The following is a 112,437-nucleotide window of genomic DNA, read 5'->3' as shown; positions in this document are numbered from 1 at the left end:
AATAAAAAACGCCGCCCATGGTAATTCAACGGCCGGTCATTGCTCGAACGAATGGTGCAATGTTTTGCTCATGGGGACGCAGTCCAAGGAGATACCGAGTGGCGACTCATAGGTCGCGATCTGCTCTCCCGCGTAGCCACAGTGTCGGTAAAACGGCGCGGCGTTGAGCGTCGACTCCAGGCTGACCTGGCGCAGGTGCTGCTCCCGGGCAAGTTGCTCCAGGTGCGCCAGCATCTGCCGGCCTACGCCCAGGCCCATGAACGTTGGCCTGATAAAAATGGCATCCACCTTGCCGGTCTGCAGATCGATCATCCCGGTACCGACGATCTGCTGCTCAATGCTTGCCAACTGGTAGTGGCGCTCGACCATGGCGGCATAGGCGGGGGTAGGGCTGTCGCTGGTCCAGACACGGATCTGCTCGGGGCTATACACCCTTGAGCAGCCGGCTCTTATGGCCTCAACCCGGATGTCCCAGCAGGCCTGGGCATCCGCTTCCCTGGCGGGTCTGAATGTGAGCATGGCGTTTCTCCTTGAAGCCAGCAGGACCCGGAAACCAAAAGGCCCCGTCCATCGCTGGCGGGGCCTTTTTGGTCATACGTCAACAGCGCTGCGTATGCCCTCACGACCCGCCGAAGGCGGTCATGTACGGGCGCATCATGGCGGTGTGGCGAATGTTGTTCATCGGCGGATCCTGGGGGTGTGTTGCCGATAAGTCAATGTCGGTGCTAGGCGGCGACCCTCATCGCACTGTGCGGGATCAGCTGACTTGGCCGCCGCTTTCTGCGATATCGGCCTGGGTGTTCCAGGCACTCAAAGTGGCGATTCGCAGGCCTTCGACCAGTGTTTCCAGAGCCAGTGAAGGTTGCCCGGGTGCACTGCGCGCAACCTGTTCGGGCAGGTAGGGCACGTGGATAAACCCGCTGCGGACCCCTGAACCGGCCAGGGCGTGCTGCAGGCTGTAGAACACCTTGTTGCAGACAAAGGTGCCGGCGGTCTGCGACACCGCCGCAGGAATCCCGGCTTCGCGCAGGGCCTTGACCATGGCCTTGATCGGCAGCGTGCTGAAGTACGCCGCCGGGCCACCAGCCTCGACCGCGGTGTCTATCGGCTGATAGGCCAGGTTATCCGGGATACGCGCATCGTTGAGGTTGATCGCCACGCGCTCGATGGACAGCTCGCTGCGACCCGAGGCCAGGCCGGTGGCGATGACCATCTTCGGGCTGTGCTCGGCGAGCAGTTCATTCAAGCGTGTACCCGAGGTGACAAATGCACAGGGCAACTGGCGGGCGATGATTCGTACGCCATCGCACAGGTCGGTGCCGTCCAGGCGGCGCACGGCCTCCCAGGATGGGTTGATGGTGTCTTGGTCGAAGGGTTCGAAACCCGTCAGCAGCACAGTACGCATCATTGCCTCACATCAGCAGGTAAAGAAGAACGATATTGACCAGCAGCATCATCAGCGCGGTCGGCAGTTGGGCCTTGATAACGGCGTTCTTGTCGGGCAGTTCGAGCAGGGCCGCCGGCACGATATTGAAGTTGGCCGCCATCGGCGTCATCAGCGTGCCGCAGTAGCCGGAGAACATGCCGATCGCCGCCATCACCGCGGGGTTGGCACCGTACACGCCCACCAGTACCGGCACTCCGACACCGCCGGTCATGACCGGGAACGCCGCAAAACCGTTGCCCATGATCACCGTGAACAGCGCCATACCCAGCACGTAGACCATCACCGCGACCAAACGGAAGTCCAGGTTGATATAGGTGGTGGCCACGTGCGCCACGGCATTGCCGACGCCGGCGTCATTGAACAGCAACCCGAGCATCGCCAGCATCTGCGGCAAGACCATGGTCCAGCCCAGCGCTTCGGTCAGGCGCCGCGATTCGCGCAAGGCTTGCAACGGCGTGTCCCGGGTCAGCCAGCAGGCCAGCGCCAGGGCGATCAGGCAGCCCACGCCCAGGGAGACAAAGGTTGTGTTTTTCGGGTCAAGCAGCGGTACGCCGCCAATCTCGTAGTGTTTGAGCAGTACCGAGCCGATTACCGTGGTCAGCGGAATCGCCAGCGCAGGGATGAACAGCTTGTGCCCCAGGCGTCCGGCGCTGGCTCGTGCCGCCTTGACATGCAACTCGGCGTGAGCGCCGCGGCCCACGCCACCCAGGCCGGCGATCAGCGCCATCAGCACCACCCCGGCGCCTATCACGACCGTGGGCAGGCGCTCGCCAATCAGGAAGACCATGGCGAACAACAGCCAGAACAGGCCGCTGGACCAACGCTTGGGATGGCTGCGGTCAACCAGGATCATGCCCGCGGTAATCAGCAGCAGCACCCCGGCCAGCCAGTACAGGTACTCAATGGAAATGATCATGCTGCGGTCTCCACTGGGGAGGCATGGCGGTCAGTGGACGACAGTTTGCGGCTCAGCATGCGGTCGAATCGGTGCAGGCGTATCGCGTGAATGATGAAGGCGCAAATCGCCGTGGGAATGCCCCAGAAGGCGATATGCAGTGGCTCGACATCAATCCCCGAACCCAGCAGGAAGGTGTGCATCAACGCAATCGCGCCGAAGGCAACAAAGATGTCCTCGCCAAAAAACAGCCCCACGTTATCGGTGGCGGCGCACATGGCCAGGACCTTGTGACGCAGCACTTGCGGCAGCGGGCCATAGCGTTTTTCCGCAGCGCCTTCCGCCATGGGGGCCAGTAACGGGCGGACCATTTGCGGGTGACCGCCAAGGCTGGTCAGACCCATGGCGGCCGTGCTTTCGCGAACAAACAGGTAAATGATCAGCAGGCGCCCGACGGTGGCCCGTTCGAAGCGGGCGATCCAGTTCTGCGCGTGCAGGCGCAAGCCATGGCGTTCAAGCAGGCCGATGACGGCCAGGGGCAATAACAGGATCAGTTGCAGGGCGCGGGTTTCCATGAAGCCGTCGCCCATGGCGGCGAGGATTTTCTCCAGGGAAAAGTCAGCGGCAACACCCGTGGCAATCGCGGCGGCGGTCACCACCAGCAGCGGATTGAAGCGCAGGACGAAGCCGACCACGATGACGAGCACGCCTATCAGCGGCCATAAATTCACAACAGTTTGCATGGAGTGGAGGTCCTTAGCAGCGTGCCGCGGCGCCAGAACAGCCGGAAGTGAAGAAGACCTCAGCAGTCTGGTTCGCTTCCTGAGCTTGGCGTGCAGCCCGACTCGGTTTTTTATTATTTGACCTGGAAGGTCGAGCGTCAGTGGCCCGCATCATTGCGGCTCGGGGGGGAGGCGTCCAACAAATAAACTTGTTGCTGCACAACAAGAAAGTTTATGAGCGTGTGACGCCCGCAGAGGCGAGCGATGGCGGGTACCGGCACGCAAGAAGCGGGCTAAACAAGCGGAGTTTGGAGCCCACGGGCAGCGCTGCAACAACGCTAACAGCGGCACTGTCAGCGTTGAGCGCGCACCGAGTACTCGGCGTCGGAGGCTGTCACTCGACATGGCATACCAGATTCAATTTTTTTCCCGCAAAGCGCCTGACGCGTCTTTTTTGTGTCACTTCCCGGGCGCGGGTATTGGATGCATGAAGGAAAGATTCGGCAAATAGCGGACGGTTGGCGTGTGCACTTTTTTGGGGCGTTTTTTTACGGCAGGGCCCTCCCTTTGCTGCCTTGGAGAGAGGGCTGTTATTGGCAGGTGTTTTATTGAACTTCAGCCACCGTTTCAGCCCCTTAAACGTGCGCCAAAACAGGGCGATTATTAATCCCTGCAAACCGTACACCTTTAAAAACATGTGGTTATTTAAGGACTTAGGTGATTTTAATTCCGACGAAAGGCGTCAAATATCTTGTTACATCTGTCGCTGATAAGATAAGATTGCGTCGCGTTCACCTACCACGGTTTATGCATTTTTAATCCCAAGTTTCCATCAGCTACTTGGGATTTTTTTTGCCTGAAATTTAGTCGCAGTCACTGTTTCACCTTCATAGTTGTGCAGGTTATGGGTTGTCTCGATGAACAGGTTTTATCGACCAGCACTGCAAACTTTTCCCCTCCGGCGCATACCTTTCGGCATGAACTTAACCCTGCCTCGAACGTCCGATAGGGACGATCAATTTTCCAGGGTTCAGCCCATGCTTTCTCCATGTTTCAGGTCCGCTGCTTTGCTGGTGTTTCTGGCCTCGCCCTTGCTCAGCCACGCAGCAACGGATGACCTCGATCAGGCCGACGACTCTCAAGAGCAGGCCGCTCAAAGTACGGTTGCTCGCTACCAGTGCGAAGGCGGAATGCGCATTGAGGCGGCTTATCTGAATCTGCCCAATGGCGACTCATTCGCCACGCTTGAATACAAAGGGCATCTGATTCCCATGCACATCAGCCAGTCCGGCTCCGGCGCGTTGTATGTGGCCGACGACGAACAGAACAGTTATCGCTGGCACACCAAGGGTGACCGCGGCATGTTGTCGTTTATGGCTGCCGACCACACTGCCGAAGAAGAATCCATCCTGAAGGACTGCAAGGAGCTGCCTGGTCTGGAATGAGGCAGGTCGAGGCTTACGTCAGTCCAGCCCCGGGTCTTTTGAGCAGGCAAAAAAAAGCCCGCGGGAGAGCGGGCGAACGTCGTTTCTTGAATGAGCAGGCGGACTATAACCAGCGATGGTGCCGGGCACAGTGAAAGAAAATTCATCTTTGCCTGATCCACGGCAAGGTTGTGAGTCATTTCCTGTTCAAGGTGGCCTGCGGGGCCGGAGCATCCGCCGACAGATGTTCTACCCTGAACCGGGCTGGATCTGACCCTTTGCAGGAGAGCTGGGCATGACTGACGAGCATAAGAAACACCCTCAACAGCCGCAGGACCAGGATCAGGACCTCGTCGAGCACGATGAGCCGCCGCCACAGACCTGGAAGCACCCGGATGACGGCAAAAGCCTTTCGGAGCGCGATGAAGAGTGGCCCCTGAAGCCTTGAGACGTGCCCCGCCTACGAGCGGGGCTTTTTTATTGCCCACCCGCAGCGACGCCTCCGGGTGTCGATGGTTTTTTACGTGCGCTGGCGTATTTACGCCGGCGCGCAGGCTGGGCCACGGAGAACCGCATGATTTTGACCACCACCCACAGCATTGAAGGCCGGACGATTGCCGCCTACCTGGATATCGTCAGCGCCGAGTCGGTCCAGGGGATTAACGTCGTGCGCGATTTCTCTGCCGGCCTGCGCGACTTCTTCGGCGGCCGTTCACAGACCCTGGAGCGCGCCCTGAAAGAGGCGCGGGCCCAGGCCACCGAGGAAATCCGCCAGCGCGCCGAGGTGCTTCAGGCGGACGCGGTGGTTGGCCTGGATTACGAAATCAGCATGTCGTCAGGTCGCGGTCGGATGGTGGTGGTGTTTGTCACCGGCACCGCGGTCAAGCTCAGATAGACACCGCGGGCTCAGGGGTGAATCGGGGTACACAATTCCACCAGAGTCCCGTCCGGGCAGCGCAGATAAGACACCGTCTGCCCCCAGGGCTTGGCGCTGGGCGCCGAGAGTTCGCTGGCGCCCTGGGCCAGGGCCTTGGCATGAGCCGCAGGGACATCGTCGGTAACCAGCCCCAGTTCGATCCCCAGGGGCTGCGGCGAGGAGTGGGCGGCGACATGACCGCTGGCGAAATTCATGGCCGCCAGTTCATGGGCGGCGAAGGCCAGGGTGGTAGCGCCGCTCTCCAGTTCGCCATAGGTGCCGGACTCATGCAGGAACCGGCGGCTGAAACCGAAAGCCTGTTCGAAGAATGTCAACGAGGCAGCAACGTCGGGGACGTAGACGATGGTGTAACCGAATTTCATGGTTTAACGATCCTTGTTGGTGAGGGGCGGCGGAACATTATCATGTGGCCCGCCGCCGCGTGGTGTGTTGCTGCAAGACCGTATGACTGAAACAGGGGCTGCAACCGTAAGGCCGGGCAACGCATTCATGGCGTGACCTGGGTAAAGGCCCAGCCCTGGGTGGTCCATTGCAGTTGATGGCTGGGCGCCAGGGCCGCCAGAAAATCCTCATCGTGGGACGCCACCACCATCGCCCCGGGAAAGCCCCGCAGCGCCGCTTCGAAGGCCTGTATCGATTCCAGATCCAGGTGGTTGGTGGGCTCATCCAGCAGCAGGAGCCTGGCGGGAGTTGCGCTCCACAAGGCGACCGCCAGCGCCGCTTTCAAGCGTTCGCCACCGCTCAATTGGCCGCAAGGCTGGGTCACCCGCCGGGCATCGAGTTGCAACTGCGCCAGGCGACTGCGCAGTTCGCCTTCGTTTAACGGCGTATCGAGCAAGCCCAGGTGCTGGACAATCGAGCGCTCGGGGTCGAGCAGGGCCAGTTGCTGGTCGAGATAGGCCCCCGGGACCCCGACCCGGCACTCACCACTCAAAGGCTGAAGGTTGCCGGCGAGCATATTCAGCAGGGTCGATTTGCCGCAGCCGTTGGGCCCGCGAAGGGCAATCCGCAACGGCCCGCTGGCGCTGCAGGTGACGTAGCTTGAAGGTGCATTGGCGGGTAGCCACGGCAGTTGTGCGGCAGTCAGGCAGAACAGCTGCTGGCCGCCGGGCACTGCGCTTCCGGGCAGTGTGACCACGGTCGGGGTGTCTGGCAGCACCCGGGCGTAGGCCTGGCTGACCTGCTGGTCGAGCTCGGTTTTTTGCGCCTGATGGGCATGGCGCACGTGGCCCATGATGTCCTGCGCCGCACCTTTCATCTTCGCCCGCTCGAAGCGGGAAACATTAGCGGTGTCGGCATTTTTGCGGGCGCCGGCGGCGTGGCGCTGGATGCTGTCGTGTTCGTGCTGCAGGCGTTTGCGCTGCCGGCTGCGCTCGGTTCGTGCCTGCTCGAGGGCGGCCTGGGCTGCGTCACTTTCGGTCAGCCGCTGCTGCTGGAACACGGCATAGTTGCCGCCATAGACCCGGGCGCCCTGGGGCGTCAGCTCGACGATGCGCTGCATGTGGGCCAGCAGGTGGCGGTCATGGCTGATCACGATCAGGCCGCCACGCCACTGTTGCAGTTGTGCCAGCAGCCAGCGCCGGCCCTGGGCATCGAGGTGGTTGGTCGGCTCGTCCAGCACCAGCAGATCGGCCCCGCTCAGCAGGGCGCCGATCATGGCGACCCGGGCCAACTGGCCACCGCTGAGGTGGGCCGCCGCCGTGTCTGGCCCGATATCAACGAGGTCGGCAGCGTCCAGCTGGCGTCGCAGGCGTTCGGCCAAGTCCCAGCGTTCATCCAGTTGCTCCAGGTCCTCAAGGGAGGCGGTGCCAGCGCCCAATCGCTCAAGGGTGTCCAGGGCCTCGGCCAGTCCTGCGACCTGGGCGACGCTGCGGCCGGGTGCGATGTCCGGCTGCTGGGCGAGGTATTTGACCCGGGCGTTGCGATGGATGCTGCCGCTGGCAGGGGCAAGTTCGCCGGCAATCAAGCGTGCGAGCACGGATTTACCCACGCCATTGCGCCCGACCAGGCCGGTAGGCAGGGGGTTGAAACTGAGGTCGAGGGCTTCGAACAGGGTTTGGCCATTGGCCAATTGAAAACTCAGCTGGTGCAAAGAGACCAGCGCAGGCAGCCGTGTGACGTGAGTCATCAGCACCTCCAGAAAATGTCGAAAAAAGCCAACAAGCGCCGGGGCGGCTTGTTGCGAGTACATTTTGGAAGGCTTAGTTGTTCACGTCGGCAATCGTCCTGGAACGGGAGAGGGCGCACAGCCTAACGCGCAGCCCGGGCCTTTGACAACCCGGGTGTGCGTCAACGGGCGGCGACTTGATCCACCAGGTTTTCCAGAAACATCGCCAGGCCCACCTCTTCTGCCTTGAGCCCCTTGCGGTTCCTGGGCTTGGGCAGCTTGGCCAGTTCGCCGAGCAGAAAGCTGTCGAGCACGGCGGGGTGGATGTAGCACTTGCGGCACACGGCCGGGGTGTTGCCCAGTTGGCGGGAGACGCCTTTCACCATCTCGACGATGTGTTTTTTGGCCTCGGTTTCCGACTCCCATTGCAGTTCGCGCAGTACCGCCAGGGCCAGGGTGCTGCCGGCCCAGGTGCGGTAATCCTTGGCGGTGAAATCGGCGCCGGTCAGGGTTTGCAGGTAAGCGTTGACGTCCGAGGAACTGACACTGTGGCGCTCTCCGTTTTCGTCCAGGTACTGGAACAGGTTTTGCCCCGGCAGCTCCAGGCAGCGCTTGATGATGCGGGCCAGGCGTTGATCCTTGATGGTGATCTGATGCTCGATGCCGCTCTTGCCGCGGAACTGGAACAGGATCGCACTGCCTTTGACTGCAACGTGCCGGCTGCGCAGGGTGGTCAGGCCGTAGGAACGGTTGTCGCGGGCATATTGGCTGTTGCCGACGCGAATCAGCGTGGCGTCGAGCAAGGTGATGACGGTGGCCATGACCTTGTCCCGACTGAACCCGGGCGCCGCCAGCAGCGCCTCCAGTTGGCGGCGCAGTTTTGGCAGGGCGCCCCCGAATTCCAGCATGCGCGAGTATTTGTCGGCGTCGCGCACTTCGCGCCAGCGCGCGTGATAGCGGTACTGCTTGCGGCCCCGGGCATCACGGCCGGTGGCTTGCAGGTGGCCGCGCGGGTCGGCACAGATCCACACATCGCTGTAGGCCGGCGGTACGGCCAGGGCGTTGATGCGCTTGATCTCGTCCGTATCCTTAAGGCGTTGGCCATCGGCGTCGAAATAGCAGAATTTGCCGCGCAGCTTTTTGCGCCGGATACCGGGCTGGCTGTCATCGACGTAATGCAGGTCGGGTGGCAGGTCGACGGGCAGTGTGGTGTCGGGCATGGCAGTAATCCTTGGCAAAACGAGCGGGCCTGTATCGGATTGACCACGGCGTCCGGCAGTCGTGCCAAGGATTTTCGAGTGCCTCAGGCGAGGACCGCGACCGCCTTGATTTGCGCCCACAGCTGCTGGCCGGGGTGCAGCGCCAGGAGGTCGCGGGAGAAGCGGGTGATCCGTGCCAGCAACGGTGTACCAGCGGCATCAAGGCGCACCAGCACGTGAGCGCTGTTGTCGGCGGCGGTTTCCTGGCTGACCGTGACCGGCAGGCGATTGAGGATGCTGCTGTGTTCGCCGGCTTGCAGGCTGAGGCTGACGTCCCGTGCCTGCACCTTGAAGCGCAGGCTCTTGCCGATGGCCAGGGGCGCATGGGCCACGCGTATCGTCAGCTGGCTGCCGGGCAGTTGCAGGGTCACCAGTTGGTAGTTGGCATCGTAGTGGCTGACCCGGCCCTCGATCACCACGCCGGCGTCATCGCCCAGGGCCAGGGGCAGATCGAGCCGGGCCAGGGTGTCGCCGATGGGACCGCTGGCCAGGGCCTTGCCCTCGCTGAGCAACACGATATGGTCGGCCAGCCGCGCGACTTCGTCCTGGGAGTGGCTGACGTACAGCACCGGAATATCCAGTTCGTCATGCAGGCGTTCGAGGTAGGGCAGGATCTCGCTTTTGCGCTTGGCGTCCAGCGCCGCGAGGGGCTCGTCCATCAGCAACAGCCTGGGGCTGGTCAGCAGGGCGCGGGCGATGCCGATGCGCTGGCGCTCGCCGCCCGACAGGTTATGCGGGTGGCGTTCGAGCAGGTGGCCGATGCCCAGCAGGTCGGTGGCGTGGGCCATGTCGACTTTGCGTTGGGCGCGCGGAATGCGCCGCAGGCCGAATTCGAGGTTGGCTTGCACCGACAGGTGGGGAAACAGGCTGGCTTCCTGGAACACATAACCCAGGGAGCGCTTATGGGGCGGGACGAAGATCTTCCTGCGGCTGTCCTGCCACACTTCGTCGTTGATCTGTACCAGGCCTTGCCCGGCTTTTTCCAACCCGGCGATGCAGCGCAGGCAGGTGGTCTTGCCCGAGCCGGAATGGCCATACAGGGCGGTGACGCCACGCCCCGGAAGCTGCAGGTCGAGGTCCAGGGCAAAGTCCTGATAATCCAGGGTGAGGCTGACGCGAATCTCGGAACTCATGGGGTTCAACTCCAGCCGGCTTTGGTCTTGCGGCTGGAGTAGAGCGCCAGCAACACCAGGAACGAGAACACCAGCATGGCCCCTGCCAGCCAATGGGCCTGGGCGTATTCCATGGCTTCGACGTGATCGTAGATCTGCACCGAAACCACACGGGTCTTGTCCGGGATATTGCCGCCGATCATCAACACCACGCCGAACTCACCGACGGTGTGGGCGAAACCCAGGATCGACGCGGTGATGAACCCGGGTCGAGCCAGGGGCAGGACCACGCTGAAGAAGGTGTCCCACGGGTTGGCGCGCAAGGTCGCCGCGACTTCCAGCGGGCGGGTGCCGATGGCCGAGAATGCGTTTTGCAGCGGCTGGACCACAAACGGCATGGAGTAGATCACCGAACCTATCACCAGGCCGCTGAAACTGAAGGTCAGGGTGCCCAGCCCGAGGGACTGGGTGAGCTGGCCGATATAACCGTGGGGGCCAAGGGCCAGGAGCAGGTAAAAGCCGATCACCGTCGGTGGCAGCACCAGGGGCAGGGCCACCACCGCGCCGATCGGCCCGCGCCACCAGGAGCGGGTGCGCGACAGCCAGAGGGCGATCGGAGTGCCGATGACCAGCAGGATCAGGGTCGTCAGCGATGCCAGCTTCAGGGTCAGCCAGATCGCGGAAAAGTCGGCACTCGCCAGCGGCATTTAGAGTTGGTAACCGTAGGATTTGATGACGGCGGCGGCTTTCGCGCCCTTGAGGTAGTCAACCAGTGCCTTGGCGGCCGGGTTGTCCTTGCCTTTGTTGAGGATCACCGCGTCCTGTTTGATCGGGTCGTGCATCTCGGCCGGAACGATCCACGCCGAACCGCTGCTGACTTTACCGTCCTTGTAGATCTGCGACAGGGCGACAAACCCCAGCTCGGCGTTACCGGTGGACACGAACTGATAGGCCTGGGTGATGTTCTGGCCTTCAACGATCTTGCTCTTGACCTGGTCGGTCAGGCCGAGCTTGGCCAGGACCTGAGTGGCAGCCAGGCCATAAGGTGCGGCTTTCGGGTTGGCGATGGACAGGTGCTGGTACTGGTTGTCCTTGAGCACTTTGCCTTTGCTGTCGACATAACCTTCCTTGGCCGACCACAGGGCCAGGGTGCCGATGGCGTAGGTGAAGCGCGAGCCTTTGACGGTATCGCCTTCGGTTTCCAGCTTTTGCGGCGTGGTGTCGTCAGCCGACAGGAACACTTCGAACGGCGCGCCGTTCTTGATCTGGGTATAGAACTGCCCGGTGGCGCCGTAGGCTGCGACCAGTTTGTGTCCGGTGTCCTTTTCGAAGTCAGCGGCAATGGCCTGGATCGGCGCGGTGAAGTTGGCGGCGACGGCAACCTGCACTTCATCGGCCTGGGCCGAGCCGAAGGCAAACACGGCGAGGAGGGTGGCGAGGCAAGTCGGGGCAAAACCTGAGGCACGAATGGTCATGAAACGGCTCCGTTGAGGGCAAGTGCGCTGGGCAGTTTGTTGTTGGAAGTGGACTGCGCCGAAGCGAGGGGGGTAATCGCTGTATAGCGGAATATATAGCGAATCGCCGACGAACGGAACTCTGCTGCGGGATGGGGTGAACGGCGTGCCATCCCGCGGGCAATCGTGGTGTCGAACCCTCAGCGCCGGGCCAGCTGGGCCAGGGCTTGCTCAGCCAGGCGTCGGGTCAGTTCATGGGTGGATAACTCAACCCCCAGGCGCAGGGCCTGGCCTGACCAGAGGTTGGCGAAGTCGGCATCGTCCTTGGCGCGCAATGGCATCAAGGCGCCACCGGCCAGGGGGAACGCCGGAGCCAGCGGGTTGATCGGGCCGATTTCACGCATGATCCGGTTGACGATGCCCCGCGCCGGGCGGCCGGTGAACAGGTTGGTCAGCGCGGTCTGGCTCTCTTTGGCACTGCGCAGGGCCTGGTGATGGGCCGCGCTGATCTTGGCCTCCGGGGTAAACAGGTAGGCCGTGCCCATTTGCACCGCCGAGGCGCCCAGGGCAAACGCGGCCACAATGCCCCTGGCATCACCGATGCCACCGGCCGCGATCACCGGCAGCGTTACCGCGTCGACGATCTGCGGCACCAGGGCCATGGTCCCGACCTGGCTGTTGAGGTCGTCGCCGAGGAAAATCGCCCGGTGGCCGCCGGCTTCGTAGCCCATGGCGATGATCGCGTCGCAGCCATGCTGTTCGAGCCAGACGGCCTCATCGACAGTACTGGCCGACGACAGGATTTTCGCCCCGGTGGCCTTGACCCGCTCCAGCAGCGAGGGCTCCGGCAAGCCGAAGTGGAAGCTGACGATTTCCGGGCGCAGTTCCTCCACCAGCTCGCAACTCACGTGGTCGAAGGGCGCGCGGCTGCTGATCGGGGTGGGTGCGTCGAAGTCGGCGCCCAGTTCGCGGTAATAGGGTTGCAGCAGGTTTTTCCACTGGGCATCGCGCTCGGGATCGGGGGCAGGCGTCTGGTGGCAGAAGAAGTTCAGGTTCAGCGGGGCCTGGGTGGCCTGGCGAATGTTCTGCACTTCCTGGCGAATCTGTTCCGGGCTGAGCATGGCGCAGGGCAGGGAGCCCAGCGCGCCGGCCTGGGCCGCCGCGATAACCATGGCGGAGCCGGTGGCACCGGCCATCGGGGCTTGAATGATCGGCAGTTCGATCCCCAGCAAGTCAACAATTCGGGTGTCAGGCCATTGGCTCATGTGCAACTCCTCTGCGCAGTAAAAGTAATGACGACAGCGCCAGGGTTTGTAGCAGGAGTCACCTGGAAAAGGCCAGCCGACTTTATCGCCTGAAGGGTCAAAAGGCTGCCCAGGTCCCTGTAGAGCCCGACTGTAGCGGTTACTCCGGCAGCCAGCTTCAACGCCCCATGCCCGCCGCGGCGCACGCAGGCCAGCACCGGCATCATTAGTGCCTGGCGAACGGCCCTTTGCCTTGGCCGAGCGGGAGGTTGGTGCCTTGTGATTCAAGGTCGAAGTTCATTACCCTGCCACGGGCAATCAGAGCCACGGGCCATTCGGGAGACAGTCATGTTCAACGGCATTTTGATCGAGAAAGACGAGCAGGGTTATCGCGCCAATCTGCAGCAGATCAGCGAAGAGCAGTTGCCGCCGGGGGACGTGACGGTGCGTGTGGCCTACAGCACACTGAATTTCAAGGATGGCTTGGCCATTACCGGCAGCAGCCCGGTGGTGCGCAGCTTTCCCATGGTGCCGGGGATCGACCTGGCCGGCACGGTCGAAGCCAGCGCCCATCCCGACTACCAGGTGGGTGACGAGGTGCTGCTCAATGGCTGGGGTGTCGGCGAGGGGCATTGGGGCGGACTGGCACAGAAGGCCCGGCTTGACGGGAACTGGCTGATCCCCTTGCCCAAGGCCTTCAGCGCGGCCCAGTCCATGGCCATCGGCACCGCAGGTTACACGGCGATGCTCGCGATCCTCGCGCTGGAACGTCATGGCGTCACGCCGGATCAGGGCGAAGTGCTGGTCACCGGGGCCAATGGCGGGGTTGGCAGCTTTTCCATCGCCCTCCTGGCACGCCTGGGGTATCGGGTGGTGGCCTCAACCGGGCGTACTGCAGAACACGCCTACCTGCAGCAATTGGGGGCCAGTGACATCATCGACCGCGCCAGCCTTTCCCAACCTGGCAAACCCCTGGCCAAGGAGCGCTGGGCCGCGGTTATCGACTCGGTGGGCAGCCACACCCTGGCCAATGCCTGTGCTGCAACCCGGGCCAATGGCACGGTCGCGGCCTGTGGCCTGGCCCAGGGCATGGACTTCCCGGCATCGGTTGCGCCGTTTATCCTGCGCGGCGTGACCCTGGCGGGGATCAACAGCGTGACTCAGCCCAAAGCCTTGCGTGTTCTGGCCTGGGACCGTCTGGGTCAGGATCTTGACCCGGCGCTGCTGCCGCTGATCAGCCACGAAATCGGCTTGAGCGAAGCCATCGAGGCCGCACCGCGCTTACTGGCGGGCCAGTTGCGCGGTCGGGTGGTGGTGGACGTCAACCGCTGACCTGCTGGCCAATAATCAATTTCAATCAATACCTGAACAAGGAATAAGGCCCATGGATGTAAAAATGCGTGAGGTGTTGCCGTTCAGTGTTGCCGGTTTGCAGGTGCGAACCCTCAACGCCACTGAGCAACAGCCGGAGACGGCGCAGATCGGCCCGATGTGGGCGCGTTTTTTTATCGAAGGGCTGTTCGAAAAGATCGAACCTCGCGAGCCTGACTCCTTTGTTTATGGCGTGTACTCCGGGTATGAGTCCGATGCCACGGGAGCCTTTGATGTCACCGCCGGGGTTGAAGTGACCGGTGCGGCCGAGGGCTATCAGTCGGTGCAGGTCGAGGGTGGCCAATACCTGGTGTTCAGCGCCAAGGGGCCGCTGCCCGACAGCGTGATCCAGACCTGGGGCCTGGTCTGGGCCTACTTCGAAGACCGTCCCGAGTTGCGCCGCAAGTTCGCTACGGATTTCGAGGTCTATACCGGCCCGGACTCGGTTGCGGTCTATATCGGCGTTCATTCGACGGATGCAGCGGTCGCCAGCCACTGACAACAGGTCACGCCCCTGGCAATGCGTTAAAACGTGGTTGCCAGGGGGTTGCGCTGGAGGCGGTCGCAGCTAGTCGGGGCGTCAGCCCGCGTGGCGAAACGTCAGGTTGATCCGCTGCTCGCCCATTTGCTCATGGCGGCCAGCCTTGAGCGGCAGCACGCCATGGAAGCGCAACCGGTCGACGCCACCCCACACCACCACATCACCGTGCAGCAACGGGACCCGCAGTTGTCGGTCGCTACGTTGCTCGCCACCAAACAGGAACATCGCCGGCAGACCCAGGGAGACCGAGACGATGGGCGCACTGTAATCGCGTTCGTTCTTGTCCTGGTGCAACGACATCCTGGCCCCGGCGACATAACGGTTGATCAGGCAGGAGTCGGGGCTGAAGCCATCGAAACCCGCGGCCTGGGCCGCGGCCCGGGCCAGTTGCTCGAATACCCCGGGCATTGCCGGCCAGGGTTGGCCGGTCTGCGGGTCGAGGCGGGCGTAGCGATAACCACTGGGGTCGGTGGTCCAGCCCAGGTTGCCGCAACTGCTCAAGGCCACCGACATGGTGAAGCCGCCGGGAGTGACCATGCTGCGAAACGGCGCGGCGGCAAGTACCGACCTGAGGGCCGGCAGCAGGCGCTCGATCCAAGGCAAGGCGAACCCCCGCAGTACCCGGGACTGCTGGCCGATCTGTTCGGTGCGTGCGGGTTGTGCCAGATCAGTCTCGGTAAACAGGCCGAGACTGGGGAAGGAGTCGCTGCTGTGACTGCTCAAGGGACACTCCGAGGACATGCCGGCTCGGCGCCGTTTGAAGGGGACGTCGGACAGGGCGCGGGTGTTACAGGGCTTTACTCACGCTGACATCGCTGATCACGTCTTCGGACTGGCCATGTAACGCCAGCAAGGCCGCCAGGGCTTCTTCCTGGGTGCCGGTCTCGAGTTGGGCGAATTCGAAGCGACGCTCGCCGTTGAGCTTGTATTTGATGACGTACTTGGTCGTTTGAGCCACGGGCGTACCTGTCTTGGGTTGGCGAGGTGGGAGCGGAATCAGCGCAGTTTCGAGCTGGAGCGGCGGACGATCTTGATCGAATGCTTCAGGCTCGGCTTGCGGGTAACGCTGATGGCGCGGGTGGTCACGGTGTCGATGGTGATGTTCCAGAAACCGGTGCTCGGCGCGGTGATCTTGGCCGGGAACTTGTCGAAGGCGCCACCGTGGTAGCTGTGGCGACCGCCATTCTTGAAGCTGCGGAAATTGGCGTCGCTCATCAGGCGAATGTTGCAGGTCTGGGAGCATTCGATGACGACAATATCGTCCTCGTTGAGGTGCTCGCGCTGGTGGATAAATTTCATGGGCGCCTCCAGAAGGGCTTTTTCTACAAAATCAAAACGATAGCTTGAAAGATGGCGCAGTTTATCAGGCCGCACGGGGTAGTAGCGGGCCGCGCCCGCCGGGTTTGACAATTTAAAACAGTTATTTACCGATTTATGAGCGATAAAACCTCCCGCGCTGGAGAAAAACACCATTTACACTGTCGGACGGTTTTTATTGGAGGATTTGTATGAAGTGGGGTGTGTTGATTCTGGCTCTGGCGATCAGCGGTTGTGCGACCGTCTCGGATATTAACCAGGCGCCGCCCACCCTGAACGTGATTTCGGGGAAAAAGCCGCCGGAGTACGCCAAGTGCGTCACCGAGAAGCTGGCCGGCAGCCGGGGAGCCTTGCAGATCGAGCCGCACAAGGATGGCATGCGCATCATTGTTCCGCAGAAAGTGTCTTCAGGTCCGACTGCGGTGTTTGATATTGAAGAGCGCTCGGGAGGCAGCAGCATCAAGCTGCACGAGAGCATGTCCAACGTTCCAATGCGTCCGGGCGATATCCGCAAGGCCGCCGAGGAATGCATTTCCGGCTGACCACCGCTCTATTTTTTCAACAGCCTGCCGCGCTTCGGGTCTCGAAGCGCCGCGGGCTTTTTTGTGGGTGATTGATCAGGCGCGCAGTGGGTCGCCTCCGTTTTTGCGGTTGTAGCAGTGATGGCTATTTGCCGACTGTTTTTAGGCTTATATTAAGTAGGCCTAAGCATATAACTAAAATAATGGAGTTCGACATGATCCCACTGGATCGAATACTGCTGAGTAGTCTGATGCTGTTGTCCGTTCAATCTGCCCACGCCGTGGAGGGGCAGAAAGTCTTCACCCAGGGTGGCGCGCAGCCTGCTGCAATGGCCTGTGTCTCGTGTCACGGAGCCGATGGAATGGGCCTGGCGGCCGCCGGGTTTCCCCGTCTGGCAGGGCTGCCGGCCGGCTATCTGAGCAAGCAGCTGGAAGATTTTCGCAGTGGTTCGCGCACCAGCCCGGTGATGCAGCCATTGGCCAAGGCCCTGGCCGAGGACGAAATTCGCGCCGTCACTCAAACGCTCGCCGCCATGCCTGCCCCGGCGACCCCCGCCATTTCCCGCAGTGCAACGCCCAATAGCCTGGGCGAACGCCTGGCCCTGCGTGGGGCCTGGGATCGTCAGGTCCCAGAGTGTGTGACGTGCCACGGCCCGGGTGGCGTGGGGGTGGGGCAGACCTTCCCGCCTTTGGCCGGGCAATCCGCAGCCTACCTGAGCGCCCAACTGAACGCCTGGCGCGACGGCACACGACGCAATGACCCGGACGACCTGATGGGGCACATCGCCAAGTCCTTGAGCGCAGAGGAAGTGACGGCAGTGGCTGATTATTTTTCCAAAGTGAACAGCCAGGAGAGCCGGCCATGAATATTCGTTTTTCGTTTCCGCTGGCCTTCGGTTTGCTGGCCACCTCGGTACAGGCGGCATCCATTGCCATGGAGGATCAGAGCCAGTTGCAGACCCCGGCGGCTGCCAGCCACGGGCAATACTTCCAGCCCCCGGCTGAGAGCGAACTGCCGAACAACGCCTACGGCAAGATGGTCCGTGACGGCTATGCACTGTTTGTCGACACCAAGCGCATGGCGCCCAATTTTGTCGGCAACGGTCTCAATTGCAGCAACTGTCACCTTGGCCAGGGGCGAGTGGCCAACTCGGCGCCGCTGTGGGGTGCCTACCCGATGTACCCGGCGTACCGGCAAAAGAACGACAAGGTCAACACCTTTGCCGAGCGCTTGCAGGGCTGTTTCCAGTTCAGCATGAACGGTGGCACACCGCCGGCAGCCGACAGCAAGGAAATCACCGCGTTGTCGGTGTACGCCTACTGGCTGGCGAGCAAGGCGCCGCTCGGCGTTGAGTTGCCGGGGCGCGGTTACCCCGAAGTGCCCAAACCGGCCCAGGGCTACGACATCGCCCGTGGTGAGCAGGTGTTCAAGGCGCAATGCGCGGTTTGCCACGGCGATAACGGCCAAGGGCAGAAGGTCGGGCAGGATTATGTAATGCCACCGTTGTGGGGCAAGGACTCCTACAACTGGGGCGCGGGGATGCACCGGATCAATACGGCGGCGTCCTTTATCAAGCACAACATGCCCCTGGGCAAGCCCGGAACCCTGAGTGATCAGCAGGCCTGGGATGTAGCGGCGTTCGTCAACAAGCATGAGCGGCCGCAGGATCCGCGGCTGGTGGAAGGCTCGATCGAGAAAACCCGGGTCAAGTTTCACGCCAATGATGGGGTGAATTTGTACGGTCAGACGCTGGATGGCGTTTTGATTGGCCAAGGCATCCGATAAACTGTCGACCATCGTCACTGATGCCGTCAAAGCCCATGCTTTGGCGGCATTGTCTTTTTGGGAGCAGGCATGAAGCGTGAGCAAGTAAGGGAGCGGCATGCAGAGGGTAATATCTCTGCGACCCATGTGATTCAAAATCCGGCGAATTCGGGAGAGTGGATCGTTTTTTTCAAGAAGAGCGCCGGGCGCAGCTATTTCCTGGTGGATGACAACGACGAGGTCGAGTCATTCTCGCGACTGGATGAGCTGGTCGAGACGATCCGTGGCCTGGGTATCAAGTTCGCCGAGATTCATATGTAGGCCGGCAGGTGCCGGTTATTTGCACACCACCACCACGCTGCGGCTCTTGAAGTTGCCGACATCGACGCCCAGGGTTTTTTCGCTCTCTTTCAGGGAGGGGGTGCCTTCAGTGCCGACGATCCGGTAGCCCGTGCCCGCACAAGAGGCGTCAGCCTTCTCGTAGCAGCTGGCCCAGGAGCTGGCTTCGCCGGAGCAATCGATGCTCAGGCCTTGTTCGCCGTTTGCCAGGTAAGTGTTGGAGGCCGTCGCGCATCCACTCAGAGCCAATACAGCGGTCAGTGCCAAAAGTCTGTTCATGTAGGTTGTCGTCATTCAAGAGTAGGGGCGGCGCGGTTGCCGAGGCCAAGGCGTGATGCTATAGCCAACGGCCATTACGGTACAGACAATCAAAAAGCCCTGCTAGTTGCAGGGCTCGATGCGGTTATTGCGCGCTCAGGGCTTGGCGTTGCGCCGCCGGGCCGGGGGCGGAGGCTGATCCTGCAGGACCGAAGCCACTTCAATCGCCAATGCTTCGGAGGCGAACGGCCCGGCGATGTTTTCGCCGCTGCTGCTGGTCACCCACCATTGGCCATCTTGCGCTTTACTGATCAGGTAACCGTTTATGCTTTTTGTTGCCGACATCTAAAGGTCTCGTGAGCGGGATCAAGGGCGTAATGATAGCGGCAAACGCCTCTCAAGGGCGTGGCATTTGCCGCTCGGGGCAACAGGGGATTGTTCTGAAACTTCCTCCAGCCAGGGCAGCAGTGATTTACCTGGGGAGCGATCTGCAGGATGCTGTGGAACTATCTGCCTGAATATTTCTCTATGATGGCAGCGGTTAGCCAGCGCGGGGCATTGTAAGGTGCTCGCCGCCTGATTAGACTGCGCCGAACTCGTAAGCACAGCCCTTTTAAGGACTCATATGATCAAGAAATGCTTGTTCCCAGCAGCCGGTTACGGCACTCGCTTCCTGCCAGCGACTAAGGCCATGCCTAAAGAAATGCTGCCAGTGGTGAACAAGCCACTGATCCAGTACGGCGTTGAAGAAGCGCTGGATGCCGGATTGAACCAAATCTCCATCGTGACCGGTCGCGGCAAGCGCGCCCTCGAAGACCACTTCGACATCAGTTACGAGCTGGAAAACCAAATCAAGGGCACCGACAAAGAGAAATACCTGGTCGGTATCCGCAAGTTGCTCGACGAGTGCTCGTTCTCCTACACCCGTCAGACCGAAATGAAAGGTCTGGGCCACGCTATTCTCACCGGCCGCCCGCTGATTGGCGACGAACCTTTCGCCGTGGTCCTGGCGGATGACTTGTGTGTGAACCTCGACGGCGACGGCGTGCTGACCCAGATGGTCAAGCTGTACAAGCAGTTCCGCTGCTCGATCGTGGCCATCCAGGAAGTCGACCCGCAAGAAACTCACAAGTACGGCGTAATCTCCGGCGAAATGATCCGCGACGACATCTACCGCGTACACAGCATGGTCGAGAAGCCAAAGCCGGAAGACGCACCGTCGAACCTGGCGATCATTGGTCGTTACATCCTGACCCCGGACATCTTCGACCTGATCGAGCAAACCGAACCCGGCAAGGGCGGCGAAATCCAGATCACCGACGCCCTGATGAAGCAGGCGCAAAACGGCTGCGTGATGGCCTACAAGTTCAAAGGCAAGCGTTTTGACTGCGGCGGCGCCGAAGGCTATATCGACGCAACCAACTTCTGCTTCGAGAACTTCTACAAGACTGGCAAGGCTTACTGATAGCCCTGGCGGGACCCTGTACTGAAAAGCCACCTTCGGGTGGCTTTTTCGTTTTCTGCCCCGATGTTAAATGCACTGCGCTGACCGCATCGATATCTGCGGTTATGCTGTCAGCCTGCCTGGGAGAGTGAAATGGCCTACGATTTTGATCTTTATGTAATTGGCGCCGGTTCCGGCGGTGTGCGTTCGGCGCGGTTTGCCGCAGGTTTTGGGGCGAAAGTCGCCGTGGCCGAGAGTCGCTATCTGGGCGGCACCTGCGTCAACGTCGGCTGTGTGCCGAAGAAGCTTCTGGTGTACGGCGCGCACTTCGCCGAAGACTTCGAGCAGGCCCAAGGGTTCGGCTGGACCCTGGGCGATGCGAGCTTTGACTGGCCAACCCTGATCGCCAACAAGGATCGGGAAATCCATCGCCTCAACGGGATTTACCGCAACCTGCTGGTCAACAGCGGTGTCACCTTGCACGAGGGCCACGCCAAACTGATCGATCCCCATCAGGTGGAGGTCAATGGCCAGCGTTACACCGCCAAGCACATCCTGATCGCCACCGGTGGCTGGCCGCAGATCCCGGATATTCCAGGGCGTGAACACGCCATCAGTTCCAACGAGGCGTTCTTCCTCAAGGAACTGCCCAAGCGTGTCCTGGTCGTTGGGGGCGGATACATCGCGGTCGAGTTTGCCGGGATTTTCCATGGCCTTGGCGCGGATACCACATTGCTGTATCGCGGTGAGCTGTTCCTGCGGGGCTTCGATGGTGCGGTGCGCAAGCATTTGCAGGAAGAATTGACCAAGCGCGGGATGAACCTGCAGTTCAATTCGGATATCAAGCGCATCGACAAACAGGCCGACGGCAGTCTGAACGTCACCCTCAAGGATGGCCGAGAGCTGGTGGCCGACTGTGTGTTCTATGCCACGGGTCGGCGGCCGATGCTCGACAACCTGGGCCTGGAAAATACCGGGGTCAAGTTGGATGAGCGTGGCTTTGTCGAGGTTGATGAGCAGTATCAGAGCGCCGAGCCCTCGATCCTGGCCATTGGCGATGTTATCGGCCGCGTGCAGCTGACACCCGTCGCCTTGGCCGAAGGTATGGCTGTGGCGCGGCGCCTGTTCAAGCCTGAGCAGTATCGTCCGGTGGATTACCGGATGATCCCCACCGCTGTGTTCAGCCTGCCCAATATCGGTACGGTCGGCCTGACCGAAGAGCAGGCGCGGGAGGAGGGGTACGAGGTGCAGATTTTTGAAAGCCGTTTCCGGCCGATGAAGCTGACCCTGACCGAATGCCAGGAGCGCACGCTGATGAAGCTGGTGGTGGACGCCAAGACCGATAAGGTCCTGGGCTGCCACATGGTCGGGCCTGAAGCGGGGGAGATCGTTCAGGGCCTGGCTATTGCCTTGAAGGCTGGCGCAACCAAGCGCGACTTCGACGAAACCATCGGCGTGCACCCGACCGCCGCCGAAGAGTTCGTCACCATGCGCACCCCGGTCGGCGCCTAAGCGCTCGGCGGCGGTTCCTGTGCATCTGGCTGCGCCTTGTGCTGCGTGGCCAGGCGCAGGGCTTCAAGGCCGGCCTCGGCCTTGGTCGCGCGCAGTTCCAACTCCTTGTTGCTGCGGGCCTGCTCTTCAGTTTGCTGCTTGAGCGCGTGGCTCTCCAGAAGGGCTACGCGCAGGCGTTCCTGAAGCAGCGTCCGGTCGCTGTCCATGCGGCCTGATTGCTCCAGCAGCTGCTCGATGCGCGCATCGCTCTTCTTTGCCTGCTCCTGAGCCTGTTTCAGCTCTTTTTGAGTGGCGCGGTTCTCGCTGAACAGTCGCTCATTGTCTCGATGCAGCTGGGTGATCTCATCCTGGCGAACCAACGCGCTTTGCTGTGCCTGACGCAGCTCCATCTGAACCTGTTGCAACTGCCCTTCGTGGCGTCGCTGCTCCTGTTCGCGCTGGTCCTTCACCGCACTGCGGTAGTGCTCCAGCGCGTCGCGGGCGTGCAGGTGCTTGTCTTCCAGGGAGCTGATCTGCTGGTCCTTGTCATTCAGGCGCAGTTCGAAATCACTCAAGGCCTGGTTCAGGCCGGCATTGCGGGTCTGTTCGCTCTGTAGCGTGGAGCGGGTGCTGAGCAGGGTGGCGCTCTCATTAGCCAACGCTACGCCTTGAACGTCCAGTTGCTGCTGCAGTTGAGCCCGTGTGTTTTCAGCCTCTGCGAGACGCTCTTCGAGGCCCTGCTTGTGCGCCGCAAATTGTGCCTGGGCCTGCTCGATGGGCTCCTGGGCTTGCTCCCGCAGACGCTCTGCAAGGCGCGTAACCAGCTGTGCCAGTTCGTCCTCAAGCTCCTGGGGCGGGGTGCCCGTGCGTGCAAGCCCGTCATCCAGCTCCTTCAAATAACGATGAATAGTGGTTTTCGAGCCGGTATTGCCCATTTCGATGCGTACTGCGTCGATGCTCGGGTGCTCGCCGCGCGCCAGGATCGCCAGGCGTGCCGTTTGCACCACCGCTTTATTTATGCCGCCGCGAGCCATGTGCTCTCCTACGATTTCGTGTTGTGGTATGTACCATGTAATTACATACAATATAGCGCATTGTTTGAATAAAATCATTTGCATATATGACATGGGATATAGTGGTATTACCCCGTGTCAGTAGTAATTTGCACGCTTTTTCTTCGAGTTTCCGTACGTTCAGAGCGAAGCCCCCCATGAGTGAGCTGGATCGTTACCTGCAAGCCGCGACGCGTGACAACACGCGGCGCAGCTATCGAGCCGCGATTGAACATTTTGAGGTGAGCTGGGGTGGTTTCCTGCCCGCCACCAGCGACAGCGTGGCGCGCTATCTGGCGGCCTATGCTGGTGAGTTATCGATCAACACCCTGAAGCTGCGGCTTTCGGCCCTGGCGCAGTGGCATAACAGCCAGGGTTTTGCTGATCCGACCAAGGCGCCCGTGGTGCGGCAAGTATTCAAGGGGATTCGCGCCTTGCATCCGGTCCAGGAAAAACAGGCCGAGCCTTTGCAGTTGCAGCATCTGGAGCAGGTGGTCAACTGCCTCGCTGTGGAAGCACGGCAGGCCATTGTCGATGAGGACACGCCGGCCCTGTTGCGTGCCCGACGAGATACGGCGCTGATTCTGCTTGGTTTCTGGCGCGGCTTTCGCAGCGACGAGCTGTGCCGCTTGCACATCGAGCATGTGCAGGCCATCCCCGGCTCCGGCATCAGTGTGTACGTGCCGCGCAGCAAGAGTGATCGAGAGAACCTCGGCAGGACCTACCAGACGCCATCGTTGCAGCGGCTCTGTCCGGTGCAGGCCTATGTCGAGTGGATCGCCAGCGCGGCATTGGTGCGCGGCCCGGTTTTTCGCAGCATCGATCGCTGGGGCAATCTGAGCGAGCAGGGGCTGCATGCCAACAGCGTGATCCCTTTATTGCGCCAGGCGCTGGAGCGGGCCGGGATTGCGGCCGAAGCCTACACCAGCCACTCACTGCGTCGTGGGTTTGCCACCTGGGCTCATCGCAGTGGCTGGGATCTGAAGTCGCTGATGAGTTATGTCGGCTGGAAAGACGTGAAGTCAGCCATGCGCTACGTCGAAGCCAGCCCGTTCCTGGGCATGACCCGTCTCGAAGAAAAACCGGTCGAACAGTAGATTTGGGTTTCTTCTATTAATACAGTCTGCTGATAGTCAAAACCAATCGGTAGCATCAGGTTTGCCAATGAGCGTATCGGCGACAGCTTGGCTAAGATCCTCCCCATCAAGTTTTCAACCACTGACGGAGAGTCAACGATGCCTATCATCAACAGCCAAGTTAAACCGTTCAAAGCAACCGCATTCAAAAACGGCGCATTCGTCGAAGTGTCGGACGCCGATCTGAAAGGCAAATGGTCTGTCGTATTCTTCTACCCAGCTGACTTCACCTTCGTTTGCCCAACCGAGCTGGAAGACCTGGCCGACAACTACGCCGAATTCCAGAAACTGGGCGTCGAAATCTACAGCGTCTCGACCGACACCCATTTTGCCCACGCTGCCTGGCACAACACTTCGCCAGCCATCGGCAAAATCCAGTACACCATGATCGGCGACCCGACCCTGACCATCTCCCGCAACTTCGACGTACTGATCGAAGAAGCAGGTCTGGCTGACCGTGGCACCTTCGTGATCAACCCTGAAGGCCAGATCAAAATCGTCGAAATCAACGATGGCGGTGTAGGCCGTGACGCTTCCGAGCTGCTGCGCAAGATCAAGGCCGCTCAATACGTTGCCGCCCACCCAGGCGAAGTCTGCCCAGCCAAGTGGAAAGAAGGCGAGGCCACCCTCGCTCCATCCCTGGACCTGGTCGGCAAGATCTAAGTCTGTGAAGCACCTCAGGGCGGGTTTTACCGCACCTTAAGTAAGCTGCACCGCCCTCAAAACGCCCGGGCGACCTTCGCTCGGGCGTTTTTTTTACCGAATTAAAAGGAAATCGCCCGTATGTTGGACGCCAATCTTAAATCTCAGTTGAAGTCATACCTGGAACGGGTCACCCAGCCGATCGAGATCGTAGCCTCCCTCGACGACGGTGCGAAATCCCAGGAAATGCTCGAGCTGCTCAAAGAAGTTGCCAGTCTTTCGAGCCTGATCACCTTGCTTGATAACGGTACCGATGCGCGCAAGCCTTCGTTCTCGTTGAACCGCCCGGGAAGCGATATCAGCCTGCGTTTTGCCGGTATCCCCATGGGCCACGAATTTACTTCGTTGGTGCTGGCCTTGCTGCAAGTCGGCGGTCACCCTTCGAAAGCCAGTGCTGAAGTGCTGGAGCAAATTCGCTCGTTGAAGGGCGAATTCAACTTCGAAACCTACTTTTCGCTGTCCTGCCAGAACTGCCCGGACGTGGTCCAGGCACTGAACCTGATGGCGGTGCTGAACCCGAATATCCGCCACGTGGCCATCGACGGCGCGCTGTTCCAGGACGAGGTCGACGAGCGTCAGATCATGGCCGTCCCCAGCGTGTACCTGAACGGCGTGAACTTCGGCCAAGGCCGCATGGGTCTGGAGGAAATCCTCGGCAAGATCGACACCAGCGCGATCGAGAAGCAGGCTGAAAAAATCAACGCCAAAGACGCTTTTGACGTACTGGTGGTCGGCGGTGGCCCGGCGGGCGCCGCAGCCGCAATCTACGCCGCTCGTAAAGGCATCCGCACGGGTGTCGCCGCCGAACGTTTTGGCGGCCAGGTGCTGGACACCATGGCCATTGAAAACTTTATTTCGGTGCAGGAAACCGAAGGCCCGAAACTGGCCGGAGCCCTGGAAGCCCACGTGCGTCAGTACGATGTCGACATCATGAACCTGCAGCGCGCCAGCGCCCTGATCCCGGCAACCGAAGTGGGCGGGTTGCATGAGGTGCGCTTTGAAAGCGGTGCCAGCCTCAAGGCCAAGTCGCTGATCCTGGCCACCGGTGCCCGCTGGCGTGAAATGGGTGTGCCGGGCGAGCAGGAGTACAAGGCCAAGGGAGTGTGCTTCTGTCCACACTGCGACGGCCCGTTGTTCAAGGGCAAGCGCGTAGCAGTGATCGGCGGCGGCAACTCAGGGGTTGAGGCGGCCATTGATCTGGCGGGTATCGTCAGTCACGTGACCTTGCTGGAATTTGACGGCAAGTTGCGCGCCGATGCGGTGCTGCAGCGCAAGTTGCACAGCCTGCCGAACGTCAAGGTCATCACCAGCGCCCTGACCAGCGAAGTGAAGGGCGACGGCCAGAAAGTTACCGGGCTGGTCTACAAGGACCGTGATTCGGGTGAGTTCAATACCGTCGAGCTGGAAGGGATCTTTGTCCAGATCGGCTTGCTGCCCAACACGGACTGGCTCAAAGGCACTGTCGAGTTGTCGCCACGGGGCGAGATCATTGTCGACGCTCGCGGTGAAACGTCTCTGCCAGGGGTGTTCGCTGCCGGTGACGTGACCACGGTGCCGTACAAACAGATCGTGATTGCGGTAGGCGAGGGGGCCAAGGCATCTCTCAGTGCTTTCGACCACTTGATCCGGACCTCGGCTCCGGCCTGAAGCGGTGATGTAAAAAACAAAACCCCATGAGCCTGGCCCATGGGGTTTTTATTTGCCCGGTAAAACGAGTTGCCGGGTTACAGCGGGGCCGGCTGGATGATTTCGACCCAGTAGCCGTCCGGGTCCTTGATAAAGGCCAGGCTTTTCATGCGGCCATCGCTCAGGCGTTTCTGGAAGTCACAGCCCAGTGTTTCGAAGCGCTCGCAGGCGGCAACGATGTCCGGTACCGAGATGCAGATATGGCCAAAGCCGCGAGGGTCGGTGTTGCCATTGTGGTAGGAGAAATCCGGGTCGTTTTCAGTGCCGTGGTTATGGGTCAGTTCGAGAATCCCCGGGATCGACTTCATCCACTGGGTACGCGCTGCGGCGTCGGCCGGGATCTGCGCCTTGTCCACCAGGGCCAGGAAGTACAGGCTGAATTCAGCCTCGGAGAAGTCGCGTTTTTCGACCAGCGAGAAGCCCAGGACACGGGTGTAGAAATCCAGGGATTGAGTGATGTCCTTGACCCGCAGCATGGTGTGGTTGAACACAAAGTTGGCGGTGGCGGAGTCAGGCTGGGCGGTAACGCCGGGGAAAGTATCAAGTTCGTGCAGGCTCATGGGCCCTCCGGAAAAAAAGTGGGGCAAACGGCGCTCGGGCAAACGAGCGGTGCCTTGGCTTGCGATGACTCAGGCATCCTTGGGATGCGCAATGATACGCAACAGCCGCCCTTGGCGCCAAACCCAAAGCTCCTGATCTATTGCCCAATCCTGGTGTCACCTGCAAACTTTGAAGCCCGTTTCTCAGGTATTGCTGAAATGCCCTTTTTCGTAAAAACCGCCGCCGTCACCTGCAGCCTGCTGCTCTGTGCCCTGGCCCAGGCTGCGGAGCCGGTGATTGCCTGGCCCAGCGGTTGGCAAGTGGAGGTGCTGCCTGAACAACCGGCCGAACTGAGTTCAAAAGTCTCTCGCCAGCGCGCAGTGAAAAATGATGCCAGCGGCACTCCGGTACTGGTCATGGAGTTGACTATGACGGAGGTTGAAAGTGGTCATGCAGTGAATCTTCAAGGTGTGCTGCTGGAGATGCGCAAGTCAGTGCAAAAGGACTTTGCACAAGGTGGCTATCAAAGTGTGTGCAATCGGATTCATGAGGCGCAACTGAGTCGCCTCTCCGCTCTTGAAACCACCTGCACCATTACTCAGAACGGTCGGCATGTGTTGTCGCAAACACTGGTGGCAGCGTTGGATGCCGATAAGGCCTATGTACTTTCTTACGCCGGCCAGGCGGCGGCTTATGCAGAGAGTCAGGATGAAATACTCGCTACCCGAAATAGCTTGAAACTTTAACCTTGCTCTTGGCAGGGTATTTCCATTGGCAGATGATCCATGACAACGTATTAAGCACAAAGTTATGGGGTGGCTCTTGCGTTATGCGCTTGATCTGGAGCGCAGGTGCCGATTCTTGCCAGACCTTATTGCCGATGCTTGAGCGTGTGAATATTTAGCCTGTTGTAACTAATGCAATTGGCTATAAACGAAACTGCTAAAAAGCAAAGGCCCCGCGAATGCGGGGCCCTGGTGACCGTAGCGTTGTTAACCGCGCAGCCAGGAATCTACAGTGGCAGCGCCATACTCTTCTTTCCAGGCTTTGAGCCCGCGATGATTGCCTCCCTTGGTTTCAATCAGCTCACCGGTGTGCGGATTCTGATAGACCTTGACCACGCGAGCGCGGCGTTGTTTAGGGGCAGAGGCTGCTGGCTGGGACTTGCCCGGGTTCGGATCGAGAATCGCGATGATGTCGCGCAGGCTCTTGCCGTAGGTTTTCATCAGGCCTTGAAGCTTTTCCTCGAACTCGATTTCCTTTTTGAGCCCGGCATCGTTCTTCAGGGATTCCAGCTGCGCGAGCTGTTCTTGAAGTGCTTTTTCTGCTGCACGAAATTCAGCGAGTCTGGACAATATCTTTACTCCAATAAGGTATTTGGCTGATACCAAGCACATACAAAGCGATGAGGCCAGGAGCCGGTGAACGACTCAATTTAATGACCTATCGGCGAATCTTGTACAGGCCAGAAAAATTGTAGTAGTTAACGGGCCAAGAGTAAATCATGTTGTTCTTGCAAGAATCAATTGCGAGTGATGATTCAAATTGGTGCATGATAATGGCAATGCATTGTGTGTTTTTTTGCGCAAGTGGCTATTTAGTGGCGCGCCAACTCAGTTAGGAATTCATCCCCCGGCATCGGTCGACCAAACAAGTAACCTTGCAGGAAATCGACGCCTTTCCCCGCCAGATAATCCCGTTGTTTTAGTGTTTCAACACCTTCGGCGACGATACCCAAGTCCAGCTTCGCCGAGAGCTCGATGACACTGTCGAGTATATGGCGCGAAAGGGCGTCAATACCGATCATGGCAACGAAGCTCTGATCGATCTTCAGATAGTCGACATTAAACTGACGCAAGTACGCCAGGCTGGAATGTCCGGTGCCGAAGTCGTCAATGGCGATCATTACCCCCAACTTGTGCAGTTCTTCGAACAGTTTGTGGGTCATGGCGGTGGGCTCCACCAGCTCGCGTTCGGTCAGCTCCAGCACCAGTGCCACCTTGCCAGCGGGGAACTGGGCGAGAAAGTCGCGGCAGTCATCGAGCAGTTGCAGGTCATGGCAGTGGCTGGCGGTGATGTTGATGCCGATGTGAAAGTTATCGCTGAAGCTCGAGGCGCTGGGGGCCAGCAGCTGTGCAGTCTGCTGCATCAGGGAGCGGGTCATGGGGACGATTAGGCCGGAATGCTCGGCAAACGGAATGAACAAATCCGGGCGTACCAGGCCTTCCTTGGGGTGCTGCCAGCGCATCAGAACTTCAAGGCCTGCCCACTGCTCGGTATCGCCGCGCACCACCGGCTGGAAGTAGGGAATGAATTCGCCGGCGCCCAGGGCCCGCTGCAGTTCGTGACTGGGGGATGACGAGCGCTTTTGCCACCAGTGGCCGGCGAATCCCGAGAGAACTCCAAAGAACAGCAGCAGGCTGAACAGCGGCTGGTATTGGGCTTTCATATAGAGCCAGACATCGCCCTCGGGAAAGCCGGCGCTGACGCGGTAGGGGTAGCGCCTGGAATCCAGCTCCTGGTGGGCCACCGGAGCGGATGGCACAGGTAGCCCATGGACCTTGCCGTCCGCTGACAGCCAGCTGTTGCCCACTTGCAGTGTGAGGTCGGCGTAACGGCTGATCAGGCGCAGTGCGTTCGCCAGGTGATAGCCGTCGATGGTCGCCAGCGCGGAACGCTCGCCTTGGCTCAGTCGGTAGATCAGCAGGGCAGTGTCGGGTGTGATCGGGTTGCCATTCATCAACCACAATCGGCCGTCGACATAGTCTCGTGGGTCCAGGGTGGTTGAAATACGCCCGAGCAACGAACTGCAGTAGTTGTCGTTGCGCCAGACCAGGTTGGTCGAGCGCACGAATGGGCGGCGTGTGACCTGGTCGCGTAATGCCAATCGCCGGGCCTCATCGCAAGGCTCGCCAACCAGAGGCAGCAGTACCCGGGCGGCGATGTCGCTGTTGTCGAGCATCAGGTCGAACTGGCGGATCGCTTCCTCGGCGGTTTGCTGACTGCTCTGGAGCAGCGCCCGCTCAGCCTGCAGGTACAGGATGATCATACCCAGCAGCACCGGCAGCAAGCCGATGAGCAGCGTGCGCAGAGCGCGGGTGGAGCGTTTCTGCGGACCTTTTACGGTCAATGGCATAAACCAAACCTATAACGGGACGGCGCCTGGACACGGGCGACAGAAGACGGGGAAATCGCGGTGGGTACATATCGAACCCGGGTGAGTGGAGGATAGACGGGATGCCTATTTTGCGCCCTGGGATCTTGGGTACAGGCGCTGGGCCTGTTGAATAAACGCCAGCGTCGCCGGCGATGACTGGCGCCGATCCAGTACAGCCATGCCGATCTGGCGCTCGGCCGGCTGGGTCAGGGGCCTGCGTACATAGCGCGGATCGTGTCTGGCCGGCAGTGCCAGCTCGGCCACCAGGCTCACCGCCTCGCCACGGGCCACGGTTTCCAGGGTGCTCAGCAACTGCGAGCTGCGATAGCGGACGTTGGGGCTGAGGCCGGCCTGATGAAACAGCCGGGTCACCAGCTCGGCGGACCCGGCTTCGGTGAGCACGAAGGGGTCGACGCACAGCTGGGCCAGGCTGACGGCGCTTTCATTTGCCAGTGGGTGTTGAGCCGGCAACAGCGCCATCCATTGATCCTGCAACAAGGCAAAGGTATCGAAGCGCTCCTGGGGCAGCACCACGAACCCCACGTCGATGCGCCGCTCCTCGAGCCACTGCACGACTTGGCGATCTGGGCCTTCGTCGATGTGCACCTCGATGCCCGGATAGCGGCTGCGGTACTCGGCGAGAATGGCCGGCAGCAGCTTCATCGAAGAGGTCGGGCCGAACGAGCCGATGCGCAGCGTGCCGCGCTTCAGGCCACGGGCATCGGCGGCTTCCTGGTGCATGGTTGCGGCCAGGCCAAGCATGGTCCGGGCACGCAGCAAGAGTTGCTGGCCAATATCACTCAGCTCGACCTGCGCCTGATGGCGGCGAATCAGCTCCACGCCCAGTTCTTGCTCCAGCGCCTTGATGGCGTGGGACACCGCTGATTGGGTGATCCCCAGGCGGCTGGCGGCCGTCGTGAAACCGCGCAATTCGGCGACCAGGGAAAAAATCTCCAATTGGGTCAGGGTCATGAGTGATTGCTCATTTTACGATGATCTTTGATTAGGCGAAGAATAAGCCCATCCCAGGCAAGGCAGTGCTGAAATCTGATGAAAACGTTCGACCAAACGCTCTCCGGTCCCTCTGACAGAGCGGTTTATTGCAAGCTCATCGCGGTCACCATGATCTGGGGCGGAACCTTTGTCGCCGGACGCCTGTTATCGGGGGCGCTGGAGCCGCTGCTGGCCGCCAGCGTGCGGTTTCTGCTGGCGAGCCTTGCGCTGTTGCTGTTTATGGCTTGCAAGCGGATTGCGCTGGTACGGCCGAACCTGCGCCAGTGGGTGCAATTGGTGATCTTGGGGTTCTTCGGGATTTTCTTTTACAACCTGTGCTTCTTCTACGGCCTGCAGCGGATAAACGCGTCGCGGGCGTCCTTGATCGTGGCCTTGAACCCGGCGGTGATTGCCTTGGCTTCGTGGCTGCTGTTGCGTGAGCAACTGAGTCGGCGCAAGGTTTTCGGCATCGTTGTCTGCGTGCTGGGCGCCGCGCTGGTGATCCTCAGTCGAGACCCGCAGGCGTTGCGGGGCACGGCCGACAGTGGGCTCGGCGACTTGCTGATCTTGGGTTGCGTGCTGGGCTGGGGCGTCTACTCACTGTGTTCCCGAGGGCTCAACCAGAGCCTCGGGCCGCTGCATACCGTGACCTATTCGATTGTTCTGGGGACCCTCATGCTGGGTGCCGCCACCGCCCTGCGCGGCGAGTTGGATCTGCAAGCGTTGCTGGATTTGCGTGCCGTGCAAGGCCTGAGTCTGCTGTACCTGGGCCTGATGGGGTCGGCGCTGGCCTATATCTGGTACTACGATGGCCTGCGCCAGATCGGCGCCACGCGCTCTGGCGTTTTCATTGCACTCAACCCGCTGACGGCGGTGATCCTGGGGGCACTGCTGTTGGGCGAGCAACTGAGTCTGAGCATGGGGCTGGGCGCAGCCTTGATCCTGCTGGGGATCTATCAGTGCAACAAACCCCTTGCGAGTCCGGCCAAAAAGCGGATTTTATAGAGATTGCGGACAAACCTATTTACGCTGTGTAGAATCTGGTTACGCATACAAGAATAACGTCTTCTGGCAGCAGAAGCCTCGCCCGCAGCCTGTAAGCAAGTCAGGGTCGAAATGAAGATACTCGGGTTCCAACTGATCTACGGTGATTTCCTCGCCCGCAGCGTGCGTGGCATCTCTTGCGCGCCACCTCCAGCCCTCAGCATTGATAGCAACTAGCAGCCCGCGACCGCGGACGTTAATTCTAAAAATAATGATGAGGCGCCAACCATGGCAGATATCTTCGAAAACCCAATGGGCCTGATGGGCTTTGAATTCATCGAATTCGCATCGCCTACGCCAAACACCCTCGAACCGATCTTCGAGATCATGGGTTTCAGCAAAGTCGCGACCCATCGCTCTAAAGACGTGCATTTGTACCGTCAGGGCGCCATTAACCTGATCCTCAACAACGAGCCCCACAGCGTGGCCTCGTACTTCGCCGCCGAACACGGTCCGTCGGTATGCGGCATGGCCTTTCGCGTCAAGAATGCCCAACAGGCGTACTCCCGTGCCCTGGAGCTGGGTGCGCAGCCGATCCATATCGCCACCGGCCCGATGGAACTGAACCTGCCGGCGATCAAGGGCATTGGCGGCGCGCCGCTGTACCTGATCGACCGCTACGGCGAAGGCAGCTCGATCTACGACATCGACTTCGTGTACCTGGACGGCGTCGACCGCAACCCGGAAGGGGCGGGTCTGAAGATCATCGATCACCTGACCCACAACGTGTATCGCGGGCGCATGGCCTACTGGGCCGGTTTCTACGAGAAGCTGTTCAACTTCCGCGAGATTCGTTATTTCGACATCAAGGGCGAATACACCGGTCTGACCTCCAAGGCCATGACCGCGCCGGATGGCATGATCCGCATCCCGCTCAACGAAGAGTCGTCCAAGGGCGCCGGGCAGATCGAAGAGTTCCTCATGCAGTTCAACGGCGAGGGGATTCAGCACGTGGCGTTCCTGACCGACGATCTGGTGGGTACCTGGGACCGCCTGAAGAAGATCGGCATGCGCTTCATGACCGCGCCGCCGCAAACCTATTACGAGATGCTCGAAGGCCGTTTGCCGAATCACGGCGAGCCGGTGGACGAACTGCAATCGCGGGGCATTCTGCTGGATGGCTCGTCGGAAGCCGGTGACCGCCGCCTGCTGTTGCAGATTTTCTCGGAAACCCTGATGGGCCCGGTGTTCTTCGAGTTCATTCAGCGTAAAGGCGACGATGGTTTCGGCGAAGGCAACTTCAAGGCGCTGTTCGAATCGATCGAACGTGATCAGGTTCGTCGTGGTGTACTCGCCACCGAGTAAGCCAGTGACCGCTTGAAAACAGGCCCGATCGAAGGTTCTTCGATCGGGCTTTGTTTTGCCCGGGAATTGCTGATAGTGAATGTGTTAATGTTTATTTCCGCGACGCCTAGCGTTGATTCCCAGCCTGTTGACCGACCTTTAGATGACGACGCCAAGACCTTCCCTGACCTTAACGCTGCTCCAAGCCCGTGAAGCGGCCATGGCTTTTTTCCGGCCGTCCCTCAACCAGCATGACTTGACCGAACAGCAGTGGCGGGTGATCCGCATTCTGCGCCAGAACGGTGAACTGGAAAGCCATCAACTGGCCAAGATGGCGTGCATCCTGCCCCCAAGCATGACCGGAGTGCTGACGCGCCTGGAGCGTGACGAGTACGTCAGCCGCCGCAAATCACCCGAGGACCAGCGCCGGCTGTTCATCACCCTGACTGAAAAGGGCCAGGCCTGTTTCGAGTCCATGAGCGGCGACATGGAAATCAACTACCAGAAGATCCAGCAGCAATTCGGCGAGGAGAAGATGCAGGCGTTGCTGGCCCTGCTCAACGAGCTGAAACAAATCAAGCCCTGAGTGAGCACGGTAGGTGAGGCGTTGCCTGTCGCCGCTGCCCGCAGGCAGCGCTGGCCCTGACACTCGCCCAGGGCCCAAGCGTACTGACGACGCCTCAAGCCCGGCGCTGGCGCACCAGGTGCTTGAACCCTTCAAACACCAACACCAGCACCGCCATCCAGATCGGCACATAGGTCAGCCACTCGCCGGCCTTGATGCTTTCCCCCAGCAGCAGTGACACCCCCAGCAGCAACACCGGTTCGACATAGCTCAGCAGGCCGAACAGGCTGAACGCCAACAGCCGGCTGGCGATGATGTAGCACACCAGTGCCGAGGCGCTGATCACCCCCAGCAACGGAATCAGCAGATACAGCCAGGGCCACAGGTCGAACACCGCAAAGCCTTGTTCGCCGCTCTGTACAAACCACAGGGCGACAGGCAGCAGCAACGCCATGTCCAGCCACAGCCCGCCGAGGTTGTCTGCGGCCAGGCGCCTGCGCAGCACGAAATAGGTTGGATAACCGATGGCCACCAGCAGCGTGGCCCAGGAGAAACTGCCCACCTGATACAGCTCGTTGAGTACCCCCAGGCAGGCGAAAAACGCTGCGATCTTCTGCAGGCGCGACAGGCGTTCGCCATACACCAGGCGTCCGGTCAGGACCATGGTCAGCGGCAGCAGGAAATACCCCAGGGACACATCCAGGCTGTGACCATTGAGCGGCGCCCACATAAACAGCCATAACTGCACGCCCAACAGCCCTGACGACAGCAGCAGGCCCAGCAGCAACAGCGGCTTGCCCGCCACTCGCAGCAGCACTTCGTGCACTCGGCGCCATTCCCCGGAAACCACCATGAAGACCGTCATGCACGGCACCGTCAGCAGCATTCGCCAGCCGAAGATTTCCACCCCGGTCAGCGGCTCCAGCAAGGACGTGTAGAAATACATGACGGCAAACAGCACCGACGCCAGGACCGATAAAACAATACCTTTAGACACACTGTCCTCGTACGACCAGAGTCATTGAGCGAACGGAAAAAACGGTGATGAACCGTGGGGGGGAATATAGAGGGTTTGGCCCGAGAGGTTTACTCGGATTAAGCGTGGGTTACGGGAAAATATCTCGTTTGCCCGCTGCCTTCGGGCAATGCCAGCGCGCAAAGGGTGCGCTAGGGGGAAAAGACGGTGGCTGCTGTCAGGCAGCAGCCACCATCGAGTATCAACTTGGGAAAGGTGTACGCCCGGAAACGAAGTGGCTGACATCGTTGAAGCCAGGGGTGGAAGCGTGGCCCGGGGTCACCAGCGAATCGATAAAGGCTTCGTCTTCAGCGCTGATTCGCACGCTCAGGGCCTTGGTGTAGGCGTCCCACTGTTGCTCGGTGCGTGGGCCGACAATCGCCGAACTGACGGCGGTATTGTTCAGCACCCAGGCGATGGCGAACTCCACCATGCCGACCCCGCGTTGCTGGGTGTACTGCTGAATCTGCTGGGCAATGCGCAGGGACTCGACCCGCCACTCGGTTTCGAGGATGCGCTTGTCCTGGCGCCCGGCGCGGCTGGCGCTGTCCGGCGTGACGTCCGGCGCATACTTGCCGCTGAGCACCCCGCGGGCCAGGGGGCTGTAGGGCACCACACCCAGGCCATAGGCCTTGGCGGCGGTGATCTGTTCGGCCTCGGCCTGGCGATTGACGATGTTGTACAGCGGCTGGCTGATCACCGGCCGGTCGATACCCAACTCGTCGGCAAGACGCACCACTTCGGCAATCCGCCAGCCACGGTAGTTGGACAGGCCCCAGTAGCGGATCTTGCCCTGGCGCAGCAAGTCACCGATGGCCGCCACCGTGACCTGCAACGGTGTGTTGTGGTCTTCGCGGTGCAGGTAATAGATGTCCAGGTAGTCGGTGCCGAGGCGGTTCAGGCTGGCTTCGATCCCGTTGAAAATATGCTTGCGGCTCAAGCCGCTGCGGTTGGGCACGCCGTCGGCCGGGCCGAAGCCGACCTTGGTCGCCAGGACCCAGTCATGGCGATGCCGGGCGATCGCTTCGCCGACGATCTCTTCGGAGCGACCCTGGGTGTAGACATCGGCGGTGTCGATGAAGTTGATGCCCTGGTCCCAGGCCTTGTCGATGATGCGCAGTGACTCTTCGGTACTGGTCTGTTCGCCGAACATCATGGTGCCCAGGGTCAGCGTGGAGACCTGTAGACCGGAGTGGCCGAGGAGGCGATAGCTCATGGACGGATTCCTTGTGCGCGGGGTTGGAGCCAGGCGAAAAGCGTCTGGCCAGGCCGCCCATCAAATACCAGAACAATCGGCTTGGGCAAACGGAATCGACGAGGGAGGGCTGCGGCGTGTTGGCGCGCAGAAGGGGCCAGACAGCGGTAGGGGGCGGGTTTGCGGGCATTGTCCAGCCCTGGAAACCCATGCGAGAGGGGGCGCCGGATTTGAAAAAAAACGGCGCCCCGCTTACGCAATCAGCTGTTGCGCAGGTTGCGGGTCATGCGCAGAGCCAGCAGGCTGCCGCCAATGATCACGCCGGCCAGCAGGTACAGCGCCAGGTTGGTGGAGCCGGTGGTGTCTTTGACCCAGCCCACCAGGTACGGGCTGAGGAAACCGGCCATCTGGCCCATGGAGTTGATCAGCGCCAGGCCACCGGCGGCAGCGCCGGCGCTGAGGAGTGCGGTCGGCACCGGCCAGAACATCGGCAGGCCGGTGAGGGCGCCCATGGTGGCGATGGTCAGGCCGAGGATGGCCAGCACCGGGCTGGCGGCGAAGTTGACCGCAATCAGCAGGCCGACGGAGCCCATCAGCATCGGTACCACCAGGTGCCAGCGGCGTTCTTTACGCAAGTCCGCAGACCGCCCTACCAGCAACATGAATACAGCGGCCAGCAGGTAAGGGATTGCGCTGAGCCAGCCGATGACCAGGTTGTCGCTGAACCCCAGGTTCTTGATGATCGACGGCAGCCAGAAGTTGATCGCATACACCCCGCTCTGGATGCAGAAGTAGATCAGTCCGAACGCCCAGATCGCCGGGTTCTTGAACACCGCGGCCAGTGAATCGGTGGCCGTCTTGGGTTTGCTGGCCGCGTCCTGGGCCTGGTCCGCTTCGAGCACGGCGCGCTCTTTAGGCGTCAGCCACCGGGCACTGGCGAAGTTGTCGCTGAGCAGGAAGAACGCCAGCGCGCCGAGGATCACGGTCGGTATGCCTTGCAGCAGGAACATCCACTGCCAGCCGGCAAGGCCGCCCTGGCCGGCGGCGAAGTGGTTGAGGATCCACCCGGAAAACGGGCTGCCCAGCAAGCCCGAGACCGGGATCGCCGACATGAACAGGGCCATGATCCGGCCACGGCGAAAGCTTGGGAACCATTGCGAGAGGTACAGCACCACCCCTGGGAAGAAGCCGGCTTCGGCGGCACCGGTGAACAGGCGCAGGGTGTAGAAACCGGTCGGCGTGGTGACGAACAGCAGGCAGGTGGAGAGGGTGCCCCAGGTGATCATCATCAGCGCGATCCAGCGCCGGGGGCCAAACTTGTTCAGTGCCAGGTTGCTCGGCACGCCGCACAGCACATAGCCGATAAAGAAAATCCCGGCACCCAGGCCGTACACGGTTTCGCTGAATTTCAGGGCATCGAGCATCTGCAGCTTGGCGAATCCAACGTTGACCCGGTCGAGGTAGTTGAACAGGTAGCAGATGAAGATGAAGGGGATCAGGCGCAGGGTAATGCGCTTGTAGACGGCATTTTTGTCGTCATCGGTGGCCAGGGTAGCGGCGGCGCTCTGTGACATGGCGGGTCTCTCTTTATTATGATTTTTTGCGATGCAAGGGTAACGTTGATCGCCCTGAGAGTCTCGACCACAGCCCCGGCTGCTGTCTTTGTGCCCACGCACAGGGTTTGCAGGCTAACCCTGTGCTGCTGAACAACCCTACGGGCCTGTTGCCGGCCCGCCTTCAAGGAACACGCTGCTATGTTCGAACTGGACCATGACCTGGCACAGGATATTGTCGACCGGACGATGGCGATTCTGCCGTACAACGTCAATGTCATGGACAGCCAGGGCCTGATCCTCGGCAGTGGCGAGCCCGAGCGCATCAACACCCGCCATGAAGGCGCGCAACTGGTGCTGGCCAACGGTCGGGTAGTGGAAATCGACGCCCAGACCGCCAAGCACCTCAAGGGCGTGCAGCCGGGCATCAACCTGCCCTTGCTGCATGACCAGAAGTTGATCGGCGTGCTGGGCATCACCGGCGAACCGGAACTGCTGCGCACCTACGCCGCCCTGGTGCAGATGACCGCCGAAATGCTGGTAGGCCAGCGCCATCAGCAGGCCGAGCAGCAATGGCGGCGCCAGCGTTGCGATGATTTGCTGGCGCTGTTGCTCAGCGACGACGGGGATTCGCCACGGCTGGCCGACGAAGCCCAGCGGATGGGCCTCAAACCCCAGCTGGCACGTACCCCGTACCTGTTCGAGCTGGGCCTGGAGCACGGTGTCGGGCAAACCGCCGAAGCTTTGAGTGCCTGGCTGATATCGCGTTACCCGGACAGCTGGTGCGTCAGCTCGGCCCAGACCTCGCTGCTCTGGTGCCGGCCCGCCACGTTGACGGTGGACAACCAGCGGCTGCTGGAAAAACTCGACGGCCTGGGTTGGAACATCTTGCGGATTGCCGTGGGCGGCCAGGCGGATGGGCTGGCCGGGTTGCGGCGCTGTTACCGACGGGTCAGCGACTTGCTGGCTTACGGCCGAGACCTGCTCCCGCATGCCCGGTTGCTGACCCTGAACCGCTTTCGCCTGCCGGTCATGCTCTGGCGGCATCGAAACGACGACGCCCTGGATGAGCTGCTCAACCCTTTGCGCAAAGTGCTCGCCAAGGACGGCAATGGTCAGTTACTGGCGACCTTGCGCAGTTGGTGCGAACACGACGGCCAGAGCCAGGCCTGCGCCGACGCCCTGGGTATCCATCGCAACAGCCTGCGCTATCGCATGGAGCGCATCGCCGAACTCAGCGGCGTCGACCCCTTGCGCCTGGACGGCATGCTCGCCCTGTACCTGGGCGTGCAATTGCTACCCCAAACCATCGCCCCCCAACCCCCGGAATCCCCATAGCCGCTGCCGAGCCGGCGAGGCTGCGCCGGCCAGCACCGACGCCGCAGGGTGTCAGGTTTCAGGCCGGTGCTGACCGCTGTTGTACCAATGAACAATAAAGCCCATGCACTCTTGTGCAGCGGACAGGCGTCAGCACTGGCGCCAAGTGGCAGCATGGGCCGCATAAGAACTGGAGATAGCCTATGAAAATCATCATCGCCCCCGACTCGTTCAAGGATAGCCTGAGTGCCGAAGGGGTCGCCGCGGCCATTGCCGAGGGCCTGGCCCGGGTCTGGCCCGAGGCGCAGTTGCTGCTGTGCCCGATGGCCGATGGCGGTGAGGGCACGGTGGAGTCGGTTCTGGCCGCCTGTGAGGGCGAATTGCGCACCACTGCGGTGCAGGGGCCGCTGGGGACTTCGGTTGAGGCGCATTGGGGTTGGCTGGCGGCAAGCCACACGGCCATCATCGAAATGGCCGAGGCCAGCGGTCTGCAGTTGGTTCCTGTAGGCCAGCGAGATGCGTGCACCAGCAGCACGTTCGGCACCGGCGAGTTGATCCTGGCCGCGCTGGATGCCGGTGCCCAGCGGATAATCCTGGCGATTGGCGGCAGCGCCACCAATGATGGCGGTGCCGGCGCCTTGCAGGCACTGGGCTTGAAGCTGCTCGACGACCAGGGCCAAACCCTGGCACGCGGCGGCCTGGCACTGGGCGCATTGGCCCGCATCGACCTCGAAGGCCTGGACCCACGTCTGGCCCAGGTCCGTTTTGAGATAGCCGCAGACGTGAACAACCCTCTGTGTGGCGAGCACGGTGCGTCGGCGATCTTCGGTCCGCAAAAAGGCGCTTCGCCGCAACAGGTGCAGCAACTGGATCGGGCCCTGGGGCATTTTGCCGATCACTGCGCGCACGTCTTGCCCCGGGATGTGCGGGACGAACCGGGCAGTGGCGCTGCCGGTGGCCTGGGGTTCGCGGCCAAGGCATTTCTTGATGCGCAGTTTCGTCCCGGGGTGGAGGTGGTAGCCGAGCTGGTAGGCCTGGAGCAGGCGGTGCGTGGCGCCGACCTGGTGATCACTGGCGAAGGCCGGTTCGATGCCCAGACCCTGCGCGGTAAAACGCCTTTCGGCGTAGCCCGGGTGGCCCGGCAGCATGGCGTGCCGGTGATTGTGCTCGCGGGCACCCTGGGCCAAGGGTATGAGCAGATGTACCAGCATGGCGTCGAGGCCGCGTTCGCCCTGGCTTCCGGGCCCATGACCCTGGAGCAGGCCTGCGCCGAGGCTCCACGGCTCTTGAGCGAGCGTGCCGAGGCGATTGCCCGGTTGTGGCGGCTGGCGGCGCAAAAGCTCAACTGAGCTGTCGATTGCGCTGAACCCGAGACGGCCTTTGCGGATTCAGCGTGGTTTGTCGAGTCAGCGCCCATCGCACCTGGCGGAGGGCGCCAGATGCCTCAGTAGACCCCACCGCCACCGGTCGGTGCGACATGGCCCTTGTATTGTCCGGCCAGGCTTTGCAGGCCTTTCATCAGGACAGTGGTGTCCACCCCGACCGCGACAAAGTGTGCCCCCAGCTCGATGTAACGTCGCGCCAGTACCGGGTCGGCACTGAGAATTCCCACCGCCTTGCCGGCCTGGCGAACCCGCCGGATTGCATCCTCTATCGCCGCAGCCACCTCGGGATGCCCCGGGTTGCCGCGATGGCCCATGGCGGCCGACAGGTCTGCCGGACCGATAAATAGCCCGTCGACGCCTTCCACGGCGGCAATCGCATCCAGGTTGGCCAGGCCTTCGAGGTTTTCGATCTGCACCAGCAGGCACATCTGTTCATCGGCCTGATCCAGGTAGCCGGGGATGCTGTTCCAGCGCGACGCCCGGGCCAAGGCGCTGCCGACACCGCGCACACCTTGCGGCGGATAGCGCATCGCACGCACCAGTTGCTGGGCCTGGGCGGCAGTCTCGACCATCGGCACCAGCAGCGTCTGGGCGCCGATATCGAGTAACTGCTTGATCAGCGCAGTGTCGCCAATCGGCGGGCGAATGATGGCTTGCGCCGGATAGGGCGCAATCGCCTGGAGCTGGGCGAGCAGGCTGCGCACGTCGTTGGGGGCGTGCTCGGCGTCGAGCAGCAGCCAGTCGAAACCGGCGTTGGCCGCCAGTTCGGCGCAGTAGGCATTGGCCAGGCCAAGCCACAGGCCAATCTGCGGCTCGGCGTGGAGCAGGCGTTGTTTGAAGCTGTTGACCGGCAATTGCATGGCAGCGTCCTCAGACAAAACGGCAGGCGATGGAGCCGAGTTGATCGTAGTCGACATGGAAGGTATCGCCGGGGCGCGCGGCCACCGGCCGGGTGAAAGAGCCGCCGAGGATGATCTGCCCGGCTTCAAGGCCAACGTCATAGGCCGCCAGTTTGTTGGCCAGCCAGGCCACGCCTTTGGCCGGATGGTTGAGCACCGCCGCCGAGACCCCGGACTCTTCGATCACCCCGTTGCGGTACAGCACCGCCGGCACCTTGCGCAGGTCAATATCGCCAGGCCGCACCGCGCGGCCGCCCATCACCACCCCGGCGTTGGCCGCATTGTCGGAAATGGTATCGAACACCTTGCGCGTGACCTGGGTCTGCGGGTCTAGCTGCTGGATTCGAGCGTCGATGATTTCGAGCGCCGGAATCACCCATTCAGTGGCATCGAGCACATCGAACAGGGTGCAATTGGGGCCCTTGAGGGGTTTGCCGAGAATAAACGCCAGCTCCACTTCGACCCGCGGCACGATAAAGCGCTCGAAGGGGATGTCGCTGCCTTCATCGAACAGCATGTCGTCGAGCAGCGCGCCGAAGTCCGGCTCGGTAATGTTCGACGACACCTGCATGGCACGCGAGGTCAGGCCGATCTTGTGCCCGACCAGCTTGCGACCGTCGCGGATCTTCTGCTCGACCCAGCAGCGCTGGATGGCGTAGGCGTCTTCAATGGTGATGCCGGGGAATTGCAGCGACAGTTGGCCGATCTGTTCCCGGCTGCGCTCGGCCGCGTCGAGGCGGGCGGCGGCCTGTTGGATGTCCGAGGTGCTGAGCATGATTATTTCTCTCGTGGATTGACAATAAGGGCGGGCACCCGCAGCACCAACCAGGCGCCGCAGGCGATCAGCAGGGCCAGGGCATACAGCGCCAGGCTGGCACTTTGGGTGGCATCGCGGACAACGCCGATCAGGTACGGCGCGAGGAACGAGGCAATGCTGCCGAACGAGCTGATCATCGCGATGCCGGCCGCCTGGGTGCTGCTGGCCAGAAAGGCCGGGGGTAGTTGCCAGAACATCGGCAGGGCAGCGCTGGCGCCCATGCCGGCGATCATCAGGCCGCCCATGACCAGCCAGGCGCTGTCCGGCGCGAGGCCCGTGAGGATCAAGCCCAGGCTCGACATCAGCAGCGGCACGCTGAGGTGCCAGCGGCGTTCGCGCAGGCGATCCGAGGAGCGCCCGATGCCAATCATGAACAGGCAGCCGGCCAGGTAGGGCAGGGCACTGAGCATGCCAACGCTGCTGTCGCGAGCGATGCCGGCCTGGTGGATCAGGGTCGGCATCCAGAAGGCGATGGTGTTCACCGCCAGCATCACCGCGAAGTAGATGCACACCAGCAGCCAGATGTATTTGTCCTTGAGGATCCCGCTGAAGCTGGTGATCGACTTGTGCTGTTCTTCCTGCTGGAGCGCCGCGTGCAATTGTTGCTTCTGTTGCGGGCTGAGCCAGCTGACCTGATCGATGCTTTCCGGCAGGGCCTTGAGTACCACCAAGCCGAGAAACACCACTGGCAGGCCTTCGATCAGGAACATCCATTGCCAGCCCCGCAGGCCGCCGAAATCATGGAAACCTTCGAGAATCCAGCCTGATAAGGGTCCGCCGATGACCCCGGCCATGGGCACGGCAATGGCGAACAGGGCCGTCACCTGTCCACGCTTACCGGCCGGAAACCAGCGGTTGAGCAAGACCAGGATGCCCGGGAAGAAGCCGGCCTCGGCGACCCCCAGTAGAAAGCGCAGGACATAGAAGCCGAGCGCGCTGTCGATCAACAGCATGCCGGCCGACAGCAGGCCCCAGACCACCATCAGGGTGGCGATCCAGCGCCGTGGGCCGACCCGATCCAGGGCCAGGTTGCTCGGCACGCCAAATAACGCGTAGGCAATGAAAAACAGCCCGGCGCCAAAGCCGTAGACGCTGTCGCTGAACCCCAGGTCCTGGGTCATCTGCAGCTTGGCGAAGCCGATATTGATGCGGTCCAGGTGGGCGAAGATGTAACAGGTAAACAGCAGCGGCATCAGGCGCCAGGTGATCTGGCGGTAGGTGTCGTTGACTGCTGTGGCGGTGTTCATGGCAAGTGTCGAGCCGGGCATTGGAGTGATCTCCTTATTGTTATTTTGCTTAAAGCCGGGACAAAGGCTCCCCATACCCACGGCGAGAAGGCCGCGGGCGTCTAGCTATTGCGCGACAGGTTCAGGCCCGCTGGATGAACATCCGGGGCACCGTCTGCGGTTTGGCCAGGGAGCGCTGTCAGGCCTGGTTCTTGAGAAACTCGTGCACGTTGTTGTGCTTGAAGTTGAGCTCGGCATCCAGCTCGGTCATCTCGAACGACAACGCCAACAGACGCTGTGCCTGGAGCTTCGCGAAGTGCTCCTTGATGATCTCGAACAGCTCCTCGGCCACCTGGCGTCGGGTGGCCAGGTCACGCCCGGCGCCGACTTGCAGGCGCATATGGACAAAGGCGTAGTCGTGCTTGCCATCGGCCATGCGCCAGGTGTCCAGGCGCACGCCACGGCTGCGGATACCGCCCAGGGGAAACACGCCACTGGCGCCCAGGTAGTGATGGACCTTCTCGAACAGGGCCGGCAAGTCGGCGGCTTGTTCGATGTTGTCGGTGTATTCAGCAACGAAATGCGGCATGGAGCCTCCTTTGGAGGCAGCTGCAAGCTTGAAGCTGCAAGCGGCAGGCGTTTTCCTGCGGCTTGCAGCCTGGGGCTTGGCGCTGCTTCAAACCTCGAAAATAGCGTTGATCTGGCCGGTGCCGGAGCTGCCGAATGGCGGGGTGATGATCTGCGCCGGTTTGTTGTATTCGGGCCCGCCCAGCAGGCCAAGCAACATCGCGGTGTCGTGCATCTTGCCTTCGCCATAACAGTGTTCGGCGTAGTCCGGCAGCATCGCGCAGAACTCGCGAAAGCGCCCTTGCTGCCACAGCTCGACCACGCGCATGTCCACCTGTTTGTCGAACTCCCGGGTCCAGCTATGGATATTGGCTTCGGCCACCCGGTCGTCTGAAAAGCGGTGGGACAGCGAGCCCGAGGCCAGCACCAGCACCTTGCGATCGCTCTTCTCGATGGCGCGACGCACAGCGGCGCCGAAGGTGAAGCTGTCCTGCAGGGTGTGCCAGGCGCACCAGGCGGCAATCGACACCACTTTGAAGTGCTGCTCCGGCGGCACGTCCATGTGCATGTAGCGCATCGGCACCAGGGTGCCGTACTCCAGCTCCAGGCTGGGAATGTTGTGGGCCAGGGTGCGTACATCGGCGGCCACGGCTTCGGCCGCGATCAACTCGCCGAGCTCGGTGCAACCCTGGTAGTCATAGGTCATGTTCTTGATGAAATGCGGCAGCTCGTTGCTGGTGTAGGTGCCCTGGAAATGCTCACCGCAATTGACGTGGTAACCGCTGTTGACCAGCCAGTGCACGTCGAACACCACCGCGGTATCGGCCCCCAGCTCCCGTGCGCGGCGAGCGATTTCCTTGTGCCCGGCAATCGCCGCTTCGCGGCAACCGTGGTGCTTGCCCGGCAGTTCGGACAGGTACATCGATGGAACGTGACAGACCTTGGCGGCTAGAACGACTTCGCCCATGGTGCTTCTCCTGAAACATCTTATTGTTCGACCTGTAGCCGGAGCCCCTGGCGGCGCGTGGGCATGCAGCGGCTACAGACTGTGCAAAACCTTACACGCCCCAGCGCGGGATGTGGTGGCTGCCCATGGAGAGGCAGACGTTCTTGATCTCGGCAAAGACTTCGAAGCTGTACTCACCGCCCTCACGGCCGGTGCCTGAGCCCTTGATGCCGCCGAATGGCTGGCGCAGGTCGCGCACGTTCTGGCTGTTGATGAACACCATGCCGGCCTCGATGCCACGGGCCAGGCGGTGGGCCTTGCCGATGTCCTGGGTCCAGATGTAGGACGCCAGGCCGTATTCGGTATCGTTGGCCAGTTGCAGCGCCTCGGCTTCGTCCTTGAATGGGATCAGGCACACCACCGGGCCGAAGATTTCCTCCTGGGCGATGCGCATCTTGTTATTGACGTCGGCAAACACCGTCGGCTGGATAAACTGGCCGCGGCTCAGGTGCGCCGGCAGGTTGGCCGGGCGTTCCAGGCCGCCAGCGAGGAGGGTGGCGCCTTCTTCGAGACCGATCTTGATGTAGCCGGTGACCTTGTCGTAGTGGGCCTGGGTGATCATCGAGCCGACCTGGGTCTTGGGGTCTTGCGGGTCGCCGACGATCAGGCGCTTGGCGCGGGCGGCGAACTCCTTGATGAACTCGGGGTAGACGCTTTCCTGGATGAACACCCGGCTCCCGGCGGTGCAACGCTCGCCGTTGAGGGAAAAAATGGTGAACAGCGCAGCGTCCAGCGCACGCTCAAGATCGGCGTCTTCAAAAATCAGCACCGGCGACTTGCCGCCCAGCTCCATGGAGTACTTTTTCAGCCCGGCGGTCTGCATGATCTTCTTGCCGGTGGCGGTGCCGCCGGTGAAGGAAATGGCCCGCACGTCCGGGTGGCGAACCAGGGCGTCGCCAGCGGTGGCGCCATAACCCTGGACAATGTTCAGTACCCCGGCCGGGATACCCGCCTCATGGGCCAGGCGCCCCAGCTCATTGGCCGTCAGCGGCGACAACTCCGACATCTTCAGCACCGCAGTATTGCCCAGTGCCAGGCACGGTGCGGTCTTCCAGGTGGCGGTCATGAACGGTACGTTCCACGGCGACACCAGGGCGCATACGCCCACCGGCTGGTACAGGGTGTAGTTGAGCATCTGGTCATCGACCGGATAACTGTGACCGTCCATGCGGGTGCAGACTTCGGCAAAGAAGTCGAAGTTGTGGGAGGCGCGGGGGATCAGCACGTTTTTGGTCTGGTGAATCGGCAAGCCGGTGTCGAGGGTTTCCAGTTCTGCCAGGTGCGGCACGTTCTGCTCGATCAGTTCGCCGAGCTTGCGCATCAGCCGCGCACGCTCCTTGGCCGGGGTGTTGGCCCATTTCGGAAAGGCTTCCTTGGCGGCCGCGACCGCCTGGGCCACTTCTTCGGCGCCGCCACTGGCGACTTCGCCGATGGCTTCACCGGTGGCAGGGTTGTAGTTGGTGAAGACGTCTTGGCTTTCGACCTCGCGGCCGTTGATCCAGTGTTTGATCATTTATGCATGCTCCTTGGCCGCGCGAGCCGGTTGATTGAGGGCAAGGCTGGCGAAAAAATCGGTTTCACTGACGATGCGGTTGACCAGGCGCCCAACGCCTTCGACTTCCACCACCACTTCATCGCCGGGCACCACGTCGGACAGGCCTTCGGGGGTGCCGGTGGCGATCATGTCGCCGGGCTGCAGGGTCATGAAGCTGGAGAGGTACTCGATCAGGTAAGGGATGTCGAAAATCATGTCGGCGGTGCTGCCTTCCTGGCGCAGCTCGCCATTGACCCAGGTCCGCAGCTTGAGGTTGGACGGGTCAGGCACGTCCGCCACATCGACGATCCACGGGCCGACCGGGGTGGTGGCATCGCGGTTTTTAACCCGCAGGTTGGGCCGGTAGTAGTTCTCGAGGTAATCGCGGATCGCGTAGTCGTTGCACACCGTGTAGCCCGCGAGATAGTCCAGGGCGTCCGCACGCTTGACGTTGCGCGCGGTCTTGCCGATGACCGCCACCAGCTCGCACTCGTAGTGCATGTAGGCGACGTTGTCCGGGCGCCAGGTCACCTGGTTGTGACCGGTGTAGGTCCCGGGTGACTTGATGAAGGCCAGGGGTTCGGTCGGCGGCTTGAATGCCAGTTCGGCGGCGTGGTCGGCGTAGTTCAGGCCCAGGGCAAACATGCTGCCGGTGGCCGGTGGTAGCCACTCCACCTGGTCTGCGGCGACCACCCGGCCATCGGCCAGGGTCAGAGAGTCGGTAGCAGTGACCACGGCCTGGTGGACCTGCCCCTGGAAACGGATGCGTGCGTGTTTCATGTCAGTTCCTTATTCGGCAACGATGGTGGTGGACAGCCGGCCCAGGCCGCTGATGTCCACCTCGACCCGGTCACCGGGCTGCACGTCGACGCGGCCTTCGGGGGTGCCGGTGATCAGCACGTCGCCCGCATGCAGGGTCATGAACTCGCTGAGTTCGACGATCAACTGCGGAATGCTGCGCACGAAGTTCGCGGTGCTGTTTTCCTGCACCAGTTCGCCGTTGACGAACAGCTTGAGGCTCAGGGCGTGGGGGTCGCCGACCTGATCGGCAGGCACCAGCTCCGGGCCGAGCGGGCAAAAACCGTCACGGCATTTAGCCTTGACGGCAGGGCGGTAGTAGCTGTCTTCCGGCAGGCTGAATTCATTGACGATGGTGTAGCCGGCCACGTGTTGCATGGCGTTTTCCAGGCTGACGCGGCTGGCGCTCGTGCCGATCACCACCCCGAGGGCCGGGCCCGGCTGCAGGCGTTCGACCCCCTTGGGGTACACCACCGGCTGGCCGTCGGCGTTGCGGGTATTGGGTGTCTTGATGAACAACACCGGCTTGACCGGTGGCTTCTGGTAGGGCGGCTGGGTGAAGGATTGCAGGTGTTCCTGCAGCAGGCCCTGGTAGTTCAGCGCCACGCCGAACAGGGTGCCACCGGCGAGGTCGTTCAGTGCACGACTCATTGTTGTTTTCTCCATGAGCGTCGCGGAAAGGGTGTCAGCCGCGAGTCGATTCGTTAATGTGTTAACGTTATATTTAATATGTTAACGATCGTCAAGCGTCGTCCATGGCCCGGGTGTCCGGTACTGGTGAACAGGCCATGAATCACGCAGGATGTGGACGCGTCGAAGGTCAGAAAATAAAAATGAGAAGCCGCTCATGAGCGATCGCCAGCCGATTCCCAACATCAATATCGGGCAGGTCTACGACCAGCGTTATGCCGACTCCCAGGTGCACTACGACAAGCTGAGCAACCTCGCCGGTTTTTTCGGCCGCAATATGCGGGTGCACCGTCATGACCGGTTTTTCCAGGTGCACTACGTGCAAAGTGGCGCGGTGCGGGTCTACCTCGACGACCAGCAGTACCTGGAGTCGGGGCCGATGTTCTTCATCACGCCGCCGACTGTTCCCCATTCCTTCGTGACCGAAGCCGACAGCGAAGGCCATGTGCTGACGGTGCGCCAGCAGTTGGTCTGGGAACTGATCGAGGCTGACCGCAGCCTGGCGCCGGCCCCGCAGATACCGCCGGCCTGTGTGGCACTGGCACGCCTGGGCCCGGAATTCGGCGCCGAGGCGCGACGCCTGTCCCTGCTATTCGAGGAACTGCAACGCGAGGCCGCCGAGCAGGCACCGGGGCGCGAGCAGGCCCTGCTGGCCCTGACCCGGCTGATCCTCATCAGCCTGCTGAGGTTGTCCGCCAATTCCCTCGAGGCGCGTCCGGCGCGCCACGAAGACTTGCAGATCTTCCACCGCTTCAATGAGCTGATCGAGGCGCACTACCTGCAACATTGGCCGTTGTCGCGCTATGCCCGGCAGATCGGGGTCACCGAGGCGCGCCTGAATGATGTGTGCCGGCGTATCGCCGACTTGCCTTCCAAGCGCCTGGTGTACGAGCGCCTGATGCAAGAGGCCAAGCGTTTGCTGCTGTTTACCGCCAGTACCGTGAATGAAATCTGCTACCAGCTGGGGTTCAAGGACCCGGCCTATTTCAGTCGTTTTTTCCAGCGCAATGCCAAGCTCGCCCCGGGGGAATATCGTCTGCGCCAGGACCGTGCCGAGCGTTCGGCCTAGCGCGTGCGGGGCTGTTGGTGCGACGCCGGGCGTGGGAGAATCCGCGCCTTTTCTCGACAAGGAGCGTCGCCATGCTGCGCCTCACGCTGATGACCCTGATGTTGTTCGGCAGCGTCGCCCAAGCCCGGGCGGCAGCGGAGGAGGTGCCGCTGCTGCGCCAGACCCGCGAGTGGCTCACCGCGTGCGACAACCTGCGCAACTGCCACGCCCTCAGCGCACCCAGCGGGCAGAATGGCTCGGAGTACAGCTCCCTGAGCTTGCACGTCACACGCCGCAGTGGGCCGCAAGCGTCGCTGCGGCTGCGCCTTGATCATCGCGGGCCGCCATTGGGCCGCTTTGAACTGTTGCTCGATGGCCAGCCCCTGAGCCTGGAGTTGCAGGCCGGGATGACGCTGGAGCTGGACGACCAGGGCACTGATGCCAACCTGCAAAGCTACGCCATGATCATGGAGGACGATGGGCGCAAATGGTTGCAGCAACTGCGCAACGCCCAGCGCTTGCAGATGGCCGGCGACCAGCAGGCCAGCGTGTCCCTGAGCGGCTTGTCGGCCGCCTTGCTGTTGATGGACTCGGTGCAGGGCCGGCTAGAGAGCGTGACCGCCCTGATGCGCCCGGGACCGCGCCCGGCCAATGAGCTGCCACCCCGCCAGTTGCCGCCAGCGCCGCGTGCTTATCCGGCGGCGCCGCCGGCATTGAGCGATCAGGAACGCGCACGCATCACCGCCGCGGTGCTCAAGGACCAGGCCGGCGCCATGGGCGAGGCCGATAAACCCCGGGTCGAGGTCTATCCGCTTACCGCAGAGCGGGCGTTGACGGTGCTCTACAGCGCGTGCGCCGCCTATAACTGCGACTACCAGATCGGCAGTCGTTCCCGCAGCAACCCGGCCAAGGTCCAACCGCTGAAGCGCCAGCCGCCACCGTTCGAGGTGGAGGACTCCGGCGCGGTGTCCTACGACCCCGGAACCGGCCTCCTGCGCACGTTTTACAAGCTGCGCGGCATCGGTGACTGCGGCGACCGGAGCCAGTGGGCGTTCGACGGACAGGGTTTCCAGTTGACGGATTTTCGCCGCATGCCGCTGTGCAGTGGCCTGCGCAGCAGGGATTGGCCGGCACTGTGGAACAGCCGCGACTAGCCTCCTGCCCGCTATAGATGGGCCTGGTGCCGTTCCCAATCGGCGGCCTGGCGTTCGACCCACTGCTGCTGAAAGGCCAGGAATGCCGCAGTGGGTTGCTGCATTTGCACGAACTCCAGCATCGGATCGCTGACCGCCGTGCGGATGCCCGCCAGTTCCTCGATCACCGCCAGCCCGCAGAACGGCACGTAGGCTTCGGAGTAGCCACCCTCGTGGACCAGCACCAGCCGGCCCTGGCACAGGTGTTCGGCAGTCTGGCGCAGCAGGCGGGTCATGCTGCGGAACGAATCACTGTGCAACAGCATGCGCGCCAGGGGGTCGACGGCGTTGGCGTCATAACCGCAGGCAACGATGATCAGCTCCGGTTCGAAGCGCTCCAGTGCCGGGATGACCAGGCGCTGCATGGCCTGAAGATAGGCCTGGTGCCCGCTGCCCGGTGGCAGGGGAATATTGAGGTTGGCGCCGAGCCCGGGCCCACGGCCGCGATCTTCTTCACCGCTGTAGCCGGGCGGGAAGCATCCGTCCTGGTGCAGCGATATGGTCAGCACGTCGCCGCGTGCTTCGAAAATCGACTGGGTGCCGTTGCCGTGGTGCACATCCCAGTCGATCACCGCGACTTTGCCCAGCCCGCGCCGAGCCTTGGCGGCTTCGATGGCGATGGCGATATTGGCCAGAAAACAAAAGCCCATGGCGTCGTCCGCCAGGCAGTGGTGGCCCGGCGGCCGGGACAGCGAGTAGGCGTTGTCGGACTCGCCCGCCAGCACCCGGTCCACCGCCGCCATGGCCAGCCCGGCGGACAGTTTGGCGATCTCGTAGCTGCCAGGGCCGATGGGCGCCTGGGGCCCGAGTTCGCCGCCCCCAGCATCACTTAGCGCCTTGAAGCGTTGCAGGTAGCCCGGGGTGTGCACCCGCAGCAAATCCTCCTCGCTGGCGGGGTTGGCGCTCTGGACATGCAACTGACGGGTCAGCCCGGACACATCCAGCAGGCTTTTCAGTCGGCGTTTGGTTTCCGGTGATTCGGCGTGGCCGGCGGCGGCCGGCGGTTGCACCCAGCCGCCGACCGGCAAGGTCAAGGCGTGCGGCCCGGCGCTGTGCCAAAGGCTGAGTTCATCGAAGAAGAAAGCAGTTTTACGGGTCATTGACGCAGTGCTCCAGTGGAGGAAAGGAAGCATGGGTTATGCCTGGGCGGTTGTTTTCATGCGGCAAGCCAGCATCAGCCCCAGGGACAGCAAGGTGATGCAGGCTCCGCCCATCAGCAGGGGAGAGAAACTTGCGCTGTTTTCGATCAGGCGCCCGGCGATGGCCGGACCTATGGCCAGGCCGCCGCCGATTACCAGGTTCGAGGCGTTCATCAGTTTTCCCGAACGGTCGAGGTCAGCCAGGCACGCCAGGATCAACGGCAGGATGAAGGTCCAGGTGAACTTGAACGCCAGCGCGGCCAGGGCAAAACGCGCCAGGGGTGGCTGGCCCAGAAGCAACAGCACCGAGCCGGCCATCAACCCGTACCCCAGCACCAGCAACAGCTGGCGCGGCAGACGAGTGCCGATCAACGAGGCGCAGCCGGCCCCGACGATGCCCATCAGGGTGGCGATGGCGAGGATTTCACCGCTGTGTTCCGCGCTGATCCCGGCCTTGGCGCCGATCGAGCCAATAAAGGTCCAGATCCCGCTGAGGCTGATGTAGAAACTGAGGATCCCGAGAATGCCCAGGGCTGCCTGCCAGGTTGAGCGCTGCGGGCCTTGCTCCCGGGCCGGGGCGGCGGGTGGCGCAGCCTGGGGGAAATAGCGCGCCAGGGGCAGGAACAGCGCCATCAGTGCGGCGAGGATCAGGTAGCACGCGGCCAGGCCGTAGTGCTCGAACAGCCGGGGCAGGATGCTCAAGCCCAGCGCGCCGACCACCAGTTGGCCCATCACCCACAGGCCATAGACGCGGCTGGGGTTGGCGCTGGAGGCCGCACTGGACAGGCAGATGATCATCAGCGAACCGCCGGCCAGGGCGCTGCAAAAACGCAGGGCCAGCAGCGCGCGGTAATCGGTGACGAGCATCGACAGCAGGTTGGCGGCAATAAACAGCATGCCGGCCAGCAGCGCGGCGCGGCGCCAGTCGAAACGCTTGAGCCACCACAGGGCGGGCAGGGTGGCCAGGCTCATGGCGCCCAGTTCGGTGGAAAACAGGTCGCCGATCTGCGTCGGGCTCAGCTGCCACTGGCTGGCCAGTTGCGCCGCGATCGCCGGCGCGGTCATGAGGATGGTCGGGACGATGGCGGCGAACAGCACGATCGCCGCCAACCGGGCCAGGGGCGAGACGCTCAAGCCCTGGTCGCTGTTCAAGGTGTGGCTGGGAGTGGTCATGGACAGGCTCCGGGGGTGCGCTTCAGAACACATGAACCAGGCGCAGCAAGGCGTCGGTCCCGTGGTAACCGTTATCGGTGGCAACGTTCTGCGACAGGCTGAACATCAGCTGGTTTTGCTTATCCAGCCAATGGCCGACCTCGAAGCCAACCTGGGTGTAGCGCTTGTGGGTGTCGTCGATGCGCTGGTCATTGATCCGCAGTTCACCACCGTCGGCGTGGATCAGCCGCAGCGCGCCATAGGTGCTCGGGGTGAAGTCATAGGACGCGAAGGCTTGCAGCCGGTAGAGCGGGTCCTGCTTGAGTGAGCTGCCAAAGTAGTCGTCATTCCTGGCGTATAGCTGGGCTTCGAGGTTGGCTTCCAGTACCCACTTTTCGCCGATGCCCTGTGTGTAGTTGTAAACAAAGGTCGCGCCCCAGCGGTTGGCCCCCGGCGACACATCGGGGTCCCGGCTGTGGTACTCGCCTAGGGGCAGGGTGATCAGGGTCAGCAGCCCGCTGTAGGTACGCGACGCCGGATCGTTGATGAAAAACAGGGTGCCGCCGACTTGTGGATCGCCGAAGCCGCTTTCGCCGCTGTGCTGGCTGGCACCGGGCAGGCGGGCGTTGATATCGGCAAAGGGCAGGATGAATTGCGGGGTGCACAAGGTGCCGCAGATGTCGCTGAAAAACACCTGGCGGTAGGCCATGGCATTGACCCGCAGTTCGGCCTTGCCGGTGCTGTCGGCCGGGCCGTGGAAGTCGTCGACGCGGGTGGCCGGCAAGTACAACACGCCCAGGGTGGTGCCCGCGGGGGCGCCAAAAAAATCCCGGGCGTTGAGGTCGGCGGCGCCGGCTTGCAGGCTCAACAGCCCCGTGGTCAAGGCCACGGCGATGGAGCAGGGGGTGAGTTTGTGCATGGGCGTTACGTCTCTGTTTTAGGTTGTTGTACGGCGAGCAGCTCGCCATGACGTGGCAGTGGGGGATAAAAAGCGGGCAAAAAGGTCCCGAGGCCGCCAGGACGGCAGCAAAAAATCAGTCCGGATCAGCGCTGGAGATCAGCTGGGAGGGGCGTGCAGTAACTGGGCGATGCGGGCCTTGTCCTTGACTCCGAGCTTGCTGTAGATGGCGCGGATATGGTGGCGCACGGTGTTGGGCGACATGCCCAGGTCCCGGGCCACTTCCTTGTAGGTCTTGCCGTCGCCGAAACATTGCGCGACGTCGTTTTCTCGCGGGCTCAACTGCGGCAGCACGCTGCGGTTGCGCGCCGCCAACAGATACAGGTCGCCCACGGCCGAGGCTTCGACCTGCAAATGCTTGCCTTCGAACCCGTCACCATCCAGGGCCACCGGCAACTGCGGGCCACTCCAGTGCGGCCACTCGCTGAGCAGCAGGTCGACAAATCCGCGTTCGGCGCAATGCAGGGTGCCGCGCTGGTCGCACACCGCCAGTGCCAGGTTGCGCGGCCGGGTGAGTTTTTCGCGCATGGCCACCAGGGTGCGGATCTGGTTGGCCGAGACCGCGGCCACCAGGTGCAGCATGATGTTGTTCAGCAAGTGACAGTCGTCCTTGCTAAAGCGCGGCGCACCGGGCTTGCGGTACAGCGCCAGGTGATCGCTGAGGTGGGTGTGGGGGTCGATGTAGACCACGCACATCAGCTCGCCGATGTCATAGGTCGTGCCAAGCCAGTTCAGGCCAGGGCCATTGGCCGGATGGCGCATGTCGATGATCACCGCCTGCCCGGGGGAGGCGTGCACGCGGCTCACGGTGACGTCGATATGGCGGATCGACTGCCAGTCCGGCAGGTAGCTGGGCGGCAGGTGATACAGGTAGGAACTGTGCTCCTCGGGCAGGCCGTCGATCAGCGCGGCGCGTCCCCACCAGGCGCTGTCAAAGGGCAGCACCTGGCTGATACGAGCCAGGGCATGGGGGTGCAGGGTTTCGATGTCCTGGTGCTGGGCCAGGCGTTGCAGTTCGAGTGTCAGCGCGCTGAAGGCTGCCAGCAGGCCGGCGTGTCCATGATCATGACCGCTCATTGGGGTGTACCTCTGTGCGACTTTCTTATTATTTTCGTCACGAAGTAGTGAAGGACCGGAACGTCGCGAAGACGTGGGCAGGGCCTGAAATCGAGTATCGGCGGGTTGCGGTAGCCTCGCCATCCTACAGATGCAGGAGGCTGGCCGCGCGCGCCGCGCTCTCCGCCAAACCGGCCGATGCGCTGTAGGCCCCGGGCCAGAGCCCTCCCGTGAAACTCCCGGTTATCCGCGGCGCCAACCTGGCGGTCAAGGCCACTCACTGAATGTGACTACCCGGTCACAACTGGAAATATTTTTTGCCGGCGGACGCATTAAACCTCAAGTCCGGCCGATATCCATTACAGGCTCGCAGACCAACTACAACAGTCGGGCCAACCTGTCACACCTCCAGCGCGGCTGGCCGACAGGGCTATTGGCATGGATGCGCGCAACCCCTTATTTCCCGAGAGTCGTCCTATGTCCCTACGTAATATCAATATCGCGCCTCGCGCTTTCCTCGGTTTTGCGTTCATTGCGTTGCTGGTCGTGGTGTTAGGTGTGTTTGCGGTCAACCGCATGTCAATCATTCGCCAGGCGTCCATCGATATGGACACCATCCAACTGCCGAGTGTGAGGTACTTGGGGAACATGACCGAGAACGTCCTGCGCATGCGCATCCTGTCGTTCCGCATCCTGGTCAACCGCGAAGCGGCCGGCCTGGATGAAGCGCAGACCCGCATCGGCGTGTTGGTAGACAAGCTCAAGCAGGCCCAGGCCAGCTACGCCGCGTTGCCGGCGGGCACTGAGGAAGCGGCGCTGTATAAATCCTTTGCCGCCACCCTGGAAAACTACCTGCAAGCCCAGAACCAGATGCTCGAGCTGTCGCGGCAGAACAAGCTGGAGGAGATGCGCAGCCTGATCAACACCCGGATCAAGGACGGCACCGACTTGATGGGTGAACAACTGAACAAGCTGGTGGCGATCAACACCGCCGATGCCACGGCGGCATCAGCCGATGCCGGCAACCATTACGACAGCGCGATCACCTGGATCATCCTGGTCGCCCTGGCGGCGGCATTGATGACGGTGCTCCTGGCGCTGTTGCTGACCCGCAGCATCGTGCAGCCGCTGAACCGGGCCCTGAGTGCCGCGCAAACCATTGCCGGCGGCGACCTGACCAAAGCCATCGAGGTCGACGGCAAGGACGAGTCGTCGCGCCTGCTCAGTGCCCTGGCCGATATGCAGGGCAACCTGCGCCGCACCATCGAGCAGATCTCGGGCTCCGCCACCCAGCTGGCGTCGGCCTCGGAAGAGCTCAGCGCAGTTACCGAGGAAGCCTCCCGTGGCCTGCAACAGCAGAACAACGAGATCGAACAGGCCGCCACTGCGGTCAATGAGATGACCGCCGCCGTGGAAGAGGTCGCGCGCAACGCGGTGTCGACGTCGGAGGCCTCGCACCAGTCGACCCAGGCCGCCCGTGAAGGCCGTGATCGGGTGGTCCAGACCGTCGATGCGATCCAGACCATGACCCACGACGTGCAAAACACCTCGGTGATGATCGAAGGCCTGGCCACCCAGGGCCGGGACATCGGCAAGGTGCTGGATGTGATTCGGGCCATTGCCGAGCAGACCAACCTGCTGGCCCTGAACGCCGCAATCGAAGCCGCCCGGGCCGGTGAGGCCGGACGTGGTTTTGCGGTGGTGGCCGATGAGGTCCGGGCCCTGGCCCACCGCACTGCGCAGTCGACCCAGGAAATCGAAAAAATGGTCGCCGGGATCCAGAACGGCACCGGCGAAGCGGTGCAGTCGATGCAGCAAAGCAATCAACGCACCCAGAGCACCCTGGAAATGGCCCGCGCCGCCGGTGTGGCCCTGGAGCAGATCGCCGAGTCGATCAACCTGATCAACGAGCGCAACCTGGTCATTGCCAGCGCCTCGGAAGAGCAGGCTCAAGTGTCGCGTGAAGTCGATCGCAACCTGGTGAACATCCGCGACCTGGCCACCCAGTCGGCGGCCGGTGCCAACCAGACCAGCGCTGCAAGCCATGAGCTGTCGCGCCTGGCGGTGGATTTGAACAGCATGGTGGCGCGCTTCGTCATCTGACCGGGCGTGAGTCCGGCGCCGGTCACGGCGCCGGAAGCCGGTTTAACCGGCGGCTTGTGGCCACAGCTGTGGATTGACCAGATTGGCCGGGCGTTGTCCGGCCAATGCCGCCAACAGGTTGTCGACGGCGCAGCGAGCCATGGCTTCGCGGGTTTCATGGGTGGCCGAACCGATGTGCGGGGTGGCCACCACATTGTCCAGTTGCAACAACGGCGAGTCGTGGTCCAGCGGCTCGCGCTCGAACACATCCAGCCCGGCCGCGCGGATCTTGCGCTGCTGCAACGCCTCGATCATCGCCCCTTCGTCCACCACCTTGCCCCGGGAAATGTTGATGAAGATGCTTTCCGGGCGCATCAGCTCGAACTCCCTGGCGCCGATCAAACCGTGTGTCTGGGCGGTCAGCGGCAATGTCAGGCAAATGAAATCGGCCTCCTGCAACAGTTGCTCCAGGCTGCAATAGCGAGCATTGAAGCGCGCTTCCACCGCCGGTTTCGGCGAGTTGCTGTGGTAGATCAGCGGCATGCCGAAGCCGAAGTGCCCGCGCTGGGCCAGGGCCTCGCCAATGCGCCCCATGCCGATGATGCCCAGGGTCTTGCCATGCACGTCGCTGCCAAAGTGCCGCGGGCCGATGTTGCTGTTCCACTGCCCGGCACGGACCAGGGTGGCCAGTTCCACCACCCGCCGCGCGGTGGCCAGGATCAGGGCAAAACCGGTGTCGGCGGTGGTTTCGGTGAGCACATCCGGGGTGTTGCTGAGCAGGATCCTGCGCTGGCTCAGGTAGTCGATATCGTAGTTGTCGACGCCCACCGAGACACTGGCGACCGCCTCCAGCTGCGGTGCCAGGTCCAGCAGTTCGGCGTCCAGGCGCAGGCTTGCGCCGAGCAGGCCCTGGGCCCGGGGCAGGGCCTGGCGCAGGCGCTGCATGCCGGCGGGGCTCAAGTCTTCGATCAGCGTGACCTCGGCCTGGGCTTGCAGGCGCGCCATCAGCTCAGGGGACAGTTTTTTGTAGACAACAACCTGTTTTTTCATCGGGTTCACCATCGTGTTCGATTCAGGAATGGGCCAGGCGTCGACGGGCAGGCAGGGCCGGCGCCGTGCGGTCACTGGCGCCGGGCTTGAGGAAAATCGTCAGGACCACCGACAGCAGCAGCGCGCCGCTCATCAGCAGGTAGGAAGCGCCGGGCGAACCGGTGGCGCTGTTCAGGTAACCCACCAGGTAAGAGCCGCCGAACGAACCGAGGGCGCCCATGCTGTTGATCAGCGCCATGGCGCCGCCGGCCACGTTGGCGGGAAGAATCTCCGGCACGATGGCAAAGAACGGCCCATAGGGCGCGTACATGCAGGCCCCGGCGATGACCAGCAAGGTGTAGGACCACCAGAAGTGTTCGGCGCCCAGCAGGTAGGAGCCGTAAAAGGCCACGGAGGCGATCAGCAGCGGCGGCCAGACAAAACGTTTGCGCTTCTGGATCCGGTCCGAGCCCCAGGACACCCCGAGCATCGCAATCACCGCCGCCAGGTACGGCAGCGCCGACAGCCAGCCGGCCTCGACCATGTCCATCTGCGCGCCGTGCTTGAGAATCGACGGCAGCCACAGCACAAAGCCGTAGACGCCGATGCTCCAGCAGAAAAACTGCAACGCCAGGATGATGACTTTGGGTGAGCGGAAGGCTTCGGCGTAGTTTTTTACCGCCTTCATGCCCACCTGTTCGGCGTCCAGGGTGCTTTGCAGGTCTTGTTTTTCCTGCGGGGTGAGCCATTTGGCGTCGCTTGGGCGGTCATCCGCCAGGCGCCACCAGATAAAGGCCCAGAGCACGGCGGGCAGGCCTTCGATGATAAACATCCAGCGCCAGCTGAAATGCTCCACCAGGTAGCCCGAGACCACCGACATCCAAAGCATGGTCACCGGGTTGCCGAGAATCAGGAAGGTGTTGGCCCGGGAGCGCTCGGCACGGGTGAACCAATGGCACAGGTAGACCAGCATTGCCGGCATCACGGCGGCCTCGACCACTCCGAGCATGAAGCGGATGACGATCAGCATGTAGGCGTTGGAGACGATACCGGTCAGGGTCGCCAGGGCGCCCCAGAGAATCAGGCTGACAAAAATCAGCTTCTTCACGCTGTGCTTTTGTGCGTAGATCGCCCCCGGCACCTGGAAGAAGAAGTAGCCGAGGAAGAACAGCGCGCCCAGCAGCGATGACAGCCCCGGGGTGATCATCAGGTCGGCGGCCATCCCGGAGGCGGCGGCAAACCCGTAGTTGGCGCGGTCCAGGTACGCCAGGCTGTAGGTGATAAAGACGATGGGCATGATGTACCACCAGCGGCGGGTGGCGAGTTTTGCGGTGTGCATGATGGAACTCCTGAGCTTGTTGTTTTTGTCGCAGCAGGTAACGCGTCACGGGTCAATCGGGTGCGGCGGTCAGGCGCTGGAACGCAAGCGAACGGCAGCGGGCTGGGGCAGTTCTTCTCGGCGCGGCAGGCCTTCCATATCGCCACGGCTCTGCACCGCGCGGCTGCCGATCCAGTTGGCGCGTTGTACGGCTTCGGCCATGCCGAGGTTTTCCAGCAGGCCGCTGATCAGGCCCACGGCAAAGCCGTCGCCGGCGCCTACGGTGTCCACCACCTGGGCCACCGGCACGGCCTCGACAAAACCTTGATCCAGTTGGGTGCGGTAATAGGCGCCGGCGGCCCCGAGCTTGATCACCACGGCCTCGACCCCCTGGTCCAGGTAAAACCCGGCGATATCGGCCGGGTCTTCCAAACCGGTCAGCAGGCGACCTTCACTCAGGCCTGGCAGCACCCAATGGGCCTGCACGGCCAGGCGGTTGATCTCGCTGATCATCTGTTTTTCGCTGTCCCACAGGCTGGGGCGCAGGTTGGGGTCGAACGACAGGCTGCGCCCGGCGGCGCGCATCTGGCTCATCAGCACCTGGGACAGCTCCCGGGCCGAGGCCGAGAGCGCCGGCGGGATGCCGGTGGCGTGCAGGTGCCGGGCCTTCAACAAGGCCGGCGCAATGTTGTTGACCGAGAGCCGGCTGGCTGCCGAGCCGCGGCGGAAGTACTCGACCCGGGGGTCGGCACCATGTTCTTCGAGGGATTTGAGCTGAAACCCGGTGGGGTGCGCGGGGTCGGTCTCGACAAAACGGCAATCCAGGCCCTCGGCCTTCAAGGTGTCGACCACAAAGCGACCGAATGAATCGGCGCCGACCCGGCTCAGCCAGGCCACGTTGAACCCAAGGCGCGACAGGCCGATGGCGACATTACTGTCGGCGCCGGCGATGCGTTTGTGAAAGTGCCCGACCGCAGCCAGGTCGCCGCTGTGCTCGGCGACGAACATGGCCATGGTTTCACCGAAGGACAGGATATCGATCTCAGACATGGGCGTTCTCCAGGCGGGACTGGCCCAGGCGGGCGAGGGTGGCGACGTGGTCACGGGTCAGTTGCACCAGGTCCTCGCCTTGCAGCGGGTATTCCACCGCGCGGTTAATACCTTGGGTCATGTGCCGCAACAGGTGTTCCCACAGATGCAGGTCGGCTGCGCTCGGCGCAATGGTCACCAGCTTGCCGTCGGCGCGGCGTGCCACGGCTTTGCAATGCACATAGCCGACATGCCGCCCCAGCAGGCGCGCGGCGGTGGCGGCCGACTGGTCCTGCCACTGCCAGTTGCCGATGTCGAAGGTCATTTGCACCGGCAGTTGCAGGCGCTCGACCTGATCGAAAAAACGCTGGAACGGTTCGATTCGCCCGCCATGCAGGGTCTGGTCGTTTTCCACCAGCAGCCGCACCGGGTGCCGCGCCAGCAGGGCACCGAGGCTCTGCAGGTCGTTGTTGTCGGTGAAGTACCCCAGGGAAACTTTCAAACCCGTGGCGCCAAAGGCATGGGCGCGCAACAGCGCCTGTTCCAGCTGCGGGTTGGCCTGGGACTGGCCGGCGACCCACAGCTCCAGTGGCGAGGAAAACAGGCTTTCGAGTTGCTGCGCCGCAGTGGCCTGGGCCAGTTCGGCCGGGACTTCGTTGGTGAGCAGCTCTTCACGCCATTCGATTCGTGAGGCCCCGGCGGCGGCCAGCACCTCGATGAAATGGCCTTGGCCGTGCGTGCGCACCAGGTCGGCACCGTAGCTGGAGAGGCTGATGGAAACGGGTGATTTATGCATTGTTATGACCTCTGAAACCGGTTTCATTTTTGTTCAAATTTTTTTGCTGAAGCCCATCCAACGTCTGTCGGCCGCGATTACAGCGAAAGACGGTGTTTCACCGACCCCGGGTCGAGCCCCGCACAATCAACTGCGCCGCAAAATCCAGGACCCGCAGCGGCTGGGTATCACCGCGCAGGCGCTTGAGCAGGCACTCGAACGCGCTGGCGCCAATGGCCTCGGTGGGTTGGGCGAGGGCGGTAATGCCGTTGCCCACCAGCGGGTACCAGTCCAGGTCATCGAGGGCGATCAGGCCGATCTCGTCGAACAGCGGGCAACCCAGTTCGCGCAGGGCCGTGGTGGCTGCCAACGCGGCGACGCCGTTGGCGCAGAACAGGGCTTTGGGCCCCGGGCCCGGGGCGGCGAGGAAGTGCTTCAGCTGTTGGATCAGGGCGCTGCCGGTTTCCAGTACCTGGCCGTGCAGGCCCGGGTGCTGGGCGATTTCGCTGTGGAAGCTGGCGACCCGCTCGATCCGCGAGCTGGTGCCGTCATGGGGTTCGCTGACCAGCACGAGGTCGCGGTAACCGCGCTCCTGCAGGTGGCTGATAGCCGCGTTGACCGCAGCGGGGTTGTCCAGACCCACCAGGTCGCTGTGCAATTGCTCGACCTTGCGATCCACCAGGACCATGGGCATTTCCTGGTGCAGTTCGCGCAGTTGGTCCAGGTGGTGGCCGAGGGTGTTCACGATCAGGCCCTCGATGTTGTACGAACGCAGGTTGGCCAGATGCTGGCGTTCCTGTTCGTCATCGCGGTCGGTGTTGCACACCACCAGGCTGTAGCCGTGCTGGCGGCAGGCGGTTTCCACGCCATGCATCACGGCAATCGAATAGGGGTTGCGGATATCGGCCACCAGCATGCCGATCAGGCGGGTACGCCCGCGTTTCAGGCCACGGGCCATCTGGTTCGGGCGGTAGCCCAGTTCCTCGATCGCCTGCTCGATGCGCAGGGCAATGGCATCGGAGAGCAGGGCGCGGTCGTCGCCGATAAAGCGCGAGACACTGGCCTTGGAGACTCCGGCGCGCTCGGCCACATCAAGCATGGTGACGCGGCTGCGCTGGGCGGCGGAAAAACTGTTCACGGGCAACGACCTTATTTTTTTGATTATTGGATTTCGCCAAGCTTGAACTTGCGCTGAAACCGGTTTCAGGAAACAGCAAAGCGCAATCGGCGTCAAGTCCGATCCACTGCTGCATCTGACCAACGGCGGGCGCCGCGATTCACGCCCACAGGCTGAGCCAGGCCGAAGCCAGCAACAGCAGGGCCATGCCCCGGTTGAAACGCTGCATGGCCTGAGGCGAGCGCAACACCTTGCTCGAACCGGCGCCGAGCATGGCCCAGGCTCCCAGGCACGGCAGCGAGATCAGGAAAAAAGCCAGGGACAGGTACAGCACATGGCTCTGGCGCTCGGCGCCTTCACCGGCGAAGACGCTGACCACCGCCAGCGCCATCATCCAGGTCTTGGGGTTGACCAATTGCAGGCTGGCACCCCCCAGCAGCCCCAGGCGGCGCGGGTTGCCACTGTCAGTCGCGGGGGCGAGGGCTGTGGCCGGTGCGCGGTAGATCTGCCAGGCCAGGTAGCTGAGCCAGAGGATGCCGACCCCTTGCATGGCCTGTTGCACCGCAGGCAGGCGGCTCAGGGACTGGCCGAAGCCGCTGCCCACCAGCAGCACGATAGTGGCCGCCGCGGTGCCGGCACCGAGGATAATCGGCAACGCCGCCTTGAAGCCGTAGCGCGCGCTGTTGCTCAGCACCAGGATGTTGGTCGGCCCGGGGGTGATGGAGGCGACGAAGGCAAACAGTAAAAACGGCAGCAGGGTGGGGAAAGACGTCATGGCAGGCTAGCTCCGGGGAAGATCGAGACGCCATCTTCGCCAGGGCGCGCCTCAGGCGTCTGGAAGCTTTGTGCAGCGCTTGCGGTACAGCGCCGGGGTCAGGCCGTAGGCCCGGACGAACCAGCGCCCCATATGGCTTTGATCGGCAAACCCCAGGGCCATGGCCACCTCGGCGGTGGGTTCGCCACGGGCCAGCAGGCGCCGCGCCCGAGCCAGGCGCAACTGCACCAGATAAGCGTGGGGTGGCAAACCAAAGGCCGCCTTGAACGCGCGGCTCAGGCGAAAACGGTCGACGCCGCAGGCCTGGCTCAGTTGACTGAGGCTGATGTCCTGCTGGCCGTGGGCATGCAGGTACTCTCGCGCACGGTGGGCCACCAGCGGCAGGCGCGGGTCATCGCGATAACGCTGGCGCCAGTGCAGGTGCCCGGTGAGTTGTTCGAGCAATTGGTCGAGAGCGCTCTGGCGCACGATCCGCAGTTCCCCGCTGTGCAGACTGTGGAAGGCGTTGCAGGTGGCCTGGGCCAGGCGCGGGTCACTGGCCAGGGTGCTGGCGAAGCTCAGTTGACTGTCGGCCGGCGCCTCTTCGAACAGCGCGCCGAGTTCGCGGGTCAGCCATTGCGGGTCGAGGTACAGCATGCGGTAGGTAAAACCGCCGGCGCTGGGGGCCTCGCCGTCATGCAACTCGCCGGGTTCAAGCAGGAATACCTTGCCCGGGGTGCTCTGGTGCCGCGCGCGGCGGCAGTTGAACTGCTGCACCCCTTGCTCGGTCACGCCCACCAGGTAGCTGTCGTGCCAGTGTGGGTCGTAGGCATGGCCGGTGAAGTGCGCGCGCAGGGTTTCAATGCCGGTCTCGGCGTCCTGGGCCAGATCGATCCAGTTGTGCGCAGTCATGGGCGCTCCGCGAAAGGGTCAAGGTCGTCAGTTAGCGCCCGCTGCCCGGGGCGGGTCTAGAAGATTTGTGCGCGGTCAACTGAACAGCCCGGCGGCGATGTTGATCGAGAAGCCGAGGATCGCCGTGTTGAACAGAAAACCGATCAGCGACTGCGCCAGCACGATCTTGCGCAGGCCACGGGTGGCCACGCCGACGTCGGCGGTCTGCACCGCCACGCCGATGGTGAAAGAGAAGTACAGGAAATCCCAGTAATTGGGAGTGGTCAGGTTTTCGGCGAAGCGCAGGGCCGGTTCCTTGCCCTCCCAGGTGTAGTAGAGCCGCGCGTAGTGCACGCTGAAAATCATCCCGATCAGCAGCCACGAGCCGACCACGGTCATGCCGGTGAAGCCGTAGTGCAACAGGCGCCGGGTGCTTTCCAGGTCCTTGCTGCCGCTGAGCTCGAAGGTGATCGCCGCCAGGCTGGCCAGGGCGGCGATGCACACCATGAACAGCACCAGGCTGGCGTTTTCATCCTCGACTTCGGCGATGCGCTTCACATCCTCGGCCTTGGCCCGCACGGCGAGCCAGAACATCAGCACCAGGTAGCTCCAGACCCCGGCGTTCCAGCCGATGAGGATCTTGCTGATCACCGAGTCGGCCGGGGCCAAGATCCCGACCGCCAGCCCGATCAGGGCACCGGCGGTCAGGCGGGGATGGGTGCGGACAATATGCGGCATGGCGACTCGCTGCGGGTGGCTGGGGGCTGGCGAACTCTAGCATGAACATTCCAATGCCCACCGTAGCCGCTGCCGCAGGCTGCGCTGGCCATCCCTGGCACCGCCTATCTGCCTGATAATCCACGGCGTCCTCAAGGGCCAGCGCAGCCTGCGGCAGAGGCCACGTCCATTGGTCATTCGAGACGCGGAGGCTCCACGGCATCCGGGCTTGGGTCACTCGGGAAGGCGAATAAACCCGGGTTGCAGGCCGAACACTTCCACGCCGTCGGCGGTGGATTTGCCGGCGGTGACCGGCAGCCGTTGCACCGGTTGGTCCGGCCCCTGGCGGTATTCCACGCTCATGCCGTCGGGGCCGCGCTGGATCGCCGCTGGCGGCACGATGAACGCCTGGTCATTGCGGTAGGTGACGATGGTCAGGCGCGCACTCATGCCCAGGCGCACCCGTTGCAATTGTTCGCGGGTCAGCTTGGGAATCGACAGGGTCACCGGAAACTGCGCACTGCCTCCGGCGCTGTCCCCGGAGGTCGCCAGGCTGCTGACGATATCCACCGTGCCGTTCAGGCGTTCACCGTCGAAACCATCGCCTAGAACCTCCACGCTTTGCCCCGGGTGCAACTGGTTGATGTCCAGTTCCGAAACCTTGCTGACGATCTTCAACTGCTCGATGTTGGCCAGGCCGAACAGCACTTGGCCCTGGTTGACCCGCGAACCGGCCTGAACCGGCCCTGAGGCCATGGCACTGGAATTTTGCCCCCCGGTCGAGCCCGGCGCCGGCACCACGATCCCGGCAAAGGGCGCCTGCACACTGCGCCCTTCAAGTAGGGTGCGCAGGGCCTGGTATTTCACGCTGGCGTTGGTCAGTTCCATTTCGGCGATTTGCAGGTATTCGCCTTTGCCCTGGGCCAGGGTTTGCTCAAGCTCGCCCTTGGCCGCCTGCAGATCGAGGCGTTGGACCTGCAACTGCTGGTTCAGGTCGTCCAGCTCATTGCGCGCGACGATGCCGCGACTGAACAGGTTCTGGCTGTCACTGAGCTTGCGTTCCGAGTTGCTCAGGGCCATTTCCGAGGTCCTGACCGCGCGCCGGGCACGGGTCACTTGCTGGCTGCTGTCCCAGTCCTGCAGTTCCTGCACCGCACGGCGCGCCTTGAGTTGGGCTGACAAGGCATCGCGCAACTGGATTTCCAGAAGGGCCGGGTCCATTTGCAGCAAGGTCTGCCCAGCCTCGACCCGTTGCCCCTGTTCCACCAGGCTGGCCTGGATGTTGCCGTCGAAAGGCGCGGTGAGGGTGATGGTCTGTTGCGGCTCGATCTTGCCCACCAGGCCAATCTGATGGCTCAAGGGCTGTTGTTGCACGGCAATCCATTGCGCGCGGGCCGGCTGATCGGCGGCGGGTGCCTGATAGCGCAGCGCGGCAAACCCGGCCACGCCCAGTACCAGCAACAGCACGCCGACCTGCAATGCACGCTTGTGGCGGCGCATAAAATCCGTCTTATCAATAGTCGTTGAGCGCAATGTCCCAGCTCTCCAAGGTCATGCCCAGGGTCAGATCCAGCTGGGTCTGGGCGTTCAAATAGGCAATCAGTGCATTCAGGCGGGCGTTTTCGGCGTTTCGCAGGTCGCCTTCGAAACTCAGCACCTGGAAGTTGCTGGAGCGCCCGGCGCTGAGTTTTTCCCGTTCGATGTCCAGTTTGCGCCGCGACAAGTCCACCGCGCGCTGGGCGATCTCGTATTGCCGCCAGCGCGTGCCGAGGTCACGCACCACATCGTTGACACTGCGCTCCAGGGCCTGGCGGGCATCGGCCAGCACCAGTTCCTGGTTTTCCACGTCGACCCGGGCATGCACCTCGGCCTGCCGGGTACTCAGATCGCCGATGGGAATCTGTACCTGGACCCCGGCATAGCTGTCCCAGCGGCGCCCGGAGCCGTTGCCGTTATCGTTGTCATAACGGTCGCGGATCTGGTTGGCCCCGGCGACCAGCGACACATCCCAGCGGCTCTGGTCCTTGGCGATCACCAGGTTCAGGTCGGCCTGCTGGCTGCCCAGCAGGGTGGACAAATACTGCGGCTGCTGCACCTGGGCCAGGCGCAGGGCCTGGCCCTTGTCGATGCTGACTTTGCTGGCCTCCAGGGCCTCGCTGGCGCGAATCGGCGTGGACAGGTCCAGGGCCAGCAAGCGCAGCAGCGACAGGCGATTGATGTCCACCTGGTTCTGCGCTTCTTCCACCCCCAGTTCCTGGGTGGCAATGTCGGCCTCGGTCTGCACGATCTCGAATTCCGCCATGCGCCCGGCGCCGATCAGCGCCTTGTTCACCTCCAGCAGGGCCGAGGCGCGCTTGAGGGCTTCCCGGGCAATGGCCAGTTGCTCCTGGGACCTGAGCAGCTCGCGGTAGGTGGTGATCACGTCGGAAATGGTCTGGGCCACGCTGGACTTGAGGTTGAGGCGATTGGCCTGCTCCGAGATCCGCGCCAGGCGCAGCGGGGCGGTGGTCACGTCCCAGCCGGCGCCGCGCAGCAGTGGCTGGATCACGGCCAGGTCCAGGCCATCGCTGCGATAGCGCCCGGCCCGGTCGGCAGTGTTCAGTTGCTGGGTCCAGGCCATGCTCAGGCGCGTGCCGTATTCACCCAGCAGGCTGGTGGTCGGCGCGACCGTGGCATTGCGGCTGCGGTCGGTGGTGCCTTGGGCGGTGCGGTAGTTGCCATTGAGCAGCAGCTTGGGGTTGAAGGCGTCTTCAGCCACCCGCAGGTCGAACTTCTGGGCCACCCGCTGCAGGTAGGCGCTGCGAATCCCGCGGTTATTGCGCAACCCCAGGTACACCGCGTCGCCCAGGGTCAGGTCGGTCATTTGCTGGCTCAGCAGCACACTGCGCGCCTGGGCGTTGCGCAATGAGGGCGCGGCGGCCTGGCTGGCCATGCTCGGCTCGGTGGCCGCGAGCAGGGGGGAGGTGAACAGGTAGAGGACGCAAACCATCCATGGGCGCCAGTCACTCATCGCGCAGGGCCTCCACCGGTTGCAGGCGAGACGCCGAAACGGCCGGGTACAGGCCGAAAAACAGCCCCACCAGCAAGGTACTGCCGACGCCCAGGGGCAGGGCGGCCGCCGCCAGGGTGAACTGCCAGCCGGACAGCAGCGCATAAATGGACGCCGCCGCGACCCCCAGCACCGCCCCGCACAATGCGCCGACGGCGGTCAGGGTCACGGCCTCCAGCAGGAACAGATTGCGGATATCCCGGCGGCGGGCGCCCAGGGCCATGCGAATGCCGATTTCCCGCCGGCGCTCGGACACGTTCATCAGCATCACATTCATCACGCCCACCCCGCCGCCAATCAGGGAAATGCCGCCCAGGGCCAGCAGCAGGTAGCTGAAGGTGCGGCTTTGGCGGGTCATGCCGTCGATGATCTGTTGCGGCAGTTGCACGGCGATATCCCTGCCTCGCAGTTGCTTCTTCAAGGCCTGGGTCAAGTCTTCGGCGGCCTGGTTCATGTCCTGGCCCACGGCCGCCCGGGCGATCACATTGCTGATCTGCGGCGCGGGGTAGATGCGGCGCATGCCTTGCAGGGGGATGAAGATCGAATCGTTGGCCTGGACCGGCACCATCAGCGATGCCGCTTGTTCCTGGAGGATGCCGATCACCAGGAACAGGTAGTCATTGACCCTGAGCCGGTCGCCGAGGCGCAGGGGATCTCCGGGGGTACTCAAGGCCTGGGCAACCTTGTGCCCGACCACGGTGTAGGTTTCGCCCTGATCGAAGTCCGAAAGAAAGCGCCCCTCGCGCACATTGAAACGCATGGCCCCGGCCAGTTCTTCGGTGCTGCCGACCAGGCCGGCGCCGGTGGAGCGGCCATGGAAGATCAGTGGGCCGCTGGCCAGGGTCACCGGGGCGATAAACATCATGTTCGGCGCGTCGCGGTGCAGTTGCTCCACGTCCAGCGTCGCCGGCAGCGGTATTCGGCTGTCGGCGGCCCCGGGGAATTGCACCGCCAGGGTGTCGGTGCCCATGTCCTTGAAAATCGCCGCGGCTTCCTCGGCCGCGTTGTTGCCGATATTGATCAGCGCCACCACCGAGGAACTGCCGATGACGATGCCCAGCAGCGCCAGGATCGAGCGCTTGCCCAGGGTGCGCAGGCTGACAAAAGCCTCGTGCAGCAATTGGCTGGCGCTTTGCTCGACCCTCAGGCTCATGCCGGGCACGCCTCCTGCACCACACCGTTGTGCACGCGGATTTGCCGTTGCAGGCGGCGGGCGATGTGCGGGTCGTGGGTGACGATGATCAGCGTCACGTGACGCTCGCGGTTGAGCGACAGCAACAGCTCCATGATGTCCTGGGCGGTGTGGCTGTCGAGGTTGCCGGTGGGTTCGTCGGCGAGGATCACCGAGGGCTGGCCGACCAGTGCCCGGGCAATCGCCACCCGTTGCCGCTGACCGCCGGAGAGGTCGGCGGGGCGGTGTTCGGCGCGTTCTGCCAGGCCCACCTGGTCCAGTACGTGCATGGCCCGCTGCAGTGACTCGCGTCGCGCCACGCCGCGATAACTCAAGGGCAGGGCAACGTTGTCCAGGGCGCTCAGGCGTGGCAGCAGGTTGAAGCTCTGGAACACAAAACCGATTTGCCGGTTGCGAATGGCCGCCAACTGATCGGGGCTGGCGCGGAAGATGTCATGGCCGGCGAAGCGGTAGTCGCCGCTGTCCGGCAGATCGAGCAGGCCGAGGATATTGAGCAGGGTGCTTTTGCCGGAACCGGAGGCGCCGAGGATGGCGCAGCTTTCGCCGACCTCGATGGTCAGCGAAACATCCTTGAGAATCTGCAGGTGCTGGTCTGCCAGCCGATAGCTCTTGCCGATGCCTTGCAGGGAGATAAAGCCTTCGTGAGCAATTGTGTCTGTCATTGCTTACCGCGCTGGCAGGCTGGGCGTCGCTGGGCAAATGCCTCAGAACCGAGAAGGGCGCAGAGGGCGTTGCACACAGGATCAGCACTGGTTTTATTTATTATTTTTAAAAATTTGTTTGAATAGTAGCTGTGATCCCAAGGTGACGCTAGCCGTCAAGCTCGGGGAATCGGGCAAATTTCTCCCGGGATTGCGTGACAATTTGAAACATTTTTTTCGCCCCGGTCAGTGCCAGACTGGCGAGTCGAAAAAGGCCCGGTTCAACCGGTGGCAGCCGGCAAAGGCTTGCTTTAAAAGGGCCGCACGGGTATAAAAAATCAAATTTTTTTTTAAAACGCTGTTCGTACGGTCAGTTTTTTACCCCAGCAAAGGTCTCCGCCATGGTCGCAAAGAAACTCAGTGCTCCAAATGTCACCAAGACCCGACTGCTGGAAGCAACGGAAGCATTGTTTATCAAGTTCGGCTACGACGCCGTGCTGCTGCGCCAGATCACCGAGCGGGCCAAGGTCAACCTGGCGGCGGTGAATTACCACTTCGGCGACAAGGATTCGCTGATGACCGCGCTGCTGATGCAGCGCCTGGGCCCACTCAATGACCAGCGCCTGGAACTGCTGGCCAAGTGCGAGGAGCAGAGCGACGGCCCACTGGACTGCGAAACCCTGCTCGGCGTGCTGTTCGCCCCGGCCATGGGCCTGGAGCGCAGTGATGAATCCGGCATTGAAGGGCGTTCGTTCATTCGTTTTCTCGGCCGGGTCTACAGCGACACATCGCCCTTTATCCAGGAATACCTCAAGGAACATTACCAGCCGGTGTTCGAGCGCTTCTTCAAGGCGTTCGCCCTGGCCTTGCCTGACCTGCCACGCAATGAACTGGGGGTGCGCTTGCAGTTCGCCCTCAAGGCGATTTCCGGGGTCATGGCCGGCACCGAACTGCGCCTGCTGATGCAGGCCATGAGTCTCGGGCGCCCGGCCACCGACGCCGAGGTCATGGCCAAGCTGATCAGCCTGGTCTCCGCCGCTATCCGCGCGCCGATGCAGGACCCGGAGTCCGAGCAGGCATTGGAAAAAGTCCTCAACACTCAACGCCTGATTCGCCAGCAAGGCAGCCACAGCGCCAGCTGAGCTGTGGGTTAACGCCAGGGGCCCATCATTCGATCGCCGAATGATGATTCAGAGCCAAGGATGGTTCTGCTAGCGTGCAGCAACCTTACGCCCCATGGACCCCCTCCGATGAATCCCTTCCAACCGCATCGACTTTCAGTCAACGGCATCGACTTGTGCGTGCAGGTCGCCGGCCCGCAGGACGGGCGCCCGGTCTGGCTGCTGCATGGCTTTCCCGAGTGCTGGTATTCCTGGCGTGAGCAGGTGGGGCCGCTGGTGGCGGCGGGTTACCGGGTATTTGTGCCGCAGATGCGTGGCTACGGTGCCAGCAGCGCACCGCAGGCGGTGGAGGCCTATGACCTGCTGACCCTGTGCGCCGACATTCAGGCGGCCATGGACGCCTTCGGCCATGGCCAGGTGTGCATGGTCGGCCACGATTGGGGTGCGGTGGTGGCCTGGTACCTGGCGCTGCTCGAGCCGCAGCGAATCCAGGCCCTGGTGACCCTCTCGGTGCCTTTCGCCGGCAGGGCCAAGCGCCCGGCGATCGAGGTCATGCGTGAGGTCTTCGCCGATCGCTTCAATTACATCCTGTATTTCCAGGAGCCTGGCGTAGCCGAGGCCGAGCTGGACGCCGACATCGACGCCAGCCTGCGCCTGTTCATGGGCGATGCCGGGGCCTTGCTGCAGCCTCGTCCCGCCGATGCGCGGCTGTTCGATGGGGTGCACATTCCCGAGGTATTGCCGCCCTGGTGCTCGGAGCAGGACTTCCAGGTTTATCGCCAGACCTTCGCCGAACACGGCTTTCGCGGGGCCTTGAACTGGTACCGCAATTTCGAGCGCAACTGGCAACGCAGCGAGTTCCTCAGTGGGGCCAAGGTGCAGCAACCGACCCTGTTTCTGATCGGCGACCGCGACCCGGTCGGGGTCCTGGAGGCGCACACCCTCAAGCGCATGCCTGACAGCGTGCCGCACCTGGAGCAGCACCTGCTGGCTGATTGCGGGCACTGGATCCAGAGCGAGCGGGCGCCCGAGGTGAATCGCCTGCTCCTGGATTTTTTGCAACGGGTTTATGCCTGAAGCACCGCGCGACCATTAATGAATGAAGCGCTTCCGTTGGCCGATCTCCCGCACCGCCTCAACCAGCGTCGCCACCGCTGGATTGTTCTGCTCGGCGAAAGCGTAGAAACGGGCCGGCGTCCCCCCTTCAGCCCAACACCTCGCGCAACCGGTGCCAGAGCATGCCCAATGCCAGCAGCGGCGCGCGCAAGGCCGGGCCGCCGGGGAAGGTCATGTGCGGCACCGCACTGAAGATATCCAGGCCCTGGCTGTGACCGGCATGGATGGCCTCGGCCAGCAGCCTGGCGGTCCAGTGGGTGACGTTGAGGCCGTGGCCGGAATAGCCTTGGGCATAAAACACGTTCGGGTGCTGCGCCAGGCGCCCGACCTGGGGGAAGCGGTTGGCGGTGATGCCGATCTTGCCGCCCCATTGATAATCGATGCGCACCTTGGCCAGTTGCGGGAACACCTTGAGCATTTTCGGCCGCATGTACGCCGCAATATCGGCCGGGTCGCGCCCCGAGTAATGACAGGCACCGCCGAACAGCAGGCGGCGGTCGGCGGACAGCCGGTAATAATCGAGGCCGACCTTCTGGTCGCACAGCGCCAGGTTCTGTGGGATCAACTGCTGCGCCAAGGCCTCGTCCAGAGGCTCGGTGGCGATGATGTAGCTGCCGGCCGGCAGCACCTTGCCGCTCAGGCGTGGTTCCAGGTCATCCAGATGGGCATTGCAGGCCAGCACCAGCTTGGCGGCGCGCACTGTGCCCCGGGCGCAACGGATCGTCACCGGTTCGCCGTGCAGCAGGTGCAGCACCGGGCTGTTCTCGAAGATCCGCACCCCCAGGGATTCGGCCAGGCGAGCTTCGCCCAGCACCAGGTCGAGCGGGTGCAGATGCCCCGAGCCCATGTCCACCAGGCCACCGGCATACACCGATGAGCCCACCACCTGGCCCATGTCCGCGGCACCGACGATGCGCGTCGCGTGGGCATAGCCCATGGCCGCCAGGCTGTCCTGCTCGGCCTGGAAGGCGGCGAACTGCGCCGGGGTGTTGGCCAGTTCGCAAAACCCCCAGCGCAGGTCGCAGTCGATGCCGTGTTCGCCGACCCGTTGCCGCACCAGCTCCACCGAGTCGATGCCGGCGCGATTCAGGTAGCTGACGCCCTCTTCGCCGACATAGCGCGCAAAGCCGCTGACGTCATGGCCGATGCCGCGAATCAGCTGGCCGCCGTTGCGCCCGCTGGCGCCCCAGCCGATCCGCTGGCCTTCGAGCAGGATCACCGACATCCCGCGCTGGGCCAGCTCGATGGCGGTGTTGACCCCGGTCAAGCCGCCGCCAATGACGCAGACGTCGGCCTCCAGGTCCTCATTCAGCACCGGGTAGCCAGCCAAGGCTTTGGCCGAGGCCGCGTAATAGGAGCGGGCGTGCTCGGCAGGCGCCGCTCCGGTGTTTGGCTGATTCATTTGTTGGACTTCACTTTGCTCCAGGACCGGGTCATCAAGCGCATGATGGCCGGCGGCTGGGTACTGGAGATGTACAGCTTGTCCAGCACCGCCTGAGGTGGGTAAACCTCGGGGTTATTCACCAGTTCGGGGTCCATGTACTGCTTCGACGCCGGGTTGGGGTTGGCATAACCGACCGAGGCACTGACCTTGGCAATCACCTGCGGGTCCAGCAGGTAGTTGATAAAGGCGTGGGCTTCCTTGACGTTGCCGGCATCGGCGGGGATGGCCAGCAGGTCAAACCACAGGTTGCTGCCTTCCTTGGGGATCGAGTAAGCGACATTCACCCCGTTTTTCGCCTCCTTGGCCCGGTTCGCCGCCTGGAACACATCCCCCGAGTAACCGAAGGCCAGGCAGATATTGCCGTTGGCCAGGTCGGACACGTACTTGGAGGAGTGGAAGTAGGTGATGTACGGGCGAATCGCCAGCAGCTTGGCTTCGGCTTTCTTGTAGTCCTCGGGGTTTTCGCTGCGTGGGTCCAGGCCCAGGTAGTTGAGCACCGCGGGGAATACTTCATCGGGCGAGTCCATCATCGACACGCCGCACTGGCTGAGCTTTTTCAGGTTCTCGGGTTCGAAAAACACCGCCCACGAATCGATATGGTCGATCCCCAGCACCTGCTTGACCTTGTCGACGTTGTAGCCGATGCCGTTGGTGCCCCAGAGGTAGGGCACCGAGTGCTGGTTGCCGGGGTCGTTCTTCTCCAGCAGGGCCAGCAGTTTCGGGTCCAGGTTCGGCCAGTTCGGCAGTTGCGCGCGATCGAGCTTGAGGAAGGCCCCGGCCTTGATCTGGCGCGCCAGGAAGTGGTTCGACGGCACCACCACGTCATACCCGGTGCGCCCGGCCAGCAATTTGCCCTCCAGGGTCTCGTTGGAGTCGAAGACGTCGTAGATCACCTTGATTGCGGTTTTTGCCTGGAAGTCGGCGAGGGTGGTCTCGCCGATGTAGTCGGTCCAGTTGTACACGCTGACGCTCGGCTGAGCCTGGGCGCCGGCGCTGCACAGCAACGCCAGGGCCACGGGAACCACGGATTTCAATAGACGCATGTCGACACCTCTTCGAGTTGTTGTTCGATCGTGATGCAAAGCTCGCTATTCAGACGCTGAGCAACAGGAATTCCCGTTCCCAGGAGCTGATCACGCGCTTGAAGTTCTCATGTTCGGCGCGCTTGACCGCGACATAACCCTGGACGAATTTGCGCCCCAGGTACTGCTCGATGGTCGGGCAGCTCTCCATGTGCGCCAGGGCGTCTTCAATGGTGATCGGCAGGCGCAGGTTGCGCCGCTCATAGGCCCGGCCCTGGACCGGGGCGCTGGGCTCGATGCCCTCGACCATGCCCAGATAGCCGCACAGCAGGCTGGCGGCAATCGCCAGGTAAGGGTTGGCGTCGGCCCCCGGCAAGCGGTTTTCGACGCGCATGGCCTCCGGGGTCGACGTCGGCACCCGCAGGCCGACGGTGCGGTTTTCTTCGCCCCACTCGACGTTGACCGGGGCCGAGGTGTCCGGCAGGAAGCGGCGGAACGAATTGACGTTGGGCGCGAACATCGGCAGCACTTTAGGGATGTACTTCTGCAAACCGCCGATGTGGTGCAGGAACAACGGGCTCATCCGGCCCTGGTCGTCGGCGAAGATCGGCTTGCCGGTGGCGATGTCCACCACACTCTGGTGCAGGTGCATGGCGCTGCCCGGTTCGTCGGCCACCGGCTTGGCCATGAAGGTCGCGGTGACATTGTGCTTGAGCGCCGCCTCGCGCAGGGTGCGCTTGAACACGGTGATCTGGTCGGCCAGGTCCAGGGCATCGCCGTGGCGGAAGTTGATTTCCATCTGCGCCGGGCCGTCTTCGTGGATCAGCGTGTCGAGGTCCAGGCCCTGGGCTTCGCACCAGTCATAGACGTCTTCGAACAGCGGGTCGAATTCGTTGGCGGCGTCGATGGAGAACGACTGGCGCCCACTTTCGGCGCGCCCGGAACGGCCCAGGGGCGCCTTGAGCGGCAGGTCCGGGTCTTCGCAGCGCTGGGTCAGGTAAAACTCCATCTCTGGCGCGACGATTGGCTGCCAGCCCTTGTCGGTGTAGAGCTGCAGGACCTTTTTCAGCACATTGCGCGGTGACAGTTCGATCGGGTTGCCGAGCTTGTCGAAGGTATCGTGGATGACGATCGCCGTCGGCTCGATCGCCCACGGCACCACATAGGTCGCCGCGGCGTCGGGGCGGCAGACCATGTCGATGTCGGCCGGGTCGAGGAGGGCGTAGTAGATGTCGTCATCGACAAAATCCCCGGTTACCGTTTGCAACAGCACACTTTCCGGAAGGCGCATCCCGCGCTCGTTCAGGAACTTGTTGGTCGGTGCGATCTTGCCGCGGGCAATACCGGTCAGGTCGCTGACCACGCACTCTACTTCGGTAATCTTGTGATCTTTCAGCCAAGTGGACAGCTGATCGAAAGGGGCATTCATAAAAACCTCGGGGGGTGGGTTGATTCGGCGCCAGGGGTTCCGGCAAGGCTTCCCCTGCAGCGCGTTGACGACTATCTTGGTCGACGCTCAAGGTTCCATCTATCCACTTTAAGCAGAACCAAAACGCACCAAACGAGTGCGTAAGGTCCCCCCGATGACAACGTGCAACGCCTTGCAGGTCCAAGCATTCAACTCCGCCGACGTGGCTGAACAGATCCGTGCCACACCCGGTTGGGTCCAGCATTACCAGCAGATGTCACCCGGGCATTTCGCCGGCCAGGTGCGCTACCTCGACCTGCAGGGGGTGGAGATTTACGAGGAATGCATGAACACCCGGGTCGAGCAGAACTTCTGCGCGCCGCCGGGGGCACTGGCGTTCTGTTTCGATCGCAGCGACAACGCGCTGTACGTGCTCAACGGCGAAAGCCGCAACATCTGGATCACCCCCGAGAACTACCAGGAAGTGGCGGTGGTGTTCGGTGCCGAGTTCGTCCAGCGCCATGGCCTGAGCGTCAAGCGCCTGGAGGGGTTGTTCATGGCGCCCCTCAACTCGGGGCAAAACGCGCTGTTCAGTCGCTGGCTCAGCGGCATCTTGACCCGCCTGTCCCAGACCTTCGATCCGCCGAGCAGGGAGGCCCTGACCCAGCAACTGCTCGAAGACTGCCTGTACATCCTCGACAACGCCTGCGTGGGCCTGGAGCGCGGCGCCATGCAGCGGCGTGCCGAGGAGCGCTTGATCATGAAACGGGTCGCGGAATGGGCCGCCGATGTGCCCGAGGAAACCCTCAACCTGCTGGAGCTGTCCGAGGTTGCCGGGGTGTCCCTGCGTCAGCTGCAACACACCTTCAAGACCTACACCGGCATGGCGCCAAGCCAGTGGCTGCGCTTGCGGCGGCTCAACAGCGCGCACCGCGAACTGCTCGGTCGCAGCACTGCGGACACCACCGTGGCCGAGGTCGCGATGCATTGGTCGTTCTGGCACCTGGGACGGTTCTCCAGCAGCTACCGGGCCTTGTTCAAGGAACTGCCGAGCGAGACCTTGAAGCGCCGGGCAGGGGCGCGCTGAAACAATCGCCAAGTGTCATGGAATTGGCCCCTATAAACTTCGGTTGCAACGAGTTATAGGACTGGTCTGATTTAGATCCTTTGAACTTAAGCTATATGCTCCGGCTCCCCGACTAAGCGGGGCGTTGTATCCCCATCTGGATGCATTAAATGTTCAGTAATAAGGATGTTTTATGAATGCGCTTTTTAAATGTGTAGCCTTGGCAACCGTTATTGCAGGTGCAAGTGGTTGTGTCAGCTACAACATCAGTCAGCCGTCGGCTCCGATCGACAGCGTAGTAAAAGCCGACCTCAAGGCGGACGTGGCAGTCGGTGAAGCCATCTCCGGTCAATCCTCGGTCAATATCCTGTTTGGTTTCCTCAAGTTCGGTGGCGACAGCGAATTTGCCGATGGTGTGGCCTATGGCGGCGACGGTGGTGGCGCCCTGGGCGGCCTGGGTTTCGACCCTGTCAGCGCAGTCAAAGCGGCTGCGGCCTACAAGGCAGTCAAGGCTTCCGGTGCTGACCTGATCGTCGCTCCGCGTTATGAAGTCAGCGAAGAAAACTACTTCGTCTTCAAGAAGGTCGCGGTCACCGTGAAGGGCAACAAAGGCAATATTCGCAGTATCCGCTAAGTGTATTTGCACACCTGCATACGGCTAAAAGTGAATTGATCTGTATACATGGAAAACTCGAGTCAAATCGAGGGTAACAAGTTCAAAGCAAGCAGTTAAAGGGAATTTCCTGCTTGCCCTCGGTATTAATTTTTTGAATGGAATATAAGTTCAGGAAGAATCTTGTCTCTTTAAGGCAGTGGTCTGTTTAGTGTGAATTAATGAGATTCAAACAGTTATTCCAGCCCGCCGACGCCTCTTTCTCAACGCCCAAGGCCGCCCGCAAGCTATTGCGCCTTTTCGCCTTGGTGTTGCAGTTCGCTTTATTCAGTGCGCTTTACGCCTACCTCATTTCAAGCTTCGAGGACGAAGTGTCGTTGCGACGGGGTTACCTGAGCGGGTCGATCTCCATTGCCCAGCGTTTTTTCACCGGCAATGAGGTGCTACTGCGCAATCTGAGCCTCTCGGCAGTGCGCAACCGAGGTGTGCAAGAACCCATACCTGCCGTTTCCGATGAGGAGATGCATGTACGCCTGGGGCGCGGCGAGGTTTTCTGGAGCCTGTGGCTCACGGAGCGCAAGCTCGATTACCTGCGCCAGAACAAAATCAGCCTGCTATACGTCGAGGCGGGCTCGAGACCGCAAATCCTGCATCTACCGGGCGCCCGCCAGGAAGAGCGGGTGGTGCCACAGTCGGTGCTGCAAAAACTCGAACAACTGACGTCCCAGGACCTGCCGCCGGAAGGCGAGCTCTGGCTGCATGACACCTCCAGTCGGGCGCCGGAGTCCGGTTCTTCGCTGTACCTGTTCAGCTTGCTCGATGAGCGTGAACCCAGCTCGGGATGGCTCGGGTTGGAGATTGAGGATGGTGATGTGCTGGCGGCCTTGAGCAGTGATCGGGTGGGTGAGTTCCTGGTGCTCAATGCCCAGGGCCACGAGGTATTTGCCAGCGCCTCCTACCCCAACCTGAGCCAGGCGGTGTCGCAATTGCAGGGTGACAAATATTTCGGCTTTGTCGGCCAGGGCTGGTTGCCCGACAGCATGGTCATGCGCAAGCACCTGGGTTACACCGATCTGCAGGTGATCTACGCCATTGACCTTCGCTCTGTGTTCCTGGCATTGCGTGGACCGTTGCTGCTGATCGTCCTGTTGGGCATCGCCAGCTTGGTGGCCACCTGGCTGTTGGTGACGCGAATAGAAAAACGCCTGATCGCCCCGGCCATCTACCGCGACAAGTCGCTGGTGGAAAGCGAGGCTTTCAGCCGCGCCGTGATCCAGACCGCCCCGGTGGCGCTCTGCGTGCTGCGCCGCGTGGACGGTGCGGTGGTCCTGCAAAACCACCTGTCCGAGCAGTGGCTGGGGGCTGGAAATGTCCGCGAACAACGTCGCCAGGGTTGGATTGGCCAAGCCTTTGACAGCCCGGCGGGAGAGGGCACGGATGAGTTCCAAAGCTGTGGTCGACACCTGATCCTGAGTTATTCCGCGACCCGCTACCGTGGCGAGGATGTACTGTTTTGCGCCTTCAGCGACATCAGCGCCCACAAGCAGGTGGAAGCGGCACTGGAACATGCTCGGCAATTGGCTGACACGGCCAACGAGGCCAAGACCCAGTTCCTGGCCACCGTGAGCCATGAAATCCGCACACCGCTGTATGGCGTGCTCGGCACCCTGGAGCTGCTGGCGCGGACCAGCCTCAATACCCAGCAGACCAACTACCTGCATGCGATCGAAAGCTCGTCATCGACCTTGCTGCAACTGATCAGTGATGTGCTGGATGTGGCCAAGATCGAGGCCGGGCAACTGTTTCTGGAAGAGAGTGAGATTTCTACGCTTGATCTGATTCAGGAAGTTATCGAAGGCTATTCCGCAGCCGCCATCAATAAGGGGCTGCGCCTGTATGCCCAGATCGACCCCCAGCTGCCCGAGCGTTTGAAGGGTGACTCGACGCGTATCAGGCAGATTCTGAACAACCTGCTGAGCAATGCGGTGAAGTTCACTGAAAGCGGGCGAATCGTATTGCGGGTCAAGGTGGAAAGTCGCGATGACGAGCGCGTCTGCGTGCTCTGGCAGGTCTCCGATACCGGCGCGGGTATTTCCGCAGAGCACCAGCAACTGCTGTTCACGCCGTTTTATCAGGTGGGGCACAACACCGGCATGGTCGCAGGTACAGGCCTGGGCCTGTCCATCTGCCAACGCCTGACCTCGTTGATGAATGGCAGCCTGCGTGTGGTCAGTGAGCCAGGGCTGGGCAGCAGTTTTATCTTGAAGCTGCCGCTGGAGCAGGATTTGAGTGGTAATGCTCCGGCCGCTCCACGGCTGCTGCTCGAAACGGTTTACGTGGTTTCTCCTTCACGCGAGCTCGCCGAGAACATCTGTGGCTGGCTGCGTCGCTGGGGCGCCCGTGCGCAAATCGGCATTCACTCCGAGCCAGGGCAGGAAGCCTCCGCAGTCCTGGTACAGGTGCAGGCTGGCGACGTTGTGCCGCCCCAGCCGGGCTTGAACATGCCACTGGTCCAGGTGTGCGACAGGGTGAGTGTGAGCACCGGTGATCGCAAGGCCGCGTTATGGCAGGTCAACCTCAGCAACCTGCTGGATCTGCGTCGCGCAGTCGGCCAGGCGCAAGGCAGTTCCAGCCAGGCCGACGGTGCCCAGGCCGGTGCCGTGGTGTTGCCGCAACTGGGGCTGCACCTGCTGGTGGCTGAAGACAACGCAATCAGTCGGTTGATCCTCAAGGACCAGCTTGAGGAACTGGGCTGTACGGCGCAGCTCGCCGCCGACGGCAACGAAGCGCTTGCGCTGTGGCACGAAGGCGCGTTCGACGCGGTGCTGACTGACATCAACATGCCCAACATGAATGGCTATGAATTGGTCGCCCAACTGCGCCGGCAGGGCTGCGACCTGCCCATTATCGGGGCCACGGCCAATGCACTCAGCGATGAGCGTGAACGCTGCCTGGCGGCCGGCATGGATGAGTGCCTGATCAAACCGTTTGGCCTGCGTGCGCTGTCCCATAATTTGCAACACAACCGGAGTAAGAGCCGTGCTTTATAACGTCCTGATCGTGGAGGACCACCCTTTCCAGTACGAGTACCTGCTGAACCTGTTCAAGGAATTTGGCGATGTACGAGTTGAAGCCGCGTGCGATGGACACAGCGCGCTGAAACGCCTGGATGAGGCTGATTTTGACCTGGTCTTGACCGACCTGGTGATGCCCGGCATGGACGGCGTGCAATTCATTCAGCAACTGGCTTCCAGGACGTTGAAGCCGGTACTGGCAATCATGAGCTCGGCTTCCCAGCGCATGATCATCAGCGCCAGCCTGGTCGCCCAAAGCCTGGGCCTCAAGGTCATAGGCCAGTTATCGAAACCGGTGCTGTCCGGTTCGGTTCATAAATTGATGAAGGAGCTCGACACCTGGCTCGGGGCCAGCCGGACCCTGGATGTCAGCCTTCCGGTATTCAGCCGGGAGATGCTGCAAGAGGCATTGGCTGCCGAAGTATTGCAGGCCTGGTTTCAACCGAAAAAATCCTTGGCCAATGGCCGCATCATTTCGGCCGAGGCATTGGCCCGCTGGCCACATCCGCAGCATGGCTTGCTGATGCCAGCCGATTTTCTACCGGCTGTGGTGCGCTTTGGCCTGGAGGAGCCATTGCTGATGCTGTTCGTCAAACAGACGATCCTGGCCCAATCCTGTTGGCGCAAGCAGGGCTATGACATTCCGGTGTCGATCAATCTGCCCACCCATCTGCTAGACAGCGACAGCCTGGCGGACCGCCTGTTCGATCTGGTGATCGAGCACGACGGCGTGCCGGGCATGATCGGTTTCGAGCTGATGGAGTGCTCCACCACCGACAACATCAGCAAGTTCTATGCGGGCGCCTGCCGCCTGAGGATGAAGGGCTTCGGCCTGGCCCAGGACGACTTCGGCCAAGGCTACAGCTCCTATTTCAATCTGGTTTCAACCCCCTTTACCGAACTGAAAATCGACCGGGCGCTGGTGCAGGGTTGTGTCGAGAACAAGAGCCTGGCCCTGGCGATTGCCAGCATCGTCGCCCTGGGCCAGCAACTGGGGCTGGAGGTCGTGGCTGAGGGCGTCGAAAGCCAGGATGAGCTGGTGTTGCTGCGCCAGCTCAAATGCGATGCCGTGCAGGGGTTCCTGATTTCCCAGGCCGTCTCATCCGATCAATTCAACACGTTGTTGAGTGAGGACGGACCTCCGACGAGCCATTGATTGCCACCCAATACAGAGCGTGCGCGGCCCTGTTCTTGGGAGTGCTCCAGATGACCTTTTGTTCTGCGGAGGGTTGCCGAGCAGGGTGCCAAGCGACCGCTCTTCCTTTCCATTCTGGAACCCACCATGACTTCCGATAACGTCTCACGAGGCACTGTTGCCGCAAGCTCCGGAACGCTCCGGGCCTCCGTCACCCTAGGGGTCGTCCTGTCGCTCTCGGGAGTCTGCTACTGGGCAGTGGAGCGCTTGCTGGACGAACAAGTGCACAGGGCTACCCGCCATTTCGAACTGCTGATGGCGTACGTGGGTGAGAACCAGGCGTTTTTACAACGTCTGGCGAGAAAAGTGACCGCTTCCCAGGAAGTGCTGGAACAAAACCTGACACCGCTGCGCATTACCGAGTTGTTTCAAACGCCGCAGCTGGTGATTTACGAAGGCCGGGAGGTTTCGCTTTCACTGCCTTTCAGCGTCATGGTGCCGACCCAGGCCAATCAGCCGATGCCCGATCAGGCGCCATTCGTGCTGGGCATGCACCTGGCCAACGACTACGGCGCGTTCTGGTCCGGCTCGTCTTATTCGCCGCCCCAGGTGTTTGTCCTTACCCCGGGAGATGAATTCACCCTGGGTATTCCGGCGCTGGGCGAGAGGCGCGCCGAGGGTTCGGCCCTCGACCCTGCCAGTTACCAGAAGGCCGGCGCTGAACTGCGCCTTTTGTTGCAGCAGGCCAGTGCTCCGAAGCAACGCGGTGGTGTGCACTGGAGCGGTATGGAGTCACCGGATAACGCAGCTCGGCAGCTACAGGCTTATATCAGTATCGATATGCCGCGCAAGCTGCTGCCGTTAGACGCTCGGAGTCGTGAAGTGCTGGTAGTGGCGCAACCCGCCCTGACTCAAGTCAGTGGTTTTGCCCTCAGCCGGGAAGCGGCCTTTTTCGATGGGCTGAGCTTGACGCGACCCGACGGCAGCGCGCTGCTGGGGCCGCAAACCGATGTCGGGCAACTGCCCGAAGGCCTGAGTTTTTCCAGCCGCGGGCTGCACATAAAACTGGCCATGACTCAGGGCGAGCATTGGACCGCGGTGTATGACATCAGCTACCAACGCTTTGTGCATGAAGCCCGCTGGCAACTGCTGGGGCTGCTGAGCCTGATCGCTGGCGGCCTGGCCCTGGCCTGGCTGGTCAAACGCTGGTACCAGTTGAAGGTGATCCGTCCCCTGCGGAGCGCTCACGACCGAGAGATCGAGAGCACGCTATTCAATCGCGCGGTGATCGACACGGCACCGATCGGACTGAGTGTGATACGCAAGCGTGATAACCGCTTGTTACTTGAAAACCACCTGGCGCTGGGCACCTCCCAGTGGCTGTTGCAGGTGCTGGATGAGCTTGGAGACGGTGACATTGGCGAGTCCTGCTTCAAGGTCGATGGACGTTACCTGCGCCTGCACTTCAGTACGGCCCGCTATCAGAATCAGCAGGTACGGATATGTGCCTTCAGCGATATCAGCCACCACGAGCAGAGCGCCGCAACCCTGACTCTGGCCAAGCGCCTGGCCGAGGAGGCCTGCCAGGCCAAGACAATCTTCCTGGCCACCATGAGCCACGAGATCCGCACCCCCTTGTATGGCGTACTCGGCACCCTTGAATTGCTGGAGCGGACCGCCCTTGATCCGCGCCAGCAAAATTACCTGCAGACCATCCAGTGCTCGTCTTCAACCTTGCTGCAGTTGATCAGTGACGTCCTCGACGTGTCGAAGATCGAGTCAGCCCAGATGCCGTTGGAGCTGGGCCGGTTTTGCCCGTTGGACATGGTCGAGGAGGTGCTGGAGGCCTGCGCCGCGGCGGCGAATGCCAAAGGGCTGCAGATGTACGCCTGCATCGATGTCCAGGTGCCGGAGTACCTGGAGGGCGATCAGGCGCGGATTCGGCAGATCCTTGGCAACCTGGTGACCAACGCCATCAAATTCACCGATTTCGGGCGGGTGGTGCTGCGTCTCAAGGTGCTGGGGCGCGAGGCAGGCAGGGTCCGCCTGCAATGGCAGATCACCGACACCGGGGTGGGCATCTCCCAGGCCCAGCAGGTGTTGTTGTTCGAGCCGTTCTATCAGGTGCGCCAGGGCAGTACCGACGGCGGGGCAGGCCTGGGCTTGTCGATCTGCTGGCGTCTGAGTCAATTGATGGGCGGGCAGATTCACGTGGTCAGCGAGCCCGGGCTGGGCAGCAGTTTCAATTTCTTCGTCGAGTTGGCGGTGCTGGCGGGCAGCGATATCGACCCCGCGTTACCGCTGCTGCGAGCAAGGCCAGTGTACGTCCGGGCGCCGATCAAGGAGCTGGCGGACAACGTCTGCGAGTGGCTGAAGCACTGGGGCGCCAACGCGCTGATAGCGCCAAGCCCGGTGGCCGAGCCGTTGCCTGGTGCGGTGCTGGTCGATCTGCTGGACCCGCAGGGCAATGAATATTGCTGGGGTGGCCCGAGGGTGATCGCCAGTAGCCAGACGCAAGACGCGGCCGAGCCGGAGCAGGGGCTCTGGCCGGCGCGGATACAGGCAATCAGGGATATCGCTCGGGCGGTGGCCATGGCGCAAACCGGTGCTGGCGTTGCACCTGCGAACAGAGGGGCGGTCGAGCGCGGCAAGTTGCCGTTGCGGGTGCTGGTGGCCGAAGACAATCCGATCAATCAGGCCATCATCAAGGAGCAACTTGAAGAGCTCGGTTGTCGCGTGGTGCTGGCTGCGGATGGACAGGAAGCCCTGCATCTCTGGTTGCCGGGTGCGTTCGATGCAGCGCTGACCGATGTGAACATGCCGCTCATGAACGGTTATGAACTGGCCATCGCGTTGCGTCAGATGGACAAGCAGTTTCCGATCATTGGGGTAACGGCCAACGCCATGCGCGAGGAGGGCGAGCGCTGCCTGCAGGTCGGGATGAATGCCTGGATGGTCAAGCCCCTGACCCTGCAGGGGCTCTGGGACGGGTTGATGAGGGTCTGCAACGTGCAATACAACCCCGTCGCGGCGGCTTCGCTGGCACCTGGCTCAATGGCTGACACCGAACTGATCGAAGCGCCCGATCAGATCCAGGTCTCAACGAAAATGCGTGCGCTGTTCATCAGCACCATGCGCGAGGACATGGTGCGCGCACGCGACGCCCTGGCCGCACAGGACGCCAGTCAATTACGCAGCAGCCTGCATTGCATTCGTGGCGCCCTGGCGGTGGTGCAGGCCCAGGCCCTGGCCGACGCTTGCGGAGCAGTGGAGCAGGCACTGGAAATCAAGACGCTTGATCAACCGCTGGCGCGCAGGAGCGAACTGCTGTTCGCACGTATAGATCGTGCTGTTGCAGCCGTGTGAGAGCACGGCGGGTGCAGGTCGTGATCTGACGAACTTTATCTTTGGACGAATGACTTCATGAAGAAAATCAAGATAGTTTTGGCTGATGACCATCCAGTGGTGTTGATGGGTGTCAGAGAGTACATCGAACGCGACAATCGTTATGAGGTCGTGGCCCAAGTGCAGAACTCAACAGAGTTGGTGGAGAACCTGCAGCGACTCAAGCCGGATGTGGTCATCACCGATTACAACATGCCGGGGGACGAGGCCTATGGCGACGGCATCAAGCTGATTGAATACCTGATCCGGCATTTTCCAAACATCCAGGTGCTGATTCTGACCATGGTCTCCAACAACCTGATCCTTTCGCGGCTCTATGACGTCGGGGTGGCCGGGATCGTACCCAAGAGCAGCGACCTCAAGGAGATCCTGGTAGCGCTCAACACATTGGCCAAGGGTCAATCCTACCGTCGCCAGCTCTTTCACTCCCTGCCGAGTGTCGTCGAAAGCGTTGAACCGGTTGAGGACCGCATTTCCAGTCTTTCGGTCCGCGAGTTTGAAGTGCTCCGTCAGTTCGCGGCGGGCATGAGTGTCAACGAGATCGCTCATTTGCTGAATCGAAGCAAAAAAACCATCAGCGCCCAGAAGATCTCGGCGATGCGCAAGTTACAGGTCACCACGGACCATGAGTTGTTGAGTTTTTGTATCACTATGCGGTTGATTGTGTGACGGTCCTCGCCAAGGCTCTTCAGGTAATAAAGCCAGCTTTGCTATAGGCAGGTCTACAGGTCGTCCGATATAGAGTCTTCACGCAAGTGAGCACGTCGTTGCGAGTGCTGGTTGTTTGGGAATGTGCAGCAGCCCTTTGTGAGGGGCTCATGTTTATCGCAACTTTATTCAAGGCGTACTTGAACTGCCGATGATCAATCGGCATCGTCAGTCTATTTAGGCGGCTAGCACCTATCGCCTCGTTAACGGAGAACGTCTATTGAACCCCGCAGGTTAGTGAAGTGGATTGTAATCGATGCAGGTCTCTCTTAATTGCATATAAAGTTTACAGTTCTTCGCACTCCTGCGATCGCAGTGATAAGTTGTAAAGACTGCTCCGGGCAGTCTGGCAGAGTTGTAGAGTAGCTTCTCATACGGCGAAAGCCAGACTTGGAACGCTGGGGCTGTCTGTCAGTGCGGGGACGCTATTTGTGATAGGTGGAAGGGTCGTTTATTTGACCGTAAGGGCGGAATCGAATCGCGCGTACTGATTGAGAAAGTGATGAGTCGAGGTTTTTCTTCGTGCTTGCAACTTATGATAAGCGCTAAAAATTTAAAAAGTTTATACGTCATGCCTGCAGGAAAAACAAAGAGTGCTCTGGGTCATGCTTTAAGGCAATTATGCTGCCGCGATTTAATTTGGATTTGGCACTTGAGTGTCATGTTTTAAGGTCCATGGTGATAGTTGGTATGAGTGGGCGGGGTGCAAATGAGACTGGTCTCATTAGTTTTTATCCGTTTAATTGGTTAAATGCTGTTCGCTCCATCCATTTATCATTAAAACTGAGTGCCATTATGAAAAGATTTTTTGCTTTAAGCCTTCTCTCTTCGGTTCTGATTTTACCGACGCTCGCTAATGCTGCTGATACTCCGGTCTGGAAAAAAGACGGTGGCGGCAATATCAATTTTACCGGAACTATCAAGAACGATGGTTGCGTTGTTCAAGGCCCGGGCAGCAGTGATATTAATATCCCGCTGGGTAACGTGCAGGCTTCAAGTCTGGGGCTTGTAAGCGCTCCGGGCCCAGTCTCTAGTGCTGGCGAAGTCAAGGTCACAATAAAATGCAAAAGCGCGGGCACCAAAGTGCAAATGACGTTTGCTCCTCTGCCTTATCAACTTGAAGGCACCAACGTCCTTAAGGTCGATAACGGGAGTGGAGCTGCGAAAAACGTAGGTGTCGCATTACTTGACGCCGCGGGTACTGCATTGAACCTGTCCACAGGTTCCTACTCTGGCGCTATGGCTGGCGGGACAGCAACGCTGCAGGTTCGAGCTACTTATGTCCGTACTGTTGCAGATGTAGATTCTGTTGTTCCGGGTATCGCCAATGCAAGCATGCCGTTTGTTCTTGAATACCAATAAGTGATTCTCCCTGTGGGAGGCGTTCGCGCCTCCCACAATTGCTAGGTGCTTTTTATGTCGCGTAAGTTTTTTATAAAAGCTTTAAGCCTGGCATTGATCATGTTCAATGGCGGTGCTCATGCTTCTATCTCTCTAAGTGGAACTCGATTGGTTTTTGACGAGGGACGAAAAGAAGAAACCGTGACTGTTCGCAATGACGGTAACGATATCGTTGTTCAGTCGTGGGTTGAAAGTGAAACAGGTGCAGACCTACCCTTTGCGATCACCCCGCCCCTGGTTCGTGTTGCAGCCAAGCAGCAACAACTGCTGCGCGTACTGTTCTCCGGTTCCAGCCTGCCCAGCGATAGAGAGTCAATATTCTGGCTAAATGTTCAGGAAATACCGCAATCGGCCGGAGAAGAAAATACGCTGCAACTTGCAGTCCGCCAGCGAATCAAGGTGTTTTATCGTCCCAAGGGTTTGCCCGGCACAGCCTTCGCTGCGCCTGAACAACTGGAATGGCGTCTGTTAAATGCTTCCGGTGGGCCGCAGCTGGAAATCAAGAACCCAACTCCTTATTACACGACCTTGGTCGATCTGGTGCTCTACGGCGCCAAGGAAACCAAGGTTGCGGAATCTCGCATGCTCACGCCGGGTGAGGTCATAACGATATCACTGAGTAATATGGCCAACAGTAAACAACGCTTGGAGTTCGGCAGTATCAACGATTACGGTGGACGTGATCTATTCTCCGTCGACTTCATCGAAGGCCTGCCCGCCAAGGCAAAACGGCTGTAGTCAGCAGTTTTAACCGCATGAACTCAACTTTATCCGTTGCTCTCAATGATGAGTGCAAATGGATGGTTATCTCTGTCTGCGCAACCCAACTACTAAGTGAATCACGATGTCGAAAGGCCATTTACTTAAAAGTCCCGGCCAGTCTGGTCTCATTGTCACTCTTGAGACTAAACAACCGCTCTATTGGTTTTTTTTACTCGTGACACTCCCAATAGTGGCGAGCGCAGATTCAGAGCGGCTAAATACGCTGCCTCAGGCACAAATCCCATTGCTGGCGTTCAACACCGGCTTTCTCCAGGGCGGATCTGCCCAACCCGCCGATGTATTAGCCTTGCTGCAAGGGGGTAGCAACGTCCTGCCTGGCAACTATCGGGTAGAGATTTACGTCAACGGCGACCTGAATGGCCGACGTGATATCGAATTCAAGCAAGCGTCGGCAGGGGCGGAGACACAGCCCTGCCTGACGCCGGTAATGTTCAAGGACTTCGGTATTGATCTGCTCAAATTGCAGAACCCGGAGCTGCTCGTCCCCGAGAACGCCAATCGCTGCTACCCGTTGGATGTATTGATCGAGCAGGCCGAAGTCAAGTTCGACTCTGCCCGTTTGCAGCTGTTGATCAGCGTGCCTCAGGCGTTTATGCAGGCTGGCGTGCGTGGGTACGTCGATCCGGCACTCTGGGATGAAGGCGTCACCGCAGCCTTTATCAACTATCAGTTCAACATGCGCCGCAATAGCGTTGCGGGGAGCAAAAGCACCTCGAAGTACCTGGGGCTGCAAAATGGTTTCAACCTTGGGTCTTGGCGTTTGCGCAATGAGTCCAACCTCACCATGAGTGAGGGCCAGCCAACAAAGTTCTCCAGCAACCGCAGTTTTGTCCAGCGCGATATCAGCGCGCTGAAGGCACAATTGTCCCTGGGCGAGATTTATAGCAACGGCAATATTTTTGACAGCGTGCGTTTTCGAGGCGCCCAGTTGACTTCCGATGATGCAATGCTCGCCGACAGCGAACGAGGCTATGCCCCCATCATTCGCGGTGTTGCCGAAACCAACGCCACCGTCGAGGTGCGCCAGAACGGTTATGTCATCTACAGCACTCCGGTATCCGCGGGTGCCTTTGAGTTGACGGATATCTACCCCAGCGGCTCCAACGGTGACCTGGAAGTGACGGTGGTCGAAGCCGATGGTCGCCGCCGGGTTACGCGTCAGGCGTTTTCCAGTCTGCCGGTCATGGTGCGCAAGGGGCGCATGACCTTCAGTGTTGCCGGTGGCCAGTATCAGAGTAATGACGACAGTCAGCAGAGCCCTTCTTTCGTCAGCACCGTGCTGGCCTATGGTCTCAGCGACGATATGACGGGGACCTTCGGCCTGCAGGTAGCGCAGAACTTCCAGGCACTCAACTTCGGGGTAGGGCGTAACACACCAATCGGCGCGTTATCGGTCGATATCACCCAAAGTGCCAGCAAGGTCCCGCAGCAGACTGACAAAGGCCAAAGTGTTCGCGTGTTGTATGCCAAGACATTTGCCGAGACCAGCACCGACTTCACCCTGGCAGCCTATCGCTACTCCACCGAGGGCTACCGCAGTTTCGGTGACCATGTACAGGACCTCAATCGTGACTTCACCACCATGAGAATGGGGCGTTCTCGTGCGCGTCTGGACCTGACCGTGCAACAGAGCCTGGGAGAAAAGCAGCAATACGGCAGCATCTACTTGAGCGCCAGCGATCAAAGCTACTGGAATAACAGCACCCGTTCGCAAAGTATCTCTGCCGGTTACGGCAACTACTGGAAACGCCTGAACTATTCCGTGAGCCTGACCCATACCCGTAATATCGCCGAGCGCGGTTCGGCCAGCAGCAATGACAGTCAGGTGGCGTTGTCCTTCAGCCTCCCGTTGGGAAGCACCGCCCACTCACCGCGGGGCACGTTGCGCATCCTGCGTGATCGTGAAGGCAACCAGAATACCCAGGCTGGCCTGAGCGGCTATCTAGACCCTGCAACCAACTACTCCTTCCAAGGGGGGCGGGACAGTCAAGGTGGTAACAGCGGTAACGCGAGTATTACCACCGACACCGCGGTGGGCCGGATGGACCTCGGTTATGGCCAGGGGCCTGATTACAAGAGCGTGAACGCCGGTGCCAGCGGTTCGGTGGTTGCTCACGCAGGTGGTATCAACCTTGGCCAGCAGGTTGGCGAGAGTTTTGTCCTGGCCGAAGTGCCCGACACGTCCGGTGTGGGCATTATTAGCAATGCGGGAGTGACTACCGGGCGCAATGGTTTCGCCATCGTGCCCAATGCTCAGCCCTATCGCTTGAATTGGGTCAGCCTGGACACAGGGAACCTGGGAGCAGATATCGAACTGGAACAGGCAACCCAACAAGTTGTGCCACGTCGTGGCGCTGTGGTGCTTGCACGCTATGAGGCGCAGATCGGGCGTCGAGTGCAATTTATCCTGCGTCAGGCCGATGGTAAAAAAATGGGCTTTGGGGCCACTGTGGAGGATCCGGAAGGGAAACAGAGCGCCCTCTCGGACCCGTATGGCATGGCTCTGATGCTGCTCAAGCAGGACAAAGGTTTGATGAACATCACGTGGGACGGCAGCACCTGCCAGGCGCCGTATGACTTGCCCGAGCGCAACAAGGAGCTGAACTACGAACAGGCAGAGCTGAAGTGCAAGGGTAACTGACAGGAGTCGTTGCCCAGCCACCTTCAGGTTCTGTAGTGGAAACTCAGGCCTGTGTTCGATATCACGCTGACAGCAATCCTTGGACGTCGCGAGCTGCCAGGGGCCAACGGATTTTCCTGAATTCAGGGTGATACGGGGTAGACAGGCTCTCTCTGAGTGCGTTACCCGGTCTCTGCGACTGAGAATTCACTCTGAACAATTCAGATTTATCCTAAAGAGCTCATAGCGGATACGGCATTAAGCTATCACCTCAGTCATTCATCGAGGTGTTTCCCATGTCCCAAGAGCGAGACAAATTTGTTATCCGGCTTCCCGATGACATGCATCCACGGATCAAGAGCATTGCCCGGCTTAACAATCGCAGCATGAACAATGAAATTGTCGCCCGCATAGAGCGCACCTTCACCTTGGACGAAACCATGGAGCTGGAGGCAAAGATCAAAGGGCTGATGCTGCAACGTATTGAGTCGCTGGAAAGCGAACTCGCCCAGATGCGTGAAACCGTTGAAGAAAAAAAGACCGATTGAGCTGCTCGCGACTGCCGTTGAGCAGGTCAATTGCCTTTACCTGCAATGTGTAACAGCTTTGCGCAAAACAGACGCGCCCCGAACCCGCCATCACGGGCGGGCCTGGGGCGATCGCAGGCAAATCTCAGGCAGAGGTTCAGGCGCTCTGCAATGCGTTGGCGATAGCCTGATTGAAAGCCGGCAAGTCGTCGGGAGTACGGGAGGTAATCAGCTTCCAGCCGTTGGCGGTGCATTCCTTGACTTCACTATCGACCCAGCCCGCGGCTTGGGCATTGAGCAAGTCGGTGCGCACACTGGTGTAGGAAGTCAGGGTCTTGCCGGGGATCACTCCCGCATCAATCAGTAGCCAAGGGCCATGGCAAATCGCGGCCACCGTCTTCCCCGCATCGACAAACTCATTGACCAGGCGTTGGGCCTCAGGGTCCTGGCGCAGGGTATCAGCGTTCACCGTCCCCCCTGGGATGACCAGGGCATCGAAGTCGCGGGCATTCAGGCCAGACAGTTTTCCATCGGACTGCACCTGCCGGTCCTTCTCGGTATCGTGCAGGAAGGTCTGGGTGGAGCCGCCTTTGATCGAGCCATGGGTGAGGGTTGCTCCCAGGCTGCGCAGCGCCTCAATCGGCTTGAGCAGTTCGTCGCGTTCGATGCCGGTGTTGGCCGTGATGATCAAGATGTTTTTGCCATGCAGTTGCGTGGTCATGTATCCGGTCCTCCTGGTTAAACAAAGCCCCGCGCAGGCATCACGCGCGTGTTTTTATCTGAGGACCGGCGGCCAAACGAAGTTCAGCCCGATTACGCTGCACCTGGTCGTGGAACCTTGCATCTCACTTTTATTGACCCTGGGAGGAGAGCCGGGCGGGTAGAGGATTACAACGCCTCCTTCTCTTCGCTGTCCTTGGCGGTTGCGGGACGCGGGTTTTGCCCAGACAACTCGCCCGTTGGATCCATGCGTTCCTGCGAACCCATGCTGCTGTACTGCTTGCGCAGTGTTCGAAGTTCCTTGCTTTCCAGTTGATCCAGGCACAAGGCAGCGTTTTGCGCGTCTTTGGTGGCGCGCAGCAATTCGTCGATTTTGATGTGCAGGATGTCGTTGTCGCGGTTCTGGGTGTTCTGGATCAGAAACACCATCAGGAAGGTGATGATGGTGGTCGAGGTGTTGATGATCAGTTGCCACGTGTCGTTGTAGTGGAAGAACGGACCGGTCAGGGCCCAAACCACTATCAGCACGATGGCCACAAGAAACGTCTTGGAGCTACCGGCCCATTTGGAAAGCGTATGGCAGAAGGTTACGAATTTCATGGCACTGGGTCCTGGTTGTTGGTCTGACAATGGACAGCAATCAAGCCGTGAAATTCTTTGTTACATTTGTCGGGAGGCCGCTTTTTTATAACGCTCATAACCCGCCAGTAGCGGTTGAGTACTGAGACCGTGCAGCAGAATGCTCAATGCCACAATCGACAGCGTCAGGTCGGTGCACAGCGCAGCCGTTACCGGAGGTACGCCGTGGTTGAGGGCATAGAACAGATAGTAAAGGCTACCGATGCCACGGATCCCGAACCAGCCGATCAGCCAGCGTTGGCGGCCGGACAGCAAGCTGCCCCAGGGAATCAGCAGCACGCTCAGGGGGCGGATCAACACAAATAACCCGGCCCCAATCGGCAGTGCACGCCAATCCCAATGGGCGATCAGCACCACCCCCAGCAACGTGACCATAAACACTTCCATGGCCCGCTCGACCAGACCGCCGAACGCCAGCATGTCGCCCATCATGATTCCGGCAGCCACTTGGGTGCCTTCCAGGCGTTCGGTGTCGCCATGCAGGGCTTTGTGCGGTTCTACATCCTGATGGCCCAGCAGGGGTTGCACCAGATGTTCGGCCGGAACCTGAGGGTCGGCCGCCGAATTGACCTCGGCCTGACGCAACCCGAGGCCAGCGGCGAAAACGGATAAGAAGCCATAGCCGTGCAGGCTTTCGGCGGCCACATAGGCCAGGGCAATCAGGGCGAGAGTCAGGTAGTCATTGGGCGAAACGGTGCTGTCATCATGCCGGGTCCGCAGCAACAAGGTGATGCGCCCCAGGCCGCGCCCCATCCAGTAGCCGATCAGCAACCCCGCCGGAACCGCCCACAGCACATCCCGCCAAAGCCAGTCGGACAAGGCGCCATTGCCACCATCGGCTTTCACCAGCACCAGCCCGAGGATGACAAACGCAAAGGCCACGCCGTCGTTGAGTCCCGCCTCGCCGGAGAGTCCAAATCGCACCGGATCGTAGTCCTGGGCGTTATTGACCTGCACCATCGACGCCAGAACCGGGTCGGTGGGCGCCAGCACCGCGCCAATCAGCAGGGATGCGCCCCACGACATTTGAATCAGATAATGCAAGACCAGCGCCACGCCGATAATGCTCAGCAGCATCACCGGTCCGGCCAGGCCATAGGCCACACGCCAGAGTTTATGGCCAAGGGGCAGGCGCAACTTCAAGCCGCAGACGAACAGGGAAAACAGCACCGCCACTTCGCTCAGGTGCTCCATCCAGGGCGCTGCGTGTTTCAGGTCCAGTTGCAACAGCCCCAGACCCGCAGGGCCGATGGCAACCCCCAGGACCAGGCACACCGCCGAGGTCGTGACCGGCATCCAGCGCAGATAGGAGGAGGTCAGCGCGAGCACCAACAGGACTGCGCCCAGCACCGCCATCCAGACAATGAAGCTCATAGGTATCTCTCGTTCCCGGCACTCGGTCGGTGATCCCGTGCAGACCTGCACAGGCATTCGAGGACGCAATGCGCAATCAGGTTCAACCGGATTTTCTCTGGCATCGGCTGCAAGCCGACTCGGCCCCGGCCAGTGCTCGGGGCGGGACGATGCAGAGCCGGATGACTGCACGCCGATGGCTCTAGGGCGCGATAAATTTAATGAACCCTCGCTGGCCACCCCGACCTAAGCCTTTATGAATCGGGAGGTAAATCATGCAAATACAACACTATGTCTGGATCGCCCTGGCCGTAATCCTGTTGCTGGTGGAGCTGTGGGCCATCAGGAGTGTGCTGCGCAGTACCAAGCCCTGGGACAGCAAGGGCGTGTGGGTGGTGGTCATCGTCTTTGTGCCCTTGCTCGGGCTGCTGGCATGGCTGGTCGCCGGACCAAAAGGCAGTGCTCGGACCCTGTCCGAACCTGAGCATCAACAACGCTGAGGATGGTGCCCAGCGACAGACAAGGTGAACGGCTTTGCCCAGAATACTGACGTCCCACATGGAAGAAACCGAGCTCACCGAGCACAACGCCAAGATGTTCGGTTCGCCCAAGGAACGCCTGGATTTCTACCGTCGGGAGATCCAGTACGAAACCAGCATCCTGGCCAACCGCACCGATGCTTATCTATCAGCGCAGTCGTTCCTGGTGATTGCCTTTGCATCCTGCATGGCCAACCTCAACCCGGAATGGGGCAAATTGTTCACCCTGGCGGTGCCACCTTTCCTGGCGCTGCTGGGGGTACTCAGCTCCCTCAATGCCTGGCCGGGGATCAAGGCCGCCTACGAGATCATCGACCATTGGCACTTCAAGCAAAGCGAACTGCTGCGCAGTGAGCCGTTGATGGGGCTGGCGTATGACGAGTCGCCGTTGTTCTGCGAGAGCGAGTCCAGCCACAAGGGCTATCGCAAATCCTTGCTGTTCTCGGTTCGCACGCCGTGGATCTTCGCCCCATTCTGGATGATGCTCGGCTCCTGGGCGGTGTACATCCAGCTGACCAACCCGGGTTCCTGAATCGTCCTTGCGCCTGCGCGTTGATTAGCCCGTGCCTGGCAAGTTGTCGGCGATAACCTTTACAAGGTGCCGCGAATACGTTCATTCCGGCGGCGCAGCGCTTCCATGGCCAGCAGTAGCAGTAACGCGCCGAGCACCATCATGGTCGCCGCGGCGGCGATGGTCGGATTGAGGTTCTCCTTGATCCCCGCAAACATTTGCATCGGCAGCGTGCGTTGCGTAGGGCTGGCGAGAAACAGCGTCACGACGACCTCGTCGAATGAGGTGGCGAAGGCGAACAGCGCGCCGCTCAATACGCCTGGTGCGATCAGTGGCAGGGTCACACGCTTGAAGCCATACCAGGGGGTGGCGCCGAGGCTGGCGGCAGCCCGTGTAAAGTTGCGGTCGTAACCTTGAAGTGTCGCGTTGACGGTGATCACCACAAAGGGCACCCCCAGCACGGCATGGGCGATGACCAGGCCTGGATAGGTGTTGAGCAGGCCCCAACTGGCGAAAAAGAAGTACAGCCCGACAGCGACTATCACCACAGGCGCCACCATGGGCGAAATCATGATCGCCATGATCAGCGCTTTCCCGCGAAACTCACCCCGCGACAGTCCAACCGCCGCCAAGGTGCCCAGTACCGTGGCGAGCAAGGTTGCGGCGGGGGCGATTTTCAGGCTGTTGAGCAGGGCCGGCATCCAGTCGCTGGAGTTGAAAAATTCGCGGTACCAGCGCAACGACAGGCCACTCAACGGGTAACTCAGAAAGGAGCCCTCGTTGAATGACAGCGGGACAATGACCAGGATCGGAATGATCAGGAACATCAACAGGGCAAGGCTGTAGAGGCTCAAAAACGGGCGCAGCACACGGATCTCAAGCGGTTCGACATGCTTCATTGCAACCTCCTCATGCAGCTCGGTTGGCAGGGCGCGAGATCCTCGCGTAGACCCAATACAGCAACAGCACGATGATCAGCAGTTGGCTGCCCAGCGCCGTCGCCATGCCCCAATTGATGGTGGTGTTGGTGTAATACGCCACGAAGTAACTCAGCATCTGGTCCCCCGGGCCGCCCAGGAGTGCGGGGGTGATGTAGTAACCGATGGCCATGATGAACACCAGCAACGCTCCGGCCGTTACCCCGGCATAGGTCTGCGGCAGGTAGACCCGGCGAAATGCAGTAAAGGGGTGGGCACCCAGGGAAATCGCCGCGCGCTCGTAACGGGAGTCGATGCCTTTCATGACGGCATACAGCGGCAGGATCAGAAACGGCAGCAAAATATGGGTCATGGAAATCAGCACGCCCGCGCGGTTGAATACCAGCTGCAGCGGTTGCTCGAGAATGCCCAGGTCGATCAGCGTGTTATTGATCAAACCGCCCGATTGCAGCAGGACGATCCAGCTTGCCGTGCGCACGATCAGCGAGGTCCAGAACGGCAGCAGCACCAATATCAGCAGCAGATTGGCCCGTCGCGCCGGTTGCCGCGAGAGCCAGTAGGCCAGCGGATAACCCAGCAGCACACAGAGCGCGGTGACCAGCCCGGCGATCGTCAGCGAGCGCTTGAGTACGTCCAGGTACAGCGCTTTGTCGGGGGCCACGGCCTGGATCTGGCCGGCGTCCAGTTTCAGGTCGAAGGCCGCCAACCAGTAGAAGCTGGTATAGGGTTGGCCGAGCTGCCTGAGGGTTGACCAGGTCTTGATGTCGCCCAGTGCCGGCACGCCTTGTATCAGGCGGTCACGGACATTGGCGCCGTCGGCCGGCATGCGCCCGAGAACAGCCGTCGACAGGCCGCGCAAGGCGGTGCTTTCGTAACCCAGTCGACGGTTGAGCGCGAACAGCTGGCCGTTGCTGCGCGCACTGCGCAAATCCTCACCCAGGGCACTGAACACGGATTCAGCCGGCAGTGTCTTGCCGTCCCAACCCTTCAATAAAACCAGAGTCTTTGGCAGGGCGTTGGCGACTTCCGGGTTTTCCACACTCTTGGTCAGCAGTGAGCCTATCGGGGTTAAAAAGCCGACCACCAACAATGCCAGCAGGGGCAGGATAAGCAGCATCGAGCGGCGGGTGTAAGCACGTTTGGCGGCCTGTAATTGCCTCTGCAAGCGTTGCGTCTGAACCACTGACGGCGCCGATTGAAGGGCTAGCGCTTCGGACATGGGAGTTCTCCTATCGTCAACATTGCCCGGATGCACCGGCGACGAGCGCCGGCACGATCCGGGCAGCTGTGGGGCAGTTGATCAGCGAGCGGCCCAGGCATTGAAACGCTGTTCCAGTTCCTCACCGTGATCGATCCAGAAGTTGGTGTTCACGGGCAGGGCGTTTTCCAGGTTGGCTGGCGCCGTCGGCAGTTGCTCGCGGGTCTTGGCGTCGATCAGCGCCAGGGTGTCCTTGTTGGTCGGGCCGTAGGGGATGTTTTGCGCGAACACCTTCTGGTGCTGCGCTTCGTTGGCAAAGGCAATGAATTGTTCCCCCAGCACCTTGTTCGGTGAGCCTTTGACGATGGCCCAGCTGTCGATGTCATACAGGCTGTGGTTCCAGACCATCTTGAAATCGTGGCCTTCACCCTGGGCGGCGGACACGCGGCCGTTGTAGGCAGACGTCATCACCACATCGCCCGAGACCAGCCACTGCAGGGGTTGGGCCCCGGCTTCCCACCACTGGATATCGGACTTGATCAGGTCGAGTTTCTTGAAGGCGCGGTCGACGCCTTCCGGTGTGCTCAGTACCTGATACAGCTCGGCAGGTTTTACCCCATCAGCCAGCAGGGCGATTTCCAGGGTGAACTTGGCGCTTTTTCGCAGGCCACGCTTGCCGGGGTAGGTCTTGGTGTCCCAGAACGCTTCCCAGCCTTTGGGGGCCGTTTTGAGCTTGGCGCTGTTGTACGTCAGGTTGGTCGACCAGAGGAAAATTCCGGCACCGCATTCGCTGACGGCGCCGCTGACGAATTTGCTTGCGTCGCCCAGTTTGCTCCAGTCCAGAGGTTCGAACAGGCCCTCGGCGCAGCCGCGGATCAGATCCGGGCTTTCGACCTCCACCACATCCCAACTCACTTGTCCGGTTTCCACCATGGCCCGGATCTTGGCCATTTCACCGTTGTACTCCCCGGCTTGGACCGCCCCTTTGCCCGCGGCGCTGAAGGGTTGGTAGAACGCCTTGTCCTGGGCGTCCTTGTTCAGGCCGCCGAAGGACACAACGGTCAATGGTTGGGCATTTACCTGGCCGCCGAAAGCAGCCAGAACAGTCAGTGCAGCAAGACGCTTGAGCATGGCAAATATCCTGATGTCATCAACAAAAAGGGAGGAGGGGGGTCAAGCAGGCATTGCATCGAGCGCCGAGGCGTCGGCGCTATGCCAACAGACGGGAAGGCTGTGACCTTCACGCCAGTAGGGTTGCATCTGGGCGATGGGCACCTTGACGTTGAAGTCGCTGTTTCCCGCGACATTCAGGCGGATGCGCACGTGGTCCCCCAGATAGATGCATTCCTCGATACACCCGGCGAGGCGACTGTCATAACGGGCGTCGCCATCCAGAGTCACTCGTTCGGAGCGAATGGACAGCGAGGCACGGCAGCCCGTGGCCAGGCCCGGTGTCGTCCGTGCGTAAAGCTGCTCGCCCTGTTCAAGTTGCACCTGGCATTGATCAGCGTTGAACGCAGCCAAGACCCCCGGCAGGACATTGGTATCGCCCATGAAAGTGGCCACGAAGGTGTTGGCCGGACGTTCGTAGAGCGCTTGCGGGGTGTCGACTTGCTGGATGACGCCGTCGTTGAAAATCGCAATGCGGTCGGACAGGGTCAGCGCCTCGGCCTGGTCATGGGTGACGAACACCACCGTCAGCCCAAGCTCGCGGTGCAAGCGGCGAATTTCCAGCTGCATCTGTTCACGCAATTGCTTATCCAGCGCGCCCAGCGGCTCGTCCATCAATACCAGCTTGGGTTCGAAGATCAGCGCCCGGGCGAGGGCGATCCGCTGCTGTTGCCCGCCTGACAGTTGCGCGGGGTAGCGATTGGCCAGATCCCCCAGGCGTACCATCTCCAGGGCTTGCTTGACCCGAGGCTCTATCTCGTGGCGCTTGATGCCGCGCACTTGCAGCGGAAATGCCATGTTTTCGGCCACGCTCATGTGCGGGAACAGGGCGTAGTTCTGGAACACCATCCCTATGCCGCGCCGATGGGCCGGAACACTTTCAATGGCCTGTCCTTCGAGAAATATCTGGCCTTGAGTCGGCGTCTCGAAACCGGCCAGCATCATGAGGCTGGTGGTCTTTCCCGAGCCGGAAGGACCGAGGAGGGTGAGGAACTCGCCCTGAGCAACGTCCAGGTCTAATCGCTTAACCACGGTCTTGAGACCGTCGTAACTTTTCTCCACCCCTTTGAAGCGGACGAAGGCGCTTGCACTGTTACCTGTCATCTCAAACCCTCCCATTGCGTTTCACGGTTAAAACATGATGCATCATGTTTTTTAATAAAGCAGATTCTGTGCCACCTGATCCAGCCGGCCTGATTTCAAGGGTTTTATGTGGGACGGGGCCGGTCTGCGCACCATCGGGGTGCCTGGACCTGGCAATTGCCGGTTTATTGCCCCGGACCAGGAGCGCGGATGCCAGGGCGGGCCGGGTCTATCTCGGCGATACGCGGCGTTCAGCGCAGCTCGTTCAGGGTTTCGTCCAGGCGCTCCAGCAGCAGGTCCGCGTGCTCGCGGGCAAATACCAGGGGCGGGCGAATCTTGAGGGTATTGGCCTTTTGCCCCGTCGAGCTGATCAACACCTGACGGCGGCGCATACCGTTGACCACGGCCGCGGCGGCAATCGTTGCCGGTGCCTGGGTCGCACGGTCGGTCACCAGTTCGACGCCAATAAACAGCCCCTCGCCGCGTATATCGCCAATGATTTCGTGGCGCTCGGCCAGTTGGCGCAGCCCGGCCTTGAGGTAATCGCCGACGTTCCGGGCATTGGCTTGCAAGTCTTCTTCACGCAGCACCCGCAGCACTGCATGCGCGGCCTTGCAGGACACCGGGTTGCCGCCGTAGGTATTGAAGTAACGCTGCTGGCGGCCGAATTGATCGAAAAGCGCAGAGCGCCCCACCACCGCGGCAACCGGATGGCCGTTGCCCATGGGCTTGCCCAGGGTGACCAGATCCGGAATTACCCCATCGCGGGCAAAGCCCCAGCGCTGCCCGCCTGTACGGCCAAACCCGGGCTGGACTTCATCGGCGATATACAGCCCGCCAGCGTCACGCACGCATTGCGCCGCAGCCGCCAGTTCGCCGTTGGCCGGGCTGAACACCCCGTCACTGGAAAAAATACTGTCCACCAGCAGCGCTGCAGGCTTGATGCCTTGAGCCTGCATATCCTGCACAGCCGCGTGCACGCTGCCGACGAAATCGGCGGTGCGGCGATAGGAGTCCGGAGCATCGACCAGGCGCACATGGCTCGCGGTGGGCAGGCCGGTGGCCAGCGAGGGCGAGACTTCAGCCAAGGCACTGGTCACCCCATGGTAGGCCCAGCGAGTCACAATGATGCCCGTTCCACCGCTGTGACAGCGCGCGATGCGCAGTGCCAGGTCGTTAGCCTCGCTGCCGGTGCAGGTCAGGGTCATGTTGTCGAGCTGAGGAGGGAACTCGCTGAGCAGGTCTTCGGCGTAATCCACGATCGACGGATGCAGATAGCGGGTGTGGGTATTGAGTTGGGCACTTTGCTCGGCGATCGCCGCGACCACGGCAGGGTGGCAGTGTCCGATGGAGGCCACATTGTTGTAGGCATCGAGGAAGGCGGTGTTGTCCTTGTCGTACAGCCACACACCTTCACCGCGCACCGGGGCGAAGGGTTCCTCGTAGAACAATCGATAGCTGGCCCCCAGCGCACGTTGACGACGGGCAAGCAGCTCAGCAGCGTTGGACGAACTCATGAAGCCTCCGGTGTGCAGGCGTTGATCAGGCTTTGGGTCAGCAGCCCTTCGGGCATTGCGCTCAGGCATTGCAGGTTGCGCCAGGTTGAGCGCAGGTTGCGCAGGACATAGACGCGGTTTTCTGGATAAAGGCTGGCGCGCCACTGGGCAATGGTGATGGCCATGGCCATGCGCATAGCGATCAGTTCGCCCAGGACTTCCAGTTCTGCTGGCTGCAGTGGGATCCGCCCGTGGTAGGCGGCGGCGAAGGCCTTGATTTGCCAAAGCGGATCCGCGGCGTCGGCATCGAACTGGTAGGACAGTGCTGTTCCCAACTCGTTGATCAGCGGTGCGTGGAGCGCATCTCCGAAGTCAATGATGGCGGAGACCCGGGTGCCGGTTTCGCAGTCGAGCATGACGTTGTGCGGATTCAGGTCGTTATGGATTACCTGCGCCCGCAGCTTCGCCAGGCATGGCTTTGCATGGGTTTCGTAGCGATTGAGCAAGCGGGAAACCAACGGCAACTGATCGGCGGCCAGGTAGTCCAGATACGGCCTGACGCGTTCGGCGTGCCCGACATCCCAGAGCAGGTCGCGGTGGGCGGCGGGGTGGTGGAAGTCCCTGAGGGCCAGGTTAACCTCGGCCAGGGACGTGCCGAGCTCATGCATCAGCGCGGCGCTGGGCTTGCCAAGATTCTGCGAGATTCCGTCCAGGTAACTGACAGTGCGCAGTGTCAGTCGCTGGTCATTGACCTGCACTGTCGGCTCAACCTCACCGTGGCGCGAGGATAGAACGCGTGGGACCGGCAGATGGGCGCCGTGCTGCTCGATGTGCAGCAAGGCCTGGGTCTGAAAGCTGATGACGTTGGGGTCTTCCGCGGGATTGATGAACTTCAGGACAAAGGCACCGCGCGGGGTATCAATGAGGAAGTTGGTATCGCGCTCACCGTTCAGCAGTTTCAGCCGGCCCTTGAGGCCGTACACCCGATTGGCAATATCCAGCGCCTCGGCAGCCTCCACGGCCGGTGCTTGTGTGGTCATCAGGTCGTTGCACAGCGCCTTGTCCATGACCGCTTCAGACATGCTGGCCACCATTGACGTGAATTTCCGCACCGTTCACGTAGGAAGCGCCGCTGGTGCAGAGAAAATAGATCAGCGAGGCCACTTCCTCGGGCTTGCCCAAACGATTCATCGGCACCAGCCGCTGGACGATATCCGCGGTGCCCGGAGACAGGATTGCGGTATCGATTTCGCCAGGAGCAATTGCATTGACCCGCACCCCGTGCGGGCCGAAGTCGAAGGCCATTTCGCGGGTCAGGGCCGAGAGGGCGGCCTTGGAAGTGGCGTAGGCCACGCCGGCGAACGGATGCACCTTGGAACCGGCGATGGAGGTGACATTGATAATGCTGCCCTGGGCGGCTTTCAGTTCATCGAACAAGCCGCGCGCCAGAAGCGCGGTGGAGAACAGATTGACGTTGAACACCTTGAGCCACGTGGCGTAATCGGTTTCCAGTACGCCGAGTCGACCGCCGTCCGGGCCTTTTGGCGATACGCCGGCGTTATCCACCAAGGCATCCAGGCGTCCGCCCAGCTTGTCCTTGATGATCGCCAAGCTGGCACTGACGCTGTCGATATCCTCCAGATCCAGATGGATGTGGTTGAGCAAACCTTCCGCCCACGGGCATTCGGCAACCCAGTCCTGGCGGGAGGCGGTGAACACTTCCCAGCCGGCCGCGTTGAAGTGCTTGACCGTCGCATGGCCAATACCGCGACTGGCACCGGTCAAAAGAAGCTTTTTTTTCTCGCTCATGGGCGCACCTGACTCAATTGATGTTTGATGCATCATCTTTTTAGGTGCGACTGCTGTCAATAGCCGTTCGCGGGAAAACCGCCTCTAGGAGACCGCTTCCTGGCTGACCGCTATGAATTCCAACATTTTTTGATTGCCGTCGAGGATATCGGTCTGGATCGCGTGCTTGGCTGCCGCAGCGTCCTGATTGCGCAGGGCATTGAGTATCTCGACATGGTGCTCGATGGCCATGGTCAGGGAAAAGTGCGCGTAAGCTTGAGCGATCAATGGGCCGGCACGCATCCACAGGCTATCCAGGTAACTGCGCAGCAGCGGCATGCGGGCTGCCTCCGCGATCAGGAAGTGAAACTCACTGTTAAGACGCAGGGCCTCGGGAAGGTCATGGTTATTGATGGCCTCAAGGTTGCGCTGGATGTTGGCGTCAATGCGCGCCAGGTCACTGGAGGTTGCAAGCCGTGCGGCTGTTTCGGCGCCCAGGCCTTCGAGGTTCAGCCGCAGCGTGCGGATCTCGAGATAAGCGCCACTGTCGAGCACCGGAACCCGGATGTCCTTGGGGGTTTTGAGCACCAGCGCTTTCTCTTTTGCCAATTGCAAAATGGCGTCGCGAACGGGCGTGACACTGGTCCCCAGCTGACTGGCCAGCTCCCGGATGCGCAATCGATCGTCCGGTTTCAGCCCGCCCGTAATCAGTGCGTTGCGCAGCTGGGAATAAACGTTGCTGCCCAGGTAGGTGTGCGTGATGGCGTCGAGGGGGTAAGACATGGATCACCGAGTGAGATGGAGCTGTTGGCCAATGACTATACAACATGATGCATTAGGGGCTTGGCGAAATTGGCGGCAGCAAGCGTTCAGCCGCAGGGCAGGGGGCTGAACCCGCAGGGCAGTTGCTAGCGAATAAATCAAATGAGCGCATCGCGGATTAATGAGACTCTGGCAACCCCATGACCGATGCAACGGATGATGTTTCGCAATACCGAATCCAGACAACCCAGAGAGTATTGAAATTCTCCCCAAAAACGCAGACGGAGCAGTCCATTGAATCAAGCGTTGTGTGAAGCATGAGTCGCCCGCTGTTTATTTCTCTGGATGGCCCCAAGGGAACCGGCAAAACCACACTGTTGGAGGCCGTTACGAAAGTACTGAGGGCAGACAACAAAAAGGTGATCCGACTTTGCGAGAAAAAAAGCGATCCTTATAGAGGGGAAACGATGACCCTCGTTAATAAGCTCGTCAGAAATCCCTCCCGGGAATTGGAGCTGGAGGTTTGTGAACGCTTGGCTGATAGCCGCACCTGGATCTCCCTGAACGTACTGACTAAACAGCCATCCGATAGCATCATCCTGATTGATCGCTGGTATCCGTCTGACGCTGCGTTTCGCCGGCTAGTCCCGTTCGCAGAAATTCTACAGTTGAACATTGACCGAAACGTACGAGTACCAGACCTGCATATCGGGGTGGTCACCGCGCCTGATATTTCATGGGCCAGAGCAGCAGCACGCCAGCGTGGGCTAAACAGCACGGTGCTCCATAGACTGGAAGAACATGTCGCCTGCACCCAGGCATTCGAGCAAGCGATTGCAGATCACGGCTGGGTTTTATGCCGGAACGAAGGAACGATCGAAACCGCAACGATGCAGGTGATTTCCGAGATTTATAAAGTCCTATGATCCGGGGGGCGTGTTAAGTGGCCAAACGAATCGAGCGTTGGTTGCTGGAGAGTAGGACGATAGGAAAGTGGGCGAGAGGGAAACTGAAAGAACCTCCTATGTACAGCCATCCTCCCAGATATACGATTTAACATAATATACATTATGCGTAATGTCGGATCCTTATATGTACCCTGGCTTGCTCAGCCTGCGAGCCTGCAATCGGCTGTTTGCCCCCGATCATTGGCAATCCACTTGAGGCTCATCTTTAATCGATTCATCTCACGTCATGACCACCACACCCGCCCCGAGGGTTTTGCATGAAGCCATTCATTGCTGCGCTTCTTAGTTTGGTGCTGCTCAGCGGCTGTGATGTCAGCATCAACAAGCCGGCGCCCAAGGTCATTGCATCCGATGCCGGCACTGAGCAACAACAGCGCCGTGTGTATGAAGCTGCGGTCGAGTTTCTGCAGTTGCTCGATAACGGTAAAACTTCCGAGACCTGGTCGACAGTCAGCCCAGCGCTCAAGGCAACAACCCATGAGGTGGTATGGACCGGCACACTCAAGGCGCTGCGTCTGGGGCTTGGATCGTTCAAGGAGCGAACGCCTTCCGGGATAGGCTTTACCGATCAGATGCCTGATGCACCGGCCGGAAATTATGCGGTCATTGAGTTCAATTCGACGTTTGCAGCGAGCACCGTTACAGAGAAAGTATTGTTCCGTGACGATGACAAACGCTGGTTGGTCGTGGGTTACTTCGTCAACAAGTCGGTGATTTTCGATAAAACCGGCCAACACGATGGGCATTCAGCCCGCTAGACGCCCTGTTCTTCCGCTCTACAACCACAATAAAAATTATAACTAAACTAAATAATCATTTAGTTTAGTTATAAAGATACTTATATATCTGAGCCTGTAATACGGCCTTCCCGCCTGCGACTTGATGCGCCCTCTTCCTTCTCTCAGCTCCCAGCGCCGGCATGGGCTTCTTCGAAGAAGTAGTCCTTCCAGCTTTGCGCCTTGTTTTTCAGCACGCCGAGCTCCTGCAGTTTTTCGGCGTAGATAAAGGTGCGCTGCGGCACCACGGTGAAATCGATTTCCGGGTCGGCGACGATTTTCTCGACCAGCGTCAGGGGCAACTTGGATTGCTCGACACGGATGTAGGTCTTGGCCGCCGCCGGTTTGTCGGCCTTGATGATCTGCTCGGCTTCGGCCAGAGCGGCATAAAAGGCCTTATAGGTTTTCGGGTTCTGGTCGTGGAATTTTTCCGTGGTGTACAGCACGTTGAACGTCCCTGGGCCCCCTAGTACGTCGTAGGAACTGAGCACTTTGTGCACGCCCGGTTTCTCCAGTTCCTGATATTGAAACGGCGGGCTGGAGAAGTGTGAGTTGATTTCCGAACCACCGGCAATCAAGGCCGCTGTGGCATCGGGATGGGCCAGGCTGACGGAGATGTTGTCGAACTTCTTGAAATTGTCGTTACCGAACTGCTTGGCGGTTTCGATCTGCAGCGTGCGCGACTGGAAGCCCACGCCTGCCGCCGGCACCGCGATACGGTCCTTGTCGCTGAAGTCCTTGAGGCTCTTGACCTCGGGGTTGTTGGTCAGCAGGTAGTTGGGCATGGAACCCAGCGAGGCGATTGCCTTGACGTTCTGTTTGCCCCGGGTGCGGTCCCAGAGGGTCAGCATCGGCGGTACCCCGGCCGATACCACGTCCAGCGCGCCGGCCAGCAAGGCTTCGTTCATTGCCGTGGCGCCGGAGATGCTGTTCCAGTCGACCTTGATCTCCAGGCCCTGCTCCTTGCCATGTTTCTCGATCAGTTGCTGGTCACGCACCACATCCAGGATCAGGTAACCGATACCGAACTGCTGGGCGATGCTGATCTTGCCCTCGGCCTGGACACCGCTGCTGAGCAAGGCGCCCAGGGTGGCGGCCAACAATGTCAGGGTGTTGCGTTTGCACGTGATGGCCATGATTAACCTCGTGGTTATTGAACAATGGGCGGGGTTGGCGCTGTCAGCGCTGCATGCCCCAACGCTTTACAGTCAGGCGCTCGACATTGGCGAACAGCAGGTTCTCCACCAGCAGCCCGATCAGAATCACCGCGGCCAGCCCGGCGAACACCTTGTCGGTGTACAGCTCGTTACGGTTCTGGAAGATGTACCAACCCAGCCCGCCCTTGCCCGACGATGCGCCAAACACCAGCTCGGCAGCGATCAGGGTGCGCCAGGCGAAGGCCCAGCCGATTTTCAGGCCAGAAAGAATCGACGGCAGCGCTGCCGGAATCAGGATGTACCAGACCAGGCGCAGGCCCTTGAGCCCGTAGTTGCGTCCGGCCATGCGCTGGGTTTCCGACACCCCGCGAAAGCCGGCATAGGTATTGAGCGCCTGCGGCCACAGCACCGAGTGCACCAGAACAAAAATCAGGCTGTTCTGCCCCAGGCCAAACCACAGCAGTGACAGCGGCAGCAAGGCAATGGCCGGCAGCGGGTTGAACATCGCGGTCAGGGTATCCAGCAGGTCGCGTCCCAACTGGGTCGACACCGCAAGGGTGGTCAGGGCAAATGCGAGCACGATGCCGATCACGTAGCCCTGGAGCAGCACGGTCAAAGAGATCCAGACCTTGCCCGGCAATTCGCCGCTGAGCATGCCGTCGTAAAATGCGGCGGCGGTCTGCAGGAAGCTGGGCAGCAACAAGTCGTTGTCCTGCACCCGGGCAGCCACTTCCCAGAGCACCGCCAGGACAATCAGGATCAGGCTCTTGCGCACCCAGCCCAGTTGCCAGATACGCAGTGGCCAAGGGATATCGCGGGTCAGGTCGTGCTGGGTAAATGGCTCCAGCGCAACTTCGTATTCTTCACGCACAGGACGGACAAGGCTCATGCTGGGATTCTCTTGAGATCGGTAGCGCGTTGCGCCGCGCAGGGCAAGGCTTCAGTACGCAATGCGCAAGTCCTGGAAGTTCAGCTCGGACACCGGCGCACTGCCCTCCTCCTCGTTGAACAACAACCGGTGAATACGCTGTGCGGTGTTCTGGAAACCCACGCCGCCCAGGCTCTGCAAGTCATATTCGTGGCTGTTGATCTCGGCCCGTACCCGTCCGGGGTGCGGTGAAAGCAGAAGAATCCGGTTCCCCACCACCAGTGCCTCTTCTATCGAGTGGGTGACGAACATCAAGGTGAATTGCACCTCGTCCCACAGTTGCAGCAGTTCCTCCTGCATCTTGCGTCGGGTCAGGGCATCGAGGGCGGCAAAGGGCTCATCCATCAGCAGAATCTTGGGCTGCATGGCCAGCGCACGGGCGATGGCGACCCGGGCTTTCATGCCGCCTGACAGGGTGTGCGGGTAGGCATCGGCGAATGCACTGAGGCCGACTTTGGCCAGGTAGTCATGGGCCCGTTCGCTGGCCTCCTTGCGCTTCAGGGTGCGAGACGCCAGTAACGGAAACATCACGTTTTGGATCACGGTCTTCCACGGTGGCAGTTGGTCGAACTCCTGGAACACCACAATCCGATCCGGCCCGGGTTGGGTCACTTCGGTGCCGGCCAGGCGAATCTGCCCTTCGCTGGGCGTGATAAACCCGGCCACGGCCTTGAGCAGCGTCGACTTGCCACAACCTGAGGGGCCGAGCAGCACGAAACGGTCGCCCGGGTCTATTTCAAAACTGACTTGGTGGGTGGCACGCACCACGCGTTTGGCGGTGCGGTATTCGAGGCTGACGTTTTGCACCTGCAGCAGCGGTTCGGCTACTGCTGGATCAAGGTGCCGGGTGACCGGGCTTTTGCTGGCCGTGTGGCCTTGCAGAACAGCGTTCATGGAAAAGCTCCCAGGTCAGAACGGCGCATCACCCTGGATGGTGGTGCGAAACAGTTTGCGGCGCAGTTGTGCCGGGCATCCGGCAGCCAGGTGGATCAGCGAGCGGTTGTCCCAGAACACCAGGTCATGGGCTTGCCACTGATGCCGGTAGACATGCTCGGCCCGCACGCTATGGGCATAGAGTTCGGCCAGCAACTGGCGGCTCTCATCGGCCGGCAGCCCGACGATATGGGTGGTAAAGCCCTCACTGACAAACAGCGCCTTGCGTCCCGTTTCCGGATGCACGCGCACGATCGGATGGCTGACCTCCACCACCTGGGCCAGTTGCTCGGGGGTCAGGGTGGGACGCCAACTCGCGGCGTTATGCCCCTCGCTGTAGCGCGCGGTGTAACTGTGCACCGCTGAACGGCCCTCGACCGCCTCGCGCAGGTGTTGCGGCAAGGTGTCCCAGGCCAGGTGCATATCGGCAAACAGCGTATCGCCGCCTTCGCTGGGCAATTCCTGGGCATGCAGCATCGAGCCCAGGCTTGGCAGCTCCTTATAGGAAAGGTCCGAATGCCAGTACTTGCCGGCGTCCCCCAGGCCGATCGGCTGGCCGTCTTCGACGATGTTGGAAACGATCAGGATTTCCGGGTGGTTGTGCAGCAGGAACTGCTTGAGCACATGAATCTGCAACACCCCGAAACGGCGGCTGAAATCGATTTGCTGCTGCGGCGTGATGCGCTGATCGCGAAACACCACCACGTGATGGTCCAGGTGAGCCTGGTGCACGCGGGCGAAGTCGCGCTCGTTGAGCGGCAAAGACAGATCCAGCCCCAGGATCTCGGCGCCGACCCGTCCGGAGAATGGGCGTACTTCAAACGATTGGGCGGCAATGGCAGAGGGTGAAACGAGGGAGGCTGCTGGCATGAGAACTCCGACTCCGTAAGCGGCGGCTGACTGAATGGGAGGACTTTAGAGGTATAAGAAACTTAATTTAAATACCTTTATTGCATATCAATAGAGCGCGAATGAGTAGTCATCGGATTACTTGCGGTTGTATGCCCAGTCATTCTTAACCCTCGAATCTCCAGGCGGGTTACCCACTGCCCTGCCCTTGCTTGAATGCGCGCAGGAATGTCAGCTGCCGGAAAATACGCAGAATCCCAAGCTGCCAGGCCATAGGGGCAACCTGTCCTCCATATCGGTCATTGTTTCGCAATGACTGGTACTAGAGCCTTCAAGCGGCATTTTTAATATGCTTTTCCCGGTGATCGCGGCTATCTCCAGCAACATGGCAGATCTTTGCGTATCGCTCCCGCTCGATAGCTGACCATACGGTCATAAATGCCATTTTCCGTAAGGAAAACCCGACTTTCGGGACAACAAAAAATATCACTCGATTGAGTGGAATTGCGTTGTTGTACGACGTCCCACGTGATTATGATGCGTCCGCGGACGTAAAATTCGCGACAGAGTGACTAGGACGTCCGCTCGATCGACAGGCAGTGCCACTGCCTTTCACCGACTCAAGTTAATCAAGGATCTGATTACTCATGACAAAACCTTCGACTTTCACGGCGTGCAAACTGGCCAGCGCCATGCTCGGGTCACTGCTCTTCGCAAGCCTGCCCGCACATGCCGCTGACATCTGGCTGGACGTCGCCACGACGGGTTGGGCCACGCAGAACGGTGGCACCAAAGGCGGCTCCAGAGCCGCAGCGAACAACATCTATACCGTTAAAAATGCCGCGGAGCTCAAGGCTGCATTGAGCGCTACTGCCGGAAGCAACGGGCGCATCATCAAGATCACCGGGCTTATCGATATCAGCGAAGGCAAGGCCTACACCTCCACCGCCGATATGAAGAAGCGCGGTCGCCTGGACATTCCCGGACAGACCACCATCGTCGGTACCAGCAGTTCGGCAGAGATCCGTGAAGGGTTCTTCTACGCCAAGGCCAACGACGTGATCATCCGCAACCTCACCATCGAAAACCCGTGGGATCCGGAGCCGATCTGGGATGCCAACGATGGCAGCGCCGGCAACTGGAACTCGGAGTACGACGGCCTGACCATCGAAGGCGCCAATAACGTGTGGGTCGACCATGTCACCTTCACCGATGGCCGCCGTACCGACGACCAGAACGGCACCGCCAATGGCCGTCCGAAACAGCATCACGACGGCGCACTGGACGTGAAGAACGGTGCCAACTACGTGACCATTTCGTACTCGGTGTTCAAGTCCCACGAGAAGAACAACCTGATCGGTTCCAGCGACAGCCGCACCACCGATGATGGCAAGCTCAAGGTGACGATCCACAACACCCTGTTCGAGAACATTTCGGCCCGTGCGCCACGCGTACGCTTCGGCCAGGTGCACCTGTACAACAACTACCACGTAGGCAGCACCAGCCACAGCGTGTACCCGTTCTCCTACGCCCATGGCGTGGGCAAGAACTCGAAGATCTTCTCGGAGAGAAATGCCTTCGAAATCAGCGGCATCAGCGGTTGCGACAAAATTGCCGGCGATTACGGCGGCAGTGTCTACCGCGACACCGGTTCGACCCTCAACGGCAGCGCACTGAGCTGCTCCTGGAGCTCCAGCATCGGCTGGACCCCGCCTTACAGCTACAGCCCGTTGGCCGCTGACAAAGTGGCCGCCGACGTCAAGGCCAAGGCCGGTGCGGGTAAAATCTGATCTGAACGCCTGACCTGCTAAAGAAAAGCCCTCGGAGACGAGGGCTTTTTCATGGGCGCGGCTGACCTGGCTCAGGTCACCAACTGGTTGATCTCGATGATCGGCAGCAGGATCGCCATGACGATCACCAGCACCACCGCGCCCATGACCACGATCATCAGCGGCTCCAGCAACGCGGTCATGCCCATGGCCCGACGCTGGGACAACGGCGGCGGCATGCCCGGCACCTGGCCCCCGGTGCGCGCCGCCGTGGCCGCCTGGGACGCGCCCTTGGCGGCAAACCAACCGGAACTGAACGCCGTGGCGCCATGGGCACTGCCGGCCATCAGCAGCAAGGCGATGGCATGGGCCAGGGGCTTGAGCCGCAGGATCGCCTGGCCATCGTGGCCTTGGGCTTGGGGTTTGACCGGTGGTTTGCAGCGAACCATTACGACTCATCCTTTGTTATGACGCCCACGGGAGCACGACGCTTCAGGCAATAGGCCGTTGGCACGGGCTGCGACCGAACGCTTGTCATGGAAAATTCATCTTTGAGGCCTCAGGGCGCCCCAAGCAAAAAATCAGCAACGGCCTGGGCCGTTGCTGATCGGGTATTTCGCGACAGTGAAGCGAGGGTTACAGCGGACGACCGATGCCGTTGCAGATGTTGCTTTTGCCGATGCTCTGATCGCTGCTGGCGGTCAGGAAGCTGCTGCGTACAGCGGCTTTCCAGGCAGTTGGCAGCGGTACGAAACGGTTGGCGGTGATGGCGGCGTCGTTGTTGGTGGCCGCTGCGGCACCGTAGTGGCGAGTGAAGAAATCACGCACCTGGTTGCTTTGATCCTGGTTGAAGTAGCACTGGCTGAAGATCAGGTTGGTGAAGCCCAGGATCGGGTAGCCGGTGGTTGGGTAGAGCTTGAGGCTCGGGTCGGTTGGGTTGAGGTCGATCTGAGCCTGGGAAGTGAAGACCGGAACCCAGGCGTTCGGGTTGGCACGATCAGTCGTGGCCGGTACGGCTACGGCGTTGATTGCGGCCGAGACGTTGGCCGGTGCAGGCGACAGGCCGACGATGTTTTTCGCCACGTCTTTGCCGACGCGGGCCACTTTGGTGGCGTCGTCCAGACCGGCCAGGGTGGTGGCGGCGAAATCCGGGCTCATGTAAGTGATACGACCCTCAGCAACGGTGGTGTCGTTCAGCGCAGTCATCACGCCCTGGCTACCGGCAGCGGCCACAGCACCGGCTGGCAGGCCGCCCGAGTAACTGTTGGCGAAGGTCGTGGTGACGGCAAAGGTGCCGGTTTCAGCGCACTTGGCGTTGAGGAAGCGGGTGAACAGTTCAGTGGTGCCGCTGCTCTCGCTGCGGTAAACCACAGTGATCGGGCCGGTACGACCGGAGCCGGTGATCTGATCCCACAGGTTCACACGACCAGAGAACACACCGCACAGTTCGTTGACGCTCAGGTCAACGGCGTTGGCGCCGCTTTTGCGGAAAGGAATGGCAACCGAAGTGGCCACCGAAGGCACCTGGATCAACGGACCCCAGGCAGTGTTGTGAGCCGTCACGTAGCCGCTCAGTTCAGCCGCGGAGAGTTTGGAATCGCTACCCGCCCAGTGCACGTTCTTGCCAGTGGTGCCGGCCACGAACTTGGTGTAGTCGTTGTTCAGGAAGGCCGCTTTGCCGTTGCCGCTGCCAACGCCGATGTAGGGCGCGAAACCGGCGGTCAGGACGCCCGCAGTCTGGTACAGCGGTTGTGGCAGGGTTGCACCGCCACCATTGATGTCTGCCAGGGCAGCCTGGGCCGAGCACAGGGCCGCGAGGGTCAGGGATGCTGCGAGAACGTTGCGCTTAAACATGAAGAAGCTCCTTTCATCGTGTTCGTACGTGGGGTAGATGGCTCTTGCATGACGCCATGGCGCTCCGGTCCGCAGCCGTGATCCAGAGGGCTTGAGGGGTGAGGCCATGGGTAGAGAAGTTCGCAGCTTCCGGTGACAGATAAAGGAAAAAACCTCGGGAGGAACTGCGGGTTTTTACCCCGAATTCTCGGGTGTTCAGCATGGTTTTGCCGGGGCACGCCGGGCCGCTGAGCGCGAGAGTTCAGCGGGCCTCGGCGGGAGCCGGCAGCGCGGTTGAAGCCGGGCCCGGCACATGACAGAACAACGAACCCGAGAACCCGCCTGCCCGGAGTCGGGAGCGCAGGCACTGCAGTGAAAATTTTTTGGGCCTGAGCCCATGCCGCTGATAAAAAACGGCCGACCTGGCTCAGGTCACCAGCTGGTTGATCTCGATAATCGGCAGCAGGATCGCCATGACAATCACCAGCACCACGGCGCCCATGATCACGATCATCAGCGGCTCCAGCAGCGCGGTCATGCCCATGGCCCGGCGTTCGATATCCCGCGACAGGGTCTGCGCCGCGCGTTCCAGCATCGGCGGCAAGGCGCCGGTCTTTTCTCCGCTGGCGATCAGG

108 protein-coding genes and 3 pseudogenes are annotated in these 112,437 nt (G+C 61.3%); 41 read left to right on the top strand and 70 right to left on the bottom strand.

Features of this window, described 5'->3' with window-relative positions; all coding sequences use genetic code 11:
- Positions 1–36 precede the first annotated feature (36 nt).
- The 4 genes from CF161_RS01050 to CF161_RS01035 all read right to left on the bottom strand — a co-directional run bounded on the left by CF161_RS01050 (position 37) and on the right by CF161_RS01035 (position 3,085).
- Positions 37–519 carry a GNAT family N-acetyltransferase gene (locus tag CF161_RS01050; protein ID WP_020294680.1) on the bottom strand — a complete coding sequence of 161 codons (483 nt, stop codon included), beginning with the start codon at positions 517–519 and terminating at the stop codon, positions 37–39.
- A gap of 238 nt (positions 520–757) precedes the next feature.
- A complete protein-coding gene (gene pcp, locus CF161_RS01045) occupies positions 758–1,405 on the bottom strand; it encodes a pyroglutamyl-peptidase I (protein WP_043228375.1) in 648 nt (215 codons plus the stop codon).
- Between the two features lie 7 nt (positions 1,406–1,412).
- Entirely contained in the window at positions 1,413–2,363 is a 951-nt protein-coding gene (locus tag CF161_RS01040) for a DUF979 domain-containing protein (RefSeq protein WP_020294678.1), read from the bottom strand.
- Complete coding sequence (locus tag CF161_RS01035) at positions 2,360–3,085, bottom strand: DUF969 domain-containing protein (protein ID WP_020294677.1); 726 nt, start codon at positions 3,083–3,085, stop codon at positions 2,360–2,362. The genes CF161_RS01040 and CF161_RS01035 overlap by 4 nt, the downstream gene beginning before the upstream one ends.
- A 1,052-nt stretch (positions 3,086–4,137) precedes the next feature.
- Here CF161_RS01035 and CF161_RS01030 point away from each other — a divergent pair.
- The 3 genes from CF161_RS01030 (at position 4,138) to CF161_RS01025 (ending at position 5,383) form a co-directional block, all read left to right on the top strand.
- Complete coding sequence (locus CF161_RS01030; RefSeq protein ID WP_256206301.1) at positions 4,138–4,509, top strand: MliC family protein; 372 nt, start codon at positions 4,138–4,140, stop codon at positions 4,507–4,509.
- A 274-nt stretch (positions 4,510–4,783) separates the two neighbouring features.
- Positions 4,784–4,936 carry a hypothetical protein gene (locus CF161_RS33055; RefSeq protein ID WP_020294675.1) on the top strand — a complete coding sequence of 51 codons (153 nt, stop codon included), beginning with the start codon at positions 4,784–4,786 and terminating at the stop codon, positions 4,934–4,936.
- A gap of 126 nt (positions 4,937–5,062) precedes the next feature.
- Entirely contained in the window at positions 5,063–5,383 is a 321-nt protein-coding gene (locus tag CF161_RS01025) for a YbjQ family protein (RefSeq protein ID WP_020294674.1), read from the top strand.
- Between the two features lie 11 nt (positions 5,384–5,394).
- On the opposite strand, the gene CF161_RS01020 is transcribed toward CF161_RS01025, so the two are convergent.
- The 7 genes from CF161_RS01020 to CF161_RS00990 form a co-directional block, all read right to left on the bottom strand.
- Positions 5,395–5,787 (bottom strand): VOC family protein, encoded by a 393-nt coding sequence (locus CF161_RS01020; RefSeq protein ID WP_020294673.1) that lies wholly within the window; start codon positions 5,785–5,787, stop codon positions 5,395–5,397.
- A gap of 125 nt (positions 5,788–5,912) precedes the next feature.
- Positions 5,913–7,553, bottom strand: a complete 1,641-nt coding sequence (locus tag CF161_RS01015; protein WP_043228370.1) for an ABC-F family ATP-binding cassette domain-containing protein — start codon at positions 7,551–7,553, stop codon at positions 5,913–5,915.
- Positions 7,554–7,714: 161 nt separating this feature from the next.
- Entirely contained in the window at positions 7,715–8,752 is a 1,038-nt protein-coding gene (locus tag CF161_RS01010; protein WP_020294671.1) for a DNA topoisomerase IB, read from the bottom strand.
- A gap of 83 nt (positions 8,753–8,835) precedes the next feature.
- The gene (gene modC, locus CF161_RS01005) at positions 8,836–9,924 is read right to left on the bottom strand and encodes a molybdenum ABC transporter ATP-binding protein (RefSeq protein ID WP_020294670.1); all 1,089 of its coding nucleotides are present in this window, start codon (positions 9,922–9,924) and stop codon (positions 8,836–8,838) included.
- A 5-nt stretch (positions 9,925–9,929) separates the two neighbouring features.
- Entirely contained in the window at positions 9,930–10,610 is a 681-nt protein-coding gene (gene modB, locus CF161_RS01000; RefSeq protein WP_020294669.1) for a molybdate ABC transporter permease subunit, read from the bottom strand.
- Positions 10,611–11,378 carry a molybdate ABC transporter substrate-binding protein gene (modA, locus tag CF161_RS00995; RefSeq protein ID WP_020294668.1) on the bottom strand — a complete coding sequence of 256 codons (768 nt, stop codon included), beginning with the start codon at positions 11,376–11,378 and terminating at the stop codon, positions 10,611–10,613.
- A gap of 179 nt (positions 11,379–11,557) precedes the next feature.
- Positions 11,558–12,622, bottom strand: coding sequence for a nitronate monooxygenase family protein (locus CF161_RS00990; RefSeq protein ID WP_020294667.1), 1,065 nt, complete (start codon positions 12,620–12,622; stop codon positions 11,558–11,560).
- 327 nt (positions 12,623–12,949) lie between these two features.
- Here CF161_RS00990 and CF161_RS00980 point away from each other — a divergent pair, with 327 nt between their 5' ends.
- Positions 12,950–13,933, top strand: coding sequence for an MDR family oxidoreductase (locus CF161_RS00980; protein WP_020294666.1), 984 nt, complete (start codon positions 12,950–12,952; stop codon positions 13,931–13,933).
- Between the two features lie 52 nt (positions 13,934–13,985).
- Positions 13,986–14,471: a GyrI-like domain-containing protein gene (locus CF161_RS00975; protein WP_020294665.1), complete on the top strand. Its 486-nt coding sequence runs from the start codon at positions 13,986–13,988 to the stop codon at positions 14,469–14,471.
- A gap of 81 nt (positions 14,472–14,552) precedes the next feature.
- On the opposite strand, the gene alkB is transcribed toward CF161_RS00975, so the two are convergent.
- From alkB to CF161_RS00965, 3 genes are read right to left on the bottom strand one after another with little or no spacing between them, the layout of a single operon-like run.
- A complete protein-coding gene (gene alkB / locus CF161_RS00970; protein ID WP_043228300.1) occupies positions 14,553–15,254 on the bottom strand; it encodes a DNA oxidative demethylase AlkB in 702 nt (233 codons plus the stop codon).
- A gap of 46 nt (positions 15,255–15,300) precedes the next feature.
- Positions 15,301–15,471 (bottom strand): hypothetical protein, encoded by a 171-nt coding sequence (locus tag CF161_RS33050; RefSeq protein ID WP_020294663.1) that lies wholly within the window; start codon positions 15,469–15,471, stop codon positions 15,301–15,303.
- Positions 15,472–15,509: 38 nt separating this feature from the next.
- Positions 15,510–15,812, bottom strand: coding sequence for a DUF1883 domain-containing protein (locus tag CF161_RS00965; RefSeq protein WP_020294662.1), 303 nt, complete (start codon positions 15,810–15,812; stop codon positions 15,510–15,512).
- A gap of 209 nt (positions 15,813–16,021) precedes the next feature.
- Here CF161_RS00965 and CF161_RS00960 point away from each other — a divergent pair, with 209 nt between their 5' ends.
- The 4 genes from CF161_RS00960 (at position 16,022) to CF161_RS00945 (ending at position 18,437) form a co-directional block, all read left to right on the top strand.
- Positions 16,022–16,372, top strand: a complete 351-nt coding sequence (locus CF161_RS00960; protein ID WP_020294661.1) for a hypothetical protein — start codon at positions 16,022–16,024, stop codon at positions 16,370–16,372.
- 194 nt (positions 16,373–16,566) lie between these two features.
- Complete coding sequence (locus tag CF161_RS00955; RefSeq protein ID WP_043228298.1) at positions 16,567–17,217, top strand: cytochrome c; 651 nt, start codon at positions 16,567–16,569, stop codon at positions 17,215–17,217.
- The gene (locus tag CF161_RS00950; RefSeq protein ID WP_020294659.1) at positions 17,214–18,137 is read left to right on the top strand and encodes a c-type cytochrome; all 924 of its coding nucleotides are present in this window, start codon (positions 17,214–17,216) and stop codon (positions 18,135–18,137) included. The genes CF161_RS00955 and CF161_RS00950 overlap by 4 nt, the downstream gene beginning before the upstream one ends.
- A 69-nt stretch (positions 18,138–18,206) precedes the next feature.
- Positions 18,207–18,437, top strand: coding sequence for a hypothetical protein (locus CF161_RS00945; RefSeq protein WP_020294658.1), 231 nt, complete (start codon positions 18,207–18,209; stop codon positions 18,435–18,437).
- A gap of 15 nt (positions 18,438–18,452) precedes the next feature.
- Here the strand turns inward: CF161_RS00945 and CF161_RS00940 are convergent, their stop codons facing one another.
- Both CF161_RS00940 and CF161_RS00935 read right to left on the bottom strand, forming a co-directional pair.
- A complete protein-coding gene (locus tag CF161_RS00940) occupies positions 18,453–18,734 on the bottom strand; it encodes a hypothetical protein (protein WP_043228295.1) in 282 nt (93 codons plus the stop codon).
- Positions 18,735–18,869: 135 nt separating this feature from the next.
- Complete coding sequence (locus CF161_RS00935; RefSeq protein ID WP_020294656.1) at positions 18,870–19,058, bottom strand: hypothetical protein; 189 nt, start codon at positions 19,056–19,058, stop codon at positions 18,870–18,872.
- Positions 19,059–19,338: 280 nt separating this feature from the next.
- Here CF161_RS00935 and galU point away from each other — a divergent pair, with 280 nt between their 5' ends.
- Positions 19,339–20,178, top strand: coding sequence for a UTP--glucose-1-phosphate uridylyltransferase GalU (gene galU, locus CF161_RS00930; protein ID WP_020294655.1), 840 nt, complete (start codon positions 19,339–19,341; stop codon positions 20,176–20,178).
- A gap of 132 nt (positions 20,179–20,310) precedes the next feature.
- Positions 20,311–21,669, top strand: a complete 1,359-nt coding sequence (gene gorA, locus CF161_RS00925; RefSeq protein ID WP_020294654.1) for a glutathione-disulfide reductase — start codon at positions 20,311–20,313, stop codon at positions 21,667–21,669.
- On the opposite strand, the gene CF161_RS00920 is transcribed toward gorA, so the two are convergent.
- The gene (locus CF161_RS00920; RefSeq protein ID WP_020294653.1) at positions 21,666–22,682 is read right to left on the bottom strand and encodes a DNA-binding protein; all 1,017 of its coding nucleotides are present in this window, start codon (positions 22,680–22,682) and stop codon (positions 21,666–21,668) included. The genes gorA and CF161_RS00920 overlap by 4 nt on opposite strands.
- Positions 22,683–22,858: 176 nt before the next feature.
- Between CF161_RS00920 and CF161_RS00915 the strand changes: the two genes are divergently transcribed.
- The 3 genes from CF161_RS00915 (at position 22,859) to ahpF (ending at position 26,185) form a co-directional block, all read left to right on the top strand.
- A complete protein-coding gene (locus tag CF161_RS00915; protein ID WP_020294652.1) occupies positions 22,859–23,797 on the top strand; it encodes a site-specific integrase in 939 nt (312 codons plus the stop codon).
- Between the two features lie 138 nt (positions 23,798–23,935).
- The gene (gene ahpC, locus CF161_RS00910) at positions 23,936–24,499 is read left to right on the top strand and encodes an alkyl hydroperoxide reductase subunit C (RefSeq protein ID WP_020294651.1); all 564 of its coding nucleotides are present in this window, start codon (positions 23,936–23,938) and stop codon (positions 24,497–24,499) included.
- A gap of 120 nt (positions 24,500–24,619) precedes the next feature.
- Positions 24,620–26,185 carry an alkyl hydroperoxide reductase subunit F gene (ahpF, locus tag CF161_RS00905; protein ID WP_020294650.1) on the top strand — a complete coding sequence of 522 codons (1,566 nt, stop codon included), beginning with the start codon at positions 24,620–24,622 and terminating at the stop codon, positions 26,183–26,185.
- Between the two features lie 77 nt (positions 26,186–26,262).
- On the opposite strand, the gene gloA is transcribed toward ahpF, so the two are convergent.
- Positions 26,263–26,784 carry a lactoylglutathione lyase gene (gloA, locus tag CF161_RS00900; protein WP_020294649.1) on the bottom strand — a complete coding sequence of 174 codons (522 nt, stop codon included), beginning with the start codon at positions 26,782–26,784 and terminating at the stop codon, positions 26,263–26,265.
- A gap of 198 nt (positions 26,785–26,982) precedes the next feature.
- On the opposite strand from gloA, the gene CF161_RS00895 reads away from it, so the two are divergent.
- The gene (locus tag CF161_RS00895; protein ID WP_020294648.1) at positions 26,983–27,510 is read left to right on the top strand and encodes a DUF4946 domain-containing protein; all 528 of its coding nucleotides are present in this window, start codon (positions 26,983–26,985) and stop codon (positions 27,508–27,510) included.
- Positions 27,511–27,756: 246 nt separating this feature from the next.
- On the opposite strand, the gene CF161_RS00890 is transcribed toward CF161_RS00895, so the two are convergent.
- The 3 genes from CF161_RS00890 to CF161_RS00880 form a co-directional block, all read right to left on the bottom strand.
- On the bottom strand, positions 27,757–28,119 hold the full coding sequence (locus tag CF161_RS00890; protein WP_020294647.1) for a histone-like nucleoid-structuring protein, MvaT/MvaU family: 363 nt from the start codon (positions 28,117–28,119) through the stop codon (positions 27,757–27,759).
- Between the two features lie 242 nt (positions 28,120–28,361).
- Entirely contained in the window at positions 28,362–29,900 is a 1,539-nt protein-coding gene (locus tag CF161_RS00885) for an EAL domain-containing protein (protein ID WP_020294646.1), read from the bottom strand.
- A 105-nt stretch (positions 29,901–30,005) separates the two neighbouring features.
- Positions 30,006–30,893, bottom strand: coding sequence for a LysR family transcriptional regulator (locus tag CF161_RS00880; protein WP_020294645.1), 888 nt, complete (start codon positions 30,891–30,893; stop codon positions 30,006–30,008).
- A 78-nt stretch (positions 30,894–30,971) separates the two neighbouring features.
- Between CF161_RS00880 and CF161_RS00875 the strand changes: the two genes are divergently transcribed.
- The 3 genes from CF161_RS00875 (at position 30,972) to hpaR (ending at position 33,828) form a co-directional block, all read left to right on the top strand.
- Positions 30,972–31,919, top strand: coding sequence for a DMT family transporter (locus tag CF161_RS00875; protein WP_020294644.1), 948 nt, complete (start codon positions 30,972–30,974; stop codon positions 31,917–31,919).
- A gap of 267 nt (positions 31,920–32,186) precedes the next feature.
- Positions 32,187–33,263, top strand: coding sequence for a 4-hydroxyphenylpyruvate dioxygenase (gene hppD, locus CF161_RS00870; RefSeq protein ID WP_020294643.1), 1,077 nt, complete (start codon positions 32,187–32,189; stop codon positions 33,261–33,263).
- A 142-nt stretch (positions 33,264–33,405) separates the two neighbouring features.
- Positions 33,406–33,828: a homoprotocatechuate degradation operon regulator HpaR gene (gene hpaR, locus CF161_RS00865; protein WP_020294642.1), complete on the top strand. Its 423-nt coding sequence runs from the start codon at positions 33,406–33,408 to the stop codon at positions 33,826–33,828.
- A gap of 94 nt (positions 33,829–33,922) precedes the next feature.
- Here the strand turns inward: hpaR and rarD are convergent, their stop codons facing one another.
- The 3 genes from rarD to CF161_RS00850 form a co-directional block, all read right to left on the bottom strand.
- A complete protein-coding gene (rarD, locus tag CF161_RS00860) occupies positions 33,923–34,804 on the bottom strand; it encodes an EamA family transporter RarD (protein ID WP_043228290.1) in 882 nt (293 codons plus the stop codon).
- A gap of 220 nt (positions 34,805–35,024) precedes the next feature.
- Entirely contained in the window at positions 35,025–36,038 is a 1,014-nt protein-coding gene (locus tag CF161_RS00855) for an aldo/keto reductase (RefSeq protein ID WP_020294640.1), read from the bottom strand.
- A gap of 239 nt (positions 36,039–36,277) precedes the next feature.
- Positions 36,278–37,591: an MFS transporter gene (locus tag CF161_RS00850; protein ID WP_020294639.1), complete on the bottom strand. Its 1,314-nt coding sequence runs from the start codon at positions 37,589–37,591 to the stop codon at positions 36,278–36,280.
- Positions 37,592–37,771: 180 nt separating this feature from the next.
- Here CF161_RS00850 and CF161_RS00845 point away from each other — a divergent pair, with 180 nt between their 5' ends.
- Complete coding sequence (locus CF161_RS00845; protein ID WP_020294638.1) at positions 37,772–38,908, top strand: sugar diacid recognition domain-containing protein; 1,137 nt, start codon at positions 37,772–37,774, stop codon at positions 38,906–38,908.
- 182 nt (positions 38,909–39,090) lie between these two features.
- Positions 39,091–40,236 carry a glycerate kinase gene (locus tag CF161_RS00840; RefSeq protein WP_020294637.1) on the top strand — a complete coding sequence of 382 codons (1,146 nt, stop codon included), beginning with the start codon at positions 39,091–39,093 and terminating at the stop codon, positions 40,234–40,236.
- 95 nt (positions 40,237–40,331) lie between these two features.
- On the opposite strand, the gene hpaI is transcribed toward CF161_RS00840, so the two are convergent.
- The 8 genes from hpaI to CF161_RS00800 all read right to left on the bottom strand — a co-directional run bounded on the left by hpaI (position 40,332) and on the right by CF161_RS00800 (position 47,770).
- Positions 40,332–41,132: a 4-hydroxy-2-oxoheptanedioate aldolase gene (gene hpaI / locus CF161_RS00835; RefSeq protein WP_020294636.1), complete on the bottom strand. Its 801-nt coding sequence runs from the start codon at positions 41,130–41,132 to the stop codon at positions 40,332–40,334.
- 10 nt (positions 41,133–41,142) lie between these two features.
- Positions 41,143–41,946, bottom strand: a complete 804-nt coding sequence (gene hpaH / locus CF161_RS00830; RefSeq protein WP_020294635.1) for a 2-oxo-hept-4-ene-1,7-dioate hydratase — start codon at positions 41,944–41,946, stop codon at positions 41,143–41,145.
- 2 nt (positions 41,947–41,948) lie between these two features.
- Entirely contained in the window at positions 41,949–43,256 is a 1,308-nt protein-coding gene (locus tag CF161_RS00825; RefSeq protein ID WP_020294634.1) for an MFS transporter, read from the bottom strand.
- A gap of 157 nt (positions 43,257–43,413) precedes the next feature.
- Positions 43,414–43,803, bottom strand: a complete 390-nt coding sequence (locus CF161_RS00820; protein WP_020294633.1) for a 5-carboxymethyl-2-hydroxymuconate Delta-isomerase — start codon at positions 43,801–43,803, stop codon at positions 43,414–43,416.
- Positions 43,804–43,890: 87 nt separating this feature from the next.
- Positions 43,891–44,748 (bottom strand): 3,4-dihydroxyphenylacetate 2,3-dioxygenase, encoded by an 858-nt coding sequence (gene hpaD, locus CF161_RS00815; RefSeq protein ID WP_020294632.1) that lies wholly within the window; start codon positions 44,746–44,748, stop codon positions 43,891–43,893.
- A 91-nt stretch (positions 44,749–44,839) separates the two neighbouring features.
- Entirely contained in the window at positions 44,840–46,300 is a 1,461-nt protein-coding gene (hpaE, locus tag CF161_RS00810) for a 5-carboxymethyl-2-hydroxymuconate semialdehyde dehydrogenase (protein WP_020294631.1), read from the bottom strand.
- On the bottom strand, positions 46,301–47,101 hold the full coding sequence (locus CF161_RS00805) for a fumarylacetoacetate hydrolase family protein (protein WP_020294630.1): 801 nt from the start codon (positions 47,099–47,101) through the stop codon (positions 46,301–46,303).
- Between the two features lie 9 nt (positions 47,102–47,110).
- Complete coding sequence (locus CF161_RS00800; RefSeq protein WP_020294629.1) at positions 47,111–47,770, bottom strand: fumarylacetoacetate hydrolase family protein; 660 nt, start codon at positions 47,768–47,770, stop codon at positions 47,111–47,113.
- Between the two features lie 196 nt (positions 47,771–47,966).
- Here CF161_RS00800 and hpaA point away from each other — a divergent pair, with 196 nt between their 5' ends.
- Together hpaA and CF161_RS00790 are read left to right on the top strand one after the other, a co-directional pair.
- Entirely contained in the window at positions 47,967–48,878 is a 912-nt protein-coding gene (gene hpaA, locus CF161_RS00795) for a 4-hydroxyphenylacetate catabolism regulatory protein HpaA (protein ID WP_020294628.1), read from the top strand.
- Between the two features lie 71 nt (positions 48,879–48,949).
- Positions 48,950–50,011, top strand: coding sequence for a DUF1176 domain-containing protein (locus CF161_RS00790; RefSeq protein WP_020294627.1), 1,062 nt, complete (start codon positions 48,950–48,952; stop codon positions 50,009–50,011).
- An 11-nt stretch (positions 50,012–50,022) separates the two neighbouring features.
- Here the strand turns inward: CF161_RS00790 and CF161_RS00785 are convergent, their stop codons facing one another.
- From CF161_RS00785 to CF161_RS00770, 4 genes are all read right to left on the bottom strand, one after another.
- On the bottom strand, positions 50,023–51,150 hold the full coding sequence (locus CF161_RS00785; protein WP_020294626.1) for a class II histone deacetylase: 1,128 nt from the start codon (positions 51,148–51,150) through the stop codon (positions 50,023–50,025).
- Between the two features lie 36 nt (positions 51,151–51,186).
- Complete coding sequence (locus CF161_RS00780) at positions 51,187–52,362, bottom strand: MFS transporter (RefSeq protein WP_020294625.1); 1,176 nt, start codon at positions 52,360–52,362, stop codon at positions 51,187–51,189.
- A gap of 22 nt (positions 52,363–52,384) precedes the next feature.
- Complete coding sequence (locus tag CF161_RS00775; protein WP_020294624.1) at positions 52,385–53,260, bottom strand: transporter; 876 nt, start codon at positions 53,258–53,260, stop codon at positions 52,385–52,387.
- A 138-nt stretch (positions 53,261–53,398) separates the two neighbouring features.
- On the bottom strand, positions 53,399–54,376 hold the full coding sequence (locus tag CF161_RS00770) for a helix-turn-helix transcriptional regulator (RefSeq protein ID WP_020294623.1): 978 nt from the start codon (positions 54,374–54,376) through the stop codon (positions 53,399–53,401).
- A gap of 417 nt (positions 54,377–54,793) precedes the next feature.
- Between CF161_RS00770 and CF161_RS33570 the strand changes: the two are divergent.
- Both CF161_RS33570 and CF161_RS33565 read left to right on the top strand, forming a co-directional pair.
- Positions 54,794–55,600: pseudogene (locus CF161_RS33570) on the top strand (MCP four helix bundle domain-containing protein); the annotation flags it as partial.
- Positions 55,595–56,458: a methyl-accepting chemotaxis protein gene (locus CF161_RS33565; protein WP_371106491.1), complete on the top strand. Its 864-nt coding sequence runs from the start codon at positions 55,595–55,597 to the stop codon at positions 56,456–56,458. The pseudogene CF161_RS33570 and the gene CF161_RS33565, both read left to right, overlap by 6 nt.
- Before the next feature lie 42 nt (positions 56,459–56,500).
- Here CF161_RS33565 and CF161_RS00760 read toward each other — a convergent pair whose 3' ends face one another.
- From CF161_RS00760 to CF161_RS00705, 12 genes are all read right to left on the bottom strand, one after another.
- Positions 56,501–57,487, bottom strand: a complete 987-nt coding sequence (locus CF161_RS00760; RefSeq protein ID WP_043228366.1) for an NAD(P)-dependent oxidoreductase — start codon at positions 57,485–57,487, stop codon at positions 56,501–56,503.
- Between the two features lie 22 nt (positions 57,488–57,509).
- On the bottom strand, positions 57,510–58,805 hold the full coding sequence (locus tag CF161_RS00755) for an MFS transporter (protein ID WP_020294620.1): 1,296 nt from the start codon (positions 58,803–58,805) through the stop codon (positions 57,510–57,512).
- A gap of 69 nt (positions 58,806–58,874) precedes the next feature.
- Positions 58,875–59,834, bottom strand: coding sequence for a sugar kinase (locus tag CF161_RS00750; RefSeq protein WP_020294619.1), 960 nt, complete (start codon positions 59,832–59,834; stop codon positions 58,875–58,877).
- Positions 59,827–60,609 (bottom strand): sugar phosphate isomerase/epimerase, encoded by a 783-nt coding sequence (locus tag CF161_RS00745; protein ID WP_020294618.1) that lies wholly within the window; start codon positions 60,607–60,609, stop codon positions 59,827–59,829. The genes CF161_RS00750 and CF161_RS00745 overlap by 8 nt, the downstream gene beginning before the upstream one ends.
- A gap of 97 nt (positions 60,610–60,706) precedes the next feature.
- Entirely contained in the window at positions 60,707–61,726 is a 1,020-nt protein-coding gene (locus tag CF161_RS00740; RefSeq protein ID WP_020294617.1) for a LacI family DNA-binding transcriptional regulator, read from the bottom strand.
- Positions 61,727–61,865: 139 nt separating this feature from the next.
- Positions 61,866–62,480: a LysE family translocator gene (locus CF161_RS00735; RefSeq protein ID WP_020294616.1), complete on the bottom strand. Its 615-nt coding sequence runs from the start codon at positions 62,478–62,480 to the stop codon at positions 61,866–61,868.
- Between the two features lie 51 nt (positions 62,481–62,531).
- Positions 62,532–63,371 carry an AraC family transcriptional regulator gene (locus CF161_RS00730; protein WP_020294615.1) on the bottom strand — a complete coding sequence of 280 codons (840 nt, stop codon included), beginning with the start codon at positions 63,369–63,371 and terminating at the stop codon, positions 62,532–62,534.
- 75 nt (positions 63,372–63,446) lie between these two features.
- A complete protein-coding gene (locus CF161_RS00725; RefSeq protein WP_020294614.1) occupies positions 63,447–64,088 on the bottom strand; it encodes a DUF1345 domain-containing protein in 642 nt (213 codons plus the stop codon).
- A 213-nt stretch (positions 64,089–64,301) separates the two neighbouring features.
- Positions 64,302–65,567: an efflux RND transporter periplasmic adaptor subunit gene (locus tag CF161_RS00720; protein ID WP_020294613.1), complete on the bottom strand. Its 1,266-nt coding sequence runs from the start codon at positions 65,565–65,567 to the stop codon at positions 64,302–64,304.
- A gap of 13 nt (positions 65,568–65,580) precedes the next feature.
- On the bottom strand, positions 65,581–67,077 hold the full coding sequence (locus CF161_RS00715) for a TolC family protein (RefSeq protein ID WP_020294612.1): 1,497 nt from the start codon (positions 67,075–67,077) through the stop codon (positions 65,581–65,583).
- Positions 67,070–68,269 carry an ABC transporter permease gene (locus tag CF161_RS00710; protein ID WP_020294611.1) on the bottom strand — a complete coding sequence of 400 codons (1,200 nt, stop codon included), beginning with the start codon at positions 68,267–68,269 and terminating at the stop codon, positions 67,070–67,072. Before CF161_RS00710 ends, CF161_RS00715 begins: the two co-directional genes overlap by 8 nt.
- Positions 68,266–68,970 (bottom strand): ABC transporter ATP-binding protein, encoded by a 705-nt coding sequence (locus tag CF161_RS00705; RefSeq protein WP_020294610.1) that lies wholly within the window; start codon positions 68,968–68,970, stop codon positions 68,266–68,268. Before CF161_RS00705 ends, CF161_RS00710 begins: the two co-directional genes overlap by 4 nt.
- 380 nt (positions 68,971–69,350) lie before the next feature.
- Here CF161_RS00705 and CF161_RS00700 point away from each other — a divergent pair, with 380 nt between their 5' ends.
- Together CF161_RS00700 and CF161_RS00695 are read left to right on the top strand one after the other, a co-directional pair.
- Positions 69,351–70,091, top strand: a complete 741-nt coding sequence (locus CF161_RS00700) for a TetR/AcrR family transcriptional regulator (RefSeq protein WP_020294609.1) — start codon at positions 69,351–69,353, stop codon at positions 70,089–70,091.
- A gap of 108 nt (positions 70,092–70,199) precedes the next feature.
- Positions 70,200–71,147 carry an alpha/beta fold hydrolase gene (locus tag CF161_RS00695; protein WP_020294608.1) on the top strand — a complete coding sequence of 316 codons (948 nt, stop codon included), beginning with the start codon at positions 70,200–70,202 and terminating at the stop codon, positions 71,145–71,147.
- 127 nt (positions 71,148–71,274) lie between these two features.
- Here CF161_RS00695 and CF161_RS00690 read toward each other — a convergent pair whose 3' ends face one another.
- Genes CF161_RS00690 through CF161_RS00680 form a run of 3 tightly spaced genes read right to left on the bottom strand, consistent with a single transcriptional unit; the run spans position 71,275 to position 75,081 of the window.
- Positions 71,275–72,588: an FAD-binding oxidoreductase gene (locus tag CF161_RS00690; protein WP_020294607.1), complete on the bottom strand. Its 1,314-nt coding sequence runs from the start codon at positions 72,586–72,588 to the stop codon at positions 71,275–71,277.
- Entirely contained in the window at positions 72,585–73,673 is a 1,089-nt protein-coding gene (locus CF161_RS00685; protein WP_020294606.1) for a polyamine ABC transporter substrate-binding protein, read from the bottom strand. The genes CF161_RS00690 and CF161_RS00685 overlap by 4 nt, the downstream gene beginning before the upstream one ends.
- Before the next feature lie 49 nt (positions 73,674–73,722).
- Positions 73,723–75,081: a glutamine synthetase family protein gene (locus CF161_RS00680; RefSeq protein WP_020294605.1), complete on the bottom strand. Its 1,359-nt coding sequence runs from the start codon at positions 75,079–75,081 to the stop codon at positions 73,723–73,725.
- Between the two features lie 154 nt (positions 75,082–75,235).
- On the opposite strand from CF161_RS00680, the gene CF161_RS00675 reads away from it, so the two are divergent.
- The 10 genes from CF161_RS00675 (at position 75,236) to CF161_RS00635 (ending at position 90,413) form a co-directional block, all read left to right on the top strand.
- Positions 75,236–76,147 (top strand): helix-turn-helix domain-containing protein, encoded by a 912-nt coding sequence (locus CF161_RS00675; RefSeq protein ID WP_020294604.1) that lies wholly within the window; start codon positions 75,236–75,238, stop codon positions 76,145–76,147.
- A 172-nt stretch (positions 76,148–76,319) separates the two neighbouring features.
- Complete coding sequence (locus CF161_RS00670; RefSeq protein ID WP_020294603.1) at positions 76,320–76,760, top strand: hypothetical protein; 441 nt, start codon at positions 76,320–76,322, stop codon at positions 76,758–76,760.
- Between the two features lie 200 nt (positions 76,761–76,960).
- Positions 76,961–79,789 (top strand): ATP-binding protein, encoded by a 2,829-nt coding sequence (locus tag CF161_RS00665; RefSeq protein ID WP_043228286.1) that lies wholly within the window; start codon positions 76,961–76,963, stop codon positions 79,787–79,789.
- The gene (locus tag CF161_RS00660; protein ID WP_020294601.1) at positions 79,779–80,969 is read left to right on the top strand and encodes an EAL domain-containing protein; all 1,191 of its coding nucleotides are present in this window, start codon (positions 79,779–79,781) and stop codon (positions 80,967–80,969) included. The genes CF161_RS00665 and CF161_RS00660 overlap by 11 nt, the downstream gene beginning before the upstream one ends.
- Positions 80,970–81,095: 126 nt before the next feature.
- Positions 81,096–84,314: a hybrid sensor histidine kinase/response regulator gene (locus CF161_RS00655; RefSeq protein ID WP_043228283.1), complete on the top strand. Its 3,219-nt coding sequence runs from the start codon at positions 81,096–81,098 to the stop codon at positions 84,312–84,314.
- Positions 84,315–84,371: 57 nt separating this feature from the next.
- A complete protein-coding gene (locus tag CF161_RS00650) occupies positions 84,372–85,022 on the top strand; it encodes a response regulator (RefSeq protein WP_020294599.1) in 651 nt (216 codons plus the stop codon).
- A gap of 729 nt (positions 85,023–85,751) precedes the next feature.
- On the top strand, positions 85,752–86,423 hold the full coding sequence (locus tag CF161_RS31880) for a fimbrial protein (protein ID WP_177326741.1): 672 nt from the start codon (positions 85,752–85,754) through the stop codon (positions 86,421–86,423).
- Positions 86,424–86,477: 54 nt separating this feature from the next.
- Positions 86,478–87,200 carry a molecular chaperone gene (locus tag CF161_RS00645; protein WP_156882618.1) on the top strand — a complete coding sequence of 241 codons (723 nt, stop codon included), beginning with the start codon at positions 86,478–86,480 and terminating at the stop codon, positions 87,198–87,200.
- Between the two features lie 106 nt (positions 87,201–87,306).
- Positions 87,307–89,886, top strand: a complete 2,580-nt coding sequence (locus CF161_RS00640; RefSeq protein ID WP_084471584.1) for a fimbria/pilus outer membrane usher protein — start codon at positions 87,307–87,309, stop codon at positions 89,884–89,886.
- Positions 89,887–90,161: 275 nt separating this feature from the next.
- Positions 90,162–90,413: an Arc family DNA-binding protein gene (locus CF161_RS00635; RefSeq protein ID WP_020294595.1), complete on the top strand. Its 252-nt coding sequence runs from the start codon at positions 90,162–90,164 to the stop codon at positions 90,411–90,413.
- A gap of 136 nt (positions 90,414–90,549) precedes the next feature.
- On the opposite strand, the gene CF161_RS00630 is transcribed toward CF161_RS00635, so the two are convergent.
- The 3 genes from CF161_RS00630 to CF161_RS00620 all read right to left on the bottom strand — a co-directional run bounded on the left by CF161_RS00630 (position 90,550) and on the right by CF161_RS00620 (position 93,125).
- On the bottom strand, positions 90,550–91,113 hold the full coding sequence (locus tag CF161_RS00630; protein ID WP_020294594.1) for a type 1 glutamine amidotransferase domain-containing protein: 564 nt from the start codon (positions 91,111–91,113) through the stop codon (positions 90,550–90,552).
- Positions 91,114–91,280: 167 nt separating this feature from the next.
- Positions 91,281–91,712: a low affinity iron permease family protein gene (locus CF161_RS00625; RefSeq protein ID WP_020294593.1), complete on the bottom strand. Its 432-nt coding sequence runs from the start codon at positions 91,710–91,712 to the stop codon at positions 91,281–91,283.
- Positions 91,713–91,772: 60 nt separating this feature from the next.
- Positions 91,773–93,125, bottom strand: a complete 1,353-nt coding sequence (locus CF161_RS00620) for a sodium:proton antiporter (protein ID WP_020294592.1) — start codon at positions 93,123–93,125, stop codon at positions 91,773–91,775.
- Between the two features lie 254 nt (positions 93,126–93,379).
- Here CF161_RS00620 and CF161_RS00615 point away from each other — a divergent pair, with 254 nt between their 5' ends.
- Entirely contained in the window at positions 93,380–93,604 is a 225-nt protein-coding gene (locus CF161_RS00615) for a PLDc N-terminal domain-containing protein (RefSeq protein ID WP_020294591.1), read from the top strand.
- Positions 93,605–93,638: 34 nt separating this feature from the next.
- Complete coding sequence (locus CF161_RS00610) at positions 93,639–94,175, top strand: hypothetical protein (protein ID WP_043228280.1); 537 nt, start codon at positions 93,639–93,641, stop codon at positions 94,173–94,175.
- 59 nt (positions 94,176–94,234) lie between these two features.
- Here the strand turns inward: CF161_RS00610 and CF161_RS00605 are convergent, their stop codons facing one another.
- The 8 genes from CF161_RS00605 to CF161_RS00570 form a co-directional block, all read right to left on the bottom strand.
- Positions 94,235–95,053, bottom strand: a complete 819-nt coding sequence (locus tag CF161_RS00605) for an ABC transporter permease (RefSeq protein WP_020294589.1) — start codon at positions 95,051–95,053, stop codon at positions 94,235–94,237.
- Between the two features lie 10 nt (positions 95,054–95,063).
- Positions 95,064–96,311 carry an ABC transporter permease gene (locus tag CF161_RS00600; RefSeq protein WP_020294588.1) on the bottom strand — a complete coding sequence of 416 codons (1,248 nt, stop codon included), beginning with the start codon at positions 96,309–96,311 and terminating at the stop codon, positions 95,064–95,066.
- 81 nt (positions 96,312–96,392) lie between these two features.
- Positions 96,393–97,421, bottom strand: coding sequence for an ABC transporter substrate-binding protein (locus CF161_RS00595; RefSeq protein WP_020294587.1), 1,029 nt, complete (start codon positions 97,419–97,421; stop codon positions 96,393–96,395).
- Between the two features lie 42 nt (positions 97,422–97,463).
- Positions 97,464–98,579: an ABC transporter ATP-binding protein gene (locus CF161_RS00590; protein WP_084471582.1), complete on the bottom strand. Its 1,116-nt coding sequence runs from the start codon at positions 98,577–98,579 to the stop codon at positions 97,464–97,466.
- A 215-nt stretch (positions 98,580–98,794) separates the two neighbouring features.
- Positions 98,795–100,060 carry an aspartate aminotransferase family protein gene (locus CF161_RS00585; RefSeq protein WP_020294585.1) on the bottom strand — a complete coding sequence of 422 codons (1,266 nt, stop codon included), beginning with the start codon at positions 100,058–100,060 and terminating at the stop codon, positions 98,795–98,797.
- Positions 100,057–101,106, bottom strand: coding sequence for a phosphotransferase (locus tag CF161_RS00580; RefSeq protein ID WP_256206277.1), 1,050 nt, complete (start codon positions 101,104–101,106; stop codon positions 100,057–100,059). Before CF161_RS00580 ends, CF161_RS00585 begins: the two co-directional genes overlap by 4 nt.
- 7 nt (positions 101,107–101,113) lie before the next feature.
- Positions 101,114–101,848 carry an SDR family NAD(P)-dependent oxidoreductase gene (locus tag CF161_RS00575; RefSeq protein WP_020294583.1) on the bottom strand — a complete coding sequence of 245 codons (735 nt, stop codon included), beginning with the start codon at positions 101,846–101,848 and terminating at the stop codon, positions 101,114–101,116.
- Positions 101,849–101,932: 84 nt separating this feature from the next.
- Positions 101,933–102,610, bottom strand: a complete 678-nt coding sequence (locus CF161_RS00570; protein WP_020294582.1) for a GntR family transcriptional regulator — start codon at positions 102,608–102,610, stop codon at positions 101,933–101,935.
- A 296-nt stretch (positions 102,611–102,906) separates the two neighbouring features.
- On the opposite strand from CF161_RS00570, the gene CF161_RS00565 reads away from it, so the two are divergent.
- Together CF161_RS00565 and CF161_RS00560 are read left to right on the top strand one after the other, a co-directional pair.
- Positions 102,907–103,515 carry a dTMP kinase gene (locus tag CF161_RS00565; protein WP_020294581.1) on the top strand — a complete coding sequence of 203 codons (609 nt, stop codon included), beginning with the start codon at positions 102,907–102,909 and terminating at the stop codon, positions 103,513–103,515.
- A 299-nt stretch (positions 103,516–103,814) separates the two neighbouring features.
- Entirely contained in the window at positions 103,815–104,315 is a 501-nt protein-coding gene (locus CF161_RS00560) for a DUF4019 domain-containing protein (RefSeq protein ID WP_020294580.1), read from the top strand.
- A 143-nt stretch (positions 104,316–104,458) separates the two neighbouring features.
- On the opposite strand, the gene CF161_RS00555 is transcribed toward CF161_RS00560, so the two are convergent.
- From CF161_RS00555 to CF161_RS00540, 4 genes are read right to left on the bottom strand one after another with little or no spacing between them, the layout of a single operon-like run.
- Entirely contained in the window at positions 104,459–105,469 is a 1,011-nt protein-coding gene (locus CF161_RS00555; protein ID WP_020294579.1) for an ABC transporter substrate-binding protein, read from the bottom strand.
- A gap of 43 nt (positions 105,470–105,512) precedes the next feature.
- Positions 105,513–106,379 carry an ABC transporter permease gene (locus CF161_RS00550; protein WP_020294578.1) on the bottom strand — a complete coding sequence of 289 codons (867 nt, stop codon included), beginning with the start codon at positions 106,377–106,379 and terminating at the stop codon, positions 105,513–105,515.
- A gap of 51 nt (positions 106,380–106,430) precedes the next feature.
- Positions 106,431–107,312 (bottom strand): ABC transporter ATP-binding protein, encoded by an 882-nt coding sequence (locus CF161_RS00545; RefSeq protein WP_020294577.1) that lies wholly within the window; start codon positions 107,310–107,312, stop codon positions 106,431–106,433.
- Positions 107,313–107,327: 15 nt separating this feature from the next.
- A complete protein-coding gene (locus CF161_RS00540; protein WP_020294576.1) occupies positions 107,328–108,221 on the bottom strand; it encodes a TauD/TfdA family dioxygenase in 894 nt (297 codons plus the stop codon).
- A 626-nt stretch (positions 108,222–108,847) separates the two neighbouring features.
- On the opposite strand from CF161_RS00540, the gene CF161_RS00535 reads away from it, so the two are divergent.
- Entirely contained in the window at positions 108,848–109,990 is a 1,143-nt protein-coding gene (locus CF161_RS00535; protein ID WP_020294575.1) for a polysaccharide lyase family 1 protein, read from the top strand.
- A 71-nt stretch (positions 109,991–110,061) separates the two neighbouring features.
- Here the strand turns inward: CF161_RS00535 and CF161_RS32685 are convergent.
- From CF161_RS32685 to CF161_RS00520, 4 genes and pseudogenes are all read right to left on the bottom strand, one after another.
- Positions 110,062–110,190 (bottom strand): annotated as a pseudogene (locus CF161_RS32685) (type II secretion system protein GspF); the annotation flags it as partial.
- Positions 110,179–110,418 (bottom strand): annotated as a pseudogene (locus CF161_RS33560) (hypothetical protein); the annotation flags it as partial. The pseudogenes CF161_RS33560 and CF161_RS32685, both read right to left, overlap by 12 nt.
- A gap of 187 nt (positions 110,419–110,605) precedes the next feature.
- On the bottom strand, positions 110,606–111,823 hold the full coding sequence (locus tag CF161_RS00525; protein WP_020294573.1) for a substrate-binding domain-containing protein: 1,218 nt from the start codon (positions 111,821–111,823) through the stop codon (positions 110,606–110,608).
- Positions 111,824–112,229: 406 nt separating this feature from the next.
- On the bottom strand, positions 112,230–112,437 hold a 208-nt coding region (locus tag CF161_RS00520), incomplete at its 5' end, for a type II secretion system F family protein (RefSeq protein WP_043228273.1).

Origin of the sequence: Pseudomonas sp. CF161 (genome assembly GCF_000416215.1) — a bacterium.
In the GTDB taxonomy this organism is placed as follows: domain Bacteria; phylum Pseudomonadota; class Gammaproteobacteria; order Pseudomonadales; family Pseudomonadaceae; genus Aquipseudomonas.
Note: the sequence above shows the minus strand (reverse complement) of the source record. Positions and strands in the feature narration are given on the sequence as shown.

Bases quoted from the DNA above. Each gene is read 5' to 3' on its own strand.
- CF161_RS00560 (WP_020294580.1), top strand. From the start codon at position 103,815: ATGAAGCCATTCATTGCTGCGCTTCTTAGTTTGGTGCTGCTCAGCGGC.
- CF161_RS00960 (WP_020294661.1), top strand. From the start codon at position 16,022: ATGAAGTGGGGTGTGTTGATTCTGGCTCTGGCGATCAGCGGTTGTGCG.
- CF161_RS01020 (WP_020294673.1), bottom strand. From the start codon at position 5,787: ATGAAATTCGGTTACACCATCGTCTACGTCCCCGACGTTGCTGCCTCG.
- hpaI (WP_020294636.1), bottom strand. From the start codon at position 41,132: ATGCAATTGCCGGTCAACAGCTTCAAACAACGCCTGCTCCACGCCGAG.
- CF161_RS00770 (WP_020294623.1), bottom strand. From the start codon at position 54,376: ATGAGCGGTCATGATCATGGACACGCCGGCCTGCTGGCAGCCTTCAGC.
- CF161_RS00625 (WP_020294593.1), bottom strand. From the start codon at position 91,712: ATGAAATTCGTAACCTTCTGCCATACGCTTTCCAAATGGGCCGGTAGC.
- CF161_RS00590 (WP_084471582.1), bottom strand. From the start codon at position 98,579: ATGGGAGGGTTTGAGATGACAGGTAACAGTGCAAGCGCCTTCGTCCGC.
- CF161_RS00780 (WP_020294625.1), bottom strand. From the start codon at position 52,362: ATGACCACTCCCAGCCACACCTTGAACAGCGACCAGGGCTTGAGCGTC.
- pcp (WP_043228375.1), bottom strand. From the start codon at position 1,405: ATGCGTACTGTGCTGCTGACGGGTTTCGAACCCTTCGACCAAGACACC.
- gloA (WP_020294649.1), bottom strand. From the start codon at position 26,784: ATGAGCCTGCACGAACTTGATACTTTCCCCGGCGTTACCGCCCAGCCT.
- CF161_RS00940 (WP_043228295.1), bottom strand. From the start codon at position 18,734: ATGAACAGACTTTTGGCACTGACCGCTGTATTGGCTCTGAGTGGATGC.
- CF161_RS00580 (WP_256206277.1), bottom strand. From the start codon at position 101,106: ATGGACAAGGCGCTGTGCAACGACCTGATGACCACACAAGCACCGGCC.
- CF161_RS00760 (WP_043228366.1), bottom strand. From the start codon at position 57,487: ATGAAAAAACAGGTTGTTGTCTACAAAAAACTGTCCCCTGAGCTGATG.
- CF161_RS00840 (WP_020294637.1), top strand. From the start codon at position 39,091: ATGAAAATCATCATCGCCCCCGACTCGTTCAAGGATAGCCTGAGTGCC.
- CF161_RS00695 (WP_020294608.1), top strand. From the start codon at position 70,200: ATGAATCCCTTCCAACCGCATCGACTTTCAGTCAACGGCATCGACTTG.
- modB (WP_020294669.1), bottom strand. From the start codon at position 10,610: ATGCCGCTGGCGAGTGCCGACTTTTCCGCGATCTGGCTGACCCTGAAG.
- CF161_RS00895 (WP_020294648.1), top strand. From the start codon at position 26,983: ATGCCCTTTTTCGTAAAAACCGCCGCCGTCACCTGCAGCCTGCTGCTC.
- hpaA (WP_020294628.1), top strand. From the start codon at position 47,967: ATGAGCGATCGCCAGCCGATTCCCAACATCAATATCGGGCAGGTCTAC.
- CF161_RS00645 (WP_156882618.1), top strand. From the start codon at position 86,478: ATGTCGCGTAAGTTTTTTATAAAAGCTTTAAGCCTGGCATTGATCATG.
- CF161_RS00655 (WP_043228283.1), top strand. From the start codon at position 81,096: ATGACTTCCGATAACGTCTCACGAGGCACTGTTGCCGCAAGCTCCGGA.
- CF161_RS01010 (WP_020294671.1), bottom strand. From the start codon at position 8,752: ATGCCCGACACCACACTGCCCGTCGACCTGCCACCCGACCTGCATTAC.
- CF161_RS00550 (WP_020294578.1), bottom strand. From the start codon at position 106,379: ATGAGCCTTGTCCGTCCTGTGCGTGAAGAATACGAAGTTGCGCTGGAG.
- CF161_RS01040 (WP_020294678.1), bottom strand. From the start codon at position 2,363: ATGATCATTTCCATTGAGTACCTGTACTGGCTGGCCGGGGTGCTGCTG.
- CF161_RS00630 (WP_020294594.1), bottom strand. From the start codon at position 91,113: ATGACCACGCAACTGCATGGCAAAAACATCTTGATCATCACGGCCAAC.
- CF161_RS33055 (WP_020294675.1), top strand. From the start codon at position 4,784: ATGACTGACGAGCATAAGAAACACCCTCAACAGCCGCAGGACCAGGAT.
- CF161_RS00665 (WP_043228286.1), top strand. From the start codon at position 76,961: ATGAGATTCAAACAGTTATTCCAGCCCGCCGACGCCTCTTTCTCAACG.
- CF161_RS00640 (WP_084471584.1), top strand. From the start codon at position 87,307: ATGTCGAAAGGCCATTTACTTAAAAGTCCCGGCCAGTCTGGTCTCATT.
- CF161_RS00725 (WP_020294614.1), bottom strand. From the start codon at position 64,088: ATGCCGCATATTGTCCGCACCCATCCCCGCCTGACCGCCGGTGCCCTG.
- CF161_RS00915 (WP_020294652.1), top strand. From the start codon at position 22,859: ATGAGTGAGCTGGATCGTTACCTGCAAGCCGCGACGCGTGACAACACG.
- CF161_RS00965 (WP_020294662.1), bottom strand. From the start codon at position 15,812: ATGAAATTTATCCACCAGCGCGAGCACCTCAACGAGGACGATATTGTC.
- CF161_RS00700 (WP_020294609.1), top strand. From the start codon at position 69,351: ATGGTCGCAAAGAAACTCAGTGCTCCAAATGTCACCAAGACCCGACTG.
- CF161_RS00710 (WP_020294611.1), bottom strand. From the start codon at position 68,269: ATGAGCCTGAGGGTCGAGCAAAGCGCCAGCCAATTGCTGCACGAGGCT.
- hpaR (WP_020294642.1), top strand. From the start codon at position 33,406: ATGACGACGCCAAGACCTTCCCTGACCTTAACGCTGCTCCAAGCCCGT.
- CF161_RS00975 (WP_020294665.1), top strand. From the start codon at position 13,986: ATGGATGTAAAAATGCGTGAGGTGTTGCCGTTCAGTGTTGCCGGTTTG.
- CF161_RS00615 (WP_020294591.1), top strand. From the start codon at position 93,380: ATGCAAATACAACACTATGTCTGGATCGCCCTGGCCGTAATCCTGTTG.
- CF161_RS00745 (WP_020294618.1), bottom strand. From the start codon at position 60,609: ATGCATAAATCACCCGTTTCCATCAGCCTCTCCAGCTACGGTGCCGAC.
- CF161_RS00980 (WP_020294666.1), top strand. From the start codon at position 12,950: ATGTTCAACGGCATTTTGATCGAGAAAGACGAGCAGGGTTATCGCGCC.
- hpaD (WP_020294632.1), bottom strand. From the start codon at position 44,748: ATGGGCGAAGTCGTTCTAGCCGCCAAGGTCTGTCACGTTCCATCGATG.
- CF161_RS00990 (WP_020294667.1), bottom strand. From the start codon at position 12,622: ATGAGCCAATGGCCTGACACCCGAATTGTTGACTTGCTGGGGATCGAA.
- CF161_RS00670 (WP_020294603.1), top strand. From the start codon at position 76,320: ATGAATGCGCTTTTTAAATGTGTAGCCTTGGCAACCGTTATTGCAGGT.
- CF161_RS01050 (WP_020294680.1), bottom strand. From the start codon at position 519: ATGCTCACATTCAGACCCGCCAGGGAAGCGGATGCCCAGGCCTGCTGG.
- CF161_RS33565 (WP_371106491.1), top strand. From the start codon at position 55,595: ATGCAGGGCAACCTGCGCCGCACCATCGAGCAGATCTCGGGCTCCGCC.
- CF161_RS00540 (WP_020294576.1), bottom strand. From the start codon at position 108,221: ATGCCAGCAGCCTCCCTCGTTTCACCCTCTGCCATTGCCGCCCAATCG.
- hpaH (WP_020294635.1), bottom strand. From the start codon at position 41,946: ATGCTCAGCACCTCGGACATCCAACAGGCCGCCGCCCGCCTCGACGCG.
- CF161_RS00755 (WP_020294620.1), bottom strand. From the start codon at position 58,805: ATGCACACCGCAAAACTCGCCACCCGCCGCTGGTGGTACATCATGCCC.
- CF161_RS00790 (WP_020294627.1), top strand. From the start codon at position 48,950: ATGCTGCGCCTCACGCTGATGACCCTGATGTTGTTCGGCAGCGTCGCC.
- CF161_RS00595 (WP_020294587.1), bottom strand. From the start codon at position 97,421: ATGCTCAAGCGTCTTGCTGCACTGACTGTTCTGGCTGCTTTCGGCGGC.
- CF161_RS00800 (WP_020294629.1), bottom strand. From the start codon at position 47,770: ATGAGTCGTGCACTGAACGACCTCGCCGGTGGCACCCTGTTCGGCGTG.
- alkB (WP_043228300.1), bottom strand. From the start codon at position 15,254: ATGTCCTCGGAGTGTCCCTTGAGCAGTCACAGCAGCGACTCCTTCCCC.
- CF161_RS00650 (WP_020294599.1), top strand. From the start codon at position 84,372: ATGAAGAAAATCAAGATAGTTTTGGCTGATGACCATCCAGTGGTGTTG.
- CF161_RS00855 (WP_020294640.1), bottom strand. From the start codon at position 36,038: ATGAGCTATCGCCTCCTCGGCCACTCCGGTCTACAGGTCTCCACGCTG.
- CF161_RS00730 (WP_020294615.1), bottom strand. From the start codon at position 63,371: ATGACTGCGCACAACTGGATCGATCTGGCCCAGGACGCCGAGACCGGC.
- hppD (WP_020294643.1), top strand. From the start codon at position 32,187: ATGGCAGATATCTTCGAAAACCCAATGGGCCTGATGGGCTTTGAATTC.
- CF161_RS00525 (WP_020294573.1), bottom strand. From the start codon at position 111,823: ATGTTTAAGCGCAACGTTCTCGCAGCATCCCTGACCCTCGCGGCCCTG.
- CF161_RS31880 (WP_177326741.1), top strand. From the start codon at position 85,752: ATGAGTGGGCGGGGTGCAAATGAGACTGGTCTCATTAGTTTTTATCCG.
- ahpC (WP_020294651.1), top strand. From the start codon at position 23,936: ATGCCTATCATCAACAGCCAAGTTAAACCGTTCAAAGCAACCGCATTC.
- CF161_RS00635 (WP_020294595.1), top strand. From the start codon at position 90,162: ATGTCCCAAGAGCGAGACAAATTTGTTATCCGGCTTCCCGATGACATG.
- galU (WP_020294655.1), top strand. From the start codon at position 19,339: ATGATCAAGAAATGCTTGTTCCCAGCAGCCGGTTACGGCACTCGCTTC.
- CF161_RS01015 (WP_043228370.1), bottom strand. From the start codon at position 7,553: ATGACTCACGTCACACGGCTGCCTGCGCTGGTCTCTTTGCACCAGCTG.
- CF161_RS00605 (WP_020294589.1), bottom strand. From the start codon at position 95,053: ATGAAGCATGTCGAACCGCTTGAGATCCGTGTGCTGCGCCCGTTTTTG.
- CF161_RS00555 (WP_020294579.1), bottom strand. From the start codon at position 105,469: ATGGCCATCACGTGCAAACGCAACACCCTGACATTGTTGGCCGCCACC.
- CF161_RS00805 (WP_020294630.1), bottom strand. From the start codon at position 47,101: ATGAAACACGCACGCATCCGTTTCCAGGGGCAGGTCCACCAGGCCGTG.
- CF161_RS00620 (WP_020294592.1), bottom strand. From the start codon at position 93,125: ATGAGCTTCATTGTCTGGATGGCGGTGCTGGGCGCAGTCCTGTTGGTG.
- CF161_RS00875 (WP_020294644.1), top strand. From the start codon at position 30,972: ATGAAAACGTTCGACCAAACGCTCTCCGGTCCCTCTGACAGAGCGGTT.
- CF161_RS00565 (WP_020294581.1), top strand. From the start codon at position 102,907: ATGAGTCGCCCGCTGTTTATTTCTCTGGATGGCCCCAAGGGAACCGGC.
- CF161_RS01035 (WP_020294677.1), bottom strand. From the start codon at position 3,085: ATGCAAACTGTTGTGAATTTATGGCCGCTGATAGGCGTGCTCGTCATC.
- CF161_RS00600 (WP_020294588.1), bottom strand. From the start codon at position 96,311: ATGTCCGAAGCGCTAGCCCTTCAATCGGCGCCGTCAGTGGTTCAGACG.
- CF161_RS00775 (WP_020294624.1), bottom strand. From the start codon at position 53,260: ATGCACAAACTCACCCCCTGCTCCATCGCCGTGGCCTTGACCACGGGG.
- CF161_RS00935 (WP_020294656.1), bottom strand. From the start codon at position 19,058: ATGTCGGCAACAAAAAGCATAAACGGTTACCTGATCAGTAAAGCGCAA.
- CF161_RS00945 (WP_020294658.1), top strand. From the start codon at position 18,207: ATGAAGCGTGAGCAAGTAAGGGAGCGGCATGCAGAGGGTAATATCTCT.
- CF161_RS00750 (WP_020294619.1), bottom strand. From the start codon at position 59,834: ATGTCTGAGATCGATATCCTGTCCTTCGGTGAAACCATGGCCATGTTC.
- CF161_RS00880 (WP_020294645.1), bottom strand. From the start codon at position 30,893: ATGACCCTGACCCAATTGGAGATTTTTTCCCTGGTCGCCGAATTGCGC.
- CF161_RS00885 (WP_020294646.1), bottom strand. From the start codon at position 29,900: ATGCCATTGACCGTAAAAGGTCCGCAGAAACGCTCCACCCGCGCTCTG.
- CF161_RS00575 (WP_020294583.1), bottom strand. From the start codon at position 101,848: ATGAGCGAGAAAAAAAAGCTTCTTTTGACCGGTGCCAGTCGCGGTATT.
- CF161_RS00705 (WP_020294610.1), bottom strand. From the start codon at position 68,970: ATGACAGACACAATTGCTCACGAAGGCTTTATCTCCCTGCAAGGCATC.
- CF161_RS00545 (WP_020294577.1), bottom strand. From the start codon at position 107,312: ATGAACGCTGTTCTGCAAGGCCACACGGCCAGCAAAAGCCCGGTCACC.
- CF161_RS00735 (WP_020294616.1), bottom strand. From the start codon at position 62,480: ATGACGTCTTTCCCCACCCTGCTGCCGTTTTTACTGTTTGCCTTCGTC.
- CF161_RS00690 (WP_020294607.1), bottom strand. From the start codon at position 72,588: ATGAATCAGCCAAACACCGGAGCGGCGCCTGCCGAGCACGCCCGCTCC.
- CF161_RS00955 (WP_043228298.1), top strand. From the start codon at position 16,567: ATGATCCCACTGGATCGAATACTGCTGAGTAGTCTGATGCTGTTGTCC.
- CF161_RS00720 (WP_020294613.1), bottom strand. From the start codon at position 65,567: ATGCGCCGCCACAAGCGTGCATTGCAGGTCGGCGTGCTGTTGCTGGTA.
- CF161_RS00825 (WP_020294634.1), bottom strand. From the start codon at position 43,256: ATGCCCGGCTCGACACTTGCCATGAACACCGCCACAGCAGTCAACGAC.
- CF161_RS00785 (WP_020294626.1), bottom strand. From the start codon at position 51,150: ATGACCCGTAAAACTGCTTTCTTCTTCGATGAACTCAGCCTTTGGCAC.
- CF161_RS00820 (WP_020294633.1), bottom strand. From the start codon at position 43,803: ATGCCGCATTTCGTTGCTGAATACACCGACAACATCGAACAAGCCGCC.
- CF161_RS00535 (WP_020294575.1), top strand. From the start codon at position 108,848: ATGACAAAACCTTCGACTTTCACGGCGTGCAAACTGGCCAGCGCCATG.
- hpaE (WP_020294631.1), bottom strand. From the start codon at position 46,300: ATGATCAAACACTGGATCAACGGCCGCGAGGTCGAAAGCCAAGACGTC.
- modA (WP_020294668.1), bottom strand. From the start codon at position 11,378: ATGACCATTCGTGCCTCAGGTTTTGCCCCGACTTGCCTCGCCACCCTC.
- CF161_RS00715 (WP_020294612.1), bottom strand. From the start codon at position 67,077: ATGAGTGACTGGCGCCCATGGATGGTTTGCGTCCTCTACCTGTTCACC.
- CF161_RS00675 (WP_020294604.1), top strand. From the start codon at position 75,236: ATGACAACGTGCAACGCCTTGCAGGTCCAAGCATTCAACTCCGCCGAC.
- ahpF (WP_020294650.1), top strand. From the start codon at position 24,620: ATGTTGGACGCCAATCTTAAATCTCAGTTGAAGTCATACCTGGAACGG.
- CF161_RS00685 (WP_020294606.1), bottom strand. From the start codon at position 73,673: ATGCGTCTATTGAAATCCGTGGTTCCCGTGGCCCTGGCGTTGCTGTGC.
- CF161_RS00950 (WP_020294659.1), top strand. From the start codon at position 17,214: ATGAATATTCGTTTTTCGTTTCCGCTGGCCTTCGGTTTGCTGGCCACC.
- CF161_RS00570 (WP_020294582.1), bottom strand. From the start codon at position 102,610: ATGTCTTACCCCCTCGACGCCATCACGCACACCTACCTGGGCAGCAAC.
- CF161_RS00585 (WP_020294585.1), bottom strand. From the start codon at position 100,060: ATGAGTTCGTCCAACGCTGCTGAGCTGCTTGCCCGTCGTCAACGTGCG.
- CF161_RS00680 (WP_020294605.1), bottom strand. From the start codon at position 75,081: ATGAATGCCCCTTTCGATCAGCTGTCCACTTGGCTGAAAGATCACAAG.
- gorA (WP_020294654.1), top strand. From the start codon at position 20,311: ATGGCCTACGATTTTGATCTTTATGTAATTGGCGCCGGTTCCGGCGGT.
- CF161_RS01025 (WP_020294674.1), top strand. From the start codon at position 5,063: ATGATTTTGACCACCACCCACAGCATTGAAGGCCGGACGATTGCCGCC.
- CF161_RS00850 (WP_020294639.1), bottom strand. From the start codon at position 37,591: ATGTCACAGAGCGCCGCCGCTACCCTGGCCACCGATGACGACAAAAAT.
- CF161_RS00920 (WP_020294653.1), bottom strand. From the start codon at position 22,682: ATGGCTCGCGGCGGCATAAATAAAGCGGTGGTGCAAACGGCACGCCTG.
- modC (WP_020294670.1), bottom strand. From the start codon at position 9,924: ATGAGTTCCGAGATTCGCGTCAGCCTCACCCTGGATTATCAGGACTTT.
- CF161_RS00845 (WP_020294638.1), top strand. From the start codon at position 37,772: ATGTTCGAACTGGACCATGACCTGGCACAGGATATTGTCGACCGGACG.